Below are 100,046 nucleotides of genomic sequence, written 5' to 3'. Positions count from 1 at the left end.
GCGGCGGCGTCGGCGGCAAGGACGGGTACATCCGGATGTCCGGATTCCACGGCAGCGTCACCGGCGTACTCGGCCAGGTCACCATCCGGCCGTGGGTACGGATCGTGAGCAGCAACGGCGATATCGTGATGACCTACGGTCCGCTCTGGACCATCTGAGTTCCGACCGACCGAGTGCTCACCTGAGCGAGGGTCCCGGCCGACCGAACTCCGAGCAGATCTGTCGCGGGACCAGCCTCCGGTGATCCCGGGCGAACCGGGATCACCGGAACAGGCGTGCGTTCTTCGAACCTCAGCGCGCCGTTGCCGACAAGCGCTGTGCCGCAGACACTGCCCGGCCCCGGACTCGACCGGCGGCGACTCGGGCCAGTCGCAGGTCACCGCCGAGAATCGTTCCGCGGCCGAGCAATTGCGGATACTCCGCACCGAGGCGATGGTGGAACCGAACCATCTCCGCCATCGTGCCGACCCCCGACGTGTCGATACTGCGCGCGAAACTCGCACTGCGCCAAGCGAACAACACCTGCGGCAGGCCGAAGAACTGCCCGAAGGCGCTGAGTCGCGCGAGCAGGTCCACATCCATCGGCAGCAGCAGATCGCCGCGGAAACCGCCGACCCGGTCGAAATCCGCGCGGCGGAAGATGGCGGCGGCGACCGGCCCGAGCTCGGACGGACCACGACGCACGATCACCCGCAGCAGGGTGCGCGCGTCGCGCGGGCCCAGCAGGCTCGGCAGTCCCAGATCGCCGCGCTCGACGACGCCCTGCTCGTCGATCACCCGGTATCTGGCCGAGCACACGGCGATGCCGTTGTCCCCCATGATCTCCACCTGCTGATCCAGCGCGCAGGGCAGCAGCAGGTCATCGGTACTGATCACCTTCACCAGACGGCGGCTCGACAGCGACACCGCCTTGTTCCAGTTCTCGCCGATCGGCAGGACGAGTTCGTTGCGGACGACCCGGATTCGGGAGTCCTGGAAGGATTCGGCGACGGCGCGGGTGTCGTCGGTGCTGGCATTGTCCAGAACGATCACTTCGAAATCGATGTCCTGGTCCAGAATCGAGCGCAGCGTCGTGGCCAGGGCGCGTCCGGAATTGCGGACCGGAACGCACACCGACAGGTTTGCCATCATGTCCCCTGAGCAGCAGTGGCGGATGCGACGGGCCGGCCCGCCGATCCGGCCGCGACCAGCCCGCGCACACGCTCCAGGGCCGCGCGGCCGGCGTCGATCTGCTCGACGGCTCTCTGCTGCAACGTATCCCGCAATTCCGGAGCGGACTCCCACAGTTCCCCGATCGCCCGGGTCAGTTCGGTGTCGAAGTCGTCCGCGCCGAGGTGCACGATCCGCAATCCGGCGCCGGTTGCGTCGGATTCGAACATATCGGCCAGCCCACGAAACTTGTCGTCGGCGGCCCCGGACCCCGTTACAGCGACCGCCGGAATGCCCTGGGACAGGGCAAGAACCGCCAGGTGATAGGCGTCGGTGAGCAGGACCCGGCAGCGCGTCACCCGGCGCGCCACCTCCTGTGCGGTGTCGGTGCGCCCGAGCACCGGGCGCACCCGGGGCTCGTTCGCGAGCAGGGGCATGGTGTGGCGGCACACGCCCAGGTCACCGGCGATCTCGGGTCGCCGGGTGCGGTAGCCGAACTCGATCGCGTCGTCACCGGTGAGCAGAACGCGCTCGGGCGTGACCCCGAGAGCGGCCAGCAGCGCCGGTGTGCGCAGGTTCTCGCGCACCGCGATCAGATCGGCCCGGGGCAGCACCTCCGCGGCCCGGCGCAGCAGTTCGGGATCCGCGATCGGGCCCATGCCCTGACCGAGCAGCACGGTCGGAATACCCAGTCGCTGTGCGTCTTCCAGCAGATTGAGGGTGCGGTGCGCGGTGGTGCGGCGCTCGTCGCACAGGTAGTCACCGCCCAGGGCGAGGACCAGCGACGCGGTGGTGACCGCGGCCGGAACCGTGGGCAGCGGAGCCAAGCCCGAGTCCCTCGGCTCCCAGCCACTGTTAATCCGTGCCCGCACCTGCGACCGCGCGCGCTCCCGCAGGCCGCGCAGCCGCTGCGCGGGCACCTCCGTGGCCGCGCGCCAGTGCAGCGCCGCGGGGCCGATCAGTTTCACGGCGGCGACCTGGTCGATCCGCCCGGCCACCCCGCCCTTGCCCCACTGCCCGCCCGTGCTGGGCACGATCGGTTCGGCGTCGGGCAGCAAGGCCCGCAACACATGTGGCTGCTCGGTGAGCACCCCGATGCGCGCGTGCGGCCAGAGCGCGCGCAACCGTTCCACGGTGATCGTCATCGCGGCGATGACACCGCGATCGTGCAGGTCGTAATCCCCGTTGTCGACCAGCACTCGCACTATCCCGGCACCGTCCCCCGCGCCAGACTTCCCCACTCGCAAATCCTTCCGGAATCCGGCGGCGATGCGCCGGTCGTAGCATTGCAGGGGCAGCAGTGCGGCGGTTGCCCGTTCACCCCGACCGGGTGGGCCCCTTCGTGTCGAGCATGAATCCGCGGCAAATGTATCGCACGGGTGTCCTCGGCGCTACAGCTGGAATCCGGGCGCGCGAATGGCCGAAATCGCCTCGTTCCCATCGACTCAGGAGTTGCACAGGGCCGTGTCCACCACCTCGTCCAGGTCTATGTCGCGGGTGCGCGCGCCGAGGATATCCGGGAGTTGATTCATGCTCACGGTGACGGACTTGTCGGCGGTCGCGCCGCCGTAGACGAAGGTGCCGTGCATGGTGCCGCCGTGCCCCCACGCCTCGATGCCGCACGAGGTCGTCCAATGGAAAAGTCCCAGGCCGAAATCCTCCGATCGGCGGAGGTCGCTACTGGGCACCGTCTGCTGCATTTGCGAGAGTTGTGCGGGCGGCAGCACCCGGCCCGAGAGCAGCGCCGTGAAATAGGTGTTCAGGTCCGCGCCGGTGGATACCATCGCGCCGTCGGGCAGGCCCCAGCCCGCGTCGATATCGGTGACGTCCACCAGGTCGTCGCCGAATTGGTGATAGGCCCGCGCGTGCGGACCGCGCAGCACCGATTCGGCCGGATACAAGGGCCAGTAGGTGTTTCGCAAACCCAGCGGGAGGAGAATGCGCGCGGTGACCGCGATGCCGATCGCCATTCCGGTCACCCGTTCCACCAGCTCTCCCGCCAGCAGGTAATTGGTGTTCGAATACTCCGTCCGAGTTCCGGGGTCGAAGTCGGCGGACTTGTTCAGGCCCGATCGGATCAGATCCCCGATCGGCTGGGAGCGCCGCAGCGAATCCACCGATTCCAGATCGAGGTCGGTGAGATAGTCCGGAATTCCGCTGGTGTGCTGCAACAGATTTCGCACGGTGATGACGGCGCCGTCACCGCCGGGGCCGGTGACCACGCCGGGGAGATAACGTTCGACGGGTGCGTCCAGTTCGACCCTGCCCTCCCCGACGAGTTGCAGAACCACCGCGGCGACGAAGGATTTGGTATTGCTGGCGATGCGGAACCGGGCATTGTCCGGGTACGGCGCGCCGGTACCGAGATCGCCCGCGCCGCTGTTGATCCGAAGTACCTGCCCGCCGGTGCTGAGCACCAGCTGCGCGCCGGGAACATCCGCGCCCCGGACCGCCTCGTCGAGTTGGACCTGCAACAGTTCTGCCGGTGAGAGGGGTTCCGCCGAAGCGCTTCCCGCACCGGTGACAGTGCTCGAGGCGAGAACGACTCCCAGCGCGGCGGCGACCGGAAGCACCCACCGGCGGCTGCCGGACGGGGTGCGAGGACGCGCGAGGACGCGCACCCCGGACGAGGCGACGGGATCGGTGTCGGGGCGCGCGACGGGATGGGCACTGCGGGGCATCGATCCTCCAAGGCGGGGTGACCGGTGGAGGGGGCACCGGTCACGCAGCCATACGCCCTCGGGGACAGCGAGGTTCGACGGCGCGCGGGCCGGTGTGGTCGGCGAGCGGGCTCAGCTCGGGATCAGCGGGCTCACCCATTTGCTGCACAGCCAGTGGCCGTCGACGTAGTCCATGGACATGGTGATGTTCTGATGCTCGGTGGTGTCGGCCTTGCCCTGGGTGGAATTGACCACGGTGATGTCGGCGGCGAGCTCGTAGTGCGTCGTATTGCCGGAGCTGACGGTGCATGTCGAGTCGGTGCCGCGGCTGTGTTCGGAATCAGCCTCGATCAGCATCCGGATGGTCGGCAGCAACTGCTGTGCCTGTGTCTTCCAGGTGCCCGTCGCGCCCGCCACGACCTTGCTCTGCCACTCCTCGCCATTGCCGTAGTCGTAGGTGGTCATGAGAATGCCGTAGGCACAGGCGGCCTCGATGGCGGCGGACCGGGTCGCATCGGTGCCGCCGACGACGGTCGGCGGGCCGCTCGCCGACGTGCCCGTGCCGAGGCTGAACTGCAATGCGCCGCTTCCGAATCCGGCCCCGATGCCACCGACCACGACGACGGCGGTGGCGACGGCCGCCAGGACGAGGCGATTGCGCAGGAGTGAGGCGGGACGTGCGAGCGCGGATGCCGTCGCGCCGTGCCCGTCCCGCTCGGTTCCCCGCGCGAAGCCGGTCGCGTCGAACTGCGTTCGGGACGGCGACGATGCTCCGTGGACGGGACCCTCGGGAGGCCGCGAGGGCCCGGCGCCCTCGAATGGCACAGGGGCGGAACCGATGCCGGTGGAGGGTGGCGGGAATCGCGGCTGGTCGGCGCGGGAGACGTGCGCATCGCTGGATCGGGTGGTGCCGAGGATCGGATGCGAGGGCAGGCTCGGTGCGCGGGTCTGTGAGTATCCGATGACGGTCGGGCCCTGGGTGACAGCCGCCGGCCGAGCGTCGGTATCGGGGTCGCCGGGCAGATCCGGTGCGGTCAGTGCGGCTTCGGCGGCCGCGGCGAGCTCACCGCAACTGCCGAATCGGTGATCACGATCCTTGGCTATCGCCCGCGCGATCACCCGGTCGAAAGCCTTCGGCACCTGCGCGTTTCGAGCACTCGGCCGTGGGATCGCCCCGTTCAGATGACCGTTGATCAGCTGGGCGGTGCTCTCCCCCGGGTACGGCAGCTGGCCAGTGAGCATGTGGAACAGCGTGCAGCCCAGCGCGTACACATCGACCCGATGATCGGTGTCCGAACGCAATTCGAACTGCTCGGGCGCGGCGTACTGGAAGCTCGCGTACATCTCCCCGGTGCGGGTGAGCGCGCTGGTGTGATCGAGCGCCTTCGCGATTCCGAAGTCCGCCAGATAGACCCGCTGGTCCGGCCCCCAGGCCAGCAGAATATTGGCGGGCTTCACATCGCGGTGCAGCACGCCCGCGCGATGCGCGTGATCGAGTGCCCGTGCGGTTTCCCGCAGAATCCGCACCGCGTGATCGGGCCGCAGCGCGCCGTCACGGATGACGGCCGCGACATCGGTGCCCTCGATGTACTGCATGGCCATCCAGAGCCGATGGTCCTGCGTCCCACGCGCGTACACCGCGACGATATTCGGATGCGACAGCCGCGCGGCGGTATCGGCCTCCCGCAGGAACCTAGCCCTGACCTCCGGATCGTCGGCCTTGCCCGCCGCCAGCAGTTTCAATGCCACCGGCCGCGGCAGATCGCGCTCCCGGGCGAGGTACACCTCACCCATCCCGCCGACCCCGAGCAGGCGTTCGACCAGATAGCCCGCGAACGCCTGCCCCTGCGCGAGAGTCCTCCCCACCACAAACCTCCGCCTACACCGTCCGATCACCGTAACCCCGCGTTTCGCCGCGGTCCAGGGAGCCCCCGGCCTCATGTGCCCGGAATCTCTCACCCGCCCTGCCGGACCCGGCGGGCTTAGACTTCCGTTGCAATGGATGCGCGGTCGCGGACCTGGTCCGGGTGGCCGCCGGGGGCGAGGGTGGTGGCCGCGATGCGTGATTTCAGCCGTAGCAACGAGATTCAGGCTCGTCTGCACGAGGTCGTGCCGGGCGGGGCGCACACGTACGCGCGGGGGTCGGATCAGTATCCCGAGGGGATGGCCCCGGTGCTGGTGCGGGGGTCGGGAGCTCGGGTGTGGGATTGCGACGGCAACGAGTACGTCGAGTACGGGATGGGATTGCGCTCGGTCACGCTCGGGCACGGGTACGGGCCGGTGGTCGAGGCGGTGGGCCGGGCGATCGCCGACGGGGTGAGTTTCTCCCGGCCGACCGAGCTGGAATTGCTTGCCGCACAAGACTTCCTGGAGCTGGTGCCGGGCGCGGACATGGTGAAGTTCGCCAAGAACGGGTCCGACGCGACGACGGCGGCGGTGCGCCTGGCGCGAGCGGTCACCGGGCGCGAGACCGTGGCGGTGTGCGATCAGCCGTTCTTCTCGGTGGACGACTGGTTCATCGGCACCACCGCGATGAACGCGGGAATCCCCGCACCGGCCACGGTGGGGTTCCGATTCAACGACCTCGTGTCCCTCGCCGACGCGCTCGACGCGCACCCGGTCGCGTGCGTGGTCCTGGAACAGGCGACCGCGTTGCACGAACCCGCCCCGGGATTCCTGGAAGGGGTTCGCGCACTGTGCGATCGACACGGTGCGCTGCTGGTGTTCGACGAGATGATCACCGGATTCCGGTGGTCCGCGGGCGGTGCGCAGCGGGTCTACGGGGTGCGCCCGGATCTGTCCTGCTGGGGCAAGGCCATGGCCAACGGCTTCCCGCTCTCGGCCCTGGCCGGCAAGCGGGAGTACATGGAGCTGGGCGGGCTGCGGACCGATGCCGCTCGGGTATTCCTGCTGTCCACCACCCATGGCCCCGAAACCGCGTCTCTCGCAGCGTTTCGCGCGGTGGTCGCCGCCTATCGCGACAGCGATCCGGTCGGGCGGATGGAAAGTTCGGGGCGGCGGCTGGCCGAGGGCGTGAACGCCATCGCCGCCGACCTCGGCATCGCCGATCACCTGCGGGTGCTGGGCCGCCCGTCCTGCCTGATCTTCACCACCAGGGATCCCGACGGCGTTCCCTCCCAGCCCTATCGGACGTTGTTCCTGCAGGAGTTGCTCGAGCGCGGTGTGCTGGGCCAGTCGTTCGTCCTGTCCGCCGCCCACACCGCCGCCGATATCGACCACACCCTGCGCGCGTGCCACGAGGCCGCCGTCCTCTACCGCAAGGCGATCGAGCACGGCAGCGTCGAGGGTCTGCTCAACGGCCGGCCGGTCGCGCCGGCGCTGCGCCGGCACGCGGCGCCGCGCCGCCTCGCGGACCGACTGACCGACTGACCCACTTCCCCACTGACGGAATCTGCCTCGGCATGATCGCCGATGCCATTCCGCTGCCGAATTGCGGACATTGTGTCGCGGAATTCGGCCCGAACGACTATTCATGGAGTCCGTAGTTATTCACCCTCGGAGTGACGGCGGGACCGGAGACACCGGTCGGCCGCACGGACCCTCGGCGGTGCGACGGCGCGACCAGCGGAACAGGGTGAGGCAGTGGGCCAGGGCGAGGATGCGGGCCAGGGCGACGGCGCGGGCATCCCCGGTGCGCTGGTGACCGGCGCGGCCGGGGATATCGGCCGCGCGGTCGCACACCGCCTGGTGACCGCCGGGCGCGAGGTCGTGCTCGCCGACATCGATCTCGACGCGGTGACGCGCCACGCCGCGCAGCTCGGCCCGAAAGCCACTGCCCTGCATCTGGATCTGACCGACCCCTCCGGCATCGAGGCGGCGGCGCACACCTGCGGCGCGATCGCCGCCCTGGTGCATTGCGCGGGCGTGGCCATCGTCGAACCGTTCCAGGACAGCACCCTCGCGCACTGGGACCTCATGCATCAGGTCAACCTGCGCGGTCCCATGCTGCTGACCCAGCATCTGCTACCCGCCCTGCGGGAAACCGGCTCGGCGCGAATAGTTTTCGTCTCCTCCGACGGAGCCCGGGCAGGCGCGGCGGGCGAGGCCGCCTACGCCGCCTCCAAGGCCGGCCTGTTCGGCTTCGCCAAATCCCTTGCCCGCGAGGTAGCCCGGGACGCGATCACGGTGAACGTGGTGTGCCCCGGCCCCATCGAAGGCCGCATGGTCACCCGCACCATGCGCGATCACCCCGGCGCGCTGGCCGCCATGGAGAAAGCCATCCCGCTCAAGCGCCTGGGCCGGCCCGACGAGGTCGCCGCCCTGATCGCCTGGCTGGCAAGCCCGGAAGCCAGCTATCTCACCGGCCAGCTGATCAGTGTCAGCGGCGGCATCACCATGCACTGACAGGAGGCGCCACCATGCCCACCATCCCGATAGTCGACGCCCACCTGCACCTGTGGACCCCCTCGACCCACCCCTGGTACCCCGATCTCCCCGCGTTCGCCGCGGCCGCGGGCACACCCACCCTCACCGACGACTTCGCGCTCGCCGACTACGACCGCGCGGCGGGCACGGAGGTGGTCGGCCTGGTTCACGTCTCGGCCACCACGGCCCCGCACGCCTACCTGGCCGAGACCCGCTGGATCGACGCCCTCGCCGCCACCGCGGGCCGCCCGCTGGCCCTGATCGGCACCGTGGATCCCACCCTGTCGCTGCCCGAATTGCTCACGCACCTGACCGAACAGGCACAGAGCCCGCACTTCCGGGGCATCCGGGTCTTTCAGGGCCTGCACCCCAACACCCCCGCCGCCGACGCGATCGCGAGCTGGCTGCAGGAGCGCGACGCGGTCTTCGATCTCGTCGCCACCCCCGCCACCATGCTCGACTGGATCGACTTCCTGGCCGGCTATCCGACTCTGCGCGTGGTCCTGGAACATCTGGGCCTGCCGCAGAGCACCTCCCCCGACGACCGATCCGCCTGGCACAACGCCCTGTCCCTGGCCGCCAAGGAAACTCCCTGGCACTGCAAACTCTCGGGCCTCGGCATGATCGCTCCCGATCTGAGCTGGACCACGCTCGAATACTGGCTCGAATCCAGCGTTCATCTGTGGGGTTGGCGACGACTCATGTTCGGCTCCAACATGCCGATCGACACCCGCGCCGGCACCTACCGCGATCTCCTGACCGCGGTCGACCACGTGGTCGCCACCGACGCCACCGATCAGGAAGCGACCTTCTTCTACCGCACCAACGCCACCGACGCGTACGCCCTCTGACCCGAGCCCCGCGCGGGTACCCGAGTCACGCCCGGTAACCCGCCGATCGAGATATGTCCCCCGTTGCGCGCACCTCGGGTCGGACCGGAAGCTGCGATACCAGTCGGCTGCCGGTGAGTTTGTATTCTCGGCCGATCAGTTCGTACATGCTGACGAAACCGTCCATGTCATCGGACTGGTGGTCGCCGCGCACGATCCAGTAGTGCGGGATGCCCAGGAGGGCGAAGACGCGGAGTTTGTCCAGGGCCTCGTGCACCTGGGCGGGCTGCCAGACGGCTTCCACGACAGCCAGAATGCGGCGCGAATCGTGCGTGGTGCTGTGTTTGCCGGGTGTGTGCCCGGCCTTGAACACCACGCCGTCGACGACGAAGTTGTGGTGACCGCTGTCGCCGCGGGCGAATCCGCTGTCGGCGACGTATTGATCACCGGCGATCTCGTAGCCGAGCCCGCGCCAGAACTCGAGCACGGTGAACACGACCCGGGAGTACCAGAACGTGACGGGCATGACGGTCAGCTCCAATCGGCCGAATCGCAGTTCCCAGGCCCAGCCGCGCGGAACGGATGGCAGAGCGTCGAATTCGGCGCGAGTACGCACACCGGTCAACGGTAGATCCAGCTCGTGAATCAAGGACTGCTCCCGAATGCCCGCACCGACAAGACTGGAACAACATAGCGTCAGATCCGGTCGACAAGGCGTTCACCAGCACATTTACCGCTCAGCCGGGCGATTCGGGCAAATAGGAGGTTCCGCCCGATAGCGCGAATGCGCCGCAACTCGGTGACGCCGCCCACAAGACAACTGACCAACTCGCCGAATTACGTATGAGTCGAAGAGTTACACCAAAATCCTTGTAACACATACCAACTCGAATTGGCCCGTGGTGACCAGTCCCACACGGTCGAATCGGCGAGAAAGTTGAACGGCCAACCCGGCCCACGGTAAAGTTACTCACCAGTTAGGCACGACGGTGTTCCTACCGAGGCCCGACATTCTGATAAGGCCAATTCTGATCGTCCACATCCACCGACGCATGTCGGACGAACAACGTTGTCTACCAACGAGTTCGTAATTTAGGAGGGTCGATGGTTTCCTACATCGTCACGGGCGGAACCGGATTCCTGGGACGGCGCGTCGTCGCAGGACTGCTCGACAAGGATCCCGAGGCCGTGGTCCACGCGCTGGTGCGCGAAGCCTCGGTCGCCAAGCTGCACGAGATGGCTCTCGGATGGGGCGCCCAGGACCGCGTCTTCCCGCTGGTCGGCGACCTCACCGCGCCCGCCTTGGGCCTGGCCGACGACGCCCCGCGGGCCGATCACGTCATTCACCTCGGCGCCGTCTACGACATGACCGCCGACGAGGACATCACCTACGCCGCCAACGTGCAGGGCACCCGCGCGGTCATCGACTTGGCCGTCGAACTGGGCGCGGTCCTGCACCACGTCTCCTCGGTCGCCGTCGCCGGGGATCACCGGGGCAAGTTCTTCGAGGACGATTTCGACCTCGGCCAGCAGCTGAACTCCCCGTACCACCGCACCAAGTTCGAGGCCGAGAAGCTCGTTCGCGAGTCCCACGGTCTGCGCTGGCGGGTGTACCGCCCGGCCATCGTGGTCGGCGATTCCCGCACCGGCGAGATGGACAAGATCGACGGCCCGTACTACTTCTTTCCCGCGATCGCCTCGCTCGCGGCACTGCCGTCGGAACTGCCGCTGCCGCTTCCCGATCTGGGCGCGACCAATATCGTGCCGGTGGACTATGTCGCCGCCGCCATGGTCGAGCTGGTCACCAAGCCCGGCATGATCGGCCGCACGTTCCACCTCACCAACCCCGACCCGCAGCCCTTCACGCGGATCTACGGCGCTCTCGCACGCGCGGCCGGAGCCCCGGCCGGCATCGGCGCGGTGCCCGGATCGCACGGCGCGCTGAACGCGCTCGGCGGCCTTCCCGGCGTGCCCGCACTCCGCGATTTCATGCTGGAGCGCTTCGGCATTCCCGCCGAGGTCGCCCCGCACACCGCCTTCGAATCGGAGTTCGTCTCCGAATCCACCCGGGCGCTGCTGCGCGGCATCGAGGTCCCGGCCTTCGAGGACTACGCCGACAAGCTCTGGAGCTACTGGCACGCACACCTGGACCCCGATCGGGCCCGCCGCAGCGCCGGCGACGTCCTGGGCGGGCGCATCGTGCTGGTGACCGGCGCCTCCTCGGGCATCGGCCTGGCCACCGCGCACGCGGTCGCCGCACGCGGCGCGACCGTGCTGATGGTGGCCCGCACCCCCGAGGACATCGAGGCCGCGGCCGAGCAGGTGCGCGCGGAAAGCGGTGCCGCACAGGCGTATATCTGCGATATCACCGATGAGAAGTCGGTGGAGCTGCTCGTGAAGCAGGTGCTCGCCGATCACGATCATGTCGATTTCGTGGTGAACAACGCGGGCCGGTCGATCCGCCGCTCGGTGCTCAACTCGACCGACCGGATGCACGATTTCGAACGGACCATGGCGGTCAACTACTTCGGCGCGGTGCGGCTGATCCTGGCTCTGCTGCCGTCCATGCGGGAGCGGCGCTTCGGCCACTTCGTGAACATCTCCTCCATCGCGGTGCAGACCAAGGTGCCGCGCTTCGCGGCCTACGTGGCGAGCAAGTCCGCACTGGACAACTTCAGCGAGATCGCCGCGGTCGAGAATGCCGACGCCGGAATCACTTTCACCTCGGTGCGGATGCCGCTGGTGCGCACCCCGATGATCGCGCCCACCGACATCTACCGCTCCATCCCGGTGCACACGCCCCAGCAGGCGGCCGACATCGTGGTGCGCGCCCTGGTACACCGGCCCAGCCGGATCGACACTCCCATCGGCACTTTCGCGCAGGTGGTGGATACGGTCATGCCGTCGGTGAAGCGCGCGATCCTCTCGCAGGGCTTCCGGATGTTCGGTGAGTCGAAGGCCTCACATCGCGGCACGGCGACTCTCCCGCAGAACGGCGGCTCCGGCGAGAAGGAGGAGACCGCGACCGAGAAGCAGGAATCACGCAGCCCGCTGCTGGCGCTGGCTCCGATCGTGCAGCCGCTCATGGGACTTCCGTCCTCGGCGGCCCGCTTCACCAACGCGATTCCCGGCCTGCACTGGTAATCGACTTCCGACACGACGACGTTCGGCCCGGCGGGATCACTCCCGCCGGGCCGAACTCATCGAGACGCCCGAGCCTCGTAGGGCCCGACCCTCTCTAGTACACGCGACCGGCGGCGAAGTTCGCCGCGGCCACGAAGCTGCCGCCGTAGGACACGTGCGCGGGGGCGTTCATGCCGCCGCCGCAGACGGGATCACCTGCGGTGCACCAGTTTCCGGTGCGCCCCAGCCATCCGCCCGGCACGGTCCAGCCGATCAGGCGCATGGGATCGCCGAACAGCAGCACCGAGGAGACCCGGTCGGCGAGATAGCCCGGCAGCTGCACGTGCCCCGAGACCGCGCCGGTCCCCAGTGCCGCGTGCACGACGGCCGCACCCTGCGAATAGCCGACCAGGATGAACTGCTGATCCGGGCACGCCGCCGCCTGGGCACTCACGTGGGACACCAGATCCGCACTGCCCCTGCCGATATCGAACGAGTAGTCCGCCGGATAGGCCACGGAGTACGCGCTCGTGGAGACCCGCGTCCGATCCTGCAGCATGCCGTACAGCGGATCACCGACCGCGCTGCCGAGCCATCCCGGCTCGCCCGTCCCGCGGGCCACCACCACGTCCACCGCGGCGCAACCGTCCGCGTGCGCCCGCGGTAGCGGGAGGAACACACCCATCGCTATCAGTGTGAGGACGAAAAACCAGGCCGTGCGCCGGTTCCCGGTCCGTGCAGTGCTGTTGCGCGAAGACACCTTTCGGTCGCCCATTGCTCTCACCCTCTCACGCCGTTGTGAGCGGCCGGGTGACTCTTGTCAGTGACAAGTGGCACTTCACCCGGCCATGTGACCCAAGGTACGAACCGGGTGGTACGTCGGCAACGTGTTCTTCGGAGAGATACCCATTCGGTGCGAAACCGCATCACTGTCAAACTTGTTATATACAAGCTACTTTGAGGCAACAAACCGGCATCGGACGGTCTCGGCGGACTACCGCGAACCCGGCGCAAAATGGAACGCGTTCTCATAGTGTGTTGATATGGAACGACTTACAGGACTCGATGCCAGCTTCCTCTATCTCGAAACCGACACTCAACTACTGCACGTCTGCGCACTGCTGATCCTCGATCCCACGGCCGACGGCGGGGAATTCGAGTACGAGCGTTTCAAGGCCGAACTCGGACAGCGTCTGCACCTCATCCCCGCCATGACGCGACGGCTGCACACCGTCCCGTTCAACCTCGATCATCCAGTGTGGGTGGACGATTCGAAGTTCGATCTCGACTACCACGTGCGCCGGGTCGGGCTGCCCGCGCCGGGCGGGCGTGACCAGCTCGCCGAGATCACCGGCGACATCGCCGGACGAGCCTTGGACCGGCGGCGTCCGCTCTGGGAGATGTGGGTGGTGGAGGGACTGCCGGGCGGCAAGGTCGCGGTCGTGTCCAAGTACCACCACGCCATCGTGGACGGCATCACCGGCACGAACATGATGATGCACCTGTGCGATATCGAGCCCGGCGTGCACTATTCGCCGCCGACCGAGATCGCCGCTCCCGAACCGGAACCCAATGATCTGCTGCTGGCCGCCGAAGCCGTGGTCAAGTTCCCGGGCAAGCTCGGCATGGTCGGCATGGTCCCGCAGACCGTCGGAATTCTGAGCGGCCTGGTGCAGCGGCGACGCGATACCGGGAGCCGCGGGATGGCGCTGCCGTTCACCGCACCGCGAACGCCCTTCAATCTGGCGATCACCCCGCATCGGTCGATCTCCTTCGTGCAGAGCGAACTCGCCGATATCAAGGAGATAAAGACCGCGTTCGGGGTCAAGGTCAACGACGTGGTGCTCGCCGTGGTCGGCGGCGCGCTGCGCAGCTACCTCGAACTGCACGGCGAACTGCCCGAAACCTCACTGGTGGCCTCGGTTCCGGTCTCCACGCACGACACCTCCCGGCACGAGGCGGGCACCAACAAGGTCTCCACCATCTTCGCCCGGCTCTACACCGATATCGAGGATCCGGTCGAGCGCCTGCTCGTCATCGCGCAGGACAATCGCGGCGCCAAACAGGAGCACAACCTGATCGGCGCGGACTTCCTGCAGGATTGGGCGAAGTACGCGCCGCCCAACACCTTTCAGCTCGCCGCGCGCGCCTACTCCTCGCTCAAGCTGGCCGAACACCATCCGGTCGTGCACAACCTGGTGATCTCGAATGTGCCCGGGCCCAACTTCCCGATGTATTTCCTGGGCGTGCGGGTGTCCTCGATGTATCCGTTCGGGCCGGTCTTCCACGGCGCGGGCCTCACCGCCACGGTGATCTCCAGCAACGGCAACCTCGACTTCGGTTTCATCGCCTGCAAGGAACTGGTGCCCGATCCGTCGAAGATCGCCGATGCCGTCTCCGAGGTGATCACTCAGCTGCTCAAGGCGGCCCGGGAGACACCTCCGTCCGAAACGTGATGCGTCCCAAGCATTATCGCCGTTCGACCACCGCTTGACAGGCCTCGAGGAACACGGGGACAAAGACGTCCGCCTCGAGTGCGCAGGCCGCGTGGCCGCCCCGGACCAGGAAGATCTCCGCTCCCGGAATCAGTTTCGCCATCTCCAGCTGCCGATGCACCGGCAGCGCCCGATCCCGCGTGGTGATCACCACGGCGGTCGGCACCTTCAGGGTCGAGAGCCACGGCGAGGCGTCGAACCGCCCCAGCACCGCGATCACCCGGGCCAGCGCCCAGCCGCTCGTGCTGCGCATCTCCGACATCGCCCAGCGATCCATCCGGCCCACCGGCCACGTGGACGCCGGCAGCTCCGGCAGCTTCCCCCAGCGCAATCCGGCCCGGCGCAGCGCGACCTCGGACACCGAATCGGTCAGCGCGCCCCAGCCTCGATGAAAGGCTCGCTCGCGGCGCGTCTCCTGGAACTTGTAGGTGGTCGCGGCCAGCACGATGCCGCCGATCCGATCGGGATGCCGGTGCGCGACCAGCTGAGCCACCACTCCGCCCATCGAGTAGCCCGCCACGATCGGGCGATCCAGCTCCAGCAGATCGGCCACCGCGACCACGTCGTCGGCCAGATCGTCGAGATCGAAACGCTCGGACTGGATTCCGTGCCCGTGCCAGCGCTGATCGAACAGCACCACGCGGTAGCGCTCGTTGAGCTCCTTCAGCGTGGGGAACCAGTTCAGCATGGCGGTGGTGGACGCGCCGTGCAGCAGCACGATCGCCGGAGAGTCCGCGGCCGGGCCGGGCAGATCCACCAGGTAGGTGCGGCCACGACCGGGCAATTCCACCATCGAGCCGACCGGCACCTCGGTCAGTCGCGCGATCCGCGGCGACAGCCGCCGACCCCGGCGACCGCCCTCGCGCATCTCGTCCGCGGCCCGTTCCGACATGGGTTTCGTCATCGAATGCCTCCCCGGCGCACGCCCGTTCCGCAGCGGTGGATTTCACCGTCCCGTCGGGCGGAAATGGAACACGTTCCACTCGATGATGCCATAGATGGGCGGTATTACCGCGACGCTGCGGGTCAAGGTCACAGTGTGCCCGCGAGCACTCCGCCTCAGGACTTGCAGGTATCGGGTGCCGGGACCACGGTCGTCACGACCACCACCGGCGGCGGGGCGGTCACGGGGGCGAGGGGCGCCGGGGCATCGAGGCTGTACAGACGAATTCCGGTGTGGCGCAACTGCCCTGGCTCGATCGTGAGATTCGGGATGAGCGCCTCGTGCCCGTACACGTCGGTGACGCGCGCGGTGAACGGGCCCGCGCCCGCACCCGAGACGGACCAGTAGTTGTCGTAGCCGCGACGCAGGTTCCGCCAGTCGCCACCGGACTCGGCACGCAAGTCCACCTGACGGATCGGGTTCCCGCTGCCGGAAAACAGTAACCCGATCCAGTCCGCCGAGGAGCTCTGCTGCACCCGGTAGAAGAGCTCCGGCGCGGGATTGGGATCACGGACGCGATTGATCCGGATCGGCGCGACGCCGTCGTGCGTGTTGGCGATGGCCTCGAAGGTGGCCCGGCTCAGGTCGTATTGGTGCGGCGCACACCCCGGACAGCGGTCCACGATCTGCGCGCGCACGCTGCCCAGCGGACCGTCGATATCGACATAGGTGCCGCACGGCAGCGAGCCGTCGTACTCCCCGGTGGGCACTCCCACGTAGTAGCCGTCCAGCGGCAGATCCGGCAGTGAGCAGGCCACGGCGGGGGTGAAGGCGTAGAAGCGCGCCTCGCCTCGCTCCGGCACCGGGGGCGCATCGGTGGACGGAATCTGCTGCGGGATAACCGAATCGGGCGCGACCGACGCGGGCACCGTCACCCATGTCGTGGTGGGTGCGGCGGAGCGGCACGAGACGGGTTGCGGCCGGACCATCCAGGTCACCGCTCCCACCACTACCGCTGCCGCGAGCGCCGTCCACAACCAGGGCCGGCCGGAACGTACCTCGGGTTCGAATCCGGTGCGGTGCATGACCGTTCCCCAACCTCCGAGTGATGTTTGCTGCAACGATGCTGAGCTCTCTTCAGGAAACCAGCAGCGATCGTTTCGCAGGGCACGAATCGAAAACTCGACGGGGAACACGCGGCGTGTCCACGGCGTGTCTCAGATCTAGAACCGCGGACGGGCGCCGTCTCGTATCTCCTGGCATCCGCAGACGTCAGGAGTCCGTCATGGTCCGCCTCGCACCCTTCTACCGGCAGGTGCAATCGCACTACGACCTGTCCGACGAGTTCTACGCGCTGTTCCTGGATCCGTCCATGACCTACAGCTGCGCGTACTTCGCACACGAGGACCACTCCCTCGCCCAGGCCCAGCAGGCCAAGATCGACCTGGCCCTGGGCAAGCTCGATCTGGAGCCCGGGATGCGGCTGCTGGACATCGGATGCGGTTGGGGCGCAACGATGATCCGAGCGGCGCGCGACTACGGCGCGCAGGTGGTCGGGCTGACCCTGAGCCGCAATCAGTACGACTACGTGAACGCCCGGCTCGAACACGAGGGCATCACCGGAGCGCAGGTGCGTCTACAGGGCTGGGAGGAATACGACGGCGAGGCCGATCGCATCGTCAGCATCGGCGCGTTCGAGCACTTCCGCACGGAGCGCTACGGGGAATTCTTCGAGCGCGCGCACGCCATGCTCCCGGACGGCGGCCGGATGCTGCTGCACACCATCATCGGGCGCACCCTCGCCGAACTGCGTGCGCTGGACGTGCCGGTCACCCGCGAGGACGCGCTCTTCCACATCTTCATGAAGCGCGAGATCTTCCCCGGCGGCCAACTCCCCCAGCCCGGCACCGTCACCCGCACCGCCGAATCCAACGGTTGGCACACCGAGCGCATCCAGTCACTGCAACCCCATTACGCCCGCACCCTGGACCTGTGGGCCGAATCCCTGCGTTCGCACCGCGACGAGGCCGTCCGCCTGACCTCCCGGGAGGTCTACGACCGCTACCTGAAATACCTCACCGGCTGTGCGCACTACTTCCGGGCCGGGCATCTGGACGTCATGCAGTTCACCCTCGCCACGTAGCACTCGGCGGCGAATGCCGGATGTTCGCGGACTCCATCTCGAGTACTCGAGATGATCAGGCCGGCACACCCAGGGCCGTTGCGAGAAAGTCGGTGAGCTGGGCTCGGACCCGATCCTGGCTCAGGCCGTCGGCCCCGGCCCGCAGCGCCGAGAACAGGGCCGAGACCAGCACCGACAACAGCACCTCCCCGGAGATGTCGGCATCGATGGTGGCGTCCAGAAAGCCGAGCGAGATGCCGCTGTCCACCTGCTGCACGGCCTGGCGGGCGAAGTCGCGCGCATTGCGCATACAGCGCTCGATGACGTGCTCGTCGATCGAGGAGGCTTCCAGCAGAAGGAAATTCACCAGTCCGGGCTCCTGCTCGACCAGGTCGTAGCACCGGTCGACGACCCGGGCGTACCGATCGCAGAACGCGGCCAGGGTGTGCGGGCGGTCATCGCCCTCCGGGCCCAGCAGCCGTGCGCGGATATGGGCGAAGCAGTGATCGATGACCGCGTCGAGTATGTCGCGCTTGTTGTGGAAGTAGTTGTAGAAGGTGCCGTGACTCACCCCGGCGGCACGCGCGATGTCGTCCACGCCGATCGTGCGAAAGCCCCGGCTCACGACCAGGTCGTAGGCCGCGCGCACCAGGTCCGCGCGGCGAAGCTCCGCGCGGGCGGCACGGCGGTCGAGCTCGGTCACGACGCCTGCCTCGTGCTCAGCGCCTTCCCCAGCACCCGCAGCACCGCCGCGGTGTTGCGGATCCGCGCTTCGGGGTTGCCGCCGCCGAGCAACTCCCGCAACAATCCGGGGCCGACCAGGGTCAGAATGGTGTGCCCGAGCACCTCGGGATCGATATCGGGCCGGATCCAGCCCTGTTGTATCCCGCGTGCGAGTTCACCCGCGACCACGGCCGCCGCAATGCCCTCCAGGCCCAGCAATCGCTGTGCCAGTTCGGGATCGATCGCTCCGGCCTCGACCAGCAGCAGGCGCAGCAGCCGGGGTTCACGCTCCAGCAGCGCGAAGAGCCGCTCCACCGCGGCCCGCACGCAGTCCACGAGATCCTCGACACTCGACGCGGTACCGACCAATTCGGCGATCCGGGCGGTGTCCATCACCTTCTCGATTCCGAAATCGACCACGTGGTCCAGGATTTCGCGCTTGCTGCCGAAATAGCGGTACACGGTGCCCTGACCGATCCCGGCGAGCGCGGCTACCTCGGAGATGGCGGCGCCCTGATAGCCGCGGGTCGTGAAGACCTCGTACGCGGCTTCGACGATCTGGCGGCGTCGCAGCAGCGGAAGTTCGCGCTGCGGCGGCCGGCCGATACGGGAGGCTATTTCGCGGCTCCGTCCTTGGCGGCGGGAAGCTTTGCGGGAGAGTCCTTCTCGCCGTAGTCCACCACCACCCAGTCGCCGCCGTCACGGCCCACCGTCACCACCAGCAGATTGGGCTTGGTGACCGCCTCGGCCTGCTGGACGTTCTGGGTGCGCTGGGTGGCGAAGACCGTCACCGTGTACTGGTCGCCGCCCTTGGCCTCCACCGAGGTGCCCAGCACCTGGCCGGTGGCCACCACCTGCGCCTGCGTCATGATCGCGGTGAGGGTGTCGTGCACCTCGACATAGCGGTTGCGCAGACTGTCCGAGGCGCCGCGCTGCACGCCGTCGAAGAACGCGGGCAGGTTCTTGTAGTCGTAGGTCAGCGAGCGCAGGGTGTAGTCCCGGGCGACCTCGCCCGCGCGCTCCCGGTCGGAGTTCGACGTTTTCAGCGCATCGAGATCGCCTGCTGAACCCTTCCACAGGACGCCGAACGTGATGGTCGCCACCGCCAGGATCGCGGCCGCCGCGATGAGGACCGGATAGGCGCGCTCCCGGAAGGATTTGGACGGGAGGGCTTCCGGCATGGGTGTGGACGGCGCGGCCGCAGCGGGCCTCGCCGGCGACGGCGGCGCCGGGACCTCGGCGGGGGCCGAAATCTCATCAACGGCCGGGATCTCATCGACAGCCGGGGCCTGACCACCGGCCGAGGTCTCGACCGGCGCCGTGGTCTCGGCGGTGTCCTCGTCCGCCGTTTTGCCCAGCGACACAACCGGTTCCGGAGTCTTGTCGGTCTCGCTCACGAGTGCCTTCTCTCTATCGGGGGACGTCGATGCCGACATGGGCCGCGCCGTCGCCGGGGAACACCGTGGCCAGCAGGTCCACGATCGATCCGGCGTCCACGCGCAGCGGTTTGACCACGCTGGTCGACGGTTTCAGCGCGGTGGCGATGAAGCCCAGGTCGGGGCCGATCAGGGCGAGGTAGTCGTCGATCTTGGTCACCAGCGGACCGATCGGATCGTCGAAGATGTGCTCGCCGACGTTCGAGTAGTTCTGGAACGCGGCGATGATATGCAGCAGTTCCGGCAGCGCGGAGTCGATATCGCCCGCCGCCGCGCTCAGCCCGGGCGCACGACCGTCGAACCGATCTCCGAGGGTCTGCAGATTCGTGTACAACCGGGCGATGGCAGCGCGCTTGTCGTGCAACAGATTCGCGGTTCCGACCAGGGCCTTGGTCAGGTTCGCCACGTCGGCGTCGCGACCCTCGAAGCCCGCGGCGACGGTGGTGGCCAGATTCGTGAGTTTCGCCGGATCCAGTTGCGCCGTCAGGGCATCCAGCTTGGACAGGGCGTCACCGACCGTGGTGGCGGTGCGCACCTGGCGGGTCGGCACGCTGCCGCCGTCACGCAGGAACGGCCCCGCCGAGCCCGTGGGCCGGAAGTCCAGGAACTGCTCACCGGCGGCCGAGAGGTTCGAGATCTGCACCGGGCTGTCGACGGGAATGCGGTACTTCGAGTCGTATTCGACCTTCACCGCCAAGCCCCGCACGGTCGCGGCGATATCGCGCACCTTCCCGATGGGCAATCCGCGCAGTGTCACCTCCGAGGTCTTCATGAGGCCACCCGAGGAGTCCAACAGCACTGTGACCGTGTTGGTTTCGCGGCGCGGATCCAGATTCAGCACCCCGACCGCCATATAGCTGCCGCACAGCAGGGTCAGCACGGTCAGCAGGGCCAGCGACACCGGCCCGGAGAAGGAGAGTTTCACGGCGTCATCCCGATCGAGCGCAGGGTGGCGATGAGCTGGTCCGCCTGCACGTCCGCCGATGCCCGGCGGATGTTCACATCCGGTGCGTTCAGCAGCGGAATCAGCTTCTCGCGCAACAGGGTGTCGAAGGTTTCCAGGTTCTCGCCCACGGTGATGTCGGCATAGCCGACGGTGAGCGCGGCGGGCGCGAGGATCGACACGATCGATTGCAGATCACCCACGTGCGGCAGCAGCAGATCCCCGACATTGCGGGCCAGTCCGCCACCGCTGATGATCAGCTTCACCACATTGAACAACACCCCCGACAGGCCCGCGGCACGGTCGGGACCGAGGGTCAGAATGCTGTCCACCGCACCGCGTCCCGCCTCCAGGCGGCCCGAAATCTGCTGTGCCGAAGCGAGAATCCGATCCAGATCGGCGGTGTGCGCGGCCATATCGCTCAGCGCCGCCCGCCCCGCCGTGTTCACCCGATCCAGTTCGGCCGGATCGGCCGGGAACGCCGCGTTCACGTCCTCGACGACCTTGGCCACATCCGCCCAGCGGCCACCGGTCACGATGTTCGACAGGGCCCGCAGAATGTCCTCGACATTGGTCGCGGGCACGGTCTGCGATGCCGGAATGACGTCGCCGTTCCGCAGGAATCCGGTGTCGGCGTTCTTCGGCGCCTCCAGCGCGATGTGGATATCGCCGAGAATGGTGCTCTGGCGCAGTTCCGCGGTGGAGGACTTGGACAGCTTGGCGTCGCTGTGCAGTTTCACCGTCGCGACGGCGGTGCTGCCGATCAGATCGATATGGTCGAGCATGCCGATCTCGACGCCGTCGGCGATGACCTTCGCCCGATCCGGCAGGTTCAGCACGGAGCCGAATTCGATTCGGACGGTGTAGGTCTCGCCGCTGGGGTAGGTGCCCGGGATCGGGATGTCGGTGGCCTTCACCCCGCAGCCGGTCAGCACCAGCGTGAGCGCGGTTAGTGCGGGCACCGCCTTGATCAGGATTCGTCTCATCGGGCACCGGCCTGCGGTAGCTGCGCCGCCAGCGGCGGCAGTTGCGCGAGCAGATCACCGATGTCGCCCTGATAGCGCTGCACGAAATCGTGTGCCTGCGGGAGTATCTGGTCCAGGAACGCGAAGACCTGCTCGTCGTACTTGCCGACATTGCGCGCCAGCACCGGCAGGAACTCCACCGCGATGTCCACCGCACCGGCGAACTCGGTGGAGAACTCCCCGATCAACTGCAGGCCGTTGCGCAGATTGTCCAGCACCGCCGCCATATCGGGCCAGTTGGTGATGAACATGGTGGTGAGCTGGTCGAGGTTGTCCACCAGCCGCCGGAACACCACATCCTTCTGCGCCGGATCGCCGACGACCGCGGACAGTCGCTGCAGCAACTGATTCCAGTCCTGGCCGGTGCCGTCGAGGGCGTTGTTCGCCGCGGTGAGGGTGTCGTTCAGCAGGGTGTCGGGCTTACCGTCTCCCGCGCTGCCACCGGTCAGATCCCCGGCCAGTCTGCCCATGGAATCGAGCGCCTCACTGATCCCGATCGGCGTCCTGGTGTGCTCGAGCGCAATGCATTTCGCGGTATCGAACCGTGGGCCCGCGGTGTACGGCCTGGTCAGTTCCACGTGCCGATCGGTGACGATCGAGCTCGACATGGTGACGGCCTCGATATCGGCGGGCAGGGTCACCTTCTCACCGAGCGACATGGTGACCCGCATGCGGTCACCGAGCGCTTCGATCTTCGACACGGTGCCGACGTCCACACCCAGCATGGTCACGCTGTTGCCTTCGTACAGGCCGACGGTATCGGTGAACTCGGCGCAGACGCTCTGCGTCGACTCGCGCACCGTGCTCGCCCACGTCACCCCCGCCACACCCGCGGCGACCACCGCGACGGCGACGCCAGCGGCGAGTCCCGCTCTGCCCCAGCTTTTTCCAGCCCACCGCATCAGCACGCCCTGCCTTCGAACGGAATACACACCTGCACGCCCTGGGCGAGTTGATCGATCTTCACCTGGGTCCCGAGCATCGCGGTCAGCTTGGCGATCACCTCGCGCAGCCCGTTCACCACGGTGTCGAGCCGGTTCGGATCCTCGAAGAGTTTGGAGAACAGCTGCTCGAGCTGGGTGACGGACGGTTCCAGGGTGTCGCCGTAGGCCATGATCGGCCGGTGCAGCACCACAAGCAGCCGTTTCACCAGGTTGAACGCATCGACCACGTCTTCCTTGCGGCTACCGAGCCGATCTGCGACGGTGCCGAGCTGCCGGACGAAGTCGGCCACCACGGCCTTGTCGTCCGCGATGGCGGCGACGTATTCGTCCGATACCTGTAGGGCCGAGTCGAGTTGCCGGGTGCGATCGGCCAGCAGACCGGTCAGCTCGTTGGCATTGGAGATCACGCCCCGCAGCGCGTCCGGTTGCCCGCTCAGCGCCTTGTTCAGTTCGGCGATGGTGTCGCGGGTGGTGCCCGCGTCGACCTTGCCGAAGATGGGGGTGCCCTTGTCGAGGATGTCGCTGAGCTCGAACGGGGTCGTGGTGCGTTCGGGCGGAATGTGTTTCGAGCCCAGCGTCTTCTCGCCCGCCGGAGCCAGGGCCAGGTAATGCCCGCCGATGGGAGTCAGCATCTTGACCTCCACCGCCGACAGATCACCGACCCGCACATCGTCCTTCACGGTGAAGCTCACCTCGACGTGGTCACCGACCAGGTCCACCGCGCTGATCTTGCCGACATTGATGCCTGCCACCCGGACCTCCTCACCGGGCCGGGCACCGCCGGAGATCTTGAAGTCCGCCACGTAGGTGCGCTGTCCGAACGGGATCACGTACAGCGCCCCCGCGGCCAGCAGCAGGACCGCGCAGATCGCGACTCCCGCTATACCCCAGCGCAATTGGTTCGGCTGGTCACCGCGACCGGCGATCAGATCGCCGGCATAGGAGATCAGAGCCTTCATTTGCACACCACCAGGTTCTGGGTGGACAGGATGACCTCCGCGAGCGCGGGCATGGCGGCCTCCCCGTTCGAGCACGAGATCCGCGGTTTCACACCCTGGCCCGGAACGGTCTCGTTCAGACCGGTGACCAGTTGCGGTGTGACAGCCAGGATCCGGGTGAGTTGGTCGGTCTGCGGGATCAGCCGTCGCAGCAAGCCGTCGACCGGACCGTAGGCCGTGTCGTAGGCGTCGCGCGTCTCCTCCAGCAGTGGGATCAGCGGGGCCAGTGTGGACTTCACCGAATCGATGGCGGACAGGATGGTGTCGGTCTTGCTGGTGAACTGGGTCAGAATCGCGCTCAGCTGCCGCACCAGATCCCCTACGGCCTGGGATTTTCCGCCGATCGCATCGGACACCAGACCGAGATTGCGGATCAGCAGCACGATCACCGCCTCGCTGTTGCGGGCGTGCTTGGTGAGCTTGTCCAGGTCCGCGAGCACCGGTCCGATACCGGACCCGTCGCCCTGGATGACCCGGAGCAGGTTGTTGCCGAACTGGTTGAGCTGCTCCGGATCCAGAGTGTCGAACATCGGCTTGAAGCCGTTGAAGAGCTTGGACACATCGAAGCTGGGAATGGTGCGCTCGACCGGAATCGTGGACCCCGCCGCCAGTTTCGTGCCGCCCTGCCCCTCGGGCAGCAGCTCGACATAGCGCTGCCCGATCAGGTTCTGGTACCGCACCGCGGCCTTGGTGCTCTGGTAGATCGGCCGGGAATCGTCGACGGTGAAGTGCACGCGGGCCCGGACTCCGTCCAGCGCCACCGTTTCCACCTTGCCCACCGCGACACCGGACATGCGCACCGAATCACCGGCGAACAGACCCGAGACATCGGTGAACACCGCGTCGTAGGTGACCTTCCGGCCCGGGATCGGAGTGCGCAGCGCGGTGATGATGAAGGTCGAACAGGCCGCCACCACCAGCAGGAACACCGTCAGTTTGAGCGAGGATCTGAGCACATCGTTCATCGCGCGCCTCCGTCCAGCGAATCGGCCAGGTACGGCATGGTTCTCACGATCAGCTCCAATTGCAGCTGCACCTTGCCGTCCACCACCGGCAGCGCGCCGTCCACGGCCCGCAACAGGTTCGGGATCCGGTTGTATGCCGGTGTGACAGTGCCGAGCGACACCGAGATCGGCACCGCCAGATCCAGCACCGAACTCAGCACCGCCGCCAGCTCCGGATCGTGTTTCGTCAGCAGATCCGAAATCCCCAGCAGCACTGTCTGGTCCACGCCGTCGGTCGCCTTGTTGGTGCGCGCCTGGTTCACCGCGTCACCGAAATAGGCGCTCTGCTCGAGCACCCCGAGCACCGCGTGCCCGGCCGAGGGGGTGAGGTCCGCGAACGCGCCGGTCATATCGGCGCCGATGCCGAGGTAGTGCCCCAGCGGGGCCTGCTGCCCCTCGGCCAGCATGCGGGCGGTCTCGAAGAACGAGCGCAGCACCGGGGTCAGGCTCGCGGCATTGTCGAGCATCAGATCGATGAGCCGGTGCACCGCATCCGAATCCAGCACCTGGGTGAGCCGGGCCGCACGCCGGAAAACCCCGGCGACGGTCGCGTTCGTCGCGCCCTCGCCGATCGAGAGGACCGCGTTCTCACGCAGTGGCGCGCCCCCGTCGGCAGCCACCAATTCGATTGCGCTGGAACCGAAGACATTCGAGGAAGTGAAGCGCGCGGTCACGCCCTCGGTCAGCGCGCCCGCCTGGCGGCGGTCGATGTCCAGATCGATGCGCTGATGCCCGTAGCCGACGGTCTGCACCGCGCGCACGGTGCCGACCGCGTACCCGCGGAACTTCACCTCCGCGCCCGGCGCGAGCCCCTCACCGAGGGTGGACGCGTCCACCGTCAGCGCGAACCGGTCCGAGAACGAGCCGCGCGCATACGAACTCACGATGACCGCCACCGTCACGATGACGACCGCGAAGGCGAGTCCGCGCGCCCGCAGCGCCCACCGTCCGGCACTGCGCCCGGAGTGATCCTGAAAAACGCCCATGATCTACCCCGAGATCCGAATGCCGACATCCAGGCCCCAGATCACGATCGTCAGGATCATGTCCAGGATGACCACCAGCACCAGGCTGGCGCGAATGGCCCGGCCCGAGGCTCGGCCCACGCCCTCCGGGCCGCCCGAGGCGTAGAAGCCCTGGTAACCGTGGATGAGAATGATGGCGACCACGAAGATCGTCGCCTTGAGCAGTGAGGCCAGCACGTCGCTGGGTTGCAGGAAGGCGTCGAAGTAGTGGTAGTAGGTGCCCGAGGACTGCCCGTGCAGCACGTTCACCACTGTCGCGCACGAGAGGTACGACAGGATGAGCGTGAGCAGGTGCAGCGGCACGATGGTGATCACGCCCGCGATGACGCGGGTGGTCACCACGAAGGGCATCGGCCGGATGCCGATCGCCTCGAGCGCGTCGATCTCCTCGGAGATGCGCATGGAGCCGATCTCGGCCGTCATGCGGCAACCGGCCTGCGCGGCGAATCCGATCGCCGCCACCATGGGCGCCATCTCGCGGGTGTTGGCGTAGGCCGAGACGAACCCGGTGAGCGGACCCATGCCGACCATGTTCAGCGCGGTGAAACCCTCCACGCCGATGGAGCCGCCGACCGCGATGCCCAGGAAGGCCAGCACCGCGACGGTGCCGCCGCCCACGATGATCGCACCCGAGCCCCAGGTGATGTCGGACAGGATGAGCATGGTCTGGCGCCGGTACACCCGCAGCGTGTGTGGGATGGCGGCCAGTACCTCGTAGACGAAAGTCGCCTGGTGCCCGAGTGTTTCGAACACCGACATGGGTGCTCGCACACCGCGCTCGGCGATCTTGCCGACCACGCCGAGCGGTTGATAGCGGGCGGGAGTCTGCGTCATCAGCCCACCTGCGTCGGCAGGAACATCGACACCAGCTGCGTGATGACGAGATTCACGCCGAAGGCCGCGATCACGCCGATCACCACCGCCGCGTTCACCGCGTTGGCCACGCCCTTGGGACCGTTCTTGGCCTCGAGACCGCGCTGGCAGGACACGATCAGCACGATGATGCCGAACAGGACCGCCTTGAGAATCGCCACCCCGAGGTCGCTCATCTTGGCGAACGCCGCGAAGGCGGACAGGTAGCTGCCGGGCGTCACGCCCTGGAAGCCGACGGCGATCACGTATCCGGTGAACACGCCCATGAAGATGATCAGCATGCACAGCAGCGGCGTGAGCACCAGCATGGCCGCCAGGCGCGGTGCGACCAACCGGCGCACCGGGTCGATGCCCATGACGCGCAGCGCATCCACTTCGTCGCGGATGGTGCGTGCGCCCAGGTCCGCGGCGATGGCCGAACCCGCGGCGCCGCCGAGCAGCAGCGCGGTGACCATGGGCGCGCCTTGTCGAATGACCCCCAGCCCGCCGGCCGCGCCCGAGACCGAGCTGGCCCCGACCTGCTGGGTCAGGCTGCCGACCTGGACCGCGACGATCACGCCGAACGGAATCGATACCAGCACAGCGGGAATCGCGGTCACGCTGACGATGAACCACCCCTGCTGCACCGTGTCACGCCACGGATGGCGCAATCCGGCGATGTCGGTGAACAGGTAGCGAAACGCCGCCACCGCCAACTGGAGTGTGCGTCCGAAGGTGCGCAACCCCGAGAGCACGAACTCGGTGCCCTGCCGTACCAACGGCTCCGGCCCCCGAATAACCTTGTCGACCAATGCCTACCACCCCGCTGACCCCACGTTGGCCGGAGTCGATCCCGACCGACTGGGACACTAATACAGTTTCCCGACTGACGTGTCAGTCTTCACTGGTTTTCCTCGATCCTTGACCCGCGCGCGGATACGGGTGAAGAATGCGCGCCCGCGGGCGCGCGATTTACGGGGCGGCAGTTTCAGCAATACACGGGCAAACGAAAAGCCATTGAACGAAGAAATTCGTTCAATGGCTTTTCACATTTTGCGGCCGGTTAGCTCAATTCGATAGAGCCACCGTCTCGATACCGGTCGCCACCGCGCCGAGTGCCAGCGATTCATCGGCGCAGGCCACCGGATCGAGGTGCGCATGCTTCCCGATGAGATCCCGGGCAGCCCGGATATCCGCAGGTCGACCCACCCCTACCGCGCCTACCAGGCGCCCGCCACGCAGTCCCAGCACGGTGATCGCGGGGTCGTCGAACGACCCGCGTACGACGAGTTCGTCTTCCTCCCGAATATGGCCCGCGAACTGCAGACTCAGCCCGTATTGCATGGACCAGCCCCACGACACCTCGGGCGTTCCGGGCGATATACCGAGCATCGACTTCGCGGCGGCCGCACCGTGGGCCTGTGCGCTGTTCCAATGTTCCTCACGCACATGAGCGCCGCGTTCAGGATCGAAACGGGTCGCCACGTCACCCGCGGCGAACACCCCCTCGACCGAGGTGCGATAGTGCTCGTCCACCACGATTCCGTCGTTCACGAGCAGTCCGGCGCTCTCGGCGAGACGGGTGTCCGGGACAGAGCCGATCGCCACCAGGGCGGCGCCGGCCCGCCACGTACGCCCGTCGGCGGCGACGGCGAGCACCCCATCCGGATCCTGCTCGACACGGTCGAGCAGCACCTCGGTGCAGATCTCGACGCCGTTCTCCGCGTGCAGGTTTCGATAGAACTCCCCGAGCAACTTCGGGGCGACCCGGTCCAGCGGCGTGAGTCCGGCGTGCAGAACGGTGACTTCGGCCCCCAGAGCGCGGGCGGTGGCGGCGACCTCGCAGCCGATCAGACCGCCGCCCACGATCAGCAGCGAGCCGGCGGCGAGTGCGGCGCGCAGCGGTTCCACCTCGGCCCGGGCGCGCAGCACATACGCTCCCCCGCTCGTCCCCGGCAGCGGGCGAGCACGCGCACCGGTCGCGAGAAGCAGCGTGTCGTAACCGATTTCGCTGCCGTCGGCCAGCACCACCCGGGTCCGATCGACGTCGAGGCGCTCGACCACGACACCCGGACGCAGATCGATCTCGCGCGAGCGCCAGAACTCCGCGTCCGCGATGAGGGTGCGGCGTTCCTCGGCGGTGCCGGCGAGCAACTCCTTCGACACCATGGGGCGTCGGTAGGGCAATCCCGGCTCCGCGCCGAGCAGCACGATCTCACCCCGATAGCCCTCGGCGCGAAGCGTTTTGGCGGCGGTGGCACCGGCGACGCCGGTGCCCGCGATCACGATGCGGCCGTTCACGCGCGGCTGACCTCGACCATGTCGAAATCGGCTTTCGCGGCGCCGCAGTCCGGGCACGACCAGTCCTCGGGGATGTCGTCCCAGCGGGTGCCGGGCTCGATGCCGTCCTCGGGCCAGCCCAGCGCCTCGTCGTACTCGAAGCCGCACTGCACACAGCGGAAGAGTCGGAAATCGGTAGTCATGACGGGGCCTTTCAGGCGGAGCCGGTTGCGGCGGAAGTGGATTCGAAGTCGACCTTTTCCCGGACGCCGCAGTCGGGGCAGCACCAGTCGTCCGGGATCGCGGACCACGAAGTGCCCGCCGGGAAGCCCTCGCGCGGTGCGCCGATGGCTTCGTCGTAGACGTAGTCGCAGACGGGACAGCGGTAGGCGGACATCAGCGGACCCCGTACTGCGCCAGCACCCGAGCCCGCTTGCGGGGCTGGATGTTCACCCGGGTGATGTCACCGCTGTAGTGCTCGAGCACGCGGTGATCCATCACGCGCCGCCACAGTGGCGGGAAGTACGCCAGGCCGATCATGCTGGCGTAGCCGCTGGGCAGGTTGGGCGCACCGTCCATGCTGCGCAGGATCTGATAGCGCCGAGTCGGATTCGCGTGATGATCGCTGTGCCGCTGCAGGTGGTACAGGAAGATGTTGGTGACGATGTGATCGGAGTTCCAGCTGTGCTGCGGAGTGCAGCGCTCGTAGCGGCCCGCGGCGGTCTTCTGCCGCAGCAGCCCGTAGTGCTCGAGGTAGTTGACGGTCTCGAGCAGACAGAAGCCGTAGACGCCCTGCAGGACGAGGAACGGCAGCACCACCGGTCCGAACACGGCCACCAGCACGCCCCACAGCACCACCGACATCAGCCAGGCATTGAGCACGTCGTTGTGGATCGTCCACGGCCGCTTGCCCAGTCGCTCGAGCCGCGCCTTCTCCAGCTCCCACGACGAGCGCAGGCTTCCCCACACGCTGCGCGGCAGGAAGGTCCAGAACGATTCGGCGAAGCGGGCGCTGGCCGGATCCTCCGGGGTCGCGACTCGCACGTGGTGACCGCGATTGTGCTCGATGTAGAAGTGCCCGTAGAAGGTCTGCGCCAGAGTGACTTTGGAGAGCCAGCGCTCGAGTTCGTCCTTCTTGTGGCCGAGTTCGTGCGCGGTGTTGATGCCGACGCCGCCGATGACGCCGATGCTCAGCGCGAGGCCGATCTTCGAGATCAGACCCAGGCCGCCGTCGATGCCCAGCCAGGACAGATCCGTCGCGGTCCACAGGTAGCAGGCATAGACCAGGCTCAGCAGCTGGAACGGGATGTAGGCGTAGGTGCAGTACCGGTAGTACTTGTCGTTCTCGAGCATCTCCATCACCTCGTCCGGCGGGTTCTGACCGTCCGGGCCGAAGAAGCGATCGAGGATCGGGAGCAGCACGTAGACCAGCAGCGGGCCGATCCACCACCACACCGGAGCGACCGCGTCCCAGCCCAGCTGGTTGAAGCCCCACACCAGGACGGTGGTCAGGAAGATCGCTGTCGGGGCCACCAGGCCGAAGAGCCACAGATAGCGCTTGCGATCGCGCCACTGCGGGGGCGCGGAGTCCTTCGACTCTTCGATACGAGACGTCGTCATTGTCGATCTCCTTGCAGAACCCGGGCGGGTCGCCGACAGGCGATTCACCGCGCGGTCGCGGCCCGGACGCGGCATATACCTGACCCGAACTGCGCCGATTACACTTTCACGTGATGTGTATTCATTACATACAGATCAAGGTTTGTTGTCAACAGTGGGACAGATGCCGATCTCATATACGATCGAGAGCGTGGCTGAAGCGCCGAACTTCCAGACCGAGATGCGCCAACTCCTGCGGGAGCGCGTCATCGACACCGCACGCCGCATCGTCTGTGACGAGGGCTGGGGCGCGGTCAATATGTCGCGGGTCGCGAAGGAGGTCGGGGTCAGCCGGCCGGTGCTCTACAAGGAGATCGGCACCCGGCAGGAACTCGCCGATGTGGTGATCCGCACCGAGGTCGACGTCTTCCTGCTCGGCATCGCCGAGAGCCTGGCCGCCCATCCCGACGACGCCGTGGCGGGCATTACGCAGGCGGTGGAGTACACGCTGCGGACCGGCGCGGACAACACGCTTCTCAAGGCCGTGCTCTCGGGACGCTCGAGCGAGGACACCGCGTTGCTGCCGAGCCTGATGACCGAGACCGAACCGGTGCTCGGGCGCGCGATCGCCGCACTCACCACCGCGGCCCGCGCGCAATACGGCTTCGACGGCGTACCGGACTCCGAACTGGATTCGATGATCGAGACCGTCGTCCGACTCGCGCTGAGCCACCTCTTCCAGCCGATCGGGCCGATCGAACGCGCCGTGGGCCAGATCGATCGGGTGATCATCGGCGCGTTCGGCGAGGTGCTGGCCGCGGTGCGGTCGTAGGTCAGTCGCAGATCGCGGAGTCGAACACCTTCCGCACCGCCGCGGTGGTGACCGCGTCATCGGGCCGCTGATTCACCGCGATCGTCACCGCCCGGCCCGACGCGCTCACCCCACCCTGGGTCGGGTACCCGGGGATGGAACCGCCGTGACCCCACGACCGCTCGCAACACGCTGTGGCGGTACGGCTTACAGCGTCACCGAGCGCTCGCACAGGAGCTCCAGGGTGTTCGTGTCCGGCCACTGACGCAGTTCGAACCGGGGCGGGTTCAGGCCCTGGATCGGGATCAGGCCGAGGATCTCCATGGCGTCGTCGAAGGGGACGGTGCAGATCAGTTCGACGTCGCCGTCCGCGTCCGCGCGCACGAAGTGCAGGTAATCGGCTTCGGGCAGCAGGTATTCGATGCCTTCTCCGCAGACGGCCGAGGTGACCGGGCCGTCGATGCTGTCCTGGTAGGCGACCGTGCTGGGGAAGGCCACCTCCACATCGCTGTAGGGCCGCAGATCGAGGTCCTGCTCGAATTTCTCGTTGAGGAACCGGGTTTGGACGCCGTACTCGGTGACGGCGAGGCCGCAGCGGGCGCGCAGGGCGTGCGCGCGGGCGGGGTGCGATTCGAGCCAGTCCAGCGGCACGACCATGCCGGAATCGTCGATCGTGTAGGCCTGCGGGGAGATTCGACGGGTCGCCTGACCGTACTCGTCCTCGATGCTCTCGAACGCCTTCTCCAGCAGGTCCGGATCATCGGGCAGGATCAGCAGCGTGTTGTCCTCCGGAATGAATGCCACCGGCCGATGCTCGCCTCCGCCGTAGCTCGCCAGCCAGCCGGGCACCAGCAGCCAGGACACCGCGTAGGCGTCGCCGCCGTCGACCATCCGGGTGTAGTGCAGATCGTCCGGTGAACCCGGCATGGCGAGTTCGGCGAGATTCGCTCGCGCGCAAGCGAATACGGCCTCCGGGTCCACGCCCCATTCCAGCACCGCCCGCATCGAGACGTAGGTCCGGCTGCGCGGCAGATCCACCACCACGGCCTCGTTGACGAACGGAAACGCCGGTCTGGTCAGCATTCCCGCGCCGCTGTCCCACTCCATGCCGTACGTGATCGGCCGCAGCACCGCCCGCAGCAGCGGGCGCACCTCGTCCCAGTTCTCCGGCGTGACATCGGGATCGATGATCGCCTCGACGAACCGGGCGATCAGACCCCGCTGCTCCTCGGGCGGCAGACCGTCGCAATCCTGGAACACATTGCCCAGGAAGAGCATATGGCTGCCGCTGTGCCGCACGGAGAACTCCGCGGGCACGTACTCCGCGTCCATCACCCCGTACGCGCCCAAGGTCTCGATCACGGACGCCGCGAACTGTTCCCGATCCATCCCGCACTCTCCCGACCTCGAAATCACCTGTCACCGACCATACTTCGGCTCAGGTCGATGAACGCCGAACTCGCTCGCCGCGCGGGCTCAGTCCACGGGGAGTTCGGCGCCGGTCTCGGCGAGCTTGGCGGTGACGTCCTCGGGGAACACATTGCGGAACAGATACAGGTCGCGGCCGAGTTTCCAGCCGGGGGCCAGTGCCACGGCGTAGCGCTCGAAGTAGCCGAGCTGCTTGCCCATCATGATGAGCTGCTGCGGGCCCGAAGCGCCACGGCGCTTGCCGAATTCGAGCAATCGGGCCGACACCACGCCGAGGTCGAGCTTGTCCAGACTGCCGGACAGCACCGGTCCCAGGGCCACGGCGAGCTGACGGCCGATGGTGGCGTCGTCGCCGCTGTCGTCCGAGACCATGTCGAGTTTGCGCAGCGCCCGGGCGACCGGGCGGAAGTCGTTGTCGATGGAACTGGCGTAGAACAGGGCGCGCACGAACTCGCGCCATTCGGCCTCCATCCGGCCGACGATGCCGAAATCGAGCATGGCCACCCGGCCGTCCTCGAGCAGCCAGAGATTGCCCGCGTGCACGTCACCGTGGAACAGCCCGTGCACCGCGACGCTCTCGATCCACGCCTTGACCAGGCGGCGGATCAGGATCTCCGAGTCGGGGTGCTCGGCGCGGATGTCGTCGAAACGATCGAGCGGCATGCCGCGCATCCGTTCCATGGCCAGCACCCGGGGCGCGCAGTATTCCCAATAGACTTCGGGGACAACGACATTGGAATTGTCGCCGAACGCGGTCAGATTTTCCCGGGCGCGGGCCTGATTGTCGGCCTCGATCAGGAAGTTCAGCTCGGCGACGGTGGCCTCGTACAGATCGCGCACCACGGCCTGGGTGTTGGCGACGCGGGCGTTCTCCGAACGCTTCTCCATGGCGCGGGCCAGGCGCATCGCGGCGCGCAGGTCCACGATCATGCGGCGGCCGATCTCGGGGCGCTGCACCTTCACGACGGCGGGCCGTCCGTCCGCGAGCACGCACGCGTGCACCTGGGCGATGGAGGCCGCCGAGAGCGGTTCGTCCTGGAACTCGAGGAAGAGTTCGGAGATGGGCTTGCCGAGATCGGCTTCGATGATGGCGCGCGCGTCGGCGGACGGGAAGGGCGGCACATCGTCGAGGCAGCGCAGGCAGGCGTCGGCCAGTTCCCGCGGGAACGCTCCCGGCGAGGAGGCGATCAGCTGGCCGAGCTTCACGAACATCGGGCCCAGCGTCTCGAAGCCGTCGACCACGCCCTCGGCCATGGCCCGCTTGCGCTTGGCCGGTCGCAGCCCGTTCTTGAGCACGCTGCGGGTGACCGAGCCGCTCAGCACGGCGCCCACGATCGCGGTCCGCTTCCACTCCGCGAATCCGAACGTATCGAGATCGGGTCGAATCACCTCGGGCGTCCCCGGTCGCACAGTCATCGGTGAGCTCACGGGCCGCAGTGTAGCGGTGTGGATCTGCTCACGCTTCGCTGCGCCGCCGGTGAAACCTGCCCGTTCGTGTTTCAGATCTCCGCCGTAACGTCGTGCACACCCCCGCCGACAGCCCCGGTGCGGCACATTACCCGGGCGTTCGGTGGTTGACGACCGGTGCCGCACGGTAGCGTGGCGGGCTGAGTCGCGATCCGGCTCACTGATGAAGTCGAAAGGCAAGACCGAAGTATGACGGGTACAGCGGAGAAGCTGGCGGAACTGCGCAAGCTCCTCGAGATCGCCGAAGAACCGACCGGGGAAGCGGGGATCAAGAAGCGGCTAGCCAAGGGCATCCCGAGCGCCCGCGAGCGAGCTCGCACCCTGTTGGACCCCGGCAGTTTCGTCGAGATGGGCGCCCTCATGCGGCAGCCCGGCGTTCCCAACGCCTATTACGGCGACGGCGTGGTCACGGGTCGCGGTGCGATCGACGGTCGACCGGTCGTGGTCGTCTCGCACGATCCGACCGTGTACGGCGGTTCCGTGGGCGAGATGTTCGGCCGCAAGGTCCGCGCCGCCATGGAGTTCGCGTACGACAACGCGTGCCCCGTCGTCTGCATCAACGACTCGGGCGGTGCGCGCATCCAGGACGGCGTGACCTCACTGTCGTGGTACGCGCTCATGTGCCGGCTGCAGGAAGACCTGTCGGGCTACGTGCCGATGGTCGCGATCATGTTCGGCAAGTGCGCGGCCGGCTCGGTCTACGGCCCGGTGAACATGGACATCCTGGTCGCCACCGACAAGTCCTACATGTTCGTCACCGGTCCCGAGGTGATCAAGGCCGTCACCGGCGAGGAGATCACCGCCGAGGAACTGGGCGGCGCTGCCGTGCAGGCCCGCAACGGCACCCTGCATCACGTGGCGCCCAGCGAGGAAGCCGCGTTCGAGTGGGTCCGCGAATACCTGAGCTTCCTGCCGACCAGCTGCCTCGAGCAGCCGCCGGTGATCAACCCCGGCCTCGAGCCGGAGATCACCGCCTCGGACCTCGAACTCAACAAGATCATCCCGGACTCCGATCGCGTCGGCTACGACATGCACGACGTGCTGCTGCGCATCTTCGACGACGGCACCTTCCACGAGATCAGCGAAGCCACCGCGCAGAATCTGATCACCGGATTCGCCCGCGTCGACGGCCGCCCGGTCGGCGTGGTCGCCAATCAGCCGATCGTGCTGGGCGGCGCGCTCGACGCGGCCTGCTCGGACAAGGCTGCGCACTTCATCCGCCTGTGCGACGCCTACGACATTCCGCTGGTCTACGTGGTGGACACCCCCGGCGTGCTGCCGGGCGTCGAGGAGGAGCGGATCGGCGTCATCAAGCGCGGCGGGCGCATGTTCCGCGCGCTCATCGAGGCGACCACCCCCATCGTCACCATCGTGACCCGCAAGGCCTACGGCGGCGGATACGCGGTGATGGGTTGCAAGCAGCTCGGAGCGGACATCAGCTTCGCGTGGCCGACCGCCCGCATGGCGGTCATGGGCGCGGAATCCATGATCAGCATCGTGGGCCGCAAGCAGCTCGCCGCCGCCCCGCCCGAAGAGCGGGAGACGGTGCGCCAGAACATGACCGACTTCTACAACGCCACCGTGGCGACCCCGTGGGTGGCCGCCGAGCGCGGTTACATCGACGCGGTCATCGAACCGGCGGACACCCGCCTGGAGATCCGCAAGGCCCTGCGGCTGCTGCGCGACAAGGGCGCGGTGCGCAAGCCGAACCCGCGCAAGCACAACATGTTCCCCATGTGAGAGCACGCTGACCCGACTCTGCCCCGGACTCGAAAAGGTCCGGGGCGGAGTCGTTTTCGAGGCGGCCAACTCGACCGCTCGGCACTCGGCTCGACCGCTCAGCACTCGTTCGGGGCGGGCTCACCCCGCATGCGCGCGTCCAGCCAGTTCAGCGATTCCGGGTATCCGGTGAACGCGGCGACGATGTGCTCGCCCGCGACGCTGCGATACACCGCGGGCACGCCCAGCGCGCATTGCTCCTGATACAGGGCGCGCGCACCCTCCGCCGGGATCCAGAACTCCTGCTCGCCGTTGTAGATGTACAACGGCACCGCGGACTTCTTGTCCGCCATCCTGGTGATGCGATAGATGTCCTGCGCGAGCGAACTGTGCAGCGGGTCAGGGATATCGGCGGCGATATCGACCGGCAGCATCAGCACGCCGGTCAGGCCGAAGGTGCCGGTGCAGGTGTCCTTGAGCGCCGAGGTGGCCGCCCACTGCGCCAGGTGGTTCATCGCGCCGAGGATCTCCGGGCGTTCGCGGCCGATCGCGAAGATCGCCGCCATCAGCACGCCCGAGGCCAGATTGGCGTTCATGCTGCGCGAGAGGATCTCGAAGTCGGCGGGGACGCCGCCCAGCGCCGCACCGACCACCACCGACGTCAGCTCCGGCGCGTATTCCGCCATCAGCTTGACCGCGCCCTTGGTGGCGATGGCTCCGCCGGAGTACCCCACCATTGCGAACCTGCTGTCCCCCAGTTCATCCGGGAAACCGTTGCGCACGGCCCGCATGCCATCGAGTACCGCGTGCCCGGCCACGTACGGCTCGGCGTACGCCATGCGCGGCCCCTCGTGGTCGGTGATCAGCACCGCGTAACCGCGCAGCAGGGCCAGCTGGGTGGTGGGCGGGATGTAGTCGGCGATATTGGTCTTGCTCGTGAAACCGTGTGTCAGTCCGTAACTCGGGTTGCAGTCCCGCCCGAGCGCGTTGATCGGCAGATTGTTCACCAGCACCGGACGCTCCCCCGGGCCGGTCCACTCGCCCTGGGGCAGGATCAGCGACGCGATGGCGTAGGAGGCCGCGTCGTGCGAATCATTGGTGCGGTACTTCAGCTGCACGACGCTGCGCACCGGCACGAGCAGCACGCCGGAGGCGGCGGTGACGTCACGCGAGGAGATGATCTGCCCGGCGCCGTAATCCTCCAGATTCGACGGCCAGTCATCGATGAACGCGTCACCGATCGGGGCGGGCATGCTCGCGGACCGCAGGGCCGCCACATCGTCGGTCAGTCCCCCGGCATCGACCAGTGGGGAATCCTGCGCCGGCGAGAGCGAGGGCCGCGGAACGACGCTGTCGATCCACTCCTGCACTCCGGCCAGGATTTGCGGCACGCTCGGCACGCTCCCGGATACGTCCTGTCCGGGCACCGGGTCGGGCGGCTGCGCGCCGGCCGGGGCAGCGAGGTACGCCTGGCACGGAACGGATCCAATCAGCAAGGCAGCAGCAATCATTCGCAGACAGCGGAACAAGGCACCCCCTACGGCCTCGGCGGCTCCACGAGCCGGGGAAACCCCCTGACAACACAGGAATCGAGCGTAAACCGGTGCCTGTTCGGGGCGTTCACGCGTCGTCTGTTCGACGCCACATCGAGACCGGTCCGTGCCGCCGGCAAACCGCCGATGCACCATCGATACCGGAGATCCCCCTCACGAGCGGCGTGTATCACGATGCGGGACGGGTACTTCCGCAGTGCACGGGGAAATCGACATGCCGCTCATTCGCGGCAATCGGAAACCCGATTCGGCCGGACGTCCTTACCGGACGTTCGGCCTGCTCATGCCGGTGTGATACCGCACCCACTCGATCGAATCGACCCACTCGGTGATTGCTCGACGGACGCCGGGGTATCGCCTCCCCGTGGCCAGAACACGACTGCGAGAACTCATCCACCGGACCGGACCCTTCGCTTCGGTATATTTCGACGGCTCACACGACGCCGAGGACGCGGACGAACAACTCGAACTGCGCTACCGCACGATCCGGGAGAAGCTCACCGCCGCAGGCGCTTCCGAGCGCACCATCGGCGCGCTGGGAATCGCGCTCTTCACGGGCCTGCCGGTCCCCGGCCGCTCGGGCCGCGCACTGGTCGCGGACGGCGACACCGTGCTGCTGGATCACCCGCTCCCCACACCGCCGGAGCACGACACGGTGCGGGTCTCGCCGCTGCCGTACCTGCTCCCGCTGATCGAACAGCGCGGGCCGCTGGTCCCGCACGTGCTCGCGGTGGTCAACCCCGTCGGCGCCCAACTGCGCACGGTGAATCGGCACGGCGACGCCGTGAATCGCGTTGTGAGCGCCGACGTACCGTCCGCCGGGCCGCCCAGCGGCGCGCGTCCGCGGCCGGGCATTCGGCGCCGCGACCGAGATACGCTGCGCCACACCGTGGATGCCGTGGTGCGCGAACTGCGCGAACAGGCCGATCACGTGCGCGCCGAGATCCTCGCGCTCGCCGGTGAGCCGACCGTCCTGGCCGCCGTGCGCACCGCCCTCGAGGCCCCCGCCGCACCACCCGATCCCGACGCGGATTCACCCGGCGCGGACGCGCCCGCGGCCCGGCCGATTCGAATCGTCGAGCTCTCGGGCGGCGCCACCGGCTCACGCGCGGATCGGGCGCTGCTGCACGAGCAGGTCACCAAGATCGTCTCCGAGACCGCCGGCATCCAGTACCGCGCACTGCTGCGGCACTACAGGGCCGAGGCCGAACTCGCCACCGGCGCGGCGATCGGCGGCCTGCGCGAGACCGCGGCCGCCCTGCGCGAGAATCGCGTCGACTATCTGCTGATCGATCCGGCGGCGCTGGGCGACCGGACGGTTCTGGTAGGACCGGCGCACACCGATGTGGCGACCGCGGCACACGAGCTGATCGGACCAACGGGTCCACGCCGGGCGGACGAAGCCCTGCCGGTGGCCGCGCTCGCGGGCGGCAGCGAAATAGTCACGGTCACAGGGCACATCACGCTGCCCGAGGGGATCGGCGCCCTGCTGCGGCCGCACTGATCCCCGCCGCCGGCCCGGCTACCGCGGACCGGAACCGGTGCGCAGCTGGCTGAACTCGACGGAGATCGGATATCCACCCAGGTCCGAGTCGAACGGCTTCCGCTGCGCGGCAAGATCTTCGGTGATGGTCGCCAGCACCTGCCAGGCGAATCCGTGCTCGTCGAGCGCGTCGGGCACCGTCACCACACTCTCCGCCCGCACCTTGATACCACGCTCGTCGAATTCGAATTCACATTCCACCGCGCCGTCCGGCAGCGCGGCGACGATCAACGCGGTCGCCACCTCGTCGAGTGCGACGCGGATGTCGGTCACCTCGTCGACCGCGAATTCGGCTATGAGCGACACGGTTTCGGCGAGTGCACGCAGCATGGTCAGTTGGCTCAGGTCGGCCGGGACCCGGACGCCGACGACCCTCGTCTCCGTCGCAGGCCGGGAAATCCATTCGCTCATGCGTATCTCCGACTGTCGGTCGCCAGGCAGCCGAGCCGTTGTGGGCTCGGCCCGGCCGTTGTTCGATCCGTTCTTCGCCGCGCCATCCGTTCGCCGCGTCGATCTCAGACAATCACATCCCCGGCGCGCCCGATCGACGGGCCGCGAATCGGCCGAACCCGCGAGTGCGATCCGGCGTGTCTTTGACGCCGTACCCGGCACCCCCCGGACGAAACGCCTTCGTGGAAAACCGGGTTGGCCGCCCACTATCGGCGGGACTGTCGTTGATGAACGGTCAACAGCAGATGATCGAATGCCGTGCGCAGTTCCACGGTCGCGCCGCCCATCGCCGCGACCTCCTCGACGAGATCGCGCGCCAGCGCCCGCAGCTTCATATTGGTCTCCTGCGACCGCCAGGTGAGCACTCGGAAAGCCTGCTCGGCATTGATGCCGTAGACCAGCATGAGCGCGCCCTTGGCCTGCTCGATGACCGCCCGCGCCTGATACAGCTCGGGCAGGGTGTCGTCGAGAGTCTCCTGCCGGTGTGCGGCGAGCGTGTCGGTGACATCGATGTAGTAGCCGGATGTACCGATCACGGAAAGGTTTTCGTCGACCATATGGTCGCCCACCACGATGACGTGATGCTCCACGCCATCGATGTCGAGGATGCGGTGCCGGCTGCAGAACGGTTCCCCGTTCCGCACGGCCCGATCCAGCGAGGTAGCGACCTGTGCGCGGTCTTCCGGATGCTTGTGCCGCAGGAGCAGATCGGTCGTGGGCTCGACCGAGCCCGGCGCGTAGCCGTGCATGGCGGCCACTTCGTCGGACCATTCCCAGCGCTGATCGCTGAACCAGAATCGAAAACTGCCCACGCTCTGTGGGCGGCCGCTGCCGATCACCTGATCGAGGACCTGCGCGTCGTCCGGAGACCATTCCCCACTGGGTGCCACCGAACGATTATCCGCTGTGGATCGTTGTCCCGGACCCGAACGAGGGGACCGAGCCGCGCAGCTCGATCCCACCCCACATCCGTCCAGCGGCGGTTACCCGCGCAGCGCCTCCCGGACCGAGGCATAGAAACGGCAGGTCGGCCGCACCCCGGTCACCTCGAGCACGCGCTCGATGTCACGACGCACGGCAACCACTCGCAGGTCGACGCCGCGCGCCCGAGCGCGCCCGCCCTCCTCGGCCAGCGCGATGGCGCAGCCGATGCTCAGGAACCGGATGCTGCGCAGATCCACGATCACGGCGTGCGAACTTCCGAGCACCGCCAATTCGAGTGCCGCGGTGAGTTCGGGCAGCATGGCCGCATCGAGTTCGCCATCGGCGCGCACCACCACCCGGTGCCGCGGTGATTCGGCGGGCGGGGGCGGATGGTGCTCTCGGTGAGCCGGCGCGAACGACGCGGAATCGACGAGGGGATCCATGCGGTGGAGCACAGCGAAGGGTGACATGACCAGACCTCCCGAAGGGAACTTCAAGTCCTCGCACGGAGACCAGGCTGCTCGCACCCGAGAAGTGGTGCCGCTACATGCCCATCGTCCGCGGATCACGAACGGCCCCGTAGTCGAACCGGATCGGCTGTAGTCTCAACCTGCTCTCATCCTGTCACGAATCGAGCGGGCTGTCACAACACCGTCGTGAAAGCTCTGGCGCGCTTGATCTTTCAGAAGCGCGCGCTCACCGCGACATCCAGCTGCGCATTGCTGATCTGACGGCCCGCGTTGGACACCGAGGTGACCATCGCGCTGCCCAAGGAACCGTCGCGGTCGAACAGCGTCGCGACGCCCACGGCCATGCCGCGATCGCTGAAGTGACTGTCGGCCTCGACGCCGATCTCATAGCCCTGCGGCATCCGGGACAGCGCCAGGGTCATATCGGTATTGATGAAACCGATGCCCTTGTCGCCCCAGTTGGTCACCATGCTGGCGGCCTCGCCGACGATCGCGGCCCGCACGAACGGGGTCAGCTCCTCCCCCGTCACCACGCGAATCGGGTTCTGCCAGGTGCGTTTCCGGCCGTTGTTCTCGTGCGCGGTCGGCTGCGGGGACCACTGTGCGGACTCCGCGTCGCTGCCGAACAGCGGCACCCGCGGCAGCGCGGACACCGGGGCGATATCCAGCGACGGCGGCTGCGGTTCCCGCTCACGCTGCCACAACTCGCCAGGGGGCTGCTCAGAGGGCTGCAACAGCACCGCGGAGGCGCGGGCGGCGACCTTGCCGCCCTGCATCACCGAGACATCGGCGACCCGGATCCGCCGGCCGTCCCGGACCCGCACCATCGGGGTGACGGTGTGCTCGAAGCGGGCCGCGCTGAACAGGTCCACGGTGAGCCGCACCGGAACGAAGCCGTCGGTGGCATGCGCGCGTTCGAGTTCGTGCGCCATCAGACCGGTCAGCGCCGGTCCGACCACCTGGGCCGAGGACCACTGGCTGGCCGCGAACCGGGTCGGGTAGAAACCGCCGTCCACCACATCGAAGTACGCAGGCACGTCCACCATCGGTCCAGGGCTCCCGTTCAGTCGTTTCGTCGAATTACCTGTTCCCAGAGCTAACACGCCCATAGAACCGGTTTCAATACGCAGGCCCGGTCAGCCGTGGTGGGGTTTCTCACGTCCGTGGATTGGGAAACTTGACCAGCGGGTAATCGGTCGGCACCAGTCTCGAACCCGGAGGAGGGACATCGATGATGTCTACCGCGCCGAACAATTCCGGCACTCTCGGCGATCCGCAGTGCGAGCACCGGGACGATTATCGGTCCGAGATTCGTGCGCATGACACTGCGAAATCGCTCGAGGGCGCCGCGCAGTGGCCGGGGCTCACCTTGGTCGCCATCGGACTCGTGACGGGCGCACTGACAATGACCGTGGCCGGATACGGATTCGCCGGACTGGCGGCATTCGGCGCACTCGCGAGCGTGCTGTGCCTGGCGGCCGGAATCGTGCTGCTGGTCGCGGAGCATCGGCATGTGAAGAGGTTCGCCTCGCGCCTGCCGCACCCGTAGGAACGCTGCGGCACAGCTCGAAGGCCCGCTCGAGCGGGCGATCCCTGCCCGAACGAGGAACTCGTTCAGGCGTATGCGAAGTTGCGATATCCGCTTGTCGATCTTCCGCTAATTCCTGGAATTTTCAAGACAAGGACACCTGGACGTAACTTTCGTTCGGAAATACCTGTACATCACCATGACTCGCGGTGCGTCGTCACGCGCTGGCGTGTTTCCCGGCGCCCAGCGGGCGATTCGCTAACCCTCGGCATACCCAAATGTCTACTGCCGCTGCAAATTCGAGGTTGCAGATGCACTTGCATCTGCGCACGGCACGGTCATAGACTCGCAGTGCAAGGCACTACAGGGGACAACCAGAGAGCCGAGCGGTGAATCACTGGCGATTCCTGCCTCCGGAAAAGCCGTCGGCCTGGCATCAGGGGCGTTCGAATGAATCAGCCAATCAACCTCAGCCGCCTCGGGTTCGCCGACAGAAGTCTGCCGGCGCAATCCTATTCTCGTGAGACGGCGACAGCCTATTCACGTGAAACGGCAACCGCTTTCGTCATACACCAGGTCGAGTCCAAGGGCTCGGCGACTCGCTACGATTTCGATATCGAGCGAATCGTCACGACTGCGCATGCCATGGTGAATGACTGGGATCTGCACGTGATGCAGCCGGAGACCTTCTGGCGGATCGCCTCCAGCTTCATTCGACAGTAAAACCAACGGCCCGGTACGGACCGATAGGGGCCCCGAGAGGGGCCCCATTACCGTGTCTTCTCGAAGTATGAAGTTGTGCGTTGCCGGCTCGTGGGGACACCGGCAATAGGGGAATTCCTCGAGGACTCAGAGTTCGGCCGCGATTTTCATCAGCTTCTCGCGGGAGCGCTCCGGCGGCTCGGCTTGCACACTCAGCTGATCCATGACCTGCCGGTACAGTTCGAGATCCTGTCGGCGATCCAGGTACAGCGCGCTCGTCAGTTGTTCCAGATAGACAATGTCCGGCAATTCAGGTTCGGCGAAGCGAAGCATGGTGAACGAACTACCTGCTGCCGCATGGCCGCCCGCCGCGAACGGCAGCACCTGAATGGTGACATTCGAACGCTGGGAGATCTCGATCAAATAGTTGATCTGGTCGCGCAGTACGCCCGGTCCGCCGACCGGCCGATGCAGCACCGCCTCGTCCAGCACCGCCCAGAAGCTCGGTGCGCTGTCGCGCATCAGTAGCTCTTGACGGCGCCGGCGCAGCGATACGCGGCGTTCACTGTTCTCATCGTGGCCGAGGGCGACGACGGAACGGGCGTAATCAGGGGTCTGCAGCAGTCCGGGAATCAACTGACCTTCGTACGTGCGAATGGATTTCGCCGCGTGTTCCAGGCCGAGATAGGTCTCGAACCACTGTGGGAGCAGATCACTGTAGCGATGCCACCAGCCGGGCTGGTTGGCCTTGCGCATCAGATCGAGGAACTGGTCACGCTCGCCGGGATCGTCAACGCCGTAGAGCGTCAACAGATCCCGGATATCGCGCTCCTTGAATCCGGTGCGCCCCAGTTCCAGTCGACTGATCTTGGCATGGGAGCCGCGGATGTGGTCGCCCGCGGCTTCCCTGGTAATGCCGTTTTGTTCCCTCAGCTTGCGTAGCTGGCTTCCGACCGCGATGCGCAGTGCAGTCGGGCCACGCTCAGCGACAGCGGAATCCGCCAATCCGTGGGCAACAGGTTCTGCGATCATTAGGGGTCCACTCCGATGCTCGGGTTTTGCCGGCAGTGGACTCACAACGGCTCGTCGCGAACCACCGCGCCGATTGCCAATGCTACCGCTCAGAGGGCGAGGTAGTCGAACTCTCCGCTCTTCGCGCCTTGAAGGAATGCATCGATCTCGGGGCGGGTGTACACGATCAGCGATCCCTCGGGGTCACGGGAGTTCCGAACGGCCACTTGACCGTCGGCCAGTGGTGCCATCTCGACACAGTTACCACTGGGATTGCTGAAAGTGCTCTTGCGCCAAGCCAGTTCCGAGCGATCGATACGAGTAGCCGATGTGTCACTCATGTCAGACTCCTTGCCAACACCGTCCGCAGACGGTCGTCCAGTACTTGCAAATGCTCGATCAAATGTTCTTACAGTTGCAACCGCAAGTGAACGGTAGCACGTGGATAGCCCGCTATCGATCCCCTCGGAGCCGGATAATCCTTTGCAACGCAACATGATTGATCTTGGGAACTGGACATCAGCTGCGAAGTTGCAAACAAAGACGGACAATCCAGACCGACCGGTTTGCATTGGCGAACTGGGCGTTTGCCGGCTAGTCCCAGGTCATCCGACCAAGGCCCCTCGGTCCCGTCACGTGACCGAAAGTCCCTCTGCGTCAGGCATATAGGACATACAAAGCCCGACACGGTTTGCAATCGTGCAGATGTACTTGCATCTGCACGACGCACGACCATAAACTCGGTGCACCATCCCTCCTTAGGTCAGAGGCATCCCATGACACAGATGCTCGCCCGCAGCTCCGAAATCTCCGGCGATTGCGACGCCGAACCGCGCGGTCTCTCCTACCGCCAGGCCCGGACGATATTGCGCGCCCATGATCAGCACTTCGCCTGTCGGCAGTACTTGGCGGCGGTGGCGTACCTGTCCGCGGACAACGACGTCGACTGATCTTCACCATTCCGCTTGCGCGGCAGTAGGCTTGAGCGACACTGGAACTTGCGTGACTCCGGTGTGACGGGTACTCCGGATACAGATGTTGCCGTCACCGGGAAGAGTGTCGAGATGATTCTTACTGCCGCACATGACCTGCTGACCCAGGATCTTCTGGCCCAGGTCACCAATCCGACCCCTGAAAGTCCGCCGCTGGCAGACAAAATCATGAAGCTGGTGCGCTATTTCACCTGGTTCGTGCTGCTTTCGGGGGTGCTGGCCATCATCTACGCCGGCGGCAAGTTCGGCTGGGAGAAGTGGGGCGGCGGCGCTCCGGCGGCGCCGAAGCAGATCGCGGGGGCACTGGTCGGCGGCGTGATCGCCACCAGCGCAGGCACATTGATGAACGCCATCATCGGAATCTGAGGGGCGGCCGAAACTCCCTGCGACGGGCTGGATTCGACGCCCGAATGGACCGGTTTGTCTGAGACGAACCGGTCCATTTTCTTGTCGAGGGTGCTGGACGCGAGAGCCGTCCGGACCGAACTTCGGGACTTGTGCGGTGTACTTTCAGGCCGTCGCGGCGTGCTGGGTCAGGTCGGCGTCGACATCCACGCCCATCGATTCCTCGAAGCGCGCCATCACCTTCTGGTGATACATGCCGAACAGGTCCTCGAACAGCGCCAGCTGCGCCTCGCTCGGACCGCCTTCCGATTCCCACACCGCCACCAGCGCGCGCCAGACCAGCACGTGCAGATCCGGGGAGACCGCGAAGAACGCCTGAACCGCCTCCGGCACCTCGAGCACCATCTCGCCGATGGAGTTCAGCACCGCGCGCTGCACCGACATGCCGAGCGCGGTGAGCAACCGGCGCAGCAGCCCGAGTTCGATGCTCAGCATCCGGTATTGATCGGGATCGGCGCTGCGCGCAAGGGTTTCCAGCTCGTCGATATCGGCCTTGAGCTCCGCCGGGTCGATGGCGCGCTCACTACCGGTGTAGGACAGCAGCGCCTCGAGGGCGATGCCGCGTTCCTCTTCGACGATATTGCCGAACATGTCCACGGCGGTCTCGGCATCGGGCATGGACAACCGGAACAACCGGCGATACACGTCCACCCCGCCCTCGGCGCGGACATCGCGAATCACGAAACCCTTGCCGCGGTGGGCATCCACGAAGCCGTACGACTCCAGCCGTCCCAGAATCAACTGCGCCGTCGCACGATTCAGATCGAACTCCTCGGCGACCTGTCGGACGGACGGCATCAATCCGCCGGGCATGTACTGGCCCGATGCCACGCGGCGCGCCAATTCGTCGGCGACGTCGGCGACGACCGTCCGGTCTCCCATTCGTGTCACCCTCTCTGAACCTTCTTCACGTCCCAGACAGTGTAGGTGCTTGGTCGATCAACCGCACAAGTCTCGGGACTCACAGTGAAAAGAACTCGATTCGCAGGTTTGTTCGGGCCGTTTTTCCGACCGCTAGTTCAGTAAGAGCTGGGAGATCGTGACGAATCGGTACCCTCGCGCCCGCAGTCCCGCCGCAATGGGCCCGATGGCCGCGAGCGACGCTGCCCCCGAGGAGTACATGGCGTGGAGCAGCACGATCGAGCCCGGCCGCACCTTCGCGAGAGTCTCGTCCACGATCTGGTCGGTGGTGGCCTGCTTCCCCGAGTCGGGTTCCACATCCCACATCACGGTGGTCCGGTCGTGCCGCGAGAGATATCGGGGTAGCGCGAGGAGTTTCTTGCCGTTCGGCGGCCGCACCGTAATCGGCCCCTGGTAGCCGGTTTTGGCGATTTCCGCATCGGTGCGCTCGATCTCCTCACGCACGGTGTCGTCGCCGACCAGAACCATCCGCCGATGCGAGTAGCTGTGATTGCCGAGCTCGTGACCGGCCTCGGCGATGGCCCTGCCCTGCTCCGGATGGACGGCCAGCTCGTTTCCGATCAGATAGAAGGTGGCCGGAATACCGGCCTCGGCAAGGGCTTTCAGGATTTCCGGGGTGCGTTCGGACGGTCCGTCGTCCAGCGTCAGCGCGACCACCTTCTGATCGGTGTCCACCCGCGGAACGATCCGACCGGCCACCTGGAAGGTCCGCGAATTCATGACGAGATACAGCCCGCTCGTGACCGCGACGAGCAGGACCACGGCGAGCACGCCGGCGATGAGCAGCCTTCGCCTCATGGATCAGGAGTCCTGTTCCGCGTTCGCGGCTCGCTCGAGCGAGCCCGCCCAGCGTTCGGCCCACTGCCACACCGGTTCCAGTGCCACGCCCAGTTCCCGTCCGGCAGTGGTCACCTCGTAGGACTTGTCCGCGCGCTTGATCAGTACGCCCGCCTCGACCAGCCCCTGCAATCGGGTCGAGAGCATGCTCGAGGAACAGTTGCCCATCCGCCGCCGCAGTTCCAGAAATCCCAGCGGTCCGGGTTCGAGCTCCCAGACCACCCGCAGAATCCACCGCTGTCCGAGTAGGTCCATGGCGGCGAGCAGTGGTGCGGTCGAGGCGTCGGCCCGACTGTTCGAGGGCGGAGGCCGGCTTGCGCTTCTCATTTCGAACCACCATATTGATTCTAAATCAGAAGCATCACGGCGGGCCGGAGGTTGTGGCATGGAACGAACGACCAGTGCATCGAACAGCGACTCATCGACACCCGGAACGGCACGGCGAACAGTGCTGATCACCGGGGCCTCGCGGGGTATCGGGGCCGATACCGCGCGCACTCTCGCGGCCCGCGGCGACCATGTCGTGGTCAACTACCGGGAGAAGCGCAAGCGCGCCGAGGTCGTCGCCGCGCAGATCATCGCCGCCGGAGGCAGCGCCTCGGTCGCGGGTGCGGACATCACCGACCCGGACAGCGCCCGAGCGCTCGTCGACTCCGTGGTCTCAGATTTCGGCGGGCTCGACGTGCTGGTACTCAACGCGTCCGGTGGTCTGGAACGCGACGCCGCTCCCGACTACGCCATGCTCCTGAACCGCGACGCCCAGACCCGCCTGGCACTGCTGGCCCTGCCCCACTTCGCCCCCGGCGGCCGCATCGTGTTCGTCACCAGCCACCAGGCGCACTTCTCCCCCACCCGCGAGGTGCCCGCCGGCTATGCCCCGATCGCCGCGAGCAAGCGCGCGGGCGAGGATGCCCTGCGTGCCTTGATCCCCGAATTCGACCGCCACGGAATCGGTTTCGTGGTCGTCTCCGGCGACATGATCGACGGCACCATCATCGTGCGCCTGCTCGAACGCCGGGACCCCGATGCGGTCAGCGCCCGCCGCGACCACGGTGACCTTCCCACCGTCGAGGAATTCGCCGCGGCCGTAGCCGACGCCACCACCGTCCGGGCCACCCCCGGCCACACCCTTTACGTGGGCGGCACCGACTTCCTCACCACCTCCACCCCCCATCAGCTCATCCGCTCGGCACGGCTATAACTCTCGGCACATCCATTACTTCTGTCATGACTACCTCTGTCACGACGCGCGTGGCTGCGGCGCTCCTGCCCGGTACCCGCGAACCGCGTCTCTCTCCTCGTCGGCGGCGCACGATGCGGCAGTGCGGCACGCCGACCAGAGGTCGTGAGAAAACGGAAATCCAGGTGCTGCTCAGATCGCGACCTGTCACCACCAGGCATGCGGCGCAGCTCTATCGCCGACAGGTCGAGCGGGTGCTCGCCGCGGCACCCTCTCACCCTGGGAATCAGCCTGACCGCCTGCGCACGCTGACCCGATTACCGCCGAGCGGACCGGGTAAGCGGTATCGGCCCGAGAGGAACCGGCGGGCCGGACCCGCCCGGCGCTGCTTCCGCAGTGCGGCTCACCATGGACAGGTGCGTGTCAGCGAGTAACCCGCGGCGAGGAGAGGTGCTCATGGTCGACGATGTCGAGAAGCGGTGGAACGATCCGCCGACCGTTCGGCTGGCCGTCAGATATGTGGTCGCGGTCCTGGTGAGCACCGCCATCGTGGCCGGCCTGGCTCTGGTCTGGGCGGCCTCGCGGCAGCAGTGCCTCGATACCGCCGCCATTCGCTGCGATACGTCCTCGAAGCTGGTCGTCGGGCTCGTGCCCGGTTGTGTGCTCCTGTTCGGCGGCCTCGGCGCGTTCGTGATCACCTTCCGCTACTGGCGGGACGGCCGGGCCTGGCCGATCTGGCAGGGCGCGGGCTGGTTCCTGTTCACCGTGATGGTTCTGTACCTGAGCATCGCGGGCGGCGCGGCCTGACCTCTCACACCGGGCAGCGCACGCTCCTCACACCGGGCAGCGCACGCTGTCGGCCGTGGAGTCGTGCTGATCGAACGGGGTCCCCCGAATTCCGGCGCGTGCGGCCAGCCGCCTCGCCACCCGGGTATTGCGATCCCACATCGGGTCGATGCGCCGCGCCCGCCGGATCATTCGGCTCCGGCCCCCGGGCAGCTGATTGTCCAGAGCGCGCAACCGGACCGACGTCGTCGCGGCGACACCGGTCAGACTCGACCACGGCCACGTCGGCACGGACCGGAGTGGGGTGTCCGCCAACAGGTTCCGCACCAGTTCCGCACTGCTGTAATACGCGAAGACGCCCAGCACCGGCGCGGTGGCCGCGATCCGCAGCCGCCCGCCGAGCGTGGCGCCGCTGAACCGCCGGGTCGCCGCACCCGCCATGGTCGCGGTCCACTCCGGCGCGATCCCGGCGGTCGCGACCATGTAGTCGGCCATCTCCATTCCCTCGCGAGCCGTGCGCGGAATCAGCTCGTCCGCGACTCCGAACACGTGCGCGATATAGGCCCAGTAGTGCATGACCGCGTCGAGTTGCCGTGTCGTGCTGCGTCGTCCGTGCACATGGTCGAAGCAGATCGGATTCAGTCCGAAGGTGACGGCCGCACCCATGGTGGTCGCGTTGGAGATCGGATTGCCGTGCCGCGCGAAGTGTTCCGGCCCCCAGGTGCGCCGCAACATCGCGCGCACCTGGGCGTGCATGAGGCGCACTCGAACGGTGTCATGGAAGATCGGCGAGGTGCGTTCCAGCGCGCGGGGCGCGGTCACGCTGCGGAACCACACGGACGATTCCAGGTTCCGCCGGTACGGGTCTTTCACGAACCGCCCGGTCTGCCCGACCGCGGAGGCCACCTCCGCGCCGACGAAGGTCCCCATGAAGTCCTGCACGCCCATGGCCATCTTCCCGGCCAGGGAGACGTTGATCCACAGTCGGCGGCCGTACTCCCACAGCTCCGGGTCGTACCAGTCCGGCGGAGTGTCCAGGTGCGCGAAGAGCGTCACCAGTTCGGGCAGCGGTTCCTCGACACTGTCGATGCCGTGTGCCAGAGCCTGATTCAGCATGCGCCGCCCACCGGCGGACCCCATTCGGCCGAACGCCGCCACCAGCTGGTCCATGGGTTCGTCGCCCTGCCACAGGTGATCGGCCATGAGTCGCGAGCGCGGGGTGTCCGCGGGTTCGGGCCGCACCTCGATCCAGGGCGCCAGCATGGCTTTTCGCGGCCCGAACCACAGTTCGGAGGCGACGGCTCGCGGTGGCGGCGGGCGCAGCGGCATGCCGGGGCGGTAGTAATAGTCGTAGGGATGCCGGTGTTCGGGCTGAATGTCGGTAAGGGGCCGCATCGCTCACATTCCTGACAGCTGACGGAATCGGGTCACCGCGTCCGCGCCGAAATCGGCGTGGACGGGGCAGTAGTGCTTGGGGTCGCCGCGCTGTTCGGGTGCGGGCCACAGTGATTCGGGTGCTTCGGGCGGTGGCATCCAGCCCGGTCGTTTTCCGGCGGCGCGGCGGCGGGCGGCGCGAATGCGCGGGAAGGCGTACTTCACCCCGTCCGGGGTCACCCGGTTCATGGCCGAGAGCATCCGGCACAACTGCTCGAACACCCACTGGTCGCGCGCGGTCCAGGTGAATCCCATGGTGCGGCGGATGTCCGGATCGCACATCCCGACCGTCACGAACTGGAAGATCCGCGCGCCGCCGGGCCGAACCATGCGCTCCCACACCGGCCGAGGCAGATGCCGCAGCACCGGGAACGGTGGCACGGGCGCGTGTTCGGCGAGCCGGTAGACCTCCCATGCGGCGTTCGTCGGCTCGAGGGTGTCCCGGCACATATCGCGCCAGTACCGCTGGAATTCGGCCCAGCTGGGCGGCACCACCCGCATGCTCATGCCGTACATCTCGTACCACTGCCGATGCTCGCGCCAGAGCTGTTCGCGCTGTGCGGAACTCAGCCCGCCCATGAACAGTTCGGCGCTGCGCAACGTCTCGACGAAGAACACCGCGTGCGCCCAATAGAAGGTGCCGGGATCCAGGGCGTGATAGTGCCGGCCCTGCGCGTCGACCCCCTTGATCGTGCGGTGATACCCGACGATCTCGCGGGCCGTCTCCCGTGCCCGCGGGCCGTCGAACACGACGCCGACGATCGGATATCCGGATCGGATGACGCGCTGATAGAACTCGTCCTTGATCTCGGAATGGAATTCCACGCCCGCGCCCAGCCCGGGATGCATGTTCTGCACCATTCCCATGAAGAGCCCGCTCGGCACGAAGTAGAGCGATCCGAAGATCTTCCACGTCAGCGAATCCGGTCCCAGCGGCACCGGATCCGAGGGGCGCCGAGGCTCGCGCGTCGATTCGTCGTCCGGCTCGCGCGCCATTGCGCTGTGTGTCACCATGAATTCACGCTGACACGAATAAACGCTCGCTTTCAATTCGCATTTCCTCGAGCCGGACGCATGCCATGACTCCGAAACACCGGGCCGCGAAACCGCCTGCGGCGCTGCGCAGATCACCGCAGCAGGAACGCTCACGCGCGATGGTCGAGCGCATCGTGAACGCCGGGCAGCAGGTGCTCATCGCGCACGGCTACGACGGCGCGTCCACCAATCGCATCGCTGCCGCGGCGGGGATCAGCCCCGGATCGCTGTATCAGTACTTCCCGAACAAGGACACCGTGGTGGCGGCGGTGATCGAGCGTTACACCGGCGCGCTCGCGGACCGAGTGCGCACGCACGTGCTGGCGAATCTCACCCGCACGCCGGACGTGGCTGTCCCGGAGACCATTTCCGAGCTCCTGGACGCACTGGGCGATCACCCGGAACTGCTGCGCGCCGTGGTGGAACAGACCCCGCGGCTCTCCGGCGGCGAGAGGGTACTGGCCTTCGAACAGCAGATCGGCGAGCTGGCCCGCGCCGCCCTGGCCCTGCGTGCTCGGTCGGTGCCCGCCGGAGTGGACGCCGAGGCGGCGGCCTGGATGCTGGTGCGCACGGTCGAGCATCTGACCATCCGCTATGTGCTGGACGGCCCGCCCATCGCGCGCGAGCGCTTCCTGGCCGACATCACGCGCCTGGTGCTCAACTTCTTTCTCGATCCGGTGCGAGCCGAACGCGAGCACTAGAACCACTCCGAGCCACCGGGTACGAGACGCCGGGCACGAGACGCCTCTGCTCTCGCCCTAGGTCGCGGCCCCTGCTCGTTCGGGCAGCGCCAACAGCAGATCGACCGCGCGCGAGGCGCTCTGCGCGGCGCTCTCCATCGTCGCGGACCAGTCCGTGCGGGTCCAATCCCCCGCCAGCACCAGCGTGGGCACCGAGGTCCGCTGTCCCGGCCGCAGCCCGTCGGTGCCGACCACCTGGGAGAAGGTGGCGCGCGGCATCGGAACCACCTGCGCGTGCACGACTTTGGCCTCCGCCGCGTCCGGGTAGTAGCGGCGCAGCAGCGTCATCTGCTCCTCGACCACCTCGTGGCTGGGCTTGTGGATCTGGTCGTACGCGCCGCTGGTGGTCAGACAGTACAGCCACCCGTTGAGCGTGCCGCGTCCGTGCATGCGCTGCCGATCGAACACCTCGTCGATCACGCCCGCGCCGCCGATCAGCGCCTCCATCGCGCCCTTGGTGCCCAGCGGCCGATCCAGATACAGGTTGGTGCTGACGATCGGCGTGTACCCCAATTTGTCGGCGGCGGCGTAGATCTCGTCGTGTTCGGGCAGATCGTCCAGCAGTCCGCCGATATACGAATTGGGCACCGCGCACACCACCGCGTCGGCCTCGACGACGGTGCCGTCGTCCAGGGCCACACCGGTCACCGCACCGTCCCGGATGATCACGCGCCGCGCGACGGCCCGATAGCGCACCTCGACCGCGGAACGTTCGAACACCCGCCGCGCGCCGTCGACGAAGAGCGTGTCCAGATCGGTCGTCGGATAGCCGATGCCGACAGGTCGGCGATGCTTGACGCCCAAGCGAATTCCGGTCGCGAGCACATCGGCGAACACCTTCGCCGATTCCTGGCGCACGGGTTCGGCCGCGATGCCCAGTGCCAGCCAATCCCACAGCGCCTCGCGCGCGGTGTCGGGCATGCCGAGTCGCCGGAACCACTGATCGGTGGTGAGTTCGGCCAGATCGGCGGGCTGGTTCAGGCACTGCCAGCCCATCTTCACCGTCGCCACGGCGGCCCGTGCACGATCCCCCGCACTGGCATCGGGATGGGCGCCGAACAGGGAGTTCAGCGCGCGAAAACCCTTGGTGCCCATGATCGAGGTGCGCCCGCCGGGCCAGCGCAGCACGCCCTGGTCGGGGAACTTGATGTACTGCCGGGTGCCGACGCTGCTCAGATATCGGAACAGATGGTCATAGCCGCTGGCGATCACGTGCTGACCGTTGTCGGGCACATCGCGCAGTGGCGCGACGTCGAGCGAGTGAGTGCGGCCGCCGAGCCTGCCGCGCCGCTCGAGCAGCGTCACCCGCTTCCCGGCTTCGGCGAGCCAGACCGCGGAGGCCAGGCCCGCGAGCCCGCCCCCGATCACTACGAACCGTCGCGGATCGTTCATGCGAGCTCCCGAAGCCGGAACCGAACCTACCCAAGGAAACTAGCGTTTCCGCTCCCCCGGTGGTCCGGATTCCGGCGAATCGCAATGCCATACAGCGCATTCCGCAGTGTGGCTGCGAGTGGTCAGCTCCGCGCGGGGGTTTCCGAGCGGGTGCGCGAGAGCAGCGGGTACCCCGCGCACACCAGCACACCCCACACCAGGCCGACCACGATGGCGGTGCGCCCGGACTCGGTGAAGAACAGCAGCACCACGACCAGCGCCAGGAAGATCAGCGCGATCACCGTGGTCACCGGCGCACCCGGCAACCGGTAGTCACTCGCCGGGAGCAGCCCGCGCCGCACCCGTGTGCGGTAGATCAGATGGCAGAGAAGGATGATGCCCCACACGAAGATGATGCCGATGGTGGACACCGAGGTGACGTACCCGAACGCCTTCTCCGGCGAGAAATAGTTCACGCCCACGCCGATCACCATGACCGCCGCCGACAGCGCGATACCGGCGGCCGGCACCGACTGCTTGCTCAGCGCGCCCAGTCCGGCCGGAGCCTCCTGCCGCTGGGCGAGACTGCGCAGCATGCGACCGGTGGAGTAGATCCCGGAGTTGCACGAGGACAGCGCCGCGGTCAGCAGCACGAAGTTGATGATGGCGGCCGCGCCCGGAATACCGATCTGCTCGAACACCTCCACGAACGGACTGCGCCCGGAGTGGAAGGTGCGCCAGCTCGACACCGACATGATGACCAGCAGCGCGCCGATGTAGAACAGGCCGATGCGGAACGGCAGGGTGTTGATCGCCTTGCGCAGGGTGCGCTTCGGATCGCGCGCCTCCCCCGCGGTGACGCCGACCAGTTCCACGCCCACATAGGCGAACACCACGATCTGCAGCGCGAGCAGCGCCTGCCCGAATCCGTTCGGGAACACACCGCCGTCGTTCCAGAGATTGGTGACGGTCGGGTTGGTGGCGTGGCCGAAGTGGAAGATCAGCACCCCGATGCCGATGACGATCATGGCGACGATGGCGGTGACCTTGATCGCGGAGAACCAGAACTCGCCCTCGCCGAACACCTTCACCGACACCAGGTTCGCCGTGAACATGATGCCGAGCACGACCAGCGCCGTGACCCACTGCGGGATGTCGAACCAGTACTGCACGTACTTACCGGCCACGGTGATCTCGGCCATGCAGGTGCTGACCCACACCGCCCAGTACGTCCAGCCGGTGGCGTAACCGGCGAAGCGGCCCAGGAACTCGTTCGCGTATTCGGCGAAACTGCCGGTGACCGGACGATAGGTGAGCAGCTCACCCAGCGCCCGCATGATCACGAAGATGGCCAGGCCGGCGGCCAGATAGGCCAGGACGAGCGCCGGTCCCGCCTGCTCGATGGCGCCACCCGCGCCGTAGAACAGGCCGGTGCCGATCGCGCCGCCGATGGCGATCATCTGGATGGTGCGCGGCGACAAGCCCCGGGAGTAGCCCTCGTCCCCGGGTGTCGCACCCTCCGCGCTCGCCGATAGTCGGCTTTCAGAGGCTGTCATTCGGTTCCTTCCACACACATGCGTGCGGCCGCACCGCCGCCTGCGAAGCGCGGGCGTCCGCACCGAGCTAGCCCACGGATTGCCGGGCTCGGTCCAACGGCGTGTCAGGTTACCGGACGGTAGCGGCGGTCACAGTGCGCGCTCATCGAGGTCGGCATCGCACTCGTCGTTCTCGCCGATCAGTTCCAGTCCGGTGACGACCTCGGTCTCGATCCGGATGACGTGATCGCGCAGGAGATTGACCCACGGATCGATCAGCGCCTCGTAGCGGCGCACCAGTTCGGGGTCGCGCACCACGTGCGCGACTCCGGTGACGATCACGCTCCACCCGCGCCGGGTCTTCACGTCGAAGGAGTCGGCCTCGTACGCGACCAGCTCACCGTCACCTCGCAGCACGCTTGCGCCCAATTGCGCGCGCACAATGACGGCGTCTTCTTCGACGATGTGATTCACCGGCCGGATTATCGGAGTTCCGCGGCGCGAGTACACAATTCGTCCATATTGCGAGCCTGCCAACCGCTCGAGAGAGTCGGCGACCGACAGCTCGCGCAGCATTCGTGCCCCATCGCCGCCCATTCTCTCGATTGTGGTCGATTTATCCGAAATACGCCAATTGCCTTGTCGCAATGCAGGGTTCATCCGCGGGTCGTTCAGCGGTTTCGGCGACCGAAGCAGCAAACCCGCAGAACCCGCCCCCGACATCACCGCGCAACGTTATGGTCGATCGACCATTTTTGATCGGGGAGGAACACCGCAGGTGAGCTGGCACAAAGTTTACGATCGCCGACGACGAACGATCGCCGCGCTCGCCGTGCTGGCCTGCGTTCCGGCCCTCACCACGGCCGCCCCCGGGGCGAGGGCGCAAGCACCGTCGGCGGCACAGTGTTCCGGCGATCACTGGGTGGGTAGCTGGACCGCGAGCGCGTCGGACGCGCTGAGTCTCCTCGACGCGTCGCTGCGCCCGTTCCTGTCGGTGGCCGATCAGTCCTATCGCATCGTGCTCACCCCGCATCGGGGTGGCGGCACGGTCCGAATCCATCTGTCCAACCGCCTGCGCCCGCTGCCGATGACCGTCGACCACGTCACCATCGCCGCCCAGGACGACGGTGCGCGGGTGCGCGCGGAGTCGGTGCGCGCGGTCACCTTCGACGGTCGGCCCGGGCTCACCCTCGCACCGGGTAGCGAGGCGATCAGCGATCCCGTCGACTTCCCCGCCGCGGCCTGGGAATCGATCGCGGTCAGCGTGCACGCGCCGGAACTGGCGGTACTGCCCTCGGAACACTTCGGCGCGAACGCCACCAGTTACTACACGCTGCCGGGCGCGGGCGACCGGACCGCCGAGACCACCGGGGCCGACTACGTGCTGTCCACGACGGCCGCGCCGCTGGTCTCCGGGCTCGACGTGCTGGCCCCCGCCGGCGTGTCGAGCGTTGTGGCGCTGGGTGATTCGATCACCGACGGCTATGTGGCCGGCAACTACCTCGGCTATCCGCAACTGGACTCGGTGGTGGACACCGATTCGCGCTATCCCGATTTTCTGCAGCGACGCCTGGACGCGGCAGGAATTTCGATGGTGACACTCGACGCCGGGATCTCCGGAAATCAGCTCCTGGCCCCCGGACTGATTCCGATGTTCGGCCCCGGTGCGGCCGAGCGGGTGGAAACGGATGTGATCGCGCAGGCGGGGGTCACCGATGTGATCGTCCTCGAGGGGATCAACGATCTCGACAATCCGCTCGGCGCGAATTTCGATCAACTCGTCACCGGGTACACCGATCTGATCGCCCGACTCCACCGTGCCGGTCTCCGAGTGCATCTCGGCACGCTGACTCCGACCTCCAACTCCCTGCTCGGCGGTCCCATCGTCGCACCCCGGCAGGACCCCACCCGAATTCGCCTGAACGACTGGATCCGCGCGCAGCGCCTGTCCGACACGGTCATCGATTTCGCTGCCGCACTCCAGGATCCGGCGAACCCCTCGGCCCTGGATCCGCGGTTCGCCGGACCCGATCACCTGCACCCGAATCCCGCCGGATATCAGGCCATGGCCGAGGCGGTGACGCTCACCGATCTCGGTGGCAACGGCTGCGCCTGACCATGATTCGGGCAGCGATCTCCTGGGCCGCGGGCGGCTGAGGAGATCAGCCACGGGCCGCCCGGTCCAGCCATTCGGACAACAGCGCCCGCTCGTGGTCGGTGAGCAGCTCCAGCTCGGGTACCACGGTGCGGAACGCGACAGCGGCGGCAATCGGGCCGTCGTCGGCGAGCGCGGGCACATCGGTGAGGATGGCGCGCATCACGGTGTCGTACATGGCATCGGAGACCTCGAGATCGCGGTCGGCCGGCGCGGCGGCGAGCAGGGTGAGCACGACTCCAGTGCCCGCGGCGTGAATGAGGTCGATGGCGCGACGCTCGGTGACCCGCAGCCTGCCGATCTCCGCGACCCGATGCACCCGCGCGCGCAGCACCTCCAGACCCGCGGCAGCGGCCGGTGAGCGAGTGCCCCGCGCGGGATCGGTGAGCAGACCGAAGAGTGCGGGATTCGCGAGCCCGAAGCCGATGTGGGCGTGCCAGCCCCGGTGCAGATCCTCGAGCGGATCTCCGGTGCCCGCGACCAGGGACTTTTCCGCGACGTAGGTGGCGAAGACCTGTTCGGCGACCGCGTCGAGCAATCCGTCCTTGTCGCCGAAGAGGCGATAGATCGTCGGGGCCTGCACACCGGCGGCCTGAGCGACGGCACGGGTGGTGACCGCGGCGGGTCCCGCGTCGTGCAGCAACCGTGCCGCGACAGCGACGATGTTCGCCCGTACCTCGCGCCGGCTGGTTCCGTCCGGTCTGCTGTCCAACATGAATCAACGATAACGCATTCGTGCTATCGTCGATTATCATCGATAACGTGTCTTTGTTTCCGTAGATAACACGAGGTACCTCATGATCGTCATCACCGGAGCAACCGGACGGCTCGGCTCCCAGGTCGTCGACCGGCTGCTCACCAGAATCCCCGCCGATCAGGTCGGGGTCAGCGTGCGGGACACCGCGCGCGCCGCCGACCTCCGCGCACGGGGCGTGCGGGTGCGCCGCGGCGATTTCACCGAGCCCGAATCCCTCGCCGAGGCGTTCGAGAACGCCGCGCAGGTGCTCATCGTTTCCGCGAACGACACCGGCGGCGAAGCGGTCGCGCAGCACGCCGCCGCGATCGACGCGGCAACGACGGTAGGCGCCACGCGCATCCTGTACACGAGTCATCAAGGCGCGGGCGCGGATTCACGCTTCGCCCCGATGCCCGATCACGCCGCCACCGAGGCGCTGCTCGCCGCGAGCGGCCTGCCGTTCACGAGCCTGCGGAACGGCTTCTACACCGCGACGATCCCACTGCTGCTGGGCAACGCGCTCGAGACCGGCGAACTGCGCGCACCCGCCGACGGGCCGGTGTCCTGGACCGAGCACGCCGATCTCGCCGAGGCGGCCGCGATCGTGCTCGCCGAGCCGGACCTGATCGACGGCGCGACTCCACCGCTGACCGCACCGAATGCCCTGGACCTGAACGATATTGCCGCGATCCTGACCGATCTCAGCGGGCGCACGGTGCGCCGCGTGATCGTCGAGGACGAGGATTGGACCGCCGGACTGATCACCCACGGGGTCCCCGAGGCCCAGGCCGAACTGCTGCTGGGAATGTTCCACGCCTCGCGTCGTGGCGAATTCGCCACCACGGACCCCGCGCTGGAATCCCTGCTCGGTCACGAGGCCACCTCGGTGCGCACGTTCCTGGAAGGAGCTCTCGCACCGCGCTGACGGATTCGCGCCCGCGGGATCAGTCGATCAGGTCCAACAACCAACGCGGCCCGACGGTTTCGGCTCGGTGCGCCTCGACCCGCTCGCGGAGTCCACGATCGGCGGTCACCACCGTGATGTGGCGCGAGCCGTCCGCCGCGGCGGCGACCACGTCGACGATCGCGTCGTCCCCCGACCGCTCGGCCGAGACCAGCCGTATCCCTTCGAACTCCTCGCCGTCCGACACAGCCGCCTTGGCCGCACCCTCGAGCACCACCAGAATCTCGACCGGCCGCCCGAGGGTGGTGTGCAGGCGGGGCAGCTTGTCCAGCAGTCGCCGCGCGGCGCCCGGCCGGTCCTTCCACCACCCGTCCGGCCGCGACCCCACCACGTTCGCGGCATCCACCACGATCAGCTCGACTTCGCCGCCTGTCACAGCCCTCAGTGTTCTCCCACTACAACGGCGACCACGCACCGGCCCACTCTGTAGCCGAGGTCACAATATTAGGTGTTACGCATAGTATCGTTTAACCTGAGCGGCGTTGACGATATTTCGTTCCACCGCGCGGCAGCCCCGCGGAGTGGGCGACGGCGAATCAGGAGTATCGGTGACCCGAACCGCATCGGAACTCTCACGGGCGCTTCGCAATACATGGAGCATGTCGCTCGGCAGCGGCATGGAGTCCTACACCCCGACCCCCTCGACGGTGATCGACGACGGACCGCATCGGACCCTGCGTCGATTCGACCGCGACACCCCCTCCACCGGCAATCCGGTGTTGCTTGTGCCGCCACTGGCCGCCCCCGCCCGCTGCTTCGATCTGCGACCGGGCCAGAGCCTGGCTCAATTCCTGCTCGACACCGGAAGGCAGCCGTACCTGCTCGACTACGGCGAAATCACCTACGCTGACCGCGATCTCGGCCTCGACGAGTGGACGGAGGACATCCTCCCCACCGCCATCAGCCGGATCGCCGCCGAGCACGACAGGCCGGTCGAGATCATCGGCTGGTCACTCGGCGGGGTGCTGGCCCTGGTGAGCGCCGCGAACCACGCCGACCTGCCGATCTCCTCGGTGATCGGGCTGGCGACCCCGTTCGACCAGAGCCGCACTCCCGCGCTGCTTCCGGTGCGCCTGGCAGCACAGCTCACCGGCGGGCGCGAGGTCGCCACGGCGGCCAAGCTGATGGGCGGGATCCCGAAGGAGATGGTGCGCATCGGCTTCCGGGTGCAGGGATTCCAGCGTGAACTCCTCAAGCCCTACTACGTCGCGCGCAACATCCTCGACACCGAGGCCCTGGCCCAGATCCAGGCGGTCGACGAATTCCTCGCCACCATGCCCGGCTATCCGGGCCGCTCCTTCTGGCAGATCCACCGAAACCTGATCGTGCGCAACGAATTGGCGCACGGCCGCTTCCGGCTTCGCTCCGATCTGACCGCGGAGCTCGCCAAGGTGACCTGCCGGGTTCTGTTGGTGGGCAGTCGAACCGACGTGGTGGTGCCCGCCGCGGCCGTCCGCACCGGAACTCGCGTGCTGACCGGTGCGTCCGAGGTCCGCTTCGCCGAGGTCACCGGTGGTCATCTCGGCATGCTGGCCGGCTCCGGCGCACCGGACACGACGTGGCGCGCCATCGACGAATTCCTGCACGCCTGAGCGGTTTTCGATCCGGCCGGGGGTTCACCTCGGCCGGGTCGAACGATCGGCCTACTCGGCGGGCGTCCGCAGGGTCTCCTGATACCGCCGCATCCCCGCGAGCCACCTGTCGTAGTCGGCCGCCTTTCCCCGGTACATGTCCAGCACCTGCGGATGCGGCAGGATCAGGAACTGCCCCGCCGCCATTCCCGCGAGAACGGTCTGAGCCACCTCGTCCGCATCCAGCACCGCCCCCGCCGTGGTCACCGCCTTCCCCGCCAGCACGGCGTCCGGGGTATCGCTCCCGGAGATGGCGTCCAGGAGCGGCGTCCGCACCCCCATCGGGCACACGCAGCTGACCTTGATCCCCTTGTCCCCGTACGTGATCGACAACCACTCCGCGAACCCCACGGCGGCATGCTTGCTCACCGAATAGGTCGCCGAGCCCAACTGCGTGAGCAACCCCGCCGCCGAGGCGGTGCTCACGAAATACCCGCCGCCGCGCTCGATCCATCGCGGCACCATCGCCTTCGCCGCGTGCACATGGGCCATCACGTTCACCCCCAGTGCCGACGCCCACGCCTGCGCCCCGGCATCGAGCCCCGCCTCCCCCGGCACGCCCGCATTGGCGAAGAACATATCCACCGGCCCGAAATGCTCCTCGGCCCGATCGACCAACCCACCCACGGCTGCTTCGTCCGACACATCGACCCCGAGCCCCAACGCGGCGCCGGGATACTCCGAATCGATCTGCTCCGCAACCGCTTCCGCAGCCTCGACGACCAGATCAGCGACGACCACCCGAGCCCCGCCGCCGGCCAGAGCCCGAGCCAGCCCGGCCCCGATCCCACTGCCCCCGCCGGTCACCACAGCAACCCGTCCCGCGATATCCATCCCACTCTTTCCACTCCGCCATGCCCGGCGGCCCAACCACCGTTCACTCAGCGTTCGACCCGGCCCGGACCGTTCTCCGCATCCTTACACCCGCTCGTCCGCCGCTGTCCGCCGACGCCGGTATCTCTATGCTGGCCAGCGTGGTCTCGAACTCGTGGACGTGGGATCCCTCCCTGTACCGGGGCAGTGCCGAGTTCTACGCGCACGGCCGCATTCCGTACCCGAGGGCGCTGGCCGACGCACTGAGCGCCGAACTCGGGCTGGACGGGTCCGGCCGCCTTCTCGACGTCGGCTGCGGACCCGGCTCTCTCGCGCTGCTGATGGCCGAGCGCTTCGACGAGGTCATCGGACTCGACGCCGACGCGGACATGATCGACAAAGCCACCGAATTCGCCACCGCCTCCGGCGCGAGGAACACGCGCTGGCTGCACATGCGCGCGGAGCAACTCCCCGCCGCCCTGGGCCGGTTCCGCCTCATCACCCTCGCGCAGTCGTTCCACTGGATGGATCGACCGAAAGTCGCTGCGTGCCTTCACACTATGCTCGACCGCAACGGAATGTGCGCCCACGTTCAGGCCACCACCCACCGAGGTCTTCCCCATGCGGACACACACCCGGTGCCCCCGTATCCGGAGATCGACGAGTTGGTGCGTGAGTTTCTCGGCCCGATACGCCGCGCCGGGCGGGGTCTGCTGCCCGCCGGCACCCCCTCCGGTGAGGAACAGATCTACCAGCAGGCGGGATTCACCCGTGTCCGCCGAATGGACGTCCCCGGTCGCGAGGTCACTCGCACGGTCGACGATCTCGTAGCAGCGGTCTTCTCACTGTCCAGCTCCACACCACACCTGTTCGGCGACCACAGATCCCACTTCGAATCGCGACTCCGCACCCTGCTGAAGGACGCCACCCCCGATGGCCTCTTCCGCGAGCGAACCCGCGAGATCGCCATCGACCTCTGGCAGCCATGACCGTTATGTCCGGACAGCCCGCTTGTCGCATCACGACACGACCATCGTTATCGTGAACGACGAGGCCACCGGTGCACGAGCGCGACCCGGCCGAGTCGACTCGCCGATCGAAAAGAGCAGCGTCGGACCATGGCAGAGGACCTGAACGTGACTCGGACGCTGGTGATACCCGCGTCCGAATTACGCGAGCGGTTCTCACGCTCCTCAGGCCCGGGCGGCCAGCACGTCAACACCACCGACAGCCGGGTGGAGTTATCGTTCGACCTGGCCAATTCGCCATCGGTGCCGGAGCGGCTGCGCACCCGGATGCTCGACCGCCTGGCCACCCGCCTGGTCGACGGGGTCCTCACGATCGCCTCGTCCGATCAGCGCGCACAGGTGCAGAACCGCGCGACCGCTCGCGAACGCCTGGCCGCGCTATTGCGCGACGCCGCCGCGGCCCCGCCACCCGATCGCCGCGCCACCAAGCCCTCGCGCGGAGCGAAGGAACGTCGCATCGCCGCGAAGAAGCGGCGCGGCGTCACCAAACGCAACCGCCGCGTCTCCCCCGACGACTAACCGAAGGGTGAACCTCCACTGCGTCCGGGTCTCATCGTGATCGACCGAGACGGTGGCCTCCCCGACGCCCCGAGTTCCTACGTCTCGGGAACGGCCTGAACCTCGATGGCGGCGTGCACCTTGTCGATCCCACCGCGGAAGAGTGCGTACGGGACGAAGTAGAAGGCGTGGTTCCAATAGCGCTTGACGATCTTGTCGAATACGCGGCGGGTCTCGGACTTGGGCAGCATGCGGGCCACCGCATCGACCGGCTCCCCCTTGACCTTGCCCAGCACTCCGCATTTCTGGATGGTGACCCGCGGAGTGTTGTTGATCCGCTTGGTCTTCCACGATCCGTCGTCGGTGATGATCAGCAGTTTGTCACCCTCGGGCACGCCCCAGACCGGAGTCGGTTTGGGCGTGCCGTCCTTCGTGTAGGTGGTCAGCAGCAGATACCGCTCGCGGTAGACGTCGTCGAAGGTCGGAGCCATGTATGTAGTCACCTTTGCCGGATTGGTTTCTGGATCGATCATGCGGGCGCACACCATCATCGCGCGAACCCGCGACCGCTGCCGGACGACGGGGTCGCGTACCTGCCCGTGTCGCCACGCGACGAGGTCACGACGGCGAATCCGCTCTGCCCGACGAGAGGTCGGTGGATTCGGCCAGTGCGGTGTACAACCAGTCGTGGGCTCGACCGACCGTGACCCGCGCTCCGAACAGCCGTTCCGTCAGCGTCCAATAACGGTGGATGCGGTGATCCGCATCCGTGGCGCCGATCAGCAGATGCTCACGGAACAGGGGTGAATCGCATTCCCCGCGCGCGCCCGCATGGGCTCCGACGAATCGGTCGAGTTCGTCACCCGCATGGGGCCGAACGCCTTCCGCGACGAGCGGGACCACGTGCGTCAAGATGTCACCCATCTCGAGATACAGCGCATGGGGGTCTCGGATCAGTTCCGGTCGATTGCGCCAATATTGCCGTCGCACAGCCGTGTTCATCTCCGGATCGATCGCGAGAGCCGCCAACTCGGCGTATGCGACCACCTCCTCGACGGATGGATCCTCGGGTGGCTCCGGAACATTCCAGCACACCCACCCCTCACTCTCGCTCCGTCTGATCGGCGCCAGAATTCGCCGCCAGAACCGGATGAGGCACTCGTGCACCGCACCGGCGTCCCGAGCCGCGGCAAGCAACGCGAGTCGCTCGACTCGCTGCTCCGGGGCCGCGGACTCCACGGCTCGCAGCGAAGCCCGCCGCCACGCCAGCGACCTTAATTCGGCGTCGACGCGCCTCAGCAGCTTCTTCCGGCAGCCACCGCACGCCGTCTGGCGTGCCCTGACCGACCCCGATCTGCTGCAGCAGTGGCTCCTTCGACCGACCGGCTTCGCCGCCTCCCCCGGCACCCGCTTCCGATTCACCGTCCCGGACGCACCGATCAACGAAATCCGCTGTGAGGTACTCGAAGCCCGCCCGTGCGAGCAACTCACCTACAGCTGGACGTACCCGCAGTCCGAGTACCCCGCGGACTGGATTCTCGACTGGACCCTGCACCCGCAGGGCCACGGCACCCGACTCCTGCTGACACAGACCGGATTCGACATCACGGACCGTCGGCAGAAGATGGCCCGCAACGCGATGGAGCGAAGCTGGAAGCGCAGCCTGCTGCCGAAACTCGACAGGGTGATCCACCACTGAACGACACCGTGTGGACGTTCCAGCACACGACGGTGTAGTCACCCATTCAAATCGCGCATCAGCCGAGAACACGTACGCGACGAGACGCTCGGCGCACTCGTCGCCGTCCTCGGCAACCTCGGCGGGCGGCCACGAGATCAGGCAGCGTAGGCGGCGATCAATTGTTCCGCGGTGGACCAGATCTCGGCCTCTCGCTGCGGGTCGTACGATTCGCCCGATGAGGGTGCCGGGCGGTCGCGATCGACGTAGGACCCGGTCGGCGCTGGAATGTCTCCGAGAACCACACCGGCGAGATTGCGTCCGGCGGCAGCGCGGGTGGCGGCAAGCGGAGTGAGGGTCAAAGCCGGAAGGACGCGGCGCATCGCGAAGCGGGAGAACGGGTCCGCGTGGCGCGCCAGATCGGTCCCCGGCACGAAACCGGGATTGAAGGCGATGGCCTCGACTCCGGTGGGCAGGCGGCGCGCGTACTCGTGGACGAGGTAGATGGCGGCCAGCTTGCTCGTGGAGTACGCGGTGCGCCCGGCCGCGGTGGTGGCAGGCTTGGCGAATGCGGCTGTGCGCGAGAGGCTGTCCGGCGAGTGCCACTCGGGGCCGGGCACCATACCCAGGTTGTGCCGGAAGTCGCCGAAATGCGTGTCGCTGACGGTCAGCACGATTCGGGCGGGGACGGTGAAGCGGTTCTGCAACAGACGAACGAACAGATGGTTCGCGAGGACGTTGACCGCGAACGTCGACTCGAATCCGTCCTCGGTCTCGGTGAGCGCGTTGGTGTGCTGGATACCCGCGTTACCGACGAATCCGGCCAGCGGAGGCAACTCACCGGCGTCGAGTCGGCGTCCGATCTCTTCGGCGCCGGACCGAACACTGGCGAGCGACGCGAGATCCACCGCGACGTGCGACACCGAGTCCGGGCCCAGTTCCTCCGCGACCCGCGCACCCGCGTTTCCGCGCGCGACGACGACCAGGTGCGTGTCCGGGGACCCGTCGAGTATGAGTTCCGCAGCGACGCGGCCGATCCCACGGTTGGCGCCGGTCATCACGATGGTGGATTTCATGGGTGACTCCTTCGCGAGCGGACCAGGACTTGCGCGAGCCTAGCGCCGACGAACCTCACCCGCACTCGTGAAACGATCGAAACACGCTCTGGCCGTGCGCGTTCGGCGACTGGTCCGAGCAGCACCAGCGCATCGAGAACGTCCGCGTGGGCGGCGGGAACGTCGACCTGCCTCACCGAGCCACCGGCGGCGGGGGTGCGCAGGTGCTCGCCAAGCGCCCACTTCAGCTATCTTCGGGAAATCAGTGACTGGTTTGTGCCTCACTACCGCCAATCCGTGCCATCACAGCCGGTTGATCATCTCTCCCCCACCATCATTCGATACCTTCATTCCTGGGTGAACTGTGCACGTCTGCGGCGTACACCATGCGCGGTTATCGACCCGCAGCCGCGTTTCAGTTCATCCGGGTCGTCTCGTCCAGCGACCCTTGTGGTATTTGCCCCTTTGCAACCGCAACGCACGAGGGTGGGTATCGCGCCTGAAGGTAGTTCGACGGCCGGCGGATCACGGCGGGTGCACCCGCACGAATCCGCCGGCCCGAACCCGCGATGAACCTTGCGAACACGACCGCTGCACTGCCGCACTACTTTTCGCTCAGCGCGGACGACACGGCCGAGGTGTCGAGGTAGTACGGGCGGAACTCGGTGATCAAACCATCCCGAAAGCTGATCCATTGCAGTAGCGACGTCTTCAACGTCCGTCCGCTCTGTCGAGCGCGCAGCCGCCCTCGACTGAAGACCACGACCCGCTCACCATCGACGACGAACTGCTGCTCGTCGAACCACAATCCGTCCCAGTTCTCGCCCATCACCGCAACGAACCGCCGAAACCCCTCATGCCCAACCCATTCACCGCCATAGGGCAGACTCGGCGCCTGATACATGACAACGTCCGGTGCCAAATACGCGGCCATCGCCTCGAACTCGCCACCCTCGGTGAGGTAAGCGGCCTCCGCCGCATAGAAGGCTCTCAGAGTTCTCATCGCATCGCCTGTCATACGTCCGATCCTCACAGCCGGCCGTCCCTGTCACTGGCGGGATTCCGACCTCGCGATTCGACAGCCGTCCCGCATCGCAACCGGCGCGCGGGTCAGTCCGGGATAGGTGCGGTCAGGGCGATATTGATCCAGCTGGGCTCATCGGGATCCAGCCGCAGGTGTTCGGGTTTCACGCCGGAGTCGGCCACGAACATCAGCGGCGGCAGGCCCTTGGGGAAGTTGCTCGCGTAGACATCGACACGCAATCGGTGTCCGGTCTGCAGCACCGCGTCGATCGGGGTGGCGGCGATGTCGAGGGTGACGGGCGTACCGGGGACGGTGGGCTGGCGTCGATCGAGGTCGAGGAAGTAGTGCGGATCGGTGTAATCGCCGTTGGCGGAGGTCTTGCTCGCCGAGTCGTCGATCTGGCGCAGCGAGGCGACGAGCTGTCCGGTCGCGATCTCGTTGGAGCTGCCGTCGGGGGCCACATCGTTGACTGTCGCCACCCAGTAACCGTCGGCGGCGTCGTGAACCACGTTGAGGTGCACGTTGATCGGGCCCGAGACGGTAGTGGCCTCGGCGACAGGGCTGCTGGTGAAGCTCAGTCCGTTGTGCTCCCAGATTCGGGAGTCCTTGCCGCAGGCGTCGAGGATCGCCGTCGCACCGGCGGTGATCCGGGCGACATCGCGGCCGCAGATGCTCAGCAGGCCCGGCGCGACGGTCAGGTCACGCAGCTGCGACTGCCGCGGGTTCTGCGAAAGCCCACCGTCGTAGAGCGAGCCCGCGGCGGTGCCGGACGGTGTGTCGTTCAGGTACACGCGCCGGTAAGTGGCCTCGGTACGCGGGAACTCCGACGCGTCGGTCCAACCGCCACCCTGCTGCTTGACCACGATCGGCGTGTAATCCTCTATGCCGTTGTCGATTCCGCGCAGCCAGTGGTCAAACCAGGCGCGCTGCAACACATCCAGCCGCGGAGGCATCCCCGGATGACCGAAACCGGTCACGCCGGAACCGAGATGGTAGCCGTCGCCCATGATGAGCTTCTTCTGCTCGGCCGGCAGCGGGATCGCGTTGAACGTATCCGTCGGGCTGGTGCCGAAGATGTCGAACCACGCGCCCACCATGAAGGTCGGCACCCGAATATTGCCGACCTTGGCCTCGAGACCCTGCCGGAAGGGCGAATTCGGATCCATCAGACCGCGGGTCTGCGGAGTCAGCTGGTCGGGTGTCAGCGCGGTGTAGGCGTTCGCGACCATGTCGACCAAAGTCAGCGGGTCGGCGATGCGATCCTTCAGCCACTGCAATTGCTGTGCGGGATCGAACTTTCCGACCGCCAGGGCGGTGACATCAGGAATCATCTTGAGCGCGTTGACACCGAGCAGCCACGGCACCAGGAAGCCGACGCCGACCGCGCCACCGGGTCCGGCGATATCGTCGAAGATGTCGGCGCTGCCTTCATAGGCGAAGACGGCCTTCAGCCCCGGCGGCATCCGGTCGGTCGCCTCGAGCGCGCTGATCGCGGTGAAGGAGATCCCCATGGTCCCGACATTGCCGTCGCTCCACTCTTGCCGGGTGATCCAATCGATCACCTCGGCGACATCCTGCTTCTCGCGGTCTCCGAATACCTGCCAGTTGCCCTCGGAGGTGCCGGTACCGCGCAGGTCGACCTGCACCAGCGTGTATCCGGCCTCGGCGAGCGCCCAGTCCTGGGCTGCGGTTTCGATCGCGCCGGAGTCGGCCTGGCGGGTCAGGTCGAACAACCCATCGATTCCGACCCCGGGCAGGTTGATCGAGGAAATCCAGTCTTCGAGAGGCTTTTTGATGCCGAGGCCGTCGACAGAACTCAACAGCGCCTGCCCGATGAGGATCGGGAGCTTGCCGTACCCCTGCATCTGCAGGATCACCGGGCGGCGGCCATCAGCGCGCAGCCCGTTACGGGCCGGATGGATGATGTCCGCCTTGAGAACGGTGCCATCGCTCATCGTGATCGGCACCGCCAGATCGGGCGCGACACCGTTGTACGGCTGCGGTCCGTTCAACGCCGAATTCCATTGTGCCGCATGATCGCCACCGTCGATCGCGGTGAACCCCCCGCTCGGTTCACCGAATGCCACCGGCACCAGGAACGGTGCGCTCGCCAACGCCACCGATGCCACCACCATGCTGCGCACCGCGAACCGCTTCGTCCGCTTCCCAGGCCTCATATGTGTTCCACCTCTCATCCGGTCCTGAGCCAGATTGTTGCTACCGATCAGTAGTGCGGACTCGTTCCTGGGCGACATACTTTTACCCCAGCGCGACACCGGCAGTGCCACTTGTTGATCACCGCATACATCCGGGCCGCTGAAACCGCAGATTGTGGCTGAGACAATTGCCGTGCGATCTTGTCGCGAGGCACCACACTGGATACGCTGCTGAACCAATTCTGGAGTGGTTGGGGGGTTGCCGATGCCGGTCATGGGGCGTGCGGCGTTGTTGCGCGGGTATCGAGAGCTGGTCGAGGAACTCGGGGGCGACAGTGCCGCGTTGCTGCGGCGTTTCGGTGTCGCACCCGAGGCGTTGGATTCCGATGAGGCGGTCGTGACGGCGGAGTCCATGGGCTGGGCATTGGAGGTCGCCGCGACCGAATTGGACTGTCCCGACCTGGGTTTACGCCTGGCCGAACGCCAGGACTTCAGCATGCTCGGTCCGCTCGGCGTCGCTGTGCTCAATGCGCCCACCGTCGGAGCGGCACTGGTCTGCGCGCAGCGTTACCTGTTCACCCATCACGCCGGCCTCTCCGTCGAGTTGTGCGCCGATCCGGAGCATCAGCCCGGCGTGGTCGCGATGAACTATCGCGACATCGCGGAGGTGAGTACCTTCAGCCAGTGCATCGACCACGGCGCGGGTGTTCTGCATCGGCTCCTGCGCCACAGCGTCGGCAATGCCTACGGACTACGGACGGTGTACCTGCCGCATCCACCCCGGGCCCCCGCCTCGCGCTATGCCGAATTCTTCGGTGCCGAAGTGCGATTCGACATGCCCACGACCCTGCTCCGCCTCCCGGCCGAGCTGCTCGCCCGTCCCGTTCTCGGCAGCGATCCGATGCTGCACACACTCGCAATGGACTACCTGGCCCGCAACTACTCCGACCTCGACCGCACCATGACTGCCCGGGTCCGCCTCGCCATCGACCGCGCCCTCCTCGAATGCACGGCCGACATCTCCACCGTCGCCCAGGCGCTGCATACCGGACCCCGTACGTTGCAACGCGCATTGGCAAGCGAGGGAACCACTTTCACGACCGTCCTCGATACCGCACGACGAGATGCCACCTACCGATTGCTCTGCGAAACCGACCTTCCCATGGGTCGCATAACCGCCCTCGTCGGCCTCCGGGAACAATCCGCCCTCACCCGCGCGGTCCGCCGCTGGTACGGCCGTACTCCCCAGGAGGTTCGCACCGAAGGCCGAACACGCCAGCGACATCACCTGGGATCGCCGTTCCGGTAGCTCGCCACCTCGACCCGATCGGCGCGCGGGCGGCACGCCGTCGAGCTCGAATCACATTCGAGATACTGGCGTGTCACATTCAGGGAATGGCAACACTGGTGGGCGCGCACCGTTCGCGGCGCGCGCACAAGGCTGCCCACAGGGAGATGATCGGCAATGTTCAAGTCTCGGCGTTCGGCGTTCGTCGCCACCGCACTCACCGCATCGGCCGCGGCGCTGCTGTGCACCGCACCGCAGGCCTCGGCCGCTGTCACCAGCGTGACCGTTACCTCCACCAGCGGCGGCAAATACGGCACCGGCTGCCCCTACAAGGTCACCGTCAAGGGCACCGCGAACGAATCCATCTGGCTCTACGACAGCGCCACCTCCACCTTCACCCCCCAGCAGTTCACCCTCGACACCACCGGCACGAGTACCTCGACGTGGACCCCGACCTCCACCGGCACCCACTACGTCCAGGCCTGGTCCTACAACGGATCACAGTGGGCGACACTCGAAGTCGGCACCGGCACCAACCTCGGCAGCTCCTGCCTCGTCAGCTGACCCCGAGACGTCCCCACAGCCACGGGCGACAGGGAAGGGTTCGTGCGGTCAGCGGCAATGCAGTGCATTCGGCGGCGCCCATTCGAACCCTATTCTGACACTCGGGGACGTGCTCACCCTCACGTCACGATGTAGTCCGTCGGGTCGAAGCGGGCGGTCATGCGGCGGAGGCGACGCGCCGACCAGGGCCAGGAGAAGCCGTTGCGGCCGTTCTTGTCGAAGTAGTAGCTGCGGCATCCGCCCGAGTTGTAGACCGTGCTCTGTAGCGCGGCCTGGACGTCGTTGTTGAACTGCCGCATCACGTGTGGCCGGACTTCCAGCGATACCGCGCCGCTGCGCCGCAGATGAGCAAGTGCCTGAACCACCTGCTGCAACTGGGACTCGACGATCAGGAACCCCGACGCGACGGCCGACACATTGGGCCCGAAAATGATGTAGAGGTTCGGAAAGCCGGGCACCGTGGTCCCGAGGTAGGCCTGTGGGCTGCCGTCCCAGTGCTCGGACAGACTGCGACCGTCACTGCCCCTGACCCTGCCCGCGATCGGCATGTCGAGGATCTTGAATCCGGTCGCCATGATCACCACATCGACGTCGGTCTTGGAATTGTCCTCTCCGATAAGGGTATTCCCGCGAACGGCGCTCAGGCCGGTCGAGACAACAGAGACGTTCGGGCGCGCGAGCGCCGGGTAGTAATCACTCGACATCAGCAGCCGTTTGCAGCCGACCGACCACTCGGGCGTGAGTGCGGTGCGCAACGCGGGGTCGTCGATGGCCGCGTGGATGTTCTGCCGACCGACCCACTTGAAGGCCGCCTGCCCCCAGCGATGGTTGAACGCGATATTGGTGAGTTCGAGAATCAGTTCCTCACGCCGACGGTTGAATTCGTGAACCCACCTGAGGCGGTGCACACCCAGGCGTCGCGCGAGCCGGGACGGCGAGGGCTCCATCTTGGGCACCACCCACTGCGGAGTCCGTTGCAGGACATGGAGTTCGGCCACCTGCTCGGCAATGCTGGGCACCACCTGGATCGCCGAGGCTCCGGTTCCGACGATCGCCACCCGCTGGCCGGTCAGGTCGACCTCATGATCCCAGCGCGAGGTGTGGAACACCGGTCCCGGGAAGGAGTCGAGGCCGTCGATGTCGGGCAGGCTCGGCTCGTGCCATGGTCCGGCGGCGGCGACGAGCGAACGGGCGCGAATCTCGCCGTCACTGGTGTCCAGCACCCAGCACCGCTGCGGCTCGTCCCAGCTCGCCTCGAACACCTCGACCCCGAGACGCAGATGCTCGCCGACACCGAAGCGATCGGCGGTCTCTCGCAGATAGGACAGAATCTCCGGCTGCGGAGCGAACTTTCGACTCCAGTCATCATGGGGTGCAAAGGAATACGAGTAGGCGATCGAGGGGATGTCGACGGCGCACCCCGGATAGGTGTTGTCCCGCCACACGCCACCGACGCTGTCGGCCTTCTCCAGCACCACGAAGTCGGTGATCCCCGCCTCGCGCAGCGTGATCGCGGTGCCGAGACCTGAGATACCGGCGCCGATCACGGCAACCTCGAACAGGGGGGTCATGCGTTCTCCAGAACCAGTTGGGCGGCGCGCTCGCCGATCATCATCGACGGTGCGTTGGTGTTGCCGCCGGGAATGGACGGCATCACCGATGCGTCGGCGACGCGCAGCCGCTCGATGCCGCGCACCTTCAGTTCGGGGTCGACCACGGCTCGTTCATCCACGCCCATACGACATGTGCCGGTCGGGTGATAGACGCTCGAAATCCGACGGCGTGCGTCCTCTCGGTCGGCAGCGGGCGTGGTGCCGGCGCGCCCGGGCGCCACTTCGGCGCGGACGTAGGACGCGGCCCCCGGGTGTGCCATCGCCTCGCGGACGATCTCCAGTCCCGACATCAGCACGTCGAGATCCGCCGATGCGCTCAGGTAGCGAGGGTCGATCACGGGCGCGACATGCGGATCGCGAGAGGCCAGCCGAACCGTGCCCGAGCTCTCCGGATAGAGCAGCACCAGATAGATCGTGAAGCAGGCGCCATCGATGTCGGGGTGAACTCCCGGGATGGTGGCGTCTGCGCCGCGGCGACCGAGCGGAGTAGCGAACAACTGCAGATCGGGAACGGCGTCGGCGAACTCCGACCTGATGTGAGCGATGCCCTCCATGTACGAGCCCGCCAGGAAGGTCGAGTTCGCCCGCAGGCGCTCCCTGGCCATCGCGGCGACGAACTTCGCCGGACTCAGGATCGGACCTTCGGTCACGTTGTAGACCACCGGGACAACGGCGTGATCCTGCAAGCCCTCCCCCACCGGCAGATCACTCAGTACCGAGATCCCGTGTTCGGCCAGGTGCGCGGCCGGTCCGATTCCGGAGAGCATGAGCAGTTGAGCGGTGCGGAACGACCCGGCGGTCACGATGACTTCCTGGTGCGCGACAACACGTTCCGTGCCTCGCTTGGTGGCGACTTCGACGCCGACGGCGACGCCTTTCTCGATCAGAATCCGCGTGACCTGCGCGCCCGTCCGCACCCGCAGGTTCGGCGGTGCATCGCGCAGGTACGCCTCCGCGGAGCTCTGACGACGCCCGCCGGCCGCGTTCCACTGGGCGAGCGAGACGCCCTCCTGTTCGGCCGCGTTGTAGTCGGCGTTGCGGGCGACTCCCGCGGTCGTGGCGAGCGAGTCGAGGAAAGCTTCGCTCACCTCGGCGAGATTGCGCGCACGGGTGACGCCGATCGGGCCCGAGCCGCCGCGATAGTCGTTCGCGCCGTCCTCGAACGCCTCCATGCGCTTGAAGATCGGCAGCACGTCCGCGTGACCCCAGCCGACGCAACCCGCTGCCGCCCAGTCGTCATAGTTCTTGTGGTGCCCGCGGGACCAGATCATCCCGTTGACGGCGCTGCCGCCGCCCAGTCCGCGCCCGTGCATCTGCGATACCCGGCGCCCGGCGGCATCCGGCTGCGGGCTGGTGCGCGGTTGCCAGGTGACACTGCGCTGCAGCGCGCCGACCCCGTGCATCGCCCCGACCATGCCTGGCACCCGGACGAGCCGAGAGTCGTTGCGGCCGCCCGCTTCCAGCAGCAGGACCTCGGCACCGGAATCGGCGATCCGGCGTGCGGCGGCCGCTCCGGCGCTGCCGCCGCCGACCACTATGTAGTCCGCGGATGTTTCGTTCGGTAATTCTCGAGCCATGAGTTACTTCTCCTTGTCGGATCGCTCGACGGCGACGGACGGGTAGTTACGGCGAAGCGCGACAAGGGCATTGCTCAACTCGATCGCGGCTTTCAGGCGAGCGTCCTCGCGCTCGGGTCGCGGCAGGACTTCGCGCAGGACGGCCTCGCCGTCGAACATGTGCACCAGCGAGGTGCCCATCAACCGGAGCACCGCGGGATCGACTCCCGCGCCCACCGAGGGCACCACCGCGAGCTCGTCGACGGCGGCGTAGAGCCGGGCCGCCACCGGAGTGAGCTGCTCGCGCAACTCGGCGTCCGTGCGCGCGGCGATCAGCAATTCGAACCAGACCGCGTTGATCTGCGCTCGCGACTGGTTTCGCGTCAACGCGAGCATCTCTTCGACGGGCGCGTCACCCAGGGCCAGAAAGCCCGCGAGGTGCCGGCGACCGACCTCTTCGGCGACCTCGACGACCAACGCGAGTCGCGAGTCGAAGTGGCGGAACAGCCCGCCCTTGGATACCCCTGCCCGGGTGCAGATCTCGGCGAGCGAAGCACGGTAGTAGCCGATCTCGGTGATTGTCTCGATCGTCGCGTCCACCAACGCTGCCTTCGTCGATGCCGTGCGCTCCGCCTGGGTGCGGCGCCCGTGCTGGTTCTCGGTCACACAGCAGATTGCAACCAATCGGTCTCTAAATGTCAATAGAGCGAAGGTTATTGGGGGACAGAAACATTCGATCGCCGCCGCTATGTCGTCGAGGGGCGAAAACTATCTCGGTGACCGGGACTCGCCCTTGCCACAATGCCGGATCCCGGGCCGCACGGAGACTCTGCGACGTCGGACATGTTCGCGGTCACCGTCTCGACGGCCTGGTTCGAAACTCCCGTTGTTGAACGCGGGAGCAAGTCCGGGCCGCAACGACTTTCAGTGCGACCGACCGCGAAGCTCCGCATCGAGCGAGGTCTGCGAGTAGGTCATCGCTTCGATCGCGCCGGGATCGCTCGCCGCAGCCGCAAACTGCTCCGCCGGAATATCTTTCACATGCGCTTGGATCCACCAGATATTGCCGAACGGATCGCGCACCTGGAACCGCTGTCGGCCAGCCCGTTCGGACAACCGACCACCGCACGGGTCGCGGCATGAGCGGATATCCGCGTGCACCGGACTCGGTTCGCAATACGAAGCGCGGTGCTCCGATGCTGCGTGAAGCGATAGTTTGAACCGGCACGATGCGGCACCCCAAGCCTGTGATCTGCGGTGACCGTCCTCACATATCGAGACTGTTATGTTCCGGAACTTGAAAGTTCCGTTTTTTGGTCGTACGTTTTGATCATGCCCCCGATTCCCTGGGAAGCACGGTTCACGGAACTCGAGAGCTCTGCATCACCTGAACCCACCAATGGAGAAGGAGTACGAGATGAAGCTGTCCATCAACGACATCATCCTGGGCGTGGACGACCTCGAACGCGCTGTCACCTTCTACCGCGCCATGGGAATGAAAGGCCCGGGTATCCAGGGCGCAGAACTCCCCGGCGACGAGACCATCCCGGCCGGGGCGGTCGGAGTGTTCGAGATCGCCCCGGGTGTGATCCTGTCGCTGTTCCCGCGCGCCGAACTGGCCAAGGCCGCCCGGGTACCGCGTGAGAAGCTCGCCGGGACCGGCGGCACCCTTGGATTCGCCGTGGGCAGCCGCGAGGAACTCACCGAGATCCTCGACACCGCGCAAAAGGCCGGTGGAACACAGGTCGGAGAGCCGCATCTGCACCCGTGGGGCTTGTTCTCGGGCTACTTCGAAGACACCGAAGCCAACCTGTGGGAGATCTTCGTGCCCCCGGCCCCGCACCCGTCCTGACGCCCCCGGCACCGCTGGATGCTGATCACCCCTCGTTCGCGTGAGTCTCACGTTCCGTTCACTCCCGCCGACCGCACTCAGGAGACCTGCCATGGCCGAAGACCCGACAGCGCAAGCGATCCGGCGAGAGCCCTCACCCCGCGGTCGTCGTCGTGATTCCTCGCGTGATGACGCAATCCTGGACGCGGCCCTGGAAGTGCTGGCCGAACAAGGCTACGACCGCATGAAGATGGACCAGGTCGCCGCGCGTGCCAAAGCCGGAAAAGCCACGGTCTACCGCAGGTGGGCGTCCAAGCAGGACATGCTGATCGAGGCGGTCACTCGGCTCGGGGACAACCAAGTCGATATCGACATCCTGCCCGACACCGGAAATTTCCGCGGCGACGTGCTGGCCCTGCTGCGCCCAGAAACCAGCGACGAGGCCCAGCACCGGATCACGGTGATGGCCGGGCTCGCCACGCTGCCAGCGAACGAGCACCCCGTGCTCACCCGGGCCGCGCACACCGCAGGCACGCAACCCTGGATCGTGGTGATGCACACCCTCATCGAGCGCGCGATCGCGCGCGGTGAGGTCGCCGAGCCCGCCGACCTGGACATGGTGGCCGCGGTCCTGCCGATGATGATGGCCTATCGGGTCTCGATCGAGCGTGAGCCTTTCGACCACGATCTGGTCGCTCGAATCCTGGACACCGTGCTGCTGCCCGTCCTCGGTCTCGCAGCACCCGGCTGACCTGCCCGGGCGTATCTCGTACGCGCGACTCGTTCGAACTTGCTGCGGCACAACACAAGTGGAAGGCGTTTGAGATGGACATCGAGACTTTGCGCACCACCCTCCACGGCACCCTGCACCTGCCCGGCGAACCCGGATACGCGGGAGCCGCCCAGCCGTGGGAGTTGACCATCACCCAGGCGGTCGCGGCCGTGGCCGACGTGGCTGATGTCCACGACATCCAGGAGGTCGTGAGGTTCGCTGCGGCCACCGGTCGGCGCGTGGTCACCCAATCGACCGGGCACGGCGCGAGCGGCGGTATCGACGGGGAGATTCTGCTGCGCACCCGCGCTCTGGACCATATCGAGATCGACCCGACCGCACGCCTCGCACGGGTCGGGGCCGGAGCCACCTGGGGTCAGGTCCAGACCGCGGCCGCCGCGCACGGGTTGAGCGGACTGGCCGGGAGCAATCCCAGCGTCGGTGTCACCGGCTACACCCTCGGTGGTGGAATCGGCTGGCTCGCACGCAAACACGGCTGGGCCTCGAACGCGGTCCGCGCCTTCGACATCGTCCACGCGAGCGGGGGCACCGCGCGGGTCACCGCCGAATCGGACCCCGACCTGTTCTGGGCCCTGCGCGGTGGTGGCGGTGACTACGCGATCGTCACCGACCTCGAGTTCGACCTGTTCGATACCCCGCAGATGTACGGCGGTCAGATGATGTGGCCCGACAACCGAGCCCGGGAGATCTTCGAGGTGTTCACCGACCTCACCGCCGCCGCCCCGCCCGAACTCTCGATCTGGTTCGAACGCTTCGCGATTCCCGGCCTCGCCCCGACCGCCGGGGTGTTCTTCGCCTACCTCGGCGACGAGAACCAAGGCCGGGCCTCGACCGCGCGCCTGGACACGATCGACGGCATCCTCACCGACACCCGCGCCATGCTGACCCCGGACCAACTCGGGCGGATCGCCGCCGAACCCACCGAGCCCAGCCACTCCCTCGCCGCGCACGAGATCCTCACCGACCTCGATGACGCGGTCATCAAAACCCTCGTCGAAGACCCGGTCGCACCCGCACTCAACATCGAGATCCGCGGCCTCGGTGCCGCTTTGGCCGAGAACCAGCCCGATGGCGGCGCTCGGGGAGCGCTCCGCGAACAGTATGTGATGTTCCTACGTGGGCTCCCCCTTCCCGGCCTGCGCGACGACGTCGAGGCCCGGTTCGCCGAGATCACCGCCCAACTCGGCGCGCACCGCACCGGCGGTAAGCTCTACACCTTCCTCGCCCCCGAAGACACTGCCGGCGCTGCTTTCGACCACGCCACCCTGACCCGCCTCCGCCACATCAAACAAGCCCACGATCCCCACGGGACCTTCCACGCCAACTACCCTGTCCACCACTGAACACCCACCCCCGCAGCACTGCCCCAACCAACAGATCGCAAGCAGTGGATGTTGGTGGCCGTCGCTGGCACTCTTCGACATTGTCCGTAGGTCCAACCTTCGCCCTCGCCAACGCCGCACAAGCCCATCGCTATGCCGAGACGATGCCCTCTGCGGGACAGCTCGTTCTGACCGTCCTCGTCAGGATTCCCTGGGACACAACACTATCCACTCCCGCACGCCGTCGCCGACCGGTTCCACCAGTGCGGTATGCGCTGCGGGCTTACCGGCGATCGTCTACGAGGTCGAATAGAACAGACCCCACCCGCGACGCTGAGCCTCCTTCAACACGTTCACCCAGTCTTCGAGCAAAGCAGCCCACTCGTCGAAACCTTTCTGCCGGTACGAGTACCCGAGCATTTCCGCCTCGACCGCCGGGCGCAGCTCTTCGAGTCGGGTGATACAGACACGCCCGCGGTCGAGCAACTCCGTGACTTCTCCCGGCGAGCACGCCATGGCAATGGTTTGCGTTCCGACCGCGGGCAGCCCGGACGACGCAGTCAGATCTTCGTCGTAATCGAAGTCTCCGAGCAATCGGATGATCAGCCCGCTGACATGCCCGATGAGATCAGGCGCTGCGTCTGGCCGTTCACGTACGTGCTGCCAAAGGTCGACGAGACCGAAATGGTCCTTGTACAAACCACCGGAAGCGCGGCCACGAAAGACACATCGGGCGTACCACGAATCCGGAGTCAGCGGCCAACGCAGGTGAAATGGTTCGCGCTCGTCGGAGTCCTCGTCCGCGAACGAGTCCCAGAGATCGGCGTTCCACGCACGTCCCCGCTGGGCTATCTCCTCTTGGACGCGATCCCAGTCCGCGATGTACACGTCGATGTCCATGGCCATGGTTGAATCCTCGCCGGACGATCCCGCCACATCAAACCGATTCTGCCGGCAGGCGGGCGAACGGCATTCCGGGGGAACACAACCGATACGAGCCGGGCCGTACAGCGACGATCTCATGGGACGGGCGAGCGCATCGCGCTCTACCCGTTGCACTCTCACTCACTCCCTCACACTCGCACCCCGTTTCACGACCAGACCCCCAACCTGCGGGAGTCGAACCTCACCGGGAGGAAATACTTGCACTGGGACTTCGACTGGGACGAGTGAATCCCATGTCCCTCGCGACTGGCCGGGCAGGCGTTTTCCGACCGAATCGGTTGTGCCATAGGGGTAGTCGGGTTCAGTGACCCTCACGGTGTCGGCAGTTCGCCAGGATCGCGTCGTGAATGTATCGCGAAAGTCCCGACGCCATATCGTCGTAGTTCAGACCGAGTCGGCGGTTGGCGCGATACTCCTCGGCCAGGCGTCGATGGGTGTCGTAATCGCAGTCGTGGAACCAGCGCTCGAGGTGCAGACGTTGTCGTTCTGCGAGTTCCATGACGGTCTGATCGTCGGCCGGAGTACCCGCGTGCATGGCATCGGCGAGGCCTTGGTGAATCTCGCGCTGTTCGGTGCGGATGTCGAGCCAATCCTGTTTGCTGTAGTGCGCGGTACGTTCCCGGCGCTGTGCGAATTCGGGGGTATGGCCCCAGCGGCGCTCGGCTTCGTCGGCGGAGTCGATGAGGCGGTCGCCGCCGAATACCTCGAGCCGTTCGGCGGGGGTGAGCGCGATCCCGGCCTTACGGGCGGCCAATTCCTTGTCGATCAGGGCGACCATCGCCCGATGCCGTGCGATCCGCTCGCGCAACAGATCGTGCTGGCGACGCAGATGGTCTTCGTCGGACAGGTTCGGATCGTTCAGCACGGATGCGATGTCGTCGAGACCGAGATCCAGCTCGCGATAGAACAGAATGCGTTGCAGCCGTTCCAGATCGGTGTTGCTGTAGAGCCGATATCCCGTCGCGCTACGTCCGCTGGGCCGCAGCAGACCGACCTCGTCGTAGTGATGCAGCGTTCGAACCGATATGCCGGTCAACTGAGCAACCAGGCCGACGGTGTGTTCGATGGGTTCCATGCCTGTCACTGTGCCGCCTCACGCGGCGGGAGGGTCAAGGCGCAATCATCGGCTGGCCAACAGCAGCGACGGGATCCGCTCATTGTCGATCGAAATCGCCTCAGCCCGTGGCTCTTCGGGCTTTCGATCTAACCGTTCCGGCCGACTCGCCACGCGGCATTTCTGGATGTCCGACAGGCGAAGGTCGCGATAGGCTGACGCGACATCGTGGTGAGGCCACACCGCCGGAGGGTATCCCCGATGCGGTCCTCACCCAGCACGCGCCGGTCGCCGCGGTGATGTGCGTGTTCATGCGTGCGTTCCAACAAAACAAGCCGGAGCACCCCCGTATCCGGACCAGGAGTCCGCTGCCTACTGCTCAGCCAGGCTTCTGAGTCCGTTCAGAGGCCCCGGATCTCCGCTGTCCATTGATCTTCCACTGAGACGCGTCGCCTGGACCGATCTGCGCATACGGTCGTTCAGCGCGTTCGTCGGATGCAGGTTCCAGGGGAACGCTCTCACGACCCTCCGGCGGAGTCACTGTGCGAGACGCACGAAATTGAATGTGATTCAACTTTTCCATTGACCCGGCTCCCGGACACCCGCTACCGTCCAATTTGAATCTGATTCAAGAACTGGAGGCGTGGTGGTCGGTAATCGGCGGGGTGAGGCTTCACGAGCCGGCCTGCTGCAGGCGGGGCGGGTGGCGTTCGGCGGGCAGCGGTACGAGGAAGTGTCGATCGTGGATCTGGCGCGCTCGATCGGCGTGGCGGCGGGGTCGATCAGCTACCACTTCGGGGGCAAGCGGGGCTTCTATCTGGCGGTGATCGAGCAGTTCGCCGACGAATTCTGGAGTGACCTGCTGCAGATGCGCGGGCCGGCGATCGATCGGCTGCATCGAGGCGTGGACAAGCTGCTCGATCAGGCGCAGCGTCAGCCGGATGCGTTCCAGGCCTTGATCGCCGATGTCGCCGACGCGGAGGTTCGCCTGATTCACGATCGGCATCGCCAGCGCATCGCCGACGCACTGGCGGTCGAGATCACCGGCACCGAGTCCACCCCGGTGCTGCGCGCCGCGATCAACGGCTGCATGGCGTTCATCGAGCGAATCGTGCTGGATTGGACTCGCTCCCAAGAGATCTCGCGAGCGCAGGTCCGCGATCTGATCGTCGCGAACTTCTACGGCGCCCTGCTCGGCGCGGTGCGCGCCGATCCCGGGATCGAGCTGAGTCAGCGCGTGATCGACGCGGTGCTCTCGGATCCGAACCTGATGTCTTTCATCGGATTTCCCTCGATGACCCAATCCGCAGATACAACGGAGTAGATCGATGCAAACCCCAATCCCCGACGGCCCCTCGCGCATGGTGCATCATCCCATCGCCCGCGGCGTGGCCTGGCTCATCGGCCCGCGTGGCCTGCGTGACGACGCCCGGTTGTACCGCGAGGTCGGCGGCAAGGTGGTTGTCATCACCGGCGCCTCCTACGGCGTGGGTGAAGCCACCGCGCGGCTGTTCGCGCGCGCCGGCGCCCAGGTGGTGCTGGGCGCTCGCTCACAGGATCGGCTGCACGAGATCGAGCGCGAGATCAAAGCCGAAGGCGGGCATGCCTTCTCCTATCCACTGGATCTGAACAGCGAGGAATCGGTCTCGGAGTTCGCGGCATCGGTCCTGTTCGATCTCGGCGGAGTCGACTACCTGATCCATAACGCGGGCAAGTCGATGCGCCGCTCGATACATCTGTCCTACAACCGGCCCAAGGACATCGCGGCGACCTCGGGGGCGAACTACATCGGCCCGATGCGGTTGACACTGGCCCTGTTGCCCGCGATGCGCGAACGCGGACGCGGGCACATCGTGAACGTCTCGACCGTCGGGGTCATGTTCCCCGTGGTGCCCAAGTGGGGGTTCTATCTGTCGTCGAAGGCGGCCTTCGACTGGTGGATGCGCGCGGTCGGAATGGAGGCGCGGACGGACGGGGTCACCTTGACCACGTTCTACGCCGGGCTGATGCACACCCGAATGAGTGCGCCCAGCCGCTGGATGCGGCTGTTGCCCGGTCAAACTCCCGACGACGCGGCGCGGGTGCTCGCGCGGGCGGTGGTGGGCAAGCCGCGCACGCTCACCCCGGTCTACGGGCATCTCTCGGCGGTTCTGGTTCCGCTGCTGCGCCTTCCGAACGAAATACTGCTCGGATTCCTCTATCGATTCCTGGGCGACACTCGAACCTCCCTGGCTCGGGTGCAGACCGGCCCCGAGTTCGCCGCCGAGCCGAAGTCCGAGGTGGGCTCCCATGTCGGCTGAATTCGGGAACATCGTGCGACAGTGGGCCACCGCGGTACCCGCGATCGCCAAGTCGGGCGCGCTCACCCCGGTCGGCCCCCGCGCCCTGGCGGCTCTGGCGGGAAGCTATCGCCGCTATGGCCCGTCACCGGCAATGCTGCTGGCGGCCAGCGCGATTCGCTATCCGGACCGGGTGGCGGTGATCGACGAACGCGGACAGCTGACCTACCGGGAGCTGCAGCGGCGCTCGGAAACGATAGCGGCGGCGCTGTTCGCCTACGCCCCGGGCGTGCGATCGGTGGGCATCGTGTGCCGCAATCACCGCGGATTCGTCGAAGCACTCGGCGCGGGAGCGCAACTGGGCGCGGAGCTGATCTTCATCAATACCGAGCTGCCGGCGGCGCAGCTGCGGGCGATCCTGCATCGGCACAACCCCGACGTGCTGATCTTCGACGAGGAATACGCCGAAACCGTCGAGGCTTCGGAGTTCGGCGGCCTGCGCGTGCTGGCGTGGCACGAATCCGGCCCGACAGCGGACCTGCGGACGTTGGACGATCTTGCCGGGCAACGCCATCCGATGCCGCCGCCGGTGCGGCGGCCGGTGAAGCTGACCTTGCTGACCTCGGGCACCACCGGATTGGCCAAAGGGGTGCCGCGCGCGGTGAAACCGCTCGCGCTCGCCCTGGTGACCGTCACCGCCATGGCGACGGTTCGACTACGCTCCCGCGACCGTGTGCTGGTCGCCCCGCCGTTCTTCCACGGTTTCGGCCTGGCCGCCCTGCTGGGACCACTGGCACTGGGCGGAACCGCGATCTGCCGGCGTCGCTTCGACGCCCGGGTAGCACTCGATGATGTTGCCCGGCATCGGGTTTCGGTGGTCTTCGCGGTTCCGGTGATGCTGCAGCGCCTGCTGGCCGTGCCCGAGGTGCGCGAAGCCGCGGCACGCTCCACGATCCGGCTCATCGTGACCGGCGCCGCGCCGATTTCCCCGGCGACGATCTCGGCCGTGCACGAGGTGTTCGGCCCGATCCTGATCAACGGTTACGGATCCACCGAAGCGGGCGTGGTGAGCATCGCGAGTCAGGCCGAGTTGGTCGCCGCGCCGAACACCGCCGGGCGTCCGGCGCTGGGTGTATCGGTGCGGATCCTGCGGCCCGACCGGAGCGTCGCGGCGACCGGAGAGACCGGGGAGATCTTCGTGCGCTCCGCGCTCGAATACACCGGATACACCCCCGAGGTGGCTGTGCGGACCTCCGGCAAGGAGGTGATCGACGGCCACGTCAATACCGGCGATATGGGCCATGTCGACGCCGCCGGAAAGCTTTTCATCGAGGGGCGATCCGACGACATGATCGTCTCCGGGGGCGAGAACGTGTTTCCCGGTGAAGTGGAGAACCGCCTGTCCGAGCATCCCGGCCTCACCGACGCCGTGGTCGTGGGTGTACCCGATCCGGAATTCGGTCAAGCCCTGCACGCGTTCGTCGTCGCGGCCCCCGGTGCGACCCCGCCCACGAAAGACGATCTCAAATCCCACCTGCGCGCCGAGCTCGAACGCTACAAGGTACCCAAACAATTCACCGTGCTCAGCGAGATTCCGCGCAATGCCAGCGGCAAGGTGCTGCGCGCGCAACTGCCCGTACCGAACGCTGCCTCGACGTAGAGGAATTCCCATGGCGAGAAGCCACACCCGGCACAGCAGGCCCACCGCCTCCTGGCCGACCGACAGCGCCGGTTCACCGGGCGAGCTGTTGCGAGCCGAGCCGATGACGGCGCGAATTCTCGGAGTCGCACTGTCCGCACGAGCCTGGCGCGTGCACTACCGATCGACATCGGCGACCGGTGAACCGACCATCGTCTCGGGAACCATCCTGATTCCCGCCAGACCCGGAGCCGTCGGCGAGGTCACCCCGCTGCTCGGATTCGCGCCTGGCACACAGGGATTGGCGCCCAATGTGGCCGCGCTCTCCCGGCAGCTCAGTTGGGGCGTGGAATACGAGGCGTTGTTCCTGGCCGCCGCCCTCGCCCGGTTTCGACAGCGCCTATCCGGAACTGCAACTCGACCGGTACCTCAGTCCGTTCGGCCGCCGGATCGCCGCGCTGTACCGGCGCAGCCACATCACCGCGGCCATCGCCGGCGGAGTCCTGCTACCGAAGAACCGGCACCGCTATCTCCGCGAAGACGTACTGCTCCAGCCGGATTGGGTTGCCAGGCTCCAGGAGAACAATCTCGGTGAGATCGCGCCGGCCGCGCCCGTGCTCATCGGACACGGACGTCAGGACCAGGTCATGCTCTATCGCCACAGCCGGGTACTGACGGACCGGTGGCGGCGACTCGGCGCCGATGTGCACCACCATCAGATCCGTTTCGGCGAACACCTCACCGCCGCAACACAATTCGCCAGAGCCGGATTCACATTCCTGGCCACACACTTCGACCGGCACCGATCCAACCGTTTCGTCACAGGTCAGGTCGGCTTCGCCGACGGAGGTTCGGAAGCAGCGCTGCTCGGCGACCGTCATTGGCGGTAGCTCGAGCGGGAGCGGCCGTTGCCTCCGGATCGCCCGCACCGATGCACCGCAACAACTCCTCGACGACCGTGCGGGTGGCGCTCGTTCCGATATCGTTCATGCCCACCATCCTGTTCGCCACGGTACGCATCGTCGATTACCCGCGAGGTAATGCATGCGCGGAGTGGCCGGGCGGTGGCCTCCCCCTGAGATCGAGGCGCGGGAAGCAACAACGCGAGGGAGCCTCCTCACTCTCGGACAGGCCGGGCGGCGGGACGGAGGCTGTCCATCAGAAGGTCGAGCAGGCGACCGGCTTTGGCTTCGTGCGCGGGACGGGGGGCGACGGAGAGGATGCCGAGGAGCAAGTCGGCTATGTCTTCGGCGGTGACGTCGGATCGGAGGTCGCCGGCGTTGCGGCCGGCATCGAGAATCAACGTGATCGCCGCCAGTAGTTCGGTTCGGGTTTGTGCGTGGGCGATTTCGCCGGCCTCGATCATCGCGAGCAGGGTGGGTCGCCGCCGCCGGGCTGAACCCGATGGACTGGATCATGACCGCCGACGCGGAGTCCGCCGCTCGGTTCGGATTGAGCCTGCCCACCGGGTTCGGGACCGACTACGCGGGAGTGGTCGACCAGATCGGCGACGGCGTGACCGGTTTCGCGATCGGCGACCGAGTGTTCGGGGGCGCCCTCTCTCGCGCGGTCGCGGACTTCGTGGTGGTGGACGCGGCCGGTGAGACGGCTGCGAATGAGGCGTATCACACCCCCGACGGGGTCGACGACCCCACGGCTGCAACCCTTTTGATCGCAGGCCGCACGGCATCCGCCGCAGTCGCGGTGGTCTCCCCCGGCCCGGACGACACGGTGCTGATCGGCGGCGCGGGAGGCGGAGTCGGGGTTTTCGCCGTTCAGCTCGCCCGGATCACGGGAGCGCGCGTGATCGGGACGGGATCGGCAACCTCGGCCGATTCCCTGCGTGAACTCGGGGCCGAGCCGGTCGCCTATGGCGACGGCCTGGCCGACCGCGTCCGAGCCCTCGCGCCCGGCGGCGTCACCGCCGCCATCGACCTGCACGGCACCGAAACAGTGCACGTCGCAAGGGAACTCGGCGTCCCGGACGCCCGCATCTGCACCATCGCCACACAGGTCGACGGCGTACCGTCGGCCAGCGGCGCGAATGCCGCCCCCGGCGCCGTGGACGAGTTGGCTCGCCTGGTTGCGGCAGGCCGACTCCGGGTGCCGATCGGAGCACGCTTCCCGATCGAGAAGATCCGTGACGCGGCCGAGCTGCAAGCGGGCCGACACGTGCAGGGCAAGGTCGTCATCGACCTCTGAACGAAGGCCTGTCGATTTCGCCGGGTACAGCCGCGAATCCTCTCGGCCGCAATGGATTCGGACGGTACGACAGGGACCGGCCCCGAGGGCTCGACTCCACGGCGGAGATCGACCACACCCGGAGCTCGGCGGGCACCGTCATAACTCGACAGGTGAGCACCAGGTCCACCACGTCGATGCACGCGAATGGGAGTGGCCTTGCGGACGGGCGAATGGAGGGATGGCAGCGCCCGTTCGGTCAATCGGCATGCGGCTTGCCGATTCGAGCGCGGTCCGATCACGGCGCAGCAAAATCTAGCAAGGCTAGACAGAATAGCGCGCTCCTGCTATCTTTGCTCCATCATCTAGCGACGCTAGACATCGGATATGGGAGCTGTCATGACCTTCACCAGCAACGAACAGACGTTTCTCGCCGAGGCCGGGATCGGCCGCCTGGCCACGGTGTCACCTGGCGGCGTCGTCCAGAACAACCCGACCAGCTATCGGGTGAACGCCGACGGCACGGTCGACATCGGGGGTATGCGGATGCGCGGCAGCCGCAAATTCCGCAATGTCGAGGCGGGCAGCCGGGTGTCTTTCGTTGTCGATCAGCAGGTTTCACTGGATCCGTACGTGATTCGCGGTGTCGAGGTCAGGGGGACGGCAGAGGCGCTCGAGGACGAGGAGCCGCCGTTCCCGCCGCAGGAACGTGCGGTCATTCGAATTCGCCCCGAGCGGATCATTTCCTGGGGCATCGACGGTGGATCGTTCGATTTCACCAGCCGCGACGCCACGCAGTAGCGAATCGCCCGAGTCTCCCCCGGCGCCGGTATCGGAGTCCTCGCCATGCCCACCCGCTCGGCACCCTCCAACACCTACGAATAAGACTGCCGCCGTGCCGATTACGGCAGCCGACCGTCCCGCACGCGGGATCGAGGTGTGCGGCCGGACCTGCCCGGCCGCGAAATCACCCCGTGTACACCACAATCCCCTTCTCGGCCCGCTCGATCCCTCCGGTCGCCCCCGAGAACTCGACCTTGATCTGAACGAACCAGTTGATCGAGGAGTGCACCGCCTCGGTGGTCGGGTCGAGATCGGTGGGTAGGGTCAGGGCAAACGGAAACTCCATCCGCTGCCCCGCGATGAACTGCACGCCTTTGGCGAAGGTGGTCATCGGGCGGATGAACGCCTCGGTCGGACTGCCGATCGTCTTCGAGACCGGGTGCGACTCCTGGACCCGCTGGAACCAGCCCGCGACCAGAGCGGTGCGCCCCGGGGTCTCCGGGGAGACGACGGCGATCACACCGCGCACCTCCTCACCGGCTTTGTAAGCGCCCTTCTCCGTGGTGATTTCGAAGTCGAGCGTGCTGTTCAGCGCACGGGTCTTCTGGATCAACGGCAGATCCGCCGAGGCCGGGAGCGGGTCCGGAGGGCCGATCAGAACCGTCACCGGCGTCTCGATTCGGACGTTCTTGCCGGAGCGCTCGACGTCCAGCCGCAGTTGCCAGCGGACCACGTCCTTCGAGGAACCAGGAGACCACGACGGCAGCCGGACCTGAACCCGGTGCTGCCCGGCATTCAGGGTGCCCTCGATCAGGGGCAGTGGCTCGGCCAGAACGTGCACCCACTCGTCGGTGTCTTTTTCCGAGCCGTAGTCGGTGCCGACCTGGCCGATCGTGAGCAGCGAGCTGTTGTCGTGATTGAGCGCGGCATCGGCCCGACCGGCCCAGCGATACCGGAATCCGTTGACGTAGCCGAGTTCGACCGATGCCGCCGACACCTTGTCCAGCGGTTCGTCCACGGTCACTGTCGCGGTGATCGTGTCCGTGGGGTGATACGGGCCGTCCGGGCTGAGGGTGACACTCGCGCCCTTCTTACGGCTGAACAGACCCATCACCCCTGCTTCCCGGCGGCCTTGCGGGCCTTCAGCTCGGCTTGGAAGGCGGCGTACTCCTCGGGATTGTTCTTCTTGTGCATCGCGCGCACCGGCCAGAACAGCACATAGAGAATGCCTTCGAAGAGCTTGCCGATCAACCACACCGGCCAGAACAGCACGAGCAGCACGAGCCAGGCCGGATAGATCAGGATCAGGCAGAACTGCAGGAACTGCTTGATCCCGGCCGGGTATCCCTCGGCTTGGGAGAGCAGGAATTTCGGATTGGCCGCGGCTGCGGCCCGGCGGGCCCAGCTGGGCTGGTCCGCCACCGCCTGCTGGGCGGCACTGACGTCCGGTTCGCGCTCGTCGGCGGTGGCGCCGCGTTGCGGTCGGGGAGGTTCGGGAACAGTCATGAGTATTCTCCGGGCTATCGACGGAGGGCCAGCTGGCCGACTACAAAAATGCTCTCATTTCGCCTTCTCCCGAGGCAGCCGAATGAGCAAATCTCGATCTAGATAGACATCTCGCCGCCCACCCGGGACCAGGCCGAACGACGCCCTCGAGGCTGTCGGCGGGGCCGAGGCGACCCGCAATCGCCAGCTATCGGAACAGGCCGACCTGCTTCGCACGGCATCGACAGTTCGGAGGTCGCGGCCGGACCTCACTGCCGGGTGCCGAGTCCGATTGTCGCCACACGCCCCGGGCGGTCGCCGAGTTCGCGGATGTCGGTGCGGCCGCGGCCGCTTACGACGGTTGCCCGAATACCCGTTCCAGCAAGGCGGACAGGTGGTTTCGATCCTCGGCGCCGAGTCGGTCCAAGCCCTCACGAGTGGTGTGCATCTTCGCGCGGATGGCGTCGGTGATCTTTTCGCCCTGCGTCGTGATGACGAGGTTGGTCACGCGGCGGTCCGATGCGCTGACTTCGCGGCGGACCAGTCCGCGCTTCTCCAGGCGGTCGATGATTCCGGTGACGTTGGAGGCGTCGCAGGCCATGGTGTCGGCCAGCGCGCGCATGGCGATGGGACCTCGGCGCAGGACCGTCAGCGCTTTGCCTTGGCTGGCGGTGAGGTTCTCACTCGCCGCCGCGAGCGTGAACTCCCCGTAGTACACCCCGAGTGCCACCGAGAGCAGCTCCATGAGCTGGGCGTTGTCGACCTGGGGAGCTTCTGCCATACGAACCACCCTATCCGCAGAAACTTGACTATCTCAAATATTCATGTCTAGCGTAGGCCGCATTGCTTGAAGTTCTCAACCATCTAGGTTGATAAGTAACTACGAGGAGCCTCCTGTGATCGTCACCGCGTCCGACTACGCCCGCACGGCCCAGGTTTTGTCACGGCCCGTCACACTGAACGGCCTCACCGTGCCGAACCGCATCGTGATGGCGCCGATGACCCGAATGTTCTCCCCCGGTGGCGTTCCCGGTGAGGATGTGCGCTCGTACTACGCCCGCCGCGCAGCGGCCGGCGTCGGCCTGATCGTCACCGAGGGCACGTACGTCGGCCATGACTCGGCCGGGCAGTCCGATCGGGTGCCGCGGTTCCACGGCGAGGACCAGCTGGCCGGATGGGCGAAGGTCGTGCAGGACGTGCACGCGGCGGGCGGCAAGATCGTGCCGCAGCTGTGGCACATCGGCATGGTGCGCAACGACGGCGACGGCCCCTTCGTCGACGCTCCCGCGGTGGGCCCCTCCGGAATTCGCGTCGACGGCACCGAGCCCACCGGCCGCGCGATGACCCGCACCGATCTGGACGATGTCATCGGCGCGTTCGCGCAGGCCGCCGCCGACGCCGAGCGCATCGGCTTCGACGGCGTCGAACTGCACGGCGCGCACGGCTATCTCCTCGACCAGTTCCTGTGGTCGCACACCAACCGCCGCACCGACTCCTACGGCGGAGATGCCGTGGCGCGCACCACGTTCGCGGCCGAGATCGTGGCGGCGGTCCGCGCGGTCGTCTCCCCCGAGTTCCCGGTGATCTTCCGCTATTCGCAGTGGAAGCAGGAGGCCTACAACGCGCGCCTCGCCGAAACCCCGCAGGAACTCGAGGCGATCCTCGCCCCGCTCGCCGCGGCCGGCGTGGACGCCTTCCACGCGTCCACTCGCCGCTACTGGCTGCCGGAGTTCGAGGACTCGGATCTGAATCTGGCGGGCTGGACCAAGAAACTGACCGGCCTGCCCACCATCACGGTCGGCTCGGTCGGCCTCGATGGCGATTTCCTGCGTGCGTTCACCGGCGTCGGCGCCGAACTCGGCAACCTCGACAACCTCGTCGACCGCATGGAGCGCGACGAGTTCGATCTGGTCGCCGTGGGTCGTGCGCTGCTGCAGGATCCGGAGTGGGCGGCCAAGGTGCTGGCCGGTCGGATGGACGAGCTGAAGCCGTACGACGCGGCGGCGCTGAACACACTGAGCTGACCGGCTGCCGGCGTGGGACACGGCGACCACCGCGTAGTTCAGCGGTGAGGACGACTGCGGTGTCATCGCCGGCGATGGGCTGACAAGTTACTGCCGGTTCGGGGGGTTGACTCACAGGAACCGACGTCGGAGGCCCACCGGGGCTCGTAGTGTGCGGCACGCAATCTTGTTCGTACGCAAGGAGTTTCCGTGGCATCCTTCCTAGTCAGACGCGTGTTCGTGATGTTCGCCGTGTTAGTCGCGGCTGTGTTGTCGATGGTGACCGCCGGTGGGCCGGCGATGGCCGATGAGGACTCGTTCGATCAGCCCGAGGGACTGGCGGCGGCGTGTTCCACGACCTCGACCGGCGGTACCACCAAGGTGAATTACGACGGCCGGTACTACCTGATTCGGGTTCCGGCCGGAATACCCTCCAGCGGAGCGCCTTTGGTGGTGGTCGTGCACGGCGGGTACGGCACGCCCGAAGGGGTCGAGGGCGATTCGGGATGGGACGCGCTCGGCGATCAGAACAAGGCGATCGTGGTGTACCCGCGCGGCAGCAAGTCCGAGGGCTCCGGGTGGGGCTGGAACGCCGATGCCGGGTCGGCCGACATCACCCATATCACCAAGGTGGTGGCGAACGTGCGCGCGAAATACTGCGTGGACGCCAAGCGGATTCACCTGTCGGGACATTCCAACGGCGGTCAGATGGCCTCGCGAGTGGCCTGCACCAACGCGGGGCTGTTCGCTTCGGGCGCGGTCTACGCACCGGCTCCGCCGCCCGTCGGCTGTGACCCGTCGCGCGCACTGTCGTGGGCGGTGTTCGCCTCCGCCGGCGACACGACGGTGATCGAGCCGGTGGCCTACAGCACCGTCACGTACTGGAGTTGGGAGAACCGGCCCTGCGGCAACGAGCAGTCCGATGGCGGCGCCAACGGCATCAAGGACTCCAAGCAGTGGACCTGTGACGCGGGCACGCATGTGCTGTGGCGGGTCTACAACAACGGCAGCCACGACTGGCCGACCGGCGCACGCCACACCGAGGTGCTGAACCGGATGTGGAAGTTCCTGAAGGACAACCCGCGCCCCTGACGACGACGCTCCCCGGGCGGTACCCGCCGCCCGCGGGAGCGCGCCCATCAGGCTCATCGTAGTTTCAAGGGACTTATTCCTCTTTTTTGCTCGAACATAGCCGTGATGTAGTGAATCGACGATGTGACCCGCTGATCTCGAGTTTGCGAGGTGTCCGATTGATAACTTACGCAGTACCGGCGACCCGGCGAGCGCCGATGATCCAACTCGCCACGCGCGGTGAGGTTCCCGACCTCGAGGCCGAGCGCGCCACCCGCGCGCTCGCCGCCGTACTCGACCGGCGGGGAATCGAGCAGGCGGCCACCGCCCGGCTGACCCGCGTGCGAGGCCCTGTGGGGCCCTTGGTGATCCAGGTCAATCTGCGGCTCGCCGACAGCGACGTGCGAATGCAGTGCGCCGGTCCCGCGAACTCGGTGGTGCCGCTCGCGGCCGGGCGGCTCGATCGCCAGGTCTACCGGATCGCGACCGGGGCGGGGCCGCGCTGGTGGTTCGAAGCCGGTCGCCCCGCGCTCGCCGGATCGAGCGAGACCGTGCCGATCACCCGGCGCAAGCAATGCCGCTGGCAGGTCTGCGATCCGAGATCAGCGGTGACGCTGATGGATCGAATGGATTACGACGCTTACGTGTTCACCGACTCGGGCTCCGGCGAGGACTCGATCGTCTACCGCGCCGGACTCGCCGGGGTGCGACTGGCACGACAGTACGGCACCTACGCGCCACCGGTCTCCGACGGCCCGCCGTTGACGATCGACCCGCGCCGCACCCGCACCCTCGCCGAGGCCGACGCCACGGCACTGCTGTGCGAACGCGGGCTCCCGTTCCTGTTCTACACCGATCCCGCCGACGGTCGCGGCCGACTGCTCTACCGACGCTACGACAGCCGGTTGACGCTGATCGTCGCCACTACCTGAGCGGCCGATCGAACGTGCCCGCCTTCAGCGCGTCGGTGAACAGGTCCCACGCGGCGGGCGCGAAGACCAGCACCGGACCGGTGGATCCCTGCGTCGAATCTCGTACGCCGACAGCGCCTTCGGCGAGGTGGGCGGCCTCGACGCATTCCCCGCCGGAACTCGCGCTTCGGCTCGACTTGAACCACTCGGCTTCCGACACGCTGGGTTTCACTGGCCGTACTCCTTGGCTATCGACAGCATCAGCTGCCTGGTCGCGTCCTGGTCCAACGCTACTCGGCCTATCTCGGCGAAAGCATCACGATAGCGCCTGACCTCGAGCTCTCGCTCCAAGTAGAGATCACCGGCATATCCCTCCACGTAGATCACCGGCGGCTCGATCAACCCGGTCGCCGACATCTTCGGAAACTCCAGCAGGACAAACGAACCCAGTAGCGAACCGAGACTTCCGGATACGTCGAACGGGACCACGCGGATCGACACGTTGGGCAGCTCGGCCGCGTCGATCAGCCGCAGGAGTTGACCGGCCATGACCCCGCGCCCGCCGACCTGATCGCGCAGCGCGCACTCGGACATCAGGACATCGACCTGAAACTCTGGTTCCTGCAACCGTATTTGACGGCGCATTGCCATCTCCACACGCTTGTTAACCTGCTCGGGCGGCATCGCGGGGGCTTCCGTCCATGCGATGGCACGACGGTATTCGGCGGTCTGGAGTATTCCGGGCACAAGATTGCTGCGCCAGAATGCCAACCTTCGCGCGGATTCCTCCAGGCCCATGTAGTGATCGAAACCAGCGTTCAACTCATCCGCGTACGCACGCCACCATCCCCCACCGGACTTGCGTGTCGCCCGAACCTCCAGCGCCAGTTCGAGAATCGCCCTCCTACGCTCCTGCGTCGCCGCGTAGGCATCGCACAGGGCATTCATGTACAAGTCCGACACCTTCGTGGGTAGCCCGTCCTCCAGGCGGCCGATGGTCTGCGGGGAGACGCCGATGACGCGCCCACCCTGAGTCTGGTTCATGTCTCGGGCTTCTCGCAGCTTCTTCAACTCCCGGCCCAGGGCCCGTCGCGCGAGAGTGGATCCGGTCAACATCTCGTTAGCCTCACTATCGGATGCATCGAAATATGGAATGCCTCGCCGTGGGGACATCTCCGGCGAAGGTCGCCACGCGGGAATCGGCGCAATTCTGGAGCACGAAAAGACCTTTGAAGAATTCGAATCGACTGCGAAAGAGTCTACTTGTGATTACCACTCGTGGCCCGCTCTTTCCGGCAACCGGAGCACGCACTCTGCTCCGGACACCAACGGCCACTGGAGGTTTCGACTCATGCCGACCATCCTGAAAGGAAGGTGACCGCACAATGTTCGCCTCTCCCCCGACGACGTGTCTCCTCGCACCCGCCTCGTATCGGACATCCGCGCTCGAAAGCGGGTGCACACGATGAAGCATGAACCCGGAGAGCATCCGATGCCGAGCGAACCGGTCCTGCGACTCGATGTCGCGGAAGAACTCATGCGAGCCCACGAGCACTGTCCGGTCCGCTGCGAAGCGAAACACTATCTGACGGCAATCCTGTACTGGCTCCGAGCAAAATCCGATTCCGGCCTGAACCGGTGACCCGCGGCATCGAATACTTTCGCCTCGCCAGATTTCCACCGATCGGCGGATGCCGCGCCTACCCGACTATCAGCGACCTACTCGATTATCGGCGCCGTTACGAACAACCGACAGAAAGGTGTTTACGCTGTTCGGACGGCGATTCACGCGCAACTGGCGGTCATGGACTCGCGAACTCGTACGCGGGATCGTCGATATCTTCAGGGTGAATGCGTCGAGACGGTAAAAGGGGGTAGTGCCATCAACCGAACGGGCAGCCGCATTTTTCGATGACCGCACCGGCACACCATCGCTCCACCTCGAATCAGGAGGTATCGGCCGTGCTCGCGCTGGAACTGGTTGTGCTGCTGGGAATCGCGATACTGGTGTGCTCCCGGCTCGGCGCCCGGACGGGGATCGCGCCGCCTATTCTGCTGCTCGCGGCCGGCGCGCTGCTGTGGTTCATACCGTCGATGCGAGCGGTGCATCTGCCGCCGGAGACGATGCTGCTGTTGTTCCTTCCCGCGCTGTTGTACTGGGAGGCGATCACGACCTCCCTGCGCGGGATACGCCGCGACCTGCGCGGCATCATCCTGTCCAGCACGGTGCTGGTGATCGCCAGCGCCGGGGCGGTGGCCGCGGTGGCCCACGCGTTCGGGCTGCCGTGGGGTCCGGCATGGGTGCTCGGGGCCGCGCTCGCGCCCACCGACGCGACCGCCGTCAGCGTGATGGGACGGGTGCTGCCGCGGCGAAACATCACCGTGCTGCGCGCGGAAAGTCTCATCAACGACGGCACCGCCCTGGTCGTGTACGGCGTCGCGGTATCGATCACCCTCGGCGAGGAGAGTTTCAGCGTCCCGCGTATCGGGTGGTCGTTCCTGCTCGCCTACGCCGGGGGCGCGGTGGCGGGAGCGGTGATCGCGTGGCTCGCGGTCCTGGTTCGCCGCCGCCTGCACGATCCGGTGCTGATCAACGTGGCCATCATCGTGACGCCGTTCGCCGCGTTCTGGCTCGCCGAGGAGATCGGCGCCTCGGGGGTGCTGGCGGTCGTGGTGGCGGGATTGATCATCAGCCAGATCGCCCCTCGAATCGGGCGCGCCGATGCGCGCCGCATGACCGAAACCTCGTGGACGCTGGCCACATTCGTCCTCAACGGCAGCTTGTTCGTCCTCATCGGGCTGGAGGCGCAGTCCGCCGTGCGCAATCTGACCAGCGTGCGGGTGGTGACCGCCGTCGCTCTCGTTCTCGTGGTGGCGATCGTCCTGATCGTGGTGCGAGCGGGGTTCCTTTTCGCCTCCGCGTACACGATCCGGCTCCTGGACCGCCGCCCCGAACAACGCCTGCGACGAGTCCCGAATCGCTCCCGTGTGGTCAGCGGCATCGCGGGGTTCCGGGGAGCGGTCTCCCTCGCCGCGGCGCTCGCGATTCCCGAATCACTCACCTCGGGTCAGCCCTTCCCCGACCGCGACGCCATCATCCTCGTCGCAGCCGGAGTCATCGCGTTCACCCTCGTCGTGCAGGGAGCACTGCTGCCGGTCGTCGTGCGCTGGGCCAGCCTCCCGGCCGACACCCTCCCCGAACAGGAACGCCGTTTCGCCGAAACCCGCGCCACCGAACTCGCGCTCGCCGAACTCCCGGCCATCGCCGACGAACTCGGCACCGACCCCGACGTCGCCGAACGACTGCGCAACGACTACGAGGAACACCTGCGGGCACTGGCCGCGGAGTGCGACGAAGCGAACGAGCCCGCCGCACAACACGAACAGCAGTACAGCGCACTACGTTTGGCACTCCTGGCCCGCAAGCGAGCCGTCGTGGTGAGTCTGCGCGACGAGCACCGCATCGACGACGCCGTCCTACTGCAACTGCAAACCGCCTTCGACACCGAGGAAGTCCGCCTCAGCCGCAACGCCGCCGACTGAAGGAACCATCCTCGCCGAACCCTTCCAACCAGTCGCTCACCACGGCACCAGCAGCGATCTCCCACAAAGTCACAGGCAGGCATGAAGCGCCGACATCGTCGCGGCCCCAGCCGGATCGAGCAGAGTTCGGGGTTCGCCGCCAGCGGGAAAACCGCGAAGCGCCGCCCAGCCGGATAGATCGCCGACTGCATGCTCGAGCGGGGAAAGCGATCAGCGGCAACGTCGGATATTCGCGCGGGGTGCGTCGCGGGCAGATCATCGGATATCAACAGCCCGTTGATGTTCCAGAAATCACTGTGGCCGGAGCGGTCAGCGCGATCAGCGGCATCACGGTGCGTTGTCGGAGCATCATCCAGCATCGCGGAGTGCACTCTCATCCTTCGCAGAACGAGCACACGCAACGTGGTCCTCCTGAACAGGACGAGCAAAATATGCCTTCAGGATCGCTGTATGCCTCGACTGCTGCGGCAGCATGTTCGAGCAGGCAGGAATCACACCAGATAGAGATATCTATGGCGTCGGCGGTGACTTCGAGCAGTCGCGCCACATCCACTCGGGCCACCGCTCGCGCCTCCAGAACAGTGCGGCCCCGAGTCACGCTCCGCACCCCCTCGGGCAGCCCGTACACCTCTAGAACCCACATGCTCTCGGACAGTGCGGCGGTCGCAGGGTAGGTATTGACGCTCATGCCGGCGTTCCTCCCCGTGCGTTCCCCCAAGCCGAACTCCGAGAACAGACTACCGGCGGATAGCCGTGACACAGTGCGCCCACATCGAAAGTTCAGTGCGCTTGGCCCGGCCGAGATCGCCTCGACGCGTTGACCTTCGGTCCAGCCGTGTGGTCGTTTCGAACCGCGCATCACGCGGCATTTCAGTGCCCTGCGAGATCCGTTGCACCGGGAACGGCTCGAGGGGTCCGCATGAAGTCGCGGACCCCTCCGGACCTCGGCCCGACTCGAACGGGCAGCCACCCTCTCCGAACTGCGGACGCGCTCATCCGGTAGCCAGCGCGCCTTAGGCGTGGTCAACGCGGATGCTAGCTGCCGAATCATCTGGCGAGCAACGCCTTTCCTGGACCGGTCGACCGCTCCACCCGATCGAGCCGACACAGACCGGCAGTTACACGCGTCTACCGTGCCCCGCAGCCTGCGTGGTCGCGCGGGTAGCGGCAGTAGTGGATGCGGCCCTTCACGGCTGATCCCGGCTCGCTCGAGCTCGGAGTACGTCGACTTCACGCCCCGGCGCGGTGGGGTCGAAGCCATGATCGATCAGCCAGCGCACGCCGCGCAGACTTCGTACCGACCACCACGCCCGGATCACGTCGAGATCCACGCGGACGCCGTAGCCCGACACCACATCCCCGAGGCGCTCGGGGTGACCGAGTGTCAAGGTGGCGAGGTCGTACATGGGGTCCCCCTGTGCCGCCTCGGACCAATCGATCACGCCGACGATGGTGTCTCCGTTAACGAATACATGCTCTACCTGCAGGTCACCATGGGTGAATGCCGGTGTCCACGGCCGGAGCGCGACCTCGGCGATCCGGCGGTTACAAGCGATGATCCCCGCGGGCAGGACGCCGTTCTCGATCAGCCACGCACATTCGGCATCGAGTTCGGTTGCGAGCTGTTCTGGAGTGCGACCGAGCCGCGGTGGCAGCGGTGCGTCGTGCAGTGTTCGAAGTGCCGACCCGGCCGCGGCCCACACCGCCGGTGATGCGGACGACGGTTCGCCGAGCCGGCCGAGCGCGGTTCCGGGTAGGCCCGCCAGGGCAAGCACGGAAGGTTTGCGCCACATGATCTCTGGTGTCGGTATCGGTGCGGCCAGCATCGCCGCACACTCGGCGTCGATGCGCGCCTGGTCACTGTCGATCTTCAGAAATGTGTCACCAACCCGTACGGTCGCACGTTGGTGATGGGCAACGACGATCTCCACAGCCTCCATGCCGGTCATTTTTCCTGGGAATGTTCGCAGCCCGCGCACGAGCGGTCCTCAGCCCGTTGGTCTTTGAGAGTGCCGCCCTCAGCCGATGAGGGAAACTCGACCAGCGGCGTGAGCGGATCGACAAATCCGCTGCCACACAAGAGATCTTGGTAGACCTGACGCATGGACATTCACGATCTTCAGGCACGAGCCATAGAGGTGCACGATCTCTATGACGACCTGAACCTCGTCGAGCGGGGTCGCACATGGACTCGGCAAGACTTCATGCTCGGTTTCGTAGGGGACGTAGGTGACCTTGCGAAGCTGGTGATGGCCGCGAAGGGCACCCGGTCCATGCCCGGCGGCCGTGAAGCACTAGAGCATGAACTCGCCGACTGTCTCTGGTCGGTTTTGATCTTGGCCCATCGATATGAGGTGGACCTCGAAGCCACCTTCTCGAAAACGATGCGCGAGCTGAAGGAGATCATCTCCGCACGACTGGACGAGCACCGCACACAGCAGTAACCCCGCTTCCTCCGGGTACGGAGTTGTAGGCCGTCGGTGAGGCTGCCCGCCCAAGCGGCCGCACTCGGCAACTCGATCCCGGATACGGTCTTCGCTCGGATATGGCGGTCCAGGACATCCGCGAGAAAAGTCACGCTAAAGCGCCGGATTTCTCGCCGATGATGCTCGACCCCGGGGTGGTGGAAGGCTCTGCCTCGTTACCACCCCTCTCGACGACCTGAGCGGGTTCGGTCGAGCTGAGTCGCTATTTCGCCAGTGTGTAGATCTGGTTGATCACTCCGGTGCCGAACGCCTCGGCAGAGGCCAGCTTCAGCTCGATCTGGTCGTCGAGCTTGTCGAACCAGCGAGCACCCTTGCCCAGCACAACCGGGTGGACGAACAACTGCAACTGATCGAGCAGGCCCGAGCGCAGCAGGGACTGGACCAGGGTGAGGCTGCCGGTGATGGCGATGTCACCGCCCTCGGAGGACTTCAACGCCCTCAGCTCGGCGTCGATGTCGCCGGTGACGATCTCGGTGTTGTTCCAGGTCGCTTCGGTCAGTGTCGTGGTGACGACGTACTTCTTCTGGTTGTTCATGAAACCGGCGAACTCGTCGTCGCTGGTGGGCCAGTGCGCGGCGAACTCCTCGTATTGGACGCGGCCCAGCAGCATGGCATCCGAGGTGGCCATTCCGGCACCGATCGCGGCGCCCATCTCGTCGTCGAAGTAGGGGAAGTGCCAGGTGGCGGGTGCTTCGGCGACGCCGTCGGCGGAGACGAACAGGCTGGAAATGATCTTGCGCATCGAATTTCTCCATCTAGAGGTGGTGAAGGGTGTTCCCGGCCGAGTCGGACGGGAATTACGAGATAGGACAGAACAGGTTGGCGCCGAGGGTGGCGGCGATGATCAGTACGGGGTGACGGCGGGTGTGTCGCCCGGCAGCGGCGCGGTTCGGAGACGGGGCGGTGATAGTCACCTTTCCGTCTTTCGAGGTAGGAGATGATGTGTACTGTACCGTACAGTTTTGCGTGAACTGAACGGTACGGTACACTCGATAAGGTGTCAACCGATCCACGAATTCGACATCCAGGAGGCCTGATGCCCCAGACCGAGACGACACCGGAACGGGTGGAGAACAGCGCCGCAGAGCAAGCGCGTCAGCGGATCATGGAAGCTGCGATGGAGGTGTTCCTGCGCGCGGGCTACCTGGGTGCCAAGGTCGACGAGATCGCCGCGGTCGCCGGATCGTCGAAACAGACGATCTACAAACGCTTCGGCAGCAAGGACAAGCTTTTCGAACACATCGTCATGGACCGCCTCGAAGGTATCGACAAGATCTTCCGCGAAGCCATCGGCGAACTGGCTTCGACCGACGAGGTGGAGAACACCCTGCGCATGGTCGCCCACCGGTTCGTGCACTTGCTGACCCGGCCCGCGCAGCTACGGATCCGGCGCCTGGTCATCGCCGAGGCCGGACGCTTCCCCCAGCTGGGCCGCGCCTACTTCGAAGCGGGACCCGAGCGCGTCCACGCCATGCTGGCCTCCTGCTTCGCCCAACTGACCGAACGGGGCCTGCTGCGAGTCACCGAGCCCGAGCTGGCCGCTAACCACTTCACCTGGCTGGTCGTGTCGGTGCCGGTCAACAAGGTCATGTTCTGTGGCGACGACACCCGGTTCAGCGACGCCGAACTCGACCACTACGCC

Annotated in this window: 101 protein-coding genes and 2 pseudogenes (1 of these 103 cut by a window edge); 40 read left to right on the top strand and 63 right to left on the bottom strand. The window is 66.8% G+C overall.

The window, feature by feature from the left end; genetic code table 11:
• Positions 1-158: MspA family porin (locus NJ1_RS07380; protein WP_174557049.1), on the top strand; the 158-nt coding region annotated here is incomplete at its 5' end.
• Positions 159-291: 133 nt separating this feature from the next.
• Here the strand turns inward: NJ1_RS07380 and NJ1_RS07375 are convergent.
• From NJ1_RS07375 to NJ1_RS40130, 4 genes are all read right to left on the bottom strand, one after another.
• Positions 292-1,128 carry a glycosyltransferase family 2 protein gene (locus tag NJ1_RS07375; RefSeq protein ID WP_245717263.1) on the bottom strand — a complete coding sequence of 279 codons (837 nt, stop codon included), beginning with the start codon at positions 1,126-1,128 and terminating at the stop codon, positions 292-294.
• Positions 1,128-2,390, bottom strand: a complete 1,263-nt coding sequence (locus NJ1_RS07370; RefSeq protein WP_245717262.1) for a polysaccharide pyruvyl transferase family protein — start codon at positions 2,388-2,390, stop codon at positions 1,128-1,130. Before NJ1_RS07370 ends, NJ1_RS07375 begins: the two co-directional genes overlap by 1 nt.
• A gap of 204 nt (positions 2,391-2,594) precedes the next feature.
• Complete coding sequence (locus tag NJ1_RS07365) at positions 2,595-3,830, bottom strand: serine hydrolase domain-containing protein (protein WP_084477841.1); 1,236 nt, start codon at positions 3,828-3,830, stop codon at positions 2,595-2,597.
• 111 nt (positions 3,831-3,941) lie between these two features.
• Entirely contained in the window at positions 3,942-5,675 is a 1,734-nt protein-coding gene (locus NJ1_RS40130) for a serine/threonine-protein kinase (RefSeq protein WP_067689210.1), read from the bottom strand.
• Positions 5,676-5,867: 192 nt separating this feature from the next.
• Between NJ1_RS40130 and NJ1_RS07355 the strand changes: the two genes are divergently transcribed.
• The 3 genes from NJ1_RS07355 (at position 5,868) to NJ1_RS07345 (ending at position 9,046) form a co-directional block, all read left to right on the top strand.
• Positions 5,868-7,199, top strand: a complete 1,332-nt coding sequence (locus NJ1_RS07355) for a glutamate-1-semialdehyde 2,1-aminomutase (RefSeq protein ID WP_067689306.1) — start codon at positions 5,868-5,870, stop codon at positions 7,197-7,199.
• Between the two features lie 213 nt (positions 7,200-7,412).
• On the top strand, positions 7,413-8,174 hold the full coding sequence (locus NJ1_RS07350; RefSeq protein ID WP_067689207.1) for an SDR family NAD(P)-dependent oxidoreductase: 762 nt from the start codon (positions 7,413-7,415) through the stop codon (positions 8,172-8,174).
• 14 nt (positions 8,175-8,188) lie between these two features.
• Positions 8,189-9,046 carry an amidohydrolase family protein gene (locus NJ1_RS07345; RefSeq protein ID WP_067689204.1) on the top strand — a complete coding sequence of 286 codons (858 nt, stop codon included), beginning with the start codon at positions 8,189-8,191 and terminating at the stop codon, positions 9,044-9,046.
• Between the two features lie 25 nt (positions 9,047-9,071).
• On the opposite strand, the gene NJ1_RS07340 is transcribed toward NJ1_RS07345, so the two are convergent.
• Entirely contained in the window at positions 9,072-9,641 is a 570-nt protein-coding gene (locus tag NJ1_RS07340) for a Uma2 family endonuclease (RefSeq protein WP_169813105.1), read from the bottom strand.
• A 488-nt stretch (positions 9,642-10,129) separates the two neighbouring features.
• On the opposite strand from NJ1_RS07340, the gene NJ1_RS07335 reads away from it, so the two are divergent.
• A complete protein-coding gene (locus NJ1_RS07335) occupies positions 10,130-12,169 on the top strand; it encodes an SDR family oxidoreductase (RefSeq protein ID WP_067689198.1) in 2,040 nt (679 codons plus the stop codon).
• A 94-nt stretch (positions 12,170-12,263) separates the two neighbouring features.
• Here NJ1_RS07335 and NJ1_RS07330 read toward each other — a convergent pair whose 3' ends face one another.
• Positions 12,264-12,833, bottom strand: a complete 570-nt coding sequence (locus tag NJ1_RS07330; RefSeq protein ID WP_067689195.1) for a cutinase family protein — start codon at positions 12,831-12,833, stop codon at positions 12,264-12,266.
• 358 nt (positions 12,834-13,191) lie between these two features.
• Here NJ1_RS07330 and NJ1_RS07325 point away from each other — a divergent pair, with 358 nt between their 5' ends.
• Positions 13,192-14,604, top strand: coding sequence for a WS/DGAT/MGAT family O-acyltransferase (locus NJ1_RS07325; RefSeq protein WP_067689192.1), 1,413 nt, complete (start codon positions 13,192-13,194; stop codon positions 14,602-14,604).
• 13 nt (positions 14,605-14,617) lie between these two features.
• Here NJ1_RS07325 and NJ1_RS07320 read toward each other — a convergent pair whose 3' ends face one another.
• Entirely contained in the window at positions 14,618-15,547 is a 930-nt protein-coding gene (locus NJ1_RS07320) for an alpha/beta fold hydrolase (protein WP_245717261.1), read from the bottom strand.
• Between the two features lie 155 nt (positions 15,548-15,702).
• On the bottom strand, positions 15,703-16,611 hold the full coding sequence (locus NJ1_RS07315; RefSeq protein WP_067689190.1) for an expansin EXLX1 family cellulose-binding protein: 909 nt from the start codon (positions 16,609-16,611) through the stop codon (positions 15,703-15,705).
• A gap of 200 nt (positions 16,612-16,811) precedes the next feature.
• Here NJ1_RS07315 and NJ1_RS07310 point away from each other — a divergent pair, with 200 nt between their 5' ends.
• A complete protein-coding gene (locus NJ1_RS07310; protein WP_067689187.1) occupies positions 16,812-17,669 on the top strand; it encodes a cyclopropane mycolic acid synthase family methyltransferase in 858 nt (285 codons plus the stop codon).
• Positions 17,670-17,724: 55 nt separating this feature from the next.
• Here NJ1_RS07310 and NJ1_RS07305 read toward each other — a convergent pair whose 3' ends face one another.
• From NJ1_RS07305 to NJ1_RS07235, 15 genes are all read right to left on the bottom strand, one after another.
• A complete protein-coding gene (locus NJ1_RS07305) occupies positions 17,725-18,351 on the bottom strand; it encodes a TetR/AcrR family transcriptional regulator (protein ID WP_067689184.1) in 627 nt (208 codons plus the stop codon).
• Complete coding sequence (locus NJ1_RS07300) at positions 18,348-18,929, bottom strand: TetR/AcrR family transcriptional regulator (RefSeq protein ID WP_281202091.1); 582 nt, start codon at positions 18,927-18,929, stop codon at positions 18,348-18,350. The genes NJ1_RS07305 and NJ1_RS07300 overlap by 4 nt, the downstream gene beginning before the upstream one ends.
• Positions 18,930-18,985: 56 nt before the next feature.
• Positions 18,986-19,768 carry a hypothetical protein gene (locus NJ1_RS07295; protein WP_084477836.1) on the bottom strand — a complete coding sequence of 261 codons (783 nt, stop codon included), beginning with the start codon at positions 19,766-19,768 and terminating at the stop codon, positions 18,986-18,988.
• Between the two features lie 13 nt (positions 19,769-19,781).
• Entirely contained in the window at positions 19,782-20,732 is a 951-nt protein-coding gene (locus tag NJ1_RS07290) for an MlaD family protein (RefSeq protein ID WP_067689178.1), read from the bottom strand.
• The gene (locus NJ1_RS07285) at positions 20,729-21,736 is read right to left on the bottom strand and encodes an MlaD family protein (RefSeq protein ID WP_067689175.1); all 1,008 of its coding nucleotides are present in this window, start codon (positions 21,734-21,736) and stop codon (positions 20,729-20,731) included. Before NJ1_RS07285 ends, NJ1_RS07290 begins: the two co-directional genes overlap by 4 nt.
• Positions 21,733-22,677 carry an MCE family protein gene (locus tag NJ1_RS07280; protein WP_157573817.1) on the bottom strand — a complete coding sequence of 315 codons (945 nt, stop codon included), beginning with the start codon at positions 22,675-22,677 and terminating at the stop codon, positions 21,733-21,735. The genes NJ1_RS07285 and NJ1_RS07280 overlap by 4 nt, the downstream gene beginning before the upstream one ends.
• Positions 22,677-23,678 carry an MCE family protein gene (locus NJ1_RS07275; RefSeq protein ID WP_067689171.1) on the bottom strand — a complete coding sequence of 334 codons (1,002 nt, stop codon included), beginning with the start codon at positions 23,676-23,678 and terminating at the stop codon, positions 22,677-22,679. Before NJ1_RS07275 ends, NJ1_RS07280 begins: the two co-directional genes overlap by 1 nt.
• Positions 23,675-24,682: an MCE family protein gene (locus tag NJ1_RS07270; protein WP_067689168.1), complete on the bottom strand. Its 1,008-nt coding sequence runs from the start codon at positions 24,680-24,682 to the stop codon at positions 23,675-23,677. Before NJ1_RS07270 ends, NJ1_RS07275 begins: the two co-directional genes overlap by 4 nt.
• Entirely contained in the window at positions 24,679-25,707 is a 1,029-nt protein-coding gene (locus NJ1_RS07265) for an MlaD family protein (RefSeq protein ID WP_067689167.1), read from the bottom strand. Before NJ1_RS07265 ends, NJ1_RS07270 begins: the two co-directional genes overlap by 4 nt.
• Positions 25,708-25,710: 3 nt before the next feature.
• The gene (locus NJ1_RS07260; protein ID WP_084477835.1) at positions 25,711-26,580 is read right to left on the bottom strand and encodes an MlaE family ABC transporter permease; all 870 of its coding nucleotides are present in this window, start codon (positions 26,578-26,580) and stop codon (positions 25,711-25,713) included.
• Positions 26,580-27,395, bottom strand: coding sequence for an MlaE family ABC transporter permease (locus NJ1_RS07255; protein ID WP_067689295.1), 816 nt, complete (start codon positions 27,393-27,395; stop codon positions 26,580-26,582). Before NJ1_RS07255 ends, NJ1_RS07260 begins: the two co-directional genes overlap by 1 nt.
• 271 nt (positions 27,396-27,666) lie before the next feature.
• Positions 27,667-28,899 (bottom strand): NAD(P)/FAD-dependent oxidoreductase, encoded by a 1,233-nt coding sequence (locus NJ1_RS07250; RefSeq protein ID WP_067689165.1) that lies wholly within the window; start codon positions 28,897-28,899, stop codon positions 27,667-27,669.
• Positions 28,896-29,081 carry a rubredoxin gene (locus NJ1_RS07245; RefSeq protein ID WP_067689163.1) on the bottom strand — a complete coding sequence of 62 codons (186 nt, stop codon included), beginning with the start codon at positions 29,079-29,081 and terminating at the stop codon, positions 28,896-28,898. The genes NJ1_RS07250 and NJ1_RS07245 overlap by 4 nt, the downstream gene beginning before the upstream one ends.
• Positions 29,082-29,092: 11 nt before the next feature.
• Positions 29,093-29,275: a rubredoxin gene (locus tag NJ1_RS07240; protein ID WP_067689161.1), complete on the bottom strand. Its 183-nt coding sequence runs from the start codon at positions 29,273-29,275 to the stop codon at positions 29,093-29,095.
• Positions 29,275-30,498 carry an alkane 1-monooxygenase gene (locus NJ1_RS07235; RefSeq protein ID WP_067689158.1) on the bottom strand — a complete coding sequence of 408 codons (1,224 nt, stop codon included), beginning with the start codon at positions 30,496-30,498 and terminating at the stop codon, positions 29,275-29,277. The genes NJ1_RS07240 and NJ1_RS07235 overlap by 1 nt, the downstream gene beginning before the upstream one ends.
• Before the next feature lie 190 nt (positions 30,499-30,688).
• Here NJ1_RS07235 and NJ1_RS07230 point away from each other — a divergent pair, with 190 nt between their 5' ends.
• Positions 30,689-31,309 carry a TetR family transcriptional regulator gene (locus NJ1_RS07230; protein ID WP_067689292.1) on the top strand — a complete coding sequence of 207 codons (621 nt, stop codon included), beginning with the start codon at positions 30,689-30,691 and terminating at the stop codon, positions 31,307-31,309.
• A gap of 186 nt (positions 31,310-31,495) precedes the next feature.
• Here the strand turns inward: NJ1_RS07230 and NJ1_RS07225 are convergent, their stop codons facing one another.
• Complete coding sequence (locus NJ1_RS07225; protein ID WP_084477833.1) at positions 31,496-32,677, bottom strand: DUF1444 domain-containing protein; 1,182 nt, start codon at positions 32,675-32,677, stop codon at positions 31,496-31,498.
• Between the two features lie 87 nt (positions 32,678-32,764).
• Positions 32,765-34,132, bottom strand: a complete 1,368-nt coding sequence (locus NJ1_RS07220) for an ABC1 kinase family protein (protein ID WP_067689156.1) — start codon at positions 34,130-34,132, stop codon at positions 32,765-32,767.
• 240 nt (positions 34,133-34,372) lie between these two features.
• Here NJ1_RS07220 and NJ1_RS07215 point away from each other — a divergent pair, with 240 nt between their 5' ends.
• Positions 34,373-35,923, top strand: a complete 1,551-nt coding sequence (locus tag NJ1_RS07215) for an acyl-CoA carboxylase subunit beta (RefSeq protein WP_067689154.1) — start codon at positions 34,373-34,375, stop codon at positions 35,921-35,923.
• 98 nt (positions 35,924-36,021) lie between these two features.
• Here the strand turns inward: NJ1_RS07215 and NJ1_RS07210 are convergent, their stop codons facing one another.
• Positions 36,022-37,293 carry a lipase family protein gene (locus tag NJ1_RS07210; protein WP_245717259.1) on the bottom strand — a complete coding sequence of 424 codons (1,272 nt, stop codon included), beginning with the start codon at positions 37,291-37,293 and terminating at the stop codon, positions 36,022-36,024.
• A gap of 526 nt (positions 37,294-37,819) precedes the next feature.
• Between NJ1_RS07210 and NJ1_RS07205 the strand changes: the two genes are divergently transcribed.
• A complete protein-coding gene (locus NJ1_RS07205; protein ID WP_067689151.1) occupies positions 37,820-38,959 on the top strand; it encodes a baeRF2 domain-containing protein in 1,140 nt (379 codons plus the stop codon).
• Between the two features lie 18 nt (positions 38,960-38,977).
• Here the strand turns inward: NJ1_RS07205 and NJ1_RS07200 are convergent, their stop codons facing one another.
• The 4 genes from NJ1_RS07200 to NJ1_RS07185 form a co-directional block, all read right to left on the bottom strand.
• Positions 38,978-39,409, bottom strand: a complete 432-nt coding sequence (locus NJ1_RS07200; protein WP_067689149.1) for an ATP-binding protein — start codon at positions 39,407-39,409, stop codon at positions 38,978-38,980.
• Positions 39,410-39,654: 245 nt separating this feature from the next.
• Positions 39,655-40,338 (bottom strand): PAS and ANTAR domain-containing protein, encoded by a 684-nt coding sequence (locus NJ1_RS07195; RefSeq protein ID WP_067689148.1) that lies wholly within the window; start codon positions 40,336-40,338, stop codon positions 39,655-39,657.
• A gap of 93 nt (positions 40,339-40,431) precedes the next feature.
• Entirely contained in the window at positions 40,432-40,842 is a 411-nt protein-coding gene (locus tag NJ1_RS07190) for an STAS domain-containing protein (protein WP_084477831.1), read from the bottom strand.
• Positions 40,843-41,054: 212 nt separating this feature from the next.
• Positions 41,055-41,888 carry an acyl-CoA thioesterase domain-containing protein gene (locus NJ1_RS07185; RefSeq protein WP_067689144.1) on the bottom strand — a complete coding sequence of 278 codons (834 nt, stop codon included), beginning with the start codon at positions 41,886-41,888 and terminating at the stop codon, positions 41,055-41,057.
• A gap of 185 nt (positions 41,889-42,073) precedes the next feature.
• Between NJ1_RS07185 and NJ1_RS07180 the strand changes: the two genes are divergently transcribed.
• Both NJ1_RS07180 and NJ1_RS07175 read left to right on the top strand, forming a co-directional pair.
• Positions 42,074-42,391, top strand: coding sequence for a hypothetical protein (locus tag NJ1_RS07180; RefSeq protein ID WP_245717258.1), 318 nt, complete (start codon positions 42,074-42,076; stop codon positions 42,389-42,391).
• Positions 42,392-42,820: 429 nt separating this feature from the next.
• Positions 42,821-43,093 (top strand): hypothetical protein, encoded by a 273-nt coding sequence (locus NJ1_RS07175; protein ID WP_067689142.1) that lies wholly within the window; start codon positions 42,821-42,823, stop codon positions 43,091-43,093.
• A 126-nt stretch (positions 43,094-43,219) separates the two neighbouring features.
• On the opposite strand, the gene NJ1_RS07170 is transcribed toward NJ1_RS07175, so the two are convergent.
• Positions 43,220-44,104 carry a Sco1979 family transcriptional regulator gene (locus NJ1_RS07170; protein ID WP_067689140.1) on the bottom strand — a complete coding sequence of 295 codons (885 nt, stop codon included), beginning with the start codon at positions 44,102-44,104 and terminating at the stop codon, positions 43,220-43,222.
• An 89-nt stretch (positions 44,105-44,193) separates the two neighbouring features.
• The gene (locus NJ1_RS07165; protein WP_067689139.1) at positions 44,194-44,424 is read right to left on the bottom strand and encodes a DUF397 domain-containing protein; all 231 of its coding nucleotides are present in this window, start codon (positions 44,422-44,424) and stop codon (positions 44,194-44,196) included.
• A gap of 435 nt (positions 44,425-44,859) precedes the next feature.
• On the opposite strand from NJ1_RS07165, the gene NJ1_RS38825 reads away from it, so the two are divergent.
• Entirely contained in the window at positions 44,860-45,033 is a 174-nt protein-coding gene (locus tag NJ1_RS38825; RefSeq protein WP_157573816.1) for a hypothetical protein, read from the top strand.
• Positions 45,034-45,147: 114 nt separating this feature from the next.
• Positions 45,148-45,441, top strand: coding sequence for a hypothetical protein (locus NJ1_RS07160; protein WP_067689137.1), 294 nt, complete (start codon positions 45,148-45,150; stop codon positions 45,439-45,441).
• 144 nt (positions 45,442-45,585) lie between these two features.
• On the opposite strand, the gene NJ1_RS07155 is transcribed toward NJ1_RS07160, so the two are convergent.
• From NJ1_RS07155 to NJ1_RS07145, 3 genes are all read right to left on the bottom strand, one after another.
• Positions 45,586-46,362 carry a GntR family transcriptional regulator gene (locus NJ1_RS07155; RefSeq protein ID WP_067689135.1) on the bottom strand — a complete coding sequence of 259 codons (777 nt, stop codon included), beginning with the start codon at positions 46,360-46,362 and terminating at the stop codon, positions 45,586-45,588.
• A gap of 132 nt (positions 46,363-46,494) precedes the next feature.
• Positions 46,495-47,199: a polysaccharide deacetylase family protein gene (locus tag NJ1_RS07150; protein WP_067689133.1), complete on the bottom strand. Its 705-nt coding sequence runs from the start codon at positions 47,197-47,199 to the stop codon at positions 46,495-46,497.
• A gap of 3 nt (positions 47,200-47,202) precedes the next feature.
• Complete coding sequence (locus NJ1_RS07145) at positions 47,203-47,565, bottom strand: winged helix-turn-helix transcriptional regulator (protein WP_084477830.1); 363 nt, start codon at positions 47,563-47,565, stop codon at positions 47,203-47,205.
• 58 nt (positions 47,566-47,623) lie between these two features.
• Here NJ1_RS07145 and NJ1_RS07140 point away from each other — a divergent pair, with 58 nt between their 5' ends.
• Together NJ1_RS07140 and NJ1_RS07135 are read left to right on the top strand one after the other, a co-directional pair.
• Positions 47,624-48,439, top strand: coding sequence for an SDR family oxidoreductase (locus NJ1_RS07140; RefSeq protein WP_084477829.1), 816 nt, complete (start codon positions 47,624-47,626; stop codon positions 48,437-48,439).
• Positions 48,440-48,874: 435 nt separating this feature from the next.
• Complete coding sequence (locus NJ1_RS07135) at positions 48,875-49,225, top strand: hypothetical protein (protein ID WP_067689129.1); 351 nt, start codon at positions 48,875-48,877, stop codon at positions 49,223-49,225.
• A 27-nt stretch (positions 49,226-49,252) separates the two neighbouring features.
• Here the strand turns inward: NJ1_RS07135 and NJ1_RS07130 are convergent, their stop codons facing one another.
• Both NJ1_RS07130 and NJ1_RS07125 read right to left on the bottom strand, forming a co-directional pair.
• On the bottom strand, positions 49,253-50,599 hold the full coding sequence (locus NJ1_RS07130; RefSeq protein ID WP_067689127.1) for an oxygenase MpaB family protein: 1,347 nt from the start codon (positions 50,597-50,599) through the stop codon (positions 49,253-49,255).
• 3 nt (positions 50,600-50,602) lie between these two features.
• Positions 50,603-51,652, bottom strand: a complete 1,050-nt coding sequence (locus NJ1_RS07125) for an oxygenase MpaB family protein (protein WP_218025144.1) — start codon at positions 51,650-51,652, stop codon at positions 50,603-50,605.
• Positions 51,653-51,717: 65 nt separating this feature from the next.
• Here NJ1_RS07125 and NJ1_RS07120 point away from each other — a divergent pair, with 65 nt between their 5' ends.
• Positions 51,718-52,374, top strand: coding sequence for a TetR/AcrR family transcriptional regulator (locus tag NJ1_RS07120; protein WP_245717257.1), 657 nt, complete (start codon positions 51,718-51,720; stop codon positions 52,372-52,374).
• A 57-nt stretch (positions 52,375-52,431) separates the two neighbouring features.
• On the opposite strand, the gene NJ1_RS07115 is transcribed toward NJ1_RS07120, so the two are convergent.
• The 3 genes from NJ1_RS07115 to NJ1_RS07105 all read right to left on the bottom strand — a co-directional run bounded on the left by NJ1_RS07115 (position 52,432) and on the right by NJ1_RS07105 (position 55,895).
• The gene (locus tag NJ1_RS07115) at positions 52,432-53,805 is read right to left on the bottom strand and encodes a hydroxysqualene dehydroxylase (protein ID WP_067689121.1); all 1,374 of its coding nucleotides are present in this window, start codon (positions 53,803-53,805) and stop codon (positions 52,432-52,434) included.
• A gap of 122 nt (positions 53,806-53,927) precedes the next feature.
• Positions 53,928-55,340, bottom strand: a complete 1,413-nt coding sequence (locus NJ1_RS07110) for an amino acid permease (protein ID WP_067689118.1) — start codon at positions 55,338-55,340, stop codon at positions 53,928-53,930.
• A gap of 129 nt (positions 55,341-55,469) precedes the next feature.
• Positions 55,470-55,895: a pyridoxamine 5'-phosphate oxidase family protein gene (locus NJ1_RS07105; protein ID WP_245717264.1), complete on the bottom strand. Its 426-nt coding sequence runs from the start codon at positions 55,893-55,895 to the stop codon at positions 55,470-55,472.
• Between the two features lie 202 nt (positions 55,896-56,097).
• Between NJ1_RS07105 and NJ1_RS07100 the strand changes: the two genes are divergently transcribed.
• The gene (locus tag NJ1_RS07100; RefSeq protein ID WP_245717256.1) at positions 56,098-57,435 is read left to right on the top strand and encodes a GDSL-type esterase/lipase family protein; all 1,338 of its coding nucleotides are present in this window, start codon (positions 56,098-56,100) and stop codon (positions 57,433-57,435) included.
• A gap of 46 nt (positions 57,436-57,481) precedes the next feature.
• Here the strand turns inward: NJ1_RS07100 and NJ1_RS07095 are convergent, their stop codons facing one another.
• A complete protein-coding gene (locus NJ1_RS07095) occupies positions 57,482-58,189 on the bottom strand; it encodes a TetR/AcrR family transcriptional regulator (RefSeq protein WP_067689114.1) in 708 nt (235 codons plus the stop codon).
• A gap of 82 nt (positions 58,190-58,271) precedes the next feature.
• Here NJ1_RS07095 and NJ1_RS07090 point away from each other — a divergent pair, with 82 nt between their 5' ends.
• Positions 58,272-59,135: an NmrA family NAD(P)-binding protein gene (locus NJ1_RS07090; RefSeq protein WP_067689111.1), complete on the top strand. Its 864-nt coding sequence runs from the start codon at positions 58,272-58,274 to the stop codon at positions 59,133-59,135.
• A 19-nt stretch (positions 59,136-59,154) separates the two neighbouring features.
• Here NJ1_RS07090 and NJ1_RS07085 read toward each other — a convergent pair whose 3' ends face one another.
• On the bottom strand, positions 59,155-59,550 hold the full coding sequence (locus NJ1_RS07085) for a hypothetical protein (RefSeq protein ID WP_067689108.1): 396 nt from the start codon (positions 59,548-59,550) through the stop codon (positions 59,155-59,157).
• A gap of 172 nt (positions 59,551-59,722) precedes the next feature.
• Here NJ1_RS07085 and NJ1_RS07080 point away from each other — a divergent pair, with 172 nt between their 5' ends.
• Positions 59,723-60,766, top strand: coding sequence for an alpha/beta hydrolase (locus tag NJ1_RS07080; protein WP_245717255.1), 1,044 nt, complete (start codon positions 59,723-59,725; stop codon positions 60,764-60,766).
• A gap of 51 nt (positions 60,767-60,817) precedes the next feature.
• Here the strand turns inward: NJ1_RS07080 and NJ1_RS07075 are convergent, their stop codons facing one another.
• A complete protein-coding gene (locus tag NJ1_RS07075) occupies positions 60,818-61,639 on the bottom strand; it encodes an SDR family oxidoreductase (RefSeq protein ID WP_067689101.1) in 822 nt (273 codons plus the stop codon).
• Between the two features lie 140 nt (positions 61,640-61,779).
• On the opposite strand from NJ1_RS07075, the gene NJ1_RS07070 reads away from it, so the two are divergent.
• Both NJ1_RS07070 and arfB read left to right on the top strand, forming a co-directional pair.
• A complete protein-coding gene (locus tag NJ1_RS07070) occupies positions 61,780-62,607 on the top strand; it encodes a class I SAM-dependent methyltransferase (protein ID WP_218025143.1) in 828 nt (275 codons plus the stop codon).
• A 129-nt stretch (positions 62,608-62,736) separates the two neighbouring features.
• Entirely contained in the window at positions 62,737-63,165 is a 429-nt protein-coding gene (gene arfB / locus NJ1_RS07065; RefSeq protein ID WP_067689096.1) for an alternative ribosome rescue aminoacyl-tRNA hydrolase ArfB, read from the top strand.
• A 77-nt stretch (positions 63,166-63,242) separates the two neighbouring features.
• On the opposite strand, the gene NJ1_RS07060 is transcribed toward arfB, so the two are convergent.
• Both NJ1_RS07060 and NJ1_RS07055 read right to left on the bottom strand, forming a co-directional pair.
• A complete protein-coding gene (locus NJ1_RS07060; protein WP_067689094.1) occupies positions 63,243-63,635 on the bottom strand; it encodes a PPOX class F420-dependent oxidoreductase in 393 nt (130 codons plus the stop codon).
• Between the two features lie 127 nt (positions 63,636-63,762).
• A complete protein-coding gene (locus tag NJ1_RS07055) occupies positions 63,763-64,191 on the bottom strand; it encodes a hypothetical protein (RefSeq protein WP_157573814.1) in 429 nt (142 codons plus the stop codon).
• Positions 64,192-64,294: 103 nt separating this feature from the next.
• Here NJ1_RS07055 and NJ1_RS07050 point away from each other — a divergent pair, with 103 nt between their 5' ends.
• The gene (locus tag NJ1_RS07050; protein WP_084477827.1) at positions 64,295-64,843 is read left to right on the top strand and encodes an SRPBCC family protein; all 549 of its coding nucleotides are present in this window, start codon (positions 64,295-64,297) and stop codon (positions 64,841-64,843) included.
• Positions 64,844-64,980: 137 nt separating this feature from the next.
• On the opposite strand, the gene NJ1_RS07045 is transcribed toward NJ1_RS07050, so the two are convergent.
• The 3 genes from NJ1_RS07045 to NJ1_RS07035 all read right to left on the bottom strand — a co-directional run bounded on the left by NJ1_RS07045 (position 64,981) and on the right by NJ1_RS07035 (position 69,078).
• Positions 64,981-65,898, bottom strand: coding sequence for an SDR family NAD(P)-dependent oxidoreductase (locus NJ1_RS07045; protein ID WP_067689089.1), 918 nt, complete (start codon positions 65,896-65,898; stop codon positions 64,981-64,983).
• A 583-nt stretch (positions 65,899-66,481) separates the two neighbouring features.
• Positions 66,482-66,895 carry a nuclear transport factor 2 family protein gene (locus tag NJ1_RS07040; RefSeq protein ID WP_218025142.1) on the bottom strand — a complete coding sequence of 138 codons (414 nt, stop codon included), beginning with the start codon at positions 66,893-66,895 and terminating at the stop codon, positions 66,482-66,484.
• 92 nt (positions 66,896-66,987) lie between these two features.
• Positions 66,988-69,078, bottom strand: a complete 2,091-nt coding sequence (locus NJ1_RS07035) for a CocE/NonD family hydrolase (protein WP_245717254.1) — start codon at positions 69,076-69,078, stop codon at positions 66,988-66,990.
• Between the two features lie 244 nt (positions 69,079-69,322).
• Here NJ1_RS07035 and NJ1_RS07030 point away from each other — a divergent pair, with 244 nt between their 5' ends.
• Both NJ1_RS07030 and NJ1_RS07025 read left to right on the top strand, forming a co-directional pair.
• Positions 69,323-70,366 carry an AraC family transcriptional regulator gene (locus NJ1_RS07030; RefSeq protein WP_067689086.1) on the top strand — a complete coding sequence of 348 codons (1,044 nt, stop codon included), beginning with the start codon at positions 69,323-69,325 and terminating at the stop codon, positions 70,364-70,366.
• A gap of 156 nt (positions 70,367-70,522) precedes the next feature.
• The gene (locus tag NJ1_RS07025; RefSeq protein WP_067689083.1) at positions 70,523-70,909 is read left to right on the top strand and encodes a hypothetical protein; all 387 of its coding nucleotides are present in this window, start codon (positions 70,523-70,525) and stop codon (positions 70,907-70,909) included.
• Between the two features lie 119 nt (positions 70,910-71,028).
• Here the strand turns inward: NJ1_RS07025 and NJ1_RS07020 are convergent, their stop codons facing one another.
• The 4 genes from NJ1_RS07020 to NJ1_RS38820 all read right to left on the bottom strand — a co-directional run bounded on the left by NJ1_RS07020 (position 71,029) and on the right by NJ1_RS38820 (position 75,194).
• Positions 71,029-72,480, bottom strand: a complete 1,452-nt coding sequence (locus tag NJ1_RS07020) for a flavin-containing monooxygenase (protein WP_067689080.1) — start codon at positions 72,478-72,480, stop codon at positions 71,029-71,031.
• Positions 72,477-74,099 carry a GMC family oxidoreductase gene (locus NJ1_RS07015; RefSeq protein ID WP_067689077.1) on the bottom strand — a complete coding sequence of 541 codons (1,623 nt, stop codon included), beginning with the start codon at positions 74,097-74,099 and terminating at the stop codon, positions 72,477-72,479. The genes NJ1_RS07020 and NJ1_RS07015 overlap by 4 nt, the downstream gene beginning before the upstream one ends.
• Before the next feature lie 3 nt (positions 74,100-74,102).
• On the bottom strand, positions 74,103-74,744 hold the full coding sequence (locus NJ1_RS07010; RefSeq protein ID WP_067689075.1) for a TetR/AcrR family transcriptional regulator: 642 nt from the start codon (positions 74,742-74,744) through the stop codon (positions 74,103-74,105).
• A gap of 258 nt (positions 74,745-75,002) precedes the next feature.
• Positions 75,003-75,194 (bottom strand): hypothetical protein, encoded by a 192-nt coding sequence (locus NJ1_RS38820; protein WP_218025141.1) that lies wholly within the window; start codon positions 75,192-75,194, stop codon positions 75,003-75,005.
• 301 nt (positions 75,195-75,495) lie between these two features.
• Between NJ1_RS38820 and NJ1_RS07005 the strand changes: the two genes are divergently transcribed.
• The 3 genes from NJ1_RS07005 to NJ1_RS06995 all read left to right on the top strand — a co-directional run bounded on the left by NJ1_RS07005 (position 75,496) and on the right by NJ1_RS06995 (position 78,045).
• Positions 75,496-75,930: a VOC family protein gene (locus NJ1_RS07005; RefSeq protein WP_067689266.1), complete on the top strand. Its 435-nt coding sequence runs from the start codon at positions 75,496-75,498 to the stop codon at positions 75,928-75,930.
• Between the two features lie 91 nt (positions 75,931-76,021).
• Positions 76,022-76,660, top strand: coding sequence for a TetR/AcrR family transcriptional regulator (locus tag NJ1_RS07000; RefSeq protein ID WP_067689073.1), 639 nt, complete (start codon positions 76,022-76,024; stop codon positions 76,658-76,660).
• Positions 76,661-76,734: 74 nt separating this feature from the next.
• Positions 76,735-78,045, top strand: coding sequence for an FAD-binding oxidoreductase (locus NJ1_RS06995; RefSeq protein ID WP_067689070.1), 1,311 nt, complete (start codon positions 76,735-76,737; stop codon positions 78,043-78,045).
• A gap of 276 nt (positions 78,046-78,321) precedes the next feature.
• Here NJ1_RS06995 and NJ1_RS06990 read toward each other — a convergent pair whose 3' ends face one another.
• Complete coding sequence (locus NJ1_RS06990) at positions 78,322-78,930, bottom strand: hypothetical protein (protein WP_157573812.1); 609 nt, start codon at positions 78,928-78,930, stop codon at positions 78,322-78,324.
• A 340-nt stretch (positions 78,931-79,270) separates the two neighbouring features.
• On the bottom strand, positions 79,271-80,044 hold the full coding sequence (locus NJ1_RS06985) for a MerR family transcriptional regulator (protein ID WP_084477825.1): 774 nt from the start codon (positions 80,042-80,044) through the stop codon (positions 79,271-79,273).
• A gap of 625 nt (positions 80,045-80,669) precedes the next feature.
• Between NJ1_RS06985 and NJ1_RS06980 the strand changes: the two genes are divergently transcribed.
• From NJ1_RS06980 to NJ1_RS40380, 4 genes are all read left to right on the top strand, one after another.
• Complete coding sequence (locus NJ1_RS06980; RefSeq protein WP_067689260.1) at positions 80,670-81,347, top strand: TetR/AcrR family transcriptional regulator; 678 nt, start codon at positions 80,670-80,672, stop codon at positions 81,345-81,347.
• Between the two features lie 4 nt (positions 81,348-81,351).
• The gene (locus tag NJ1_RS06975) at positions 81,352-82,323 is read left to right on the top strand and encodes an SDR family NAD(P)-dependent oxidoreductase (RefSeq protein WP_067689066.1); all 972 of its coding nucleotides are present in this window, start codon (positions 81,352-81,354) and stop codon (positions 82,321-82,323) included.
• The gene (locus NJ1_RS06970) at positions 82,313-83,962 is read left to right on the top strand and encodes an AMP-binding protein (protein WP_067689064.1); all 1,650 of its coding nucleotides are present in this window, start codon (positions 82,313-82,315) and stop codon (positions 83,960-83,962) included. Before NJ1_RS06975 ends, NJ1_RS06970 begins: the two co-directional genes overlap by 11 nt.
• A gap of 290 nt (positions 83,963-84,252) precedes the next feature.
• A complete protein-coding gene (locus NJ1_RS40380; protein ID WP_067689056.1) occupies positions 84,253-84,831 on the top strand; it encodes a lipase family protein in 579 nt (192 codons plus the stop codon).
• A 227-nt stretch (positions 84,832-85,058) separates the two neighbouring features.
• On the opposite strand, the pseudogene NJ1_RS06960 reads toward NJ1_RS40380, so the two are convergent.
• A pseudogene (locus NJ1_RS06960) lies at positions 85,059-85,319 on the bottom strand (SbtR family transcriptional regulator); the annotation flags it as partial.
• Between the two features lie 2 nt (positions 85,320-85,321).
• On the opposite strand from NJ1_RS06960, the pseudogene NJ1_RS06955 reads away from it, so the two are divergent.
• Both NJ1_RS06955 and NJ1_RS06950 read left to right on the top strand, forming a co-directional pair.
• A pseudogene (locus NJ1_RS06955) lies at positions 85,322-86,143 on the top strand (NADP-dependent oxidoreductase); the annotation flags it as partial.
• Positions 86,144-86,521: 378 nt separating this feature from the next.
• Positions 86,522-86,923, top strand: coding sequence for a PPOX class F420-dependent oxidoreductase (locus tag NJ1_RS06950; RefSeq protein ID WP_067689051.1), 402 nt, complete (start codon positions 86,522-86,524; stop codon positions 86,921-86,923).
• Between the two features lie 166 nt (positions 86,924-87,089).
• Here NJ1_RS06950 and NJ1_RS06945 read toward each other — a convergent pair whose 3' ends face one another.
• From NJ1_RS06945 to NJ1_RS06935, 3 genes are all read right to left on the bottom strand, one after another.
• Positions 87,090-88,016, bottom strand: a complete 927-nt coding sequence (locus NJ1_RS06945; RefSeq protein WP_067689049.1) for a vacuolar protein sorting-associated family 26 protein — start codon at positions 88,014-88,016, stop codon at positions 87,090-87,092.
• Positions 88,016-88,411, bottom strand: a complete 396-nt coding sequence (locus NJ1_RS06940; protein WP_067689046.1) for a hypothetical protein — start codon at positions 88,409-88,411, stop codon at positions 88,016-88,018. Before NJ1_RS06940 ends, NJ1_RS06945 begins: the two co-directional genes overlap by 1 nt.
• A gap of 331 nt (positions 88,412-88,742) precedes the next feature.
• Positions 88,743-89,171, bottom strand: coding sequence for a MarR family winged helix-turn-helix transcriptional regulator (locus NJ1_RS06935; protein ID WP_067689043.1), 429 nt, complete (start codon positions 89,169-89,171; stop codon positions 88,743-88,745).
• A 115-nt stretch (positions 89,172-89,286) separates the two neighbouring features.
• Here NJ1_RS06935 and NJ1_RS06930 point away from each other — a divergent pair, with 115 nt between their 5' ends.
• The 3 genes from NJ1_RS06930 (at position 89,287) to NJ1_RS06920 (ending at position 92,396) form a co-directional block, all read left to right on the top strand.
• A complete protein-coding gene (locus NJ1_RS06930) occupies positions 89,287-90,414 on the top strand; it encodes an NADH:flavin oxidoreductase (protein WP_067689040.1) in 1,128 nt (375 codons plus the stop codon).
• A gap of 189 nt (positions 90,415-90,603) precedes the next feature.
• Positions 90,604-91,485 (top strand): CE1 family esterase, encoded by an 882-nt coding sequence (locus NJ1_RS06925; protein WP_157573810.1) that lies wholly within the window; start codon positions 90,604-90,606, stop codon positions 91,483-91,485.
• 197 nt (positions 91,486-91,682) lie between these two features.
• Entirely contained in the window at positions 91,683-92,396 is a 714-nt protein-coding gene (locus NJ1_RS06920; protein WP_067689037.1) for a sigma 54 modulation/S30EA ribosomal C-terminal domain-containing protein, read from the top strand.
• Here NJ1_RS06920 and NJ1_RS06915 read toward each other — a convergent pair.
• Together NJ1_RS06915 and NJ1_RS06910 are read right to left on the bottom strand one after the other, a co-directional pair.
• Positions 92,389-92,607, bottom strand: coding sequence for a DUF397 domain-containing protein (locus NJ1_RS06915; protein ID WP_067689035.1), 219 nt, complete (start codon positions 92,605-92,607; stop codon positions 92,389-92,391). The genes NJ1_RS06920 and NJ1_RS06915 overlap by 8 nt on opposite strands.
• On the bottom strand, positions 92,604-93,491 hold the full coding sequence (locus NJ1_RS06910) for a helix-turn-helix domain-containing protein (protein WP_067689032.1): 888 nt from the start codon (positions 93,489-93,491) through the stop codon (positions 92,604-92,606). The genes NJ1_RS06915 and NJ1_RS06910 overlap by 4 nt, the downstream gene beginning before the upstream one ends.
• Positions 93,492-94,286: 795 nt before the next feature.
• On the opposite strand from NJ1_RS06910, the gene NJ1_RS06905 reads away from it, so the two are divergent.
• On the top strand, positions 94,287-95,918 hold the full coding sequence (locus tag NJ1_RS06905) for a Na+/H+ antiporter (RefSeq protein WP_218025140.1): 1,632 nt from the start codon (positions 94,287-94,289) through the stop codon (positions 95,916-95,918).
• Between the two features lie 373 nt (positions 95,919-96,291).
• Here NJ1_RS06905 and NJ1_RS38815 read toward each other — a convergent pair whose 3' ends face one another.
• Both NJ1_RS38815 and NJ1_RS06900 read right to left on the bottom strand, forming a co-directional pair.
• A complete protein-coding gene (locus tag NJ1_RS38815; RefSeq protein ID WP_157573809.1) occupies positions 96,292-96,606 on the bottom strand; it encodes a hypothetical protein in 315 nt (104 codons plus the stop codon).
• A gap of 499 nt (positions 96,607-97,105) precedes the next feature.
• A complete protein-coding gene (locus NJ1_RS06900) occupies positions 97,106-97,867 on the bottom strand; it encodes a phosphotransferase (RefSeq protein ID WP_245717252.1) in 762 nt (253 codons plus the stop codon).
• A 153-nt stretch (positions 97,868-98,020) separates the two neighbouring features.
• On the opposite strand from NJ1_RS06900, the gene NJ1_RS06895 reads away from it, so the two are divergent.
• The gene (locus NJ1_RS06895; protein ID WP_067689030.1) at positions 98,021-98,362 is read left to right on the top strand and encodes a MazG nucleotide pyrophosphohydrolase domain-containing protein; all 342 of its coding nucleotides are present in this window, start codon (positions 98,021-98,023) and stop codon (positions 98,360-98,362) included.
• A gap of 244 nt (positions 98,363-98,606) precedes the next feature.
• Here the strand turns inward: NJ1_RS06895 and NJ1_RS06890 are convergent, their stop codons facing one another.
• A complete protein-coding gene (locus NJ1_RS06890; protein WP_067689028.1) occupies positions 98,607-99,146 on the bottom strand; it encodes a dihydrofolate reductase family protein in 540 nt (179 codons plus the stop codon).
• 294 nt (positions 99,147-99,440) lie between these two features.
• Between NJ1_RS06890 and NJ1_RS06885 the strand changes: the two genes are divergently transcribed.
• Positions 99,441-100,046 carry the 5' portion of a TetR/AcrR family transcriptional regulator gene (locus NJ1_RS06885; protein WP_084477823.1) on the top strand. 60 nt of this gene lie beyond the right edge of the window, so the window shows 606 of its 666 coding nt (coding positions 1-606); it begins with the start codon at positions 99,441-99,443; the stop codon falls past the right edge of the window.

This window comes from Nocardia jejuensis NBRC 103114 (assembly GCF_001613145.1).
GTDB classification, from domain to species: Bacteria; Actinomycetota; Actinomycetes; order Mycobacteriales; family Mycobacteriaceae; genus Nocardia; species Nocardia jejuensis.
The sequence above is the reverse complement of the archived record's forward strand: the minus strand, read 5'-3'. Positions and strand labels throughout refer to the sequence as shown.

Excerpts from the sequence above, each read along its gene's own strand:
- NJ1_RS07375 (WP_245717263.1), bottom strand. The coding sequence starts at position 1,128 with ATGGCAAACCTGTCGGTGTGCGTTCCGGTCCGCAATTCCGGACGCGCC.
- NJ1_RS07365 (WP_084477841.1), bottom strand. The coding sequence starts at position 3,830 with ATGCCCCGCAGTGCCCATCCCGTCGCGCGCCCCGACACCGATCCCGTC.
- NJ1_RS07355 (WP_067689306.1), top strand. The coding sequence starts at position 5,868 with ATGCGTGATTTCAGCCGTAGCAACGAGATTCAGGCTCGTCTGCACGAG.
- NJ1_RS07345 (WP_067689204.1), top strand. The coding sequence starts at position 8,189 with ATGCCCACCATCCCGATAGTCGACGCCCACCTGCACCTGTGGACCCCC.
- NJ1_RS07335 (WP_067689198.1), top strand. The coding sequence starts at position 10,130 with ATGGTTTCCTACATCGTCACGGGCGGAACCGGATTCCTGGGACGGCGC.
- NJ1_RS07330 (WP_067689195.1), bottom strand. The coding sequence starts at position 12,833 with ATGGGTGTGTTCCTCCCGCTACCGCGGGCGCACGCGGACGGTTGCGCC.
- NJ1_RS07325 (WP_067689192.1), top strand. The coding sequence starts at position 13,192 with ATGGAACGACTTACAGGACTCGATGCCAGCTTCCTCTATCTCGAAACC.
- NJ1_RS07320 (WP_245717261.1), bottom strand. The coding sequence starts at position 15,547 with ATGACGAAACCCATGTCGGAACGGGCCGCGGACGAGATGCGCGAGGGC.
- NJ1_RS07315 (WP_067689190.1), bottom strand. The coding sequence starts at position 16,611 with ATGCACCGCACCGGATTCGAACCCGAGGTACGTTCCGGCCGGCCCTGG.
- NJ1_RS07310 (WP_067689187.1), top strand. The coding sequence starts at position 16,812 with ATGGTCCGCCTCGCACCCTTCTACCGGCAGGTGCAATCGCACTACGAC.
- NJ1_RS07285 (WP_067689175.1), bottom strand. The coding sequence starts at position 21,736 with ATGAGACGAATCCTGATCAAGGCGGTGCCCGCACTAACCGCGCTCACG.
- NJ1_RS07280 (WP_157573817.1), bottom strand. The coding sequence starts at position 22,677 with ATGCGGTGGGCTGGAAAAAGCTGGGGCAGAGCGGGACTCGCCGCTGGC.
- NJ1_RS07275 (WP_067689171.1), bottom strand. The coding sequence starts at position 23,678 with ATGAAGGCTCTGATCTCCTATGCCGGCGATCTGATCGCCGGTCGCGGT.
- NJ1_RS07270 (WP_067689168.1), bottom strand. The coding sequence starts at position 24,682 with ATGAACGATGTGCTCAGATCCTCGCTCAAACTGACGGTGTTCCTGCTG.
- NJ1_RS07265 (WP_067689167.1), bottom strand. The coding sequence starts at position 25,707 with ATGGGCGTTTTTCAGGATCACTCCGGGCGCAGTGCCGGACGGTGGGCG.
- NJ1_RS07260 (WP_084477835.1), bottom strand. The coding sequence starts at position 26,580 with ATGACGCAGACTCCCGCCCGCTATCAACCGCTCGGCGTGGTCGGCAAG.
- NJ1_RS07245 (WP_067689163.1), bottom strand. The coding sequence starts at position 29,081 with ATGACTACCGATTTCCGACTCTTCCGCTGTGTGCAGTGCGGCTTCGAG.
- NJ1_RS07240 (WP_067689161.1), bottom strand. The coding sequence starts at position 29,275 with ATGTCCGCCTACCGCTGTCCCGTCTGCGACTACGTCTACGACGAAGCC.
- NJ1_RS07235 (WP_067689158.1), bottom strand. The coding sequence starts at position 30,498 with ATGACGACGTCTCGTATCGAAGAGTCGAAGGACTCCGCGCCCCCGCAG.
- NJ1_RS07225 (WP_084477833.1), bottom strand. The coding sequence starts at position 32,677 with ATGGATCGGGAACAGTTCGCGGCGTCCGTGATCGAGACCTTGGGCGCG.
- NJ1_RS07220 (WP_067689156.1), bottom strand. The coding sequence starts at position 34,132 with ATGACTGTGCGACCGGGGACGCCCGAGGTGATTCGACCCGATCTCGAT.
- NJ1_RS07215 (WP_067689154.1), top strand. The coding sequence starts at position 34,373 with ATGACGGGTACAGCGGAGAAGCTGGCGGAACTGCGCAAGCTCCTCGAG.
- NJ1_RS07200 (WP_067689149.1), bottom strand. The coding sequence starts at position 39,409 with ATGAGCGAATGGATTTCCCGGCCTGCGACGGAGACGAGGGTCGTCGGC.
- NJ1_RS07190 (WP_084477831.1), bottom strand. The coding sequence starts at position 40,842 with ATGTCACCCTTCGCTGTGCTCCACCGCATGGATCCCCTCGTCGATTCC.
- NJ1_RS07185 (WP_067689144.1), bottom strand. The coding sequence starts at position 41,888 with ATGGTGGACGTGCCTGCGTACTTCGATGTGGTGGACGGCGGTTTCTAC.
- NJ1_RS07180 (WP_245717258.1), top strand. The coding sequence starts at position 42,074 with ATGATGTCTACCGCGCCGAACAATTCCGGCACTCTCGGCGATCCGCAG.
- NJ1_RS07175 (WP_067689142.1), top strand. The coding sequence starts at position 42,821 with ATGAATCAGCCAATCAACCTCAGCCGCCTCGGGTTCGCCGACAGAAGT.
- NJ1_RS07170 (WP_067689140.1), bottom strand. The coding sequence starts at position 44,104 with ATGATCGCAGAACCTGTTGCCCACGGATTGGCGGATTCCGCTGTCGCT.
- NJ1_RS07165 (WP_067689139.1), bottom strand. The coding sequence starts at position 44,424 with ATGAGTGACACATCGGCTACTCGTATCGATCGCTCGGAACTGGCTTGG.
- NJ1_RS38825 (WP_157573816.1), top strand. The coding sequence starts at position 44,860 with ATGACACAGATGCTCGCCCGCAGCTCCGAAATCTCCGGCGATTGCGAC.
- NJ1_RS07160 (WP_067689137.1), top strand. The coding sequence starts at position 45,148 with ATGATTCTTACTGCCGCACATGACCTGCTGACCCAGGATCTTCTGGCC.
- NJ1_RS07155 (WP_067689135.1), bottom strand. The coding sequence starts at position 46,362 with ATGGGAGACCGGACGGTCGTCGCCGACGTCGCCGACGAATTGGCGCGC.
- NJ1_RS07150 (WP_067689133.1), bottom strand. The coding sequence starts at position 47,199 with ATGAGGCGAAGGCTGCTCATCGCCGGCGTGCTCGCCGTGGTCCTGCTC.
- NJ1_RS07145 (WP_084477830.1), bottom strand. The coding sequence starts at position 47,565 with ATGAGAAGCGCAAGCCGGCCTCCGCCCTCGAACAGTCGGGCCGACGCC.
- NJ1_RS07140 (WP_084477829.1), top strand. The coding sequence starts at position 47,624 with ATGGAACGAACGACCAGTGCATCGAACAGCGACTCATCGACACCCGGA.
- NJ1_RS07135 (WP_067689129.1), top strand. The coding sequence starts at position 48,875 with ATGGTCGACGATGTCGAGAAGCGGTGGAACGATCCGCCGACCGTTCGG.
- NJ1_RS07130 (WP_067689127.1), bottom strand. The coding sequence starts at position 50,599 with ATGCGGCCCCTTACCGACATTCAGCCCGAACACCGGCATCCCTACGAC.
- NJ1_RS07125 (WP_218025144.1), bottom strand. The coding sequence starts at position 51,652 with ATGGTGACACACAGCGCAATGGCGCGCGAGCCGGACGACGAATCGACG.
- NJ1_RS07120 (WP_245717257.1), top strand. The coding sequence starts at position 51,718 with ATGACTCCGAAACACCGGGCCGCGAAACCGCCTGCGGCGCTGCGCAGA.
- NJ1_RS07115 (WP_067689121.1), bottom strand. The coding sequence starts at position 53,805 with ATGAACGATCCGCGACGGTTCGTAGTGATCGGGGGCGGGCTCGCGGGC.
- NJ1_RS07110 (WP_067689118.1), bottom strand. The coding sequence starts at position 55,340 with ATGACAGCCTCTGAAAGCCGACTATCGGCGAGCGCGGAGGGTGCGACA.
- NJ1_RS07105 (WP_245717264.1), bottom strand. The coding sequence starts at position 55,895 with ATGCTGCGCGAGCTGTCGGTCGCCGACTCTCTCGAGCGGTTGGCAGGC.
- NJ1_RS07095 (WP_067689114.1), bottom strand. The coding sequence starts at position 58,189 with ATGTTGGACAGCAGACCGGACGGAACCAGCCGGCGCGAGGTACGGGCG.
- NJ1_RS07090 (WP_067689111.1), top strand. The coding sequence starts at position 58,272 with ATGATCGTCATCACCGGAGCAACCGGACGGCTCGGCTCCCAGGTCGTC.
- NJ1_RS07075 (WP_067689101.1), bottom strand. The coding sequence starts at position 61,639 with ATGGATATCGCGGGACGGGTTGCTGTGGTGACCGGCGGGGGCAGTGGG.
- arfB (WP_067689096.1), top strand. The coding sequence starts at position 62,737 with ATGGCAGAGGACCTGAACGTGACTCGGACGCTGGTGATACCCGCGTCC.
- NJ1_RS07060 (WP_067689094.1), bottom strand. The coding sequence starts at position 63,635 with ATGGCTCCGACCTTCGACGACGTCTACCGCGAGCGGTATCTGCTGCTG.
- NJ1_RS07050 (WP_084477827.1), top strand. The coding sequence starts at position 64,295 with ATGAGGCACTCGTGCACCGCACCGGCGTCCCGAGCCGCGGCAAGCAAC.
- NJ1_RS07045 (WP_067689089.1), bottom strand. The coding sequence starts at position 65,898 with ATGAAATCCACCATCGTGATGACCGGCGCCAACCGTGGGATCGGCCGC.
- NJ1_RS07040 (WP_218025142.1), bottom strand. The coding sequence starts at position 66,895 with ATGACAGGCGATGCGATGAGAACTCTGAGAGCCTTCTATGCGGCGGAG.
- NJ1_RS07035 (WP_245717254.1), bottom strand. The coding sequence starts at position 69,078 with ATGAGGCCTGGGAAGCGGACGAAGCGGTTCGCGGTGCGCAGCATGGTG.
- NJ1_RS07030 (WP_067689086.1), top strand. The coding sequence starts at position 69,323 with ATGCCGGTCATGGGGCGTGCGGCGTTGTTGCGCGGGTATCGAGAGCTG.
- NJ1_RS07025 (WP_067689083.1), top strand. The coding sequence starts at position 70,523 with ATGTTCAAGTCTCGGCGTTCGGCGTTCGTCGCCACCGCACTCACCGCA.
- NJ1_RS07020 (WP_067689080.1), bottom strand. The coding sequence starts at position 72,480 with ATGACCCCCCTGTTCGAGGTTGCCGTGATCGGCGCCGGTATCTCAGGT.
- NJ1_RS07015 (WP_067689077.1), bottom strand. The coding sequence starts at position 74,099 with ATGGCTCGAGAATTACCGAACGAAACATCCGCGGACTACATAGTGGTC.
- NJ1_RS07005 (WP_067689266.1), top strand. The coding sequence starts at position 75,496 with ATGAAGCTGTCCATCAACGACATCATCCTGGGCGTGGACGACCTCGAA.
- NJ1_RS07000 (WP_067689073.1), top strand. The coding sequence starts at position 76,022 with ATGGCCGAAGACCCGACAGCGCAAGCGATCCGGCGAGAGCCCTCACCC.
- NJ1_RS06995 (WP_067689070.1), top strand. The coding sequence starts at position 76,735 with ATGGACATCGAGACTTTGCGCACCACCCTCCACGGCACCCTGCACCTG.
- NJ1_RS06990 (WP_157573812.1), bottom strand. The coding sequence starts at position 78,930 with ATGGCCATGGACATCGACGTGTACATCGCGGACTGGGATCGCGTCCAA.
- NJ1_RS06985 (WP_084477825.1), bottom strand. The coding sequence starts at position 80,044 with ATGGAACCCATCGAACACACCGTCGGCCTGGTTGCTCAGTTGACCGGC.
- NJ1_RS06975 (WP_067689066.1), top strand. The coding sequence starts at position 81,352 with ATGCAAACCCCAATCCCCGACGGCCCCTCGCGCATGGTGCATCATCCC.
- NJ1_RS06970 (WP_067689064.1), top strand. The coding sequence starts at position 82,313 with ATGTCGGCTGAATTCGGGAACATCGTGCGACAGTGGGCCACCGCGGTA.
- NJ1_RS40380 (WP_067689056.1), top strand. The coding sequence starts at position 84,253 with ATGTGGCCGCGCTCTCCCGGCAGCTCAGTTGGGGCGTGGAATACGAGG.
- NJ1_RS06950 (WP_067689051.1), top strand. The coding sequence starts at position 86,522 with ATGACCTTCACCAGCAACGAACAGACGTTTCTCGCCGAGGCCGGGATC.
- NJ1_RS06945 (WP_067689049.1), bottom strand. The coding sequence starts at position 88,016 with ATGGGTCTGTTCAGCCGTAAGAAGGGCGCGAGTGTCACCCTCAGCCCG.
- NJ1_RS06940 (WP_067689046.1), bottom strand. The coding sequence starts at position 88,411 with ATGACTGTTCCCGAACCTCCCCGACCGCAACGCGGCGCCACCGCCGAC.
- NJ1_RS06935 (WP_067689043.1), bottom strand. The coding sequence starts at position 89,171 with ATGGCAGAAGCTCCCCAGGTCGACAACGCCCAGCTCATGGAGCTGCTC.
- NJ1_RS06920 (WP_067689037.1), top strand. The coding sequence starts at position 91,683 with ATGATCCAACTCGCCACGCGCGGTGAGGTTCCCGACCTCGAGGCCGAG.
- NJ1_RS06910 (WP_067689032.1), bottom strand. The coding sequence starts at position 93,491 with ATGTTGACCGGATCCACTCTCGCGCGACGGGCCCTGGGCCGGGAGTTG.
- NJ1_RS06905 (WP_218025140.1), top strand. The coding sequence starts at position 94,287 with ATGACCGCACCGGCACACCATCGCTCCACCTCGAATCAGGAGGTATCG.
- NJ1_RS38815 (WP_157573809.1), bottom strand. The coding sequence starts at position 96,606 with ATGAGCGTCAATACCTACCCTGCGACCGCCGCACTGTCCGAGAGCATG.
- NJ1_RS06900 (WP_245717252.1), bottom strand. The coding sequence starts at position 97,867 with ATGACCGGCATGGAGGCTGTGGAGATCGTCGTTGCCCATCACCAACGT.
- NJ1_RS06895 (WP_067689030.1), top strand. The coding sequence starts at position 98,021 with ATGGACATTCACGATCTTCAGGCACGAGCCATAGAGGTGCACGATCTC.
- NJ1_RS06890 (WP_067689028.1), bottom strand. The coding sequence starts at position 99,146 with ATGCGCAAGATCATTTCCAGCCTGTTCGTCTCCGCCGACGGCGTCGCC.